Below are 113,180 nucleotides of genomic sequence, written 5' to 3'. Positions count from 1 at the left end.
TCGATCGGGGTGGCGACGACCGTCGTCAGCAGGTGGCGTTCAGACCGGCCCAGTTAGCCCGGTCGTTGTAACCGCCGTCGCCGCCGTCACCGACCAGCAGGTCGAGCACCCGGACACCGGCCAGGTCGACGTCCACCTGACGGATGTCGTCGCGGGTCAGCACGCCGCTGTCGAACAGGACCCGGCCGTCGCCGACCACCTGGAAGGTCGAGGTCGCGCCCTCGGGTCCGACGTTGCGGACCGCGTCGTCGAGGCCGACGGTCGCGGTCAGCCGGGTGCACCGGTCGCCCAGGTAGTAGCGGACGGTGGAGGGTGACGCGACGCCGAGACCGGTCGGGTAGACCTGGCCGATCATGCTGATCGGTGACCAGCCGCCGACGCTGAGGTCGACCGTCGGGCTCATCCAGCCGCTGGTGGCGCTGATCCAGTCGTGGTGCGACAGCACGACCGCGCCGGTTGGTGGAGCCGGGGCGACCACCACCGAAGCGGCGGTCGTCTGCCGCAGCCGCCCGTGCCCGATCACGTCGTACGACGTGGTCGCGGTCAGCGTGACGGCGCCGGGGGCGGCGGTGGTCGGCAGGGCGAGGGTGAAGGCCAGGGTGGTGGCGGCGCCGGGAAGCAGCACCTTCGGTGCCCCGCCGAGTGGACGCACCGTCCAGCCGGCCGGCGCCGCGAGGGCGACCTGCGGCGTGAAAACCGGCAGCAGGCCGTCGTTGCGTACGCCGACCTCGACCCGCGCGGTGTCGCCACCGCCGAGCACGGGTGCCGTACCGTCCGGGGTCGCGGTGTCGCCGACCTTGGTGACCTGCGGCAGACCGGCGGTCACGTGCGGCACACCCGGCAGGCCACGCGCCGGGCCGACCCGGAACAGTGCCGCCCCGTGGGCCGGAACGGCTGCGCTGATGGTGCCGGCGCTCTCGGTGACCTGGTTGGTCCAGGCGTTCCGTACGGTGAAGCGCGCCCCGGACAGGCCGACCGACGACACCTTCGTGGTCAGGGTCTTCGAGCTCTCGCCCCGGTTGAGCAGTACGACGGCCCGGTCACCGTCGGCCAGCCGCTTCACCCAGGTCTCGGTGGTGCCGGCCGGGCCGACCCGGACCGCCTGCACGCCCGCGCGGTCCTGGTTGATCGCCAGCACCTCGGGGTCGCTGAGAATGTCGACCGAGGTCTGGCTGAGTTTGCGGATGTCGCTGCCGATCACCAGTGGCGCGGCGGCCACCGACCAGAGCGTCATCTGGGTACGGAACTCGTCGTCGGTCATCCCGAGCCCGGGTGCCAGGTAGTCCGGGTCGTTGAAGTGGCCCGGACCGGCGGCCTCGGGGTGGCGCGCGTTCGCGTCGTAGTTGCGCAGCACGTCCTTGAACTTGATGTCACCGACAAAACCGACGTCGGTGTAGGTCCGCCAGGACTGCGCGATCGCCGGGGCGTAGCTCCAGGAGTACGTCGACTGCTGCTCCTCCGGGTAGTTGCCCCAGTCCGGCGAGGTCACCGGGTTGCACAGGTTGAAAATGATCGGCCGCTTGCTGGCGTTGTTCCGCAGCGCGTGCGCGAACTCGGTGTAGACGGTCTTCGGGTCCAGGTTCGCGGCGATGCCGCAGAGGAAGTCGACCTTCACCGCGTCGAACTTCCAGGTGGCGAACTGGTCGGCGTCGCGCTGGTAGTAGCCGCCGCCGCTGCCGAGCCCACACTTGCCGGGGATGTACGGGCCGGCGTCGGTGTAGATGCCGGCCTTCAGGCCCTTGGCGTGGATGTAGTCCACCAGTGGCGCCAGCCCGTTCGGGAACCGGGTCCGGTCGGCCTGGAGGTCACCGGCCGCCGTACGCGGCTCCGGGTCCTGCCAGCCGCCGTCCAGCCAGACGATGTCGTAGCCGGCCTTGGCCAGGCCACGGGAGACGATCGCGTCGGCGACCCCGCGTACGGACTCCTCGGAGAAGTCGCCGCCGAGGCCGAAGTAGGTGTTCCAGCCCTGGTACGGCGTGGGGCTGAGCACCGGTCGGGGTGCGGGCCCGGTCCCGGTCGAGGTGTCCGCTGCCGCACCCGCGTGGGCGGGCGAGGGTACGACCAGCAGACCGGCCACGAGGGCGGTCAGAGCGGTGAACACGTGTCGTTTCACATTGGATTCCTTTGCTGGAAGGGCGGACACCAGGAGGGGCTGTGGCAGGTCGGCCAACGGCTGCACGTCATGCCCGCACTCCTGGGTCGTTTCCAAGATCCTGCAATCCGTTACGAGCACGTGTCAATAATATTTCATAAATTATGAGCTAGAGAGATCGAACAACCCGCTCCCCGCACCGGTCCACGCCGCCGCTCCTGCTGCGGTGGCGGCGTACCGTACTCGGACGTGCGGTCGGCGACCCGGTGACGGGACGTGGCCGGGGCCGTACGGATGGCGATTGTCCACGGAAGGGATCGGGCACGTGCGACTTCACGTGGGCTGCGCGATGTGGAGCCTCAAGTCCTGGCAGGGGCGCTTCCTGCCGCACCCGCTGCCGTCCCAGGAGCGCCTGCGGCACTACGCGAGCTGGTGCGACGCCGTCGAGGGGAACACCACGTTCTACGCGACGCCGACCCGGGAGACCGTCGCCTCGTGGGCGCGGCAGACCGATCCCGACTTCCGCTTCGTGATCAAGCTGCCGAAGGTTGTCACGCACGAACGCCGCCTGACCGATGTCGACGAGCCGCTGCGCGTCTTCCTGGACGCGATCGAGCCGCTCGGTCCGCGTACCCATGCCCTCTGGATCCAGCTGCCGGGATCGTTCGGACCCACCGACGTCCCCACCCTCGCCCGCTTCCTGCGCCAACTCCCGACCTCCCACCGGTACGCCGTGGAGGTCCGCCATCCCGCGTTCTTCGACGACCCCCACGCGGCCGAACTGCTCGAAGCGGCGCTCACCCCGGTGTCCGCCGAATGGATACCCTTCGACACCACCGCGTTCTTCCGCACCCCGCCGACCAGCGACGCGGAACGGGACGCCTGGACCAAGAAGCCGCGCATGCCACTCCGGTCGCGCGCGCTGACCGACCGGCCGATCGTGCGCTATCTCGGCCGCGACGACCAGGCGCGGACGGTCGAGGGTTGGCAACACTGGGTCGGGGTGACCGCCGGCTGGCTGCGCGAGGGCCGCTCACCGACCGTCTTCGTGCACACGCCGGACAACGCCGACGCGCCCATGCTCGCCCGCCGCTTCCACGACGAGGTACGGGCACGCGTCCCCGAACTCGAAACGCTGCCCGAGCCGATCCCGGCCGAACCCCTGACCCTCTTCTGACCGCTCGACGTTCACGAGCGCCAAGGGCAGCACGCGGTCAAAGGTAGACGTTAGGGTCGGCTGATGCGACGGGGCTGGGCGAGTGTGACAGGCACGGTGGTCTCCGCGAGCGCGGCGGCTTTCTGGGCGTACGCGCTGGCGGTCCTGCAACCGTCGACCGAGCCGGCCCCGCCCGTCGAGTGGGCCGAGAACAACACCTACTGGTCGCGTGACCTGAGGTTCGTCGCGCTGATCGTGGTCGTACTCGGACTGGTCCTGATCGCCCGCGGCGACCGGGTACGGTCCCGACTGGCCATCGCCATCGCCATCGGCGCCGGCTGGCTCGTCGCCGACGTGGCGCTCGACCGCGTCGGTGTCGCCGGCCTTCCGACGGCCGTACTGCTCGGACTGGTCGGGGGCGGGGTTGTGCTCGCCTTTGCCTGGGCGCTCCGGCGTGACGAGCCAGGCGGTGTGGGCGACGATGGTCGACGCCCGCTGATCGCCGCCGCCGCGATCGGTGCGACGCTTCTGCCGGTCACCGCCGGTATCGAATCACCCACCGACACCGAGGCGACGCTCACCCCGTCGACGCTGGTGGTGGCCGCGCTGCTGCTCGCCGTGGCCGTCGGGTGCGCCGCAGCGGCGGCACCTCCACCGCTCGCCCGGCGCCGGTGGGCGCTCGTGGTGCTGGTCTGCCTCGGCGGCGCGGCAGCCGTTGCCCTGCGTCTGATCCAACCGGGCGAACGGTCACTGGTCGGAGTGCTGGTGTGCGGGTTGCTCGTCGCCGGGGTCGCGCTGATGAGCTGGGACTGGCCCGGAGGCCGTCCCAGTCCGGCCCGGCACGCGCTCGTCGGTCTCGGGGCGCTCGTCGGTTACCCGGTACTGACGGTGTTCACGCTGGTCCTGACCGCCTTCGTGCTGCCCGTCGGCAGGGCGATGACGGCGCTCGCCGGCAACCCGCCGGTGAACGCAGCCGACACCGACGCGCTCTACAGCCTGTGCGGGCTGGTCACCGGTGTGGTGCTCGGTGCCGTACTTGCCCGGATCGCCGACGAACCGTTCCTCACCCCGCCGGCAAAGCCGTCCCGGAGCTCACCGCCGACGTACACGCGGCACAGAGCAGAAACGGTCGTTCGGCCTCGACAGCACTTCACGCAGGTTCAGGCGGGTCACCGATGGGACTCGGAAAGGGACCTGCCCGACGGTCCAGCGTGATCGGGGGACGCAGTCCGGGCATAGGCCCGCCAGCGCCACAGATAGCGGGACAGCTGCCGAAGAGCGACTGGCCGGGGCCACTCCCCGGCGCGGAACCACGCTTCGGCGCCGCCGTCGACGACGACGACGCTGCCACTCATGAACGCCGCCGATGGCGAAAGCATCATCATCACCCAGTCGGCGAGGTGGCCGGGCTCGCCGAGTTCCCCGATCGGGTTGGGAAATGACCGGAACGCCTTGGCCGCCCGTGGGTCTACCAGCTCTTCGTCGAGCAGCGGAGTCTTCACCGGTCCTGGAGCGATCACGTTGAGCCTGATCCCAGCGCCGGCCCATGCCGGAGTCACCGCCGCCCGCCGCGCCCAGTCGGTCACCGCAAGCTTCGACGCCGCATAAGCGAAGTTGGGGGCGGCCCGCCCGAATACCCGCACCCTCCGCACCGCTCGTTCGATCTTGCCCGCACGAATGGCCCGGACCACCGCCCGGGGCACATGGGGCATGACGGTGGGCGAGTTGCTTCCGAATACCACGGCTCTGGAGTCACCGCCCGCAGCGAGTGCCGGCCGCAGGGCGGTCAGCAGTTCGACCGTACCTAGGTAGTTTGTCTGCATGATCCTAAATGCACGGTCGGGACCGGGCAGGGGCCCGATACCGGCGGCGAAAACAGCACCGTGGAGTGCACCACCTGACCGCTCGAGTATTGCGGCGGCCGCTGCCGAACGGCCTTCCGGTGTCGCAAGGTCGACGTTGATTTGAGCGTCGCGCAGATCCACGTCGATCACCGAGTGTCCGGCGGTGCTCAGCCGCTCGGTCACCGCGGAGCCCATCCCCGATGCCGAACCCGTCACTGCGTAGGTGCCCATGTGAATCCTTGTCCTCAAGAATTTATCGGTCACTGTGGGGAGGGTGCCGCCGCCACGACGATGACGTTTTTGACGATGGTTGTGCTGACGACTCGGGCAACCGCTTCGGCTTCGCAGTTACCTTTCCCGCGTTGCCTGGATCGGGGCGATCATGGTCGAGGTCCAGGGGATTTCGGGGTGGACTGAGGCGGAGTCCCGCCGTCCGGGAGCAGGTCAGGCAGAGGCGGGGCGAGCGGGCCGAGGCCGCCTGCCGGGCCATCGGGCTGTCCGCAACCAGCACGATCTCCGGGTGACGGTGATGTGGTCTTGGCTGTGCCTCGCGTTCGACTTCCCTAGCCGGCAGTCGCGGCTCGGGAAGTCGAACGCGAACGGCGTTGTCAGCTCCCGAGCTGTCGCTGCACTGCCTGGGCGTCGATCAGGTAGTTCATCTCGTAGAAGCGCCCGTCGCGGACCTTGTGGAAGGAGTACTCGGCAAACTCCAAGGTGGCGCCGGTGGGGGCCACGCCGAGCCACTCCTTCGTGTGCGTGCCCTTGTTGAACAGACGGGCTGCCACGCGGTCACCGTCGATGGCGATGTCCTGGACCCGCCAGGTGAAGTCCGGCACCGCATCGCCGTGCGCCTTCAGCTCCGCGATGATGTCGTCCCGCGTGACCGGCTTGCCGTTCTCGACGAGCTCGTCGTGAACGAACTCGGTCATGCGGTCGAAGTCATGGGCGTTGAGTGCGTCGATGTAGCGCTCGAAGACCTCGCGCACTTCAGACTCAGACATGTTGGCCTCTCTTTCCTGGGTTGGTGTTGTGTACTGGGAAGGTGACGACGTGCGAGGCCCTTCCGCGGCCACCCCGGCACATCGCCCGCCTGAACGACCTGACGCCCGCCTCCGGCGATCGTCACGACGAATCGAACATGGCCCCCCTCGACCGCTGAACCACGCCTCACCCCGATCCGCTGAGACGAATCACTTCCCCGGCTCGGCCGCGCAGGCGACGTCGCGGTGCGGGCGCTGCCCGGTGGTCAGGAAGGCTGTCACCGTGTCGTTCGCGCAGGTGTTCCGGGCGAAGAGCCCGTAGGCGCCGTGGCCGCCCTGGTCGGCCGTGACCATCCGCGCCCGGTCACCGAACGCCTTCCGAAGCTCCCAGGCGCCGGTCAGCGGGGTTCCGGGGTCGCGCAGGTTCTGGACCATGAGAACGTTCGACGGCCCCCGGTCACCGATCCGGACCGGGCGCTCGATCGGCGCCGGCCAGAAGGCGCACGGCCCGATTTTTGCCGCAGCCGCACCGATCAACGGGTACTTCATCCGGTAGAGCGCGACGTCACGCTGGTAGCCCCGGACCGACCGAGGCCAGTTCGAGTCACCGCAGAGCACGTGGAGACGGCTGGACAACGAGTTGTCCGGGTTGCCGGGCGGCGGCGCGGGCGGCACCGGCCGGCCGGTGTCGAGCGCCTGCCAGATCGTGGCCAGCGTGGTGAAGCCCACGTCGGTGTAGAGCAGGTCGAACGTGGTCCCACGGAACAGCGAGCCGTCGATGTTCTGCACCGGCGTCTGCTCCAGCCGCGCGGCGAGTTCGAAGTACTTCGCACGCACCTGCTCCGGAGTGACGCCCAGCCCGTACTGCGGGTTGGCCGCGGCGAACTTCGCGAAGTCCGGGAACCGTTGCTCCATACCGAGGGCCAGCCGCTGGAAGGCCGTGTGGTCGTAACCGCCCGGGCCCAGGTTGCTGTCGAGCACGATCCGATCGCTGCGCTTCGGGAACAACGTCGTGTAGACGGCGCCGAGGTAGGTGCCGTACGAGGCGCCGAGGTAGGAGATCGCCGGCTCGCCCAGCGCCTCCCGGATCCGGTCCATGTCCCGGGCGGTGTTCGCGGTGGTGATGTACGGCAGCATCCCGGCCGTCTCCGACGCCGCGCACTGCCGGGCGATCGTCCTCGCGATCCGGGCGTCCGTCAGCACGTCGGCCGGGTTGCCCGGGTACGGCAGGTTGAGCCGTGCGATCTGCTCCGGCGTGTAGTCACAGGTCACCGGCGCGCTGTGGCCCACACCGCGGGGATCGAACCCGATCACGTCGTACCGATCGCGGACGCTCTGGTGCAGCGGCTCGGGGAACACGGGGTTCACGAGAAGGCCCGGGTAACTCAGGCCCCCGCCGCCGGGGCCGCCGGGATTGGTCAGCAGCACGCCACGGCGCTGCGACGGGTCCTTGCTCGGCAGGCGGGAGACGGCGATGTCGATCTGCCGCCCCGCCGGCCTCCGGTAGTCCAGCGGGACCCGGACCGTCGTGCACTCCAGGTCGGGCGAGGCGACGTCCGCCGGACACGCCTCCCACCGCAGCGCGCTTGACGTTCCCGCCTCCGACACCCCGCCTAGCGAGCCGAATGTGACCCCGGAGACGGCGATGACGAGAACACCAGACAATATTTTTCGCATTTTCCCTCCGTCCCGATCGTTCCAGTGGAAACCATGTGGCCGGGACACGGTCAAGTACCGTCGCCCGCCAGGTCTCAGCCCAGCGACCGGAGCACCACCGGGTCGGTTCGCCCAACAGGTACGGGGTGACCGTCTCGGCAACTGGTCGGGTCATGGGGAGCCATCGTTGTCGATTCGGACCGGTCGCGGACGACGGACGTTCGAAAGACGTGAATATCAGACTGTCTCGGCGAGGCGAGGTTGAACCGGTGCGGCCTTTCCTGCGTCGACTCGGTGAAGCACGGCGATCTCCCGGTCACCACACCAGTATCCGGCGGCCAGAGACGACAACCAGTGACACCACGTCACATCCGGTGGTGACATGGTGCCACTGACGGGTCGGCCGCGCCCGCGCTGTCCTAGGTACATGTCCACCACACCGGTCATCGAAGTCGAACGGCTGAACCTCACCTACGGCGACTTCCACGCCGTGAAGGACCTCTCCTTCGAGGTACGGCCCGGAGAGCTCTACGCACTGCTGGGTACCAACGGAGCCGGGAAGACCTCGACCCTGGAGGTTGTCGAGGGACACCGGAGGCCGACCTCGGGCACGGTACGCGTCTTCGGGCACAGCCCCGTCGACCGGCGAGCGGTACGTCCTCGGACGGGTGTCATGCTCCAGGAGAGCGGGTTCTCCCCGGACCTCACCGTCCGTGAGTCCGTCGGTCTGGTCGGCCGGCTCACCCGGCGCACCGACGACGTCGACCGGGTGCTCGACCTGGTCGACCTCACCGGTCGAGCCAGCCGCAAGGTGTCGCACCTGTCCGGCGGGGAGAAGCGGCGGCTGGACTTCGCCACCGCGGTCTACGGCACCCCAGAGCTGATCTTTTTGGACGAGCCGACCACCGGCCTCGACATTCAGTCACGCGACGCCGTCTGGGCGACTGTGGACCGGCTGCGGGAGAACGGCGCGACCATCGTGCTCACCACGCACTACCTGGAGGAGGCGCAACAGCGCGCGGACCGGATCGGGCTGATGCACGAGGGCGCCTTCCACCGGGAGGGCACCGTCTCCGAGCTGACCCGCACCCTGCCGGCGGTCATCCGCTTCTCCCTCTCGGCGTCGGCGCCGATGCTGCCGGTGCGGGCCACCGTCGACGCGGACGGGAAGGTCATGGTCGAGACCTTCGAGCTGCAGAAGGACCTGCACCTCCTGCTCGGCTGGGCGCAGGACCACGCCGTGGAGCTGCGGGACCTGGCGGCTGGGCCGACCCGGCTCGACGACGTCTTCCGCGCCATCAACAGTTGATTCGTTCTTCCGAGAGGAGCATCACCGTGATTCCCATCGCGTCCAGCGAACTGATCCAGATTTTCCGCAACCGGCTGGTGCTGATCACCAGCCTCATCATCCCGGCCGCGGTCTGTGTGTTCTTCGTCCGTCAGCACGAGACCTACGCCGCCATCGGGAGCCTCGGCTACATCGCCGCGATCGTAGTGTTCACCGTGGCCGCGTTTGGGCTCTACGCCACGGCCGTCACCACCCTGGCGTCACGGCGGCAGAATCTCTTCCTCAAGCGGCTGCGCTCCACCGCCGAAGGCGACGCCGGCATCCTCGCCGGCCTGCTGTTGCCCGTACTCGTCCTCGCCGTGGTGCAGGTGACCGCGATCCTGACCGCCCTGGCCGTGGTCGCCGGTGAACCGGCCAACGTCGCCCTGCTGGTCGTGGCGGTCCTCGCGACCCTGGCCATGATGATCGGCCTGGCCCTGGCCACGGCCGGATTGACGAACTCCCCCGAACACGCCCAGGTCACCACCCTGCCCGTCACCCTCGGTGTGATCGCCATGGCTAGCTGGGTGGGCATCTCCGGCACCGAGAACCTCGCCTGGCTCAAGCGGCTGCTGCCCGGCGGCGCGGCCACCGAACTGACCATGAACGCCTGGAACGGCGGCGTCGCCGTGACCGACTCCCTGCTCCTGCTCGCGCCCACGCTCGGCTGGGTCGTCATCGCCGTCGCCCTCGCCACCCGACTCTTCCGCTGGGAGCCCCGCCGATGACCACCGAACCCCGGTCGGACGTCCCGACCCTCGTGGAAGATCTCCTGCTGCTTCTGTTCCAACCCAGGTCCGGGACCATCGCGGGTGAGAACATCCTCTTCTACGTCCTCGGTGGAGCGGTCCTCGCGGACCTCGCCCTCGGCGATTACCTGACCACGGCGGCCCGGGGGCGGGTCAGGAGCGTGGCGGGTCACCCACCGTCGGACGGCCTCCTCCGCCCGGCGTGGGACTACCTCGCCGAGAAACCGAGGGGGGTACAGACGGCACTGGCGGCGATCGGTCCCGCCCTGCGTAAACCGGTGTTGGAGCGGCTCATCGCGCGAGGCGACATCGACCAGCGGCCCCGTAGGGTGCTCGGCCTGTTCCGGACGACGGCCCTGCGGGACGGCAGGACCGAACGACGGGCCCGCCTGCTCGGCGACGTTCGGCAGGTCCTCGTGGACGGCGCGGAGCCGCAAGCCCGTGTCGCCGCGCTCGCGGCGCTGCTCTCGGCGAGCGGGACGCTCCCGCAGTTCGACCGCGAGATCCCGTGGACGTCGGCGGTGATCGCGCGGGCCAAGGAACTCGAGCGCGGCGACTGGGGTGCCGACGCCGCGGCGGCAGCCGTGACCCGCACCGTGACGGCCACGGTCGTCAACAGCGCCATCGTGGCCATCACCGTGCTTCCTCGAAGCTAGGGCGTGGGTGAGCCCTCGTCGAGCGGTTCCGGGCGGGGAGGAAGGACACCGGCAGCGGGTACAGCTCCCCCGCCGTACCTCGAAAGAGAGATCCCTCACCGCGTGAAAGTCGCCGTGCGTGAGGTCCAGGCGTTCGACTTCGATGCCTGGTGTGACGGATACGCCGCCACGACAGTGCGGGCGCAGCCGACCCGTCAGTGGCGCGGCGTCACGACCGCAGGTGACGTGGTGTCACTGGTCGTGGCCGGTGGAAGCCGGATACTGGGATGGTGACCGCAAGATCGCCGCGCTACACCGAGTCGACGCAGGGACGGCTGCGCCGGCTCAACCTCGCGGTCTCACTGCCGCCGCTCATGATCGCTGCGGCAGTCCTCCTGTTCCTCGACGCGCATGCCTGGTGGCACGTCATCGTCCTGGCTCCGGGGGTCGTGGCCGGCCTGGTGGCCTTCGAACGGTGGACGGCCAACGACCTCGCCCGGGTCGTGCTACCCGGCCTGATCGTGGCGGGAGCCGTCTGGCCGCTGGGGGTGCTGCTGACCGGCAGCCCGAACGCGTACTGGGGCTTCTGCGCCGTTGGTTCCCTCGCCCTGCGCGAGGTGCGGCGGCGGCGGGGCCTGGCGGTGGCCGGGCTGTTCTCCTACGTCGCCGTCGTCGGCGCGGCGCGCCTGCTGGTGGAGCGGGACGACGTACGCCAGGTCCTGGTCGACTACGTCCTCATCCCGACTGCCCTCACCGTCCTGGTGACGGTCATGACAATCGTGGGCGAGCGGTTCTACGACCTCATCCGGGAACTCGAACAGACCCGGGAGCGCGAGGCGGAGCTGGCCGTCGTCCGGGAACGCGTCCGGTTCGCCAGTGACCTGCACGACATCCAGGGCCACACCCTGCACGTGGTGAAGCTCAAGATCGCGCTGGCGCAGAAACTGCTGCTCCGCGACACCGAACGGGCGGAAAAGGAACTACGCGAGACGTACGCCCTGGTCAGCGACACCATCGCGCAGACCAAGGAACTCGCCTACGCCCAACGGCGGCTGAATCTCTCGGCGGAGATCGAGAACGCCAAGAACCTGTTCGAGGCCGCCGGCATCCGGGTGCGGCTGACCCGTGAGGCCGAGGTCGACACCCGGGCCGGCGAACTGCTCGGCCAGGTACTGCGCGAGACGACCACCAATGTCCTCCGCCACTCACAGGCAACCCAGGTGCAGATCACGCTCTCCGAGGCGGGTATCACGATCGTCAACGACGGGGTGACGGGCACCTCACCTCCCGACCTCAGGGGGCTCTCGGCTCTGCGACAACGAGTGTCCGGCGACGGAGGTGAGCTGACCGTGGAACAGCACGAGGGGCGGTTCCGGACGGCCGCGATGTTCCCGTCCGCTCGTTCCGGCACCACCGCGGCTGCCCGGGAGCAGGACCGATGACGACCATCGTGCTCGCCGACGACGAGGTGTTGCTCCGCACGGCCCTGGCCGCACTACTGCCGCTGGAGGGCGACATCACCGTCCTCGCCGAGGCACAAGACGGACAAACAGCCGTCGAAGCCACCCTGCGACACCGACCCGACGTGCTCGTCATCGACCTGGAGATGCCGGGCGTGGACGGCCTCGACGCGGTCGCGCGGATCCGCCGCGCGCGCCCGGAACAGGTCGTCCTCATGCTCACCCGGCACGCACGACCGGGCGTGCTGCGAAAGGCGTTAAAACTCGGCGTCCAGGGCTTCGTCAGCAAGTCCTCCGAGCCGGCCCACATCACCTCGGTCATCGCCACCCTGCACACCGGCAGGCGCTGGATCGATCCGGAGGTCTCCGCGCTGGCCGTCATCGACGACTGCCCCCTGACCGACCGCGAACTCGATGTCCTGCGAGAGACCGGCTCCGGTTACTCGGTCGCCGACATCGCCCGCCGGCTCCACCTCGCGCAGGGCACCGTGCGCAACTACCTCTCCAACGCCATGCAGAAGACCCAGACCCACACCCGCCACGAGGCGGCACGCTACGCCCGCGAGCACGACTGGCTGTGAGCGACGGTCCGGACGGCCCCCGCCATCTGGCACTGGCACTGGCACTGCTGAGCGAGGGCACTGACTGGGCGGGATGGATGGAGTAGGTAGTTACCGAAAGGTTCCCGAGTCTCGGAAAGGTGCCTTCTTCCCCTACATCTGACGATCTCTTACGGTTATCCAGTAACCAAAGGAGAGCGAACGAGGAGGTCCTTGTCATGGCGGTCACCCTGGTCAATCCGAACGGCCTGCCCCAGGTCGACGTCTACCACCAGGTGTCGGTGGCGACAGGTTCGAAGCTGATCCACCTCGCCGGACAGGTCGCCTGGGACGCGGACGGGAAGACGATCGGCGAGGGCGATCTCAGCGCCCAGGTCGAGCAGAGCTATCTCAACGTCGCCACCGCGTTGGCCGGTGTCGGGGCGTCCTTCGCCGATCTGGTGAAGCTGACCGTGTACGTCGTCGACTGGACACCGGACCGGATGCCAGAACTCCTGGACGGAATCGCCCGGGCATCCGCCAAACTGGGTATCACCCCGGCGGCGCCGGTCTCCCTGTTCGGCATCGTGGCGCTGCACGTTCCCGAGCACCTGGTGGAGGTCGAGGCGACGGCCATCCTCGACTAAGGAGAACGACTACACGTCACCGAAGCTGCGGCGTGAGTCCTCGATGTGGCTCAGGTACCGCTGGGTCCAGCCGCACATGCCGTCGACGACCCCGCGCAAGCCCTCACCAGCCTCCGTGAGGGTGTATTCGACGCGGGGTGGGATGGTGGGATACACGGTCCGCTCAATCAGGCCGTTGCGCTCCAGCATCCGCAGGTTCTGGGTGAGCATCTTGTGACTGATACCGCCGACCTCCCGGCGCAGCTCGGTGAAGCGCATGGTGCGCTGTCCGAGAAACTCGATGATCAGAAACGCCCACTTGTTGGCCACGTCCGAGAAGATCTCCCGCGCGAGTGAGTCGGCCCGCGCCAGGTCGGCATCCGGCGACAGCGCACTGATCTCCTGTCTGGTCCCCATCCAGCCACTTTCTATCAGTTCCTGAGTAGCCGCAAGAGAGTGCGGCCGGGGCTGGAGTCCACCGCGAGTTGCCGTACGGACGGACTCAGATGGAGCAGGTGGGCATGGTGGCCGGCAGCTTGAGGTCGATGAGGTAGTCCGCGGCGATGGTGTCGACGCACTTGTTCTTCCCGGACGAGACGATGGTGTGTCCCTGCCCTTCGACGGTCAGCAGGGCGCTGCCACCAGGGCGACACTCGCGAAACCCAGTCGCCGTACGGGCCGGCGCCCCCTGCCGAGGCGGGACGTCATGCTCGTCCTTCTGCTCACGTCACGGACTCCTTCGAACGCTCGCGCTAAGTGGACTGTCTGGTCTGCACCGGGTCCACGCCGCTCTCCATGCCACCAGCCGCCGCAGCCACCCGACAGTGACGCCGTGTCACGCCGATGCGTGACGTGCCGTCACTGCTCTCGGCACCGGGCCGTGCGAAGAATGAGCTGGTGGGCTTCCCCCTGAGACGTGGACGCCGCTCGACCTCGGCCGAGTGGCCGGCGTCGACCTGTCACAGCACCTCGGGGGCAAGCGCTCCGTCCGGCCCCAGTTCGACGCCCACCGAATTCATCCGGGCTGGCGCCGGCCGATTCGAACCCCGGGCTGAGCGGGCGGCCTGAGCCGGGCTGGTTGCTGGCTCTGTTGTGTCCGGTTGCGTGTCCGGGGGCCGTGTTGGCGCAGGACAAGCATTCCCCGGCTCACCGGCAGGGCCAAACACGATCCGCAGGGTTTGATCATTGTTTGCGCAGGTCAGACCAGTGATGGGGGCTCGAAAACACGGGACTGGAGGGGTCCCGTCCGAGCCCCGCTCGCGAACCAAGGGCCATAGCTAATTAGCTATGGCCCTTGGTTATTGCTGGTGCGCCGCCAGGGACTCGAACCCCGAACCCGCGGATTAAGAGTCCGCTGCTCTGCCAGTTGAGCTAGCGGCGCTCTCTGACAACGGATGAAACCCTAGCACGCACCCGCGAGCCGACTCCAATCAGATACCCGTGGCCGCCCGGACGGGCAGGACCGCCCGGCGGAAACGGGCAGCGGCGACGGCAAACGGGGCGAAACTTCGCAAGCGCGCTGCCGGGGCACCGAAGTCTGGTACGGATGGTGCACGATGTGCCGCAGGATGCGGATGAACGGGGTTGTCGGCAATGGCTAAGGGGACTCGGGCGTGGGCGACGATCGCCGCCCTGATCGTGGTTGCGCCAATGGCGCTGGGGGGCTGCGGCGCTGGTGGTGACGGACCGGAGTTCGTCAGTGCGACAGGCCAGGCGACCGCCAGTCCAACCCCACCCGCCGAGCCGCTGGCGCTCGCGATCGCCCCGGCGGCGGGCGCGGAGAAGCAGCCGGTGAGCACGGAGATCGGCACCACGGTGAGCGGCGGGACGATCACCGAGGTCGCGGTGACCAGTGGCGGCGCCAAGGTTCCCGGCAGTCTCCGGGAGGACGGCACCTCCTGGGTGCCGGACGCCCCGCTGAAGTACGCGAAGAAGTACGACGCGACGGTGACCGCCACCGGCCCGTCCGGCCAGGTCGAGACGAAGACGACCTCGTTCACCACGATGGCGAAGCCGCGTGGCCAGATCGGGTCCGGGCTGTACCTCTTCGACGACAAGGTCTACGGCGTGGCGATGCCGGTGGTGGTCGAGTTCAGCCCCGGCATCCCGCAGAAGGACCGGGCGGCGGTGCAGAAACGGATGTTCGTCCGTACCGACCCGCCACAGCCGGGCGCGTGGCACTGGGTGGCGAACGGCACGCAGGCGTACTACCGGGCGCCGGAGTTCTGGCAACCGGAGACCAAGCTGACCGTACGCATCGCCCTGGAGGGCATCCCACTGAGCAACGGCAAGTACGGCAACGTCGACCGTAAGGCCAGCACCAGGATCGGCAGCCGGTTCGAGATGAAGATTGACAACGAGAACAAGCAGATGACGGTCTTCGAGAACGAGAAGCTCGTCCGGACCATGCCGGTCAGCCTGGGCAAGAAGGCCACGCCGTCGTCCAGCGGGACGATGGTGGTGATGGAGAAGAAGGAGTCCACGGTCTTCGACACCATGGACGATCCGAACCCCGCGAACCGCTACGTCACCGACATCGACTTCGCGCAGCGTCTCACCTGGGGTGGCGAGTACATCCACGCCGCCCCGTGGTCGGTGGAGCAGCAGGGGCGCAGCAACGTCTCACACGGCTGCGTCAACCTTTCCACCCCGAACGCGCGCTGGCTGTTCGAGAAGACCAAGGTCGGCGACCCGGTCACGGTGAAGGGCACCGAGCGCCGGCTCGAGAGCGGCAACGGCTGGACCGCCTGGGACATGACCTGGGAAGAGTTCATCAAGGGCAGCGCGCTGCCGGTGTCGGCGACGACGGCCGGCGCACCGGCCAGCCCGACCGCCGGTGGTACGCCCAGCTCCTGATTTCGGTAACCATTTCGGCGTACGTTTCACGGCAATTTCACAAGTGGCGGACGAACCACTGGACGCCGGTTGTCGACCGGGTCGGACCACCCGTCCGAACAGGCGAGATCGGCGTGGACAAATCAGCCACTATACCGACAACTCAACATCAAAATCTGCGTTTCTCGCCACGTGGTGAAACCAAAATTTGCCGGTCAGCGTCTTTGCGAGAGGATGGGTCGTGGGGATGAGGACTGTGAGGGGACAATGCGCGCGAGTCGAGACGAGCTGATGGGGCAGACCACGAAGCGGCGCCGGGCAACCGTACGCACGCTCGTGGCGGCCGCGCTGACCGGAGTGCTCGCGCTCGCCGGCTGCAGCAGCGGCAGCGGCGGGGACGCACCGGCCTGGCAGGGAGGCAAGGCTCCCGATGGTCCCAAGGCCAGCGCCACGGTGACCAGCCCGGCGGCCGACGCGAAGGACGTACCGGCGTCGACCGAGGTCGCCTTCACCAGCAAGGACGCCACCGAGACGAAGTTCGAACTCAAGGACAGCGCCGGCAAGGCCGTCGAGGGCAAGGTCAACGCCGAGGGTACGAGTTTCCTGCCGAACGGCGCCCTGGAGTACGGCGCGACGTACACCGCGACCGTGACGGCGACCGGCGACGACGGCAAGCCGGCCACGGCCACCAGCAACTTCACCACCATGGCCAAGCCGGCCAACCAGATCCGGGTGACCAGCTTCCTCGGCGACGGCTCGGTGGTCGGCGTCGGCATGCCGGCGATCGTGCAGTTCTCCCGGGCCATCCCCGAGGACTACCGGGACGACATCCAGCGCCGGATGACCGTGACGACCACCCCGCCCCAGGAGGGCGCCTGGCGCTGGACCAGCCCGACCGAGGTGCACTACCGGCCGAAGACGTACTGGAAGGCCGGTACCGAGCTGGACTACAAGATCCAGGCGGGCGGTCTGCCGCTCGGCAACGGCTGGTACGGCCGCGCCGACCTCACCATCGACGCCAAGATCGGTTCGGCGGTGGTGATGACGGTCGACAACAAGACCAAGCAGATGACCGTCACCAAGGACGGCAAGACGCTCAAGACCTTCCCGATCAGCCTCGGCAAGCCGAGCACCCCCTCGTCCAGCGGGACGATGATCGTGATGGAGAAGCTGCGCAAGACCGTCTTCGACACCATGGACGACCCGAACCCGGACAACCGCTACCGCACCGACATCGAGTACGCCCAGCGGCTCACCTGGGGCGGCGAGTTCATCCACGCCGCGCCGTGGTCGGTCGCGCAGCAGGGGCATACGAACGTGTCGCACGGCTGCGTGAACATGTCGCAGGAGAACGCGGCCTGGCTCTTCGGCGTCACCAGCATCGGCGACCCGGTCACCGTCAAGGGGACCGAGGTCAAGCTCAAGAACGGTAACGGTTGGACCGACTGGAGCCTGAGCTGGGAGGAGTACGTCAAGGGCAGCGCGATCCCGTACGAGCCGCCAAGCTCGAACGACTCGCCCGCCGCCGACCCGAGCGCCACGCCCACCGCCTGAGTCGTCCCGTGCAGGGCCGGACCGCGATCTTCGGTCCGGCCCTGCACGTTTCGCGGGACGGGTGGGTTTCACGGGGCGGGTGGACGGAAGGGCTCGGAAACGACACAAGCCCCCTCCGAAGAGGGGGCTTGACCGTGGGGTGACTGATGGGAATTGAACCCACGACACCCGGGACCACAACCCGGTGCTCTGCCTACTGAGCTACAGCCACCATGTCGACCAGCCCGGATCTTGCACACCCGGGCGGGGCGCCGACCAATAATAGCCACACCCGCCCATGCCGCGTCGAGCGGGTTACCAACCGGGCGGCACGCCCACGGATCAGAGCTCGGCGGCGATCGCCTTTGCCGTCTCCACGTCCGGGCCGGGCAGCGGGACGAAGACCGTACGCCGGTAGTACTCCAGCTCGCGGATGCTCTCCCGGATGTCGGCCAGCGCCCGGTGGGCCAGCCCCTTCTGGGGCTGCCCGAAGTAGACCCGGGGGTACCAGCGCCGGCACAGCTCCTTGATCGACGACACGTCGATCATGCGGTAGTGCAGGTGTGCGTCGAGTCGGGGCATGTCCCGGGCCAGGAAACCCCGGTCGGTCGCGATCGAGTTGCCGCAGAGCGGGGCGGTACGCGGATCCTTGACCAGGCTGGTCACGTACTCCATGATCCGGTCCTCGGCCTCGGCGAGGCTCACCGCGGAGCGGCGCACCTCCTCGGTCAGACCGGAGCGTTCATGCATGACCCGTACTATCTCCGGCATCCCCGCCAGCGCCTGCTCGTCGGCGTGGATCACCACGTCGACACCCTCACCCAGCACGTTGAGGTCCGGATCGGTGACCAGAGCAGCGACCTCGATCAGCGCATCCTTGCCGAGATCGAGGCCGGTCATCTCACAGTCGATCCAGACAAGAAGATCAGCCACCGACACAGACTACGCGCAGCCCACCAGCCCGCGCCTCAACGCGGCAGCCATAACCGACCGCTAGGGTTTTCCCGTGCCAGCCGATCACGACGTACCACCCGCCGCCGCCACCGACGATCCGGGCGGTAAAACCGTTCGTAGGCTCGTCGTGACGGTGGTCCTCGCCGCCGTGGTCCCGGTCGTCTACTTCCTCGGCACACCGCACAACTTCTTCGACCTGAAGATCTACATGAGGGCGATGCGGTGGTGGGCGGACGGTGAGCCGCTCTACAACTACGTCCAGCCGGACCGGGTCCAGGGCGAGCTGTACTTCACCTACCCCCCGTTCACCGCCCTGCTCCTGCGTCCCTTCGCCGACCTGCGACTCGGCGCGACGGTCGCCACCTTCACGATCCTCACCTCGCTCGCGATCGTGGTGACCACCTGGTGGCTGGTCACGCCGATCGCCGACCGGCGAGGTATCCCCCGCTGGTTCGCCGCCGGGCTCGCCATCCCGCTGGTCTTCGCGGCGGAGAGCACCCGGGAGACGATCACGTTCGGCCAGATCAACATGCTGCTGGTGGTGCTGATCCTGGCCGACCTGCTGTACGCCGTACCCCGGAACTCCCGGTGGGCCGGCGTCGGCATCGGGCTGGCGACGGCGCTCAAGCTCTATCCGGGCATCTTCATCGTCTACCTGCTGACCGCCCGGCGCTGGCGGGAGGCGGCCGTGGCCAGCGCGAGCGCCGCCGTGGCGACGCTGCTCGCCGCCGCGATCGCACCGTCCGACTCGTGGCGGTTCTGGACCCACGAACTCTGGACGACCAACCGGGTCGGCCGCACCGACTACACCGGCAACCAGTCCCTTTTCGGCCTGCTGAGCCGCCTGACCGTGCCGGACAAGCCGAACCAGGTGCTCTGGCTGGCGCTGGTCGTCCTGGTCGGCGGCTACGGTCTCTGGCGGGCAAGCCGGGCCGCGCGCGGCGGCGACGGGCTGGCCGGGCTGGCCCTGACCGGGCTGGTCGGCTCACTGGTGAGCCCGATCACCTGGACCCACCACGTGTACTGGTTCATCCCCGCCGTCGTGGTGCTGGTCGACGCGGGCCTGGCACCGGCGCACAGTTGGGAGCCGCGCGGGTTCGGCCGGCGTCACCGCCGCGCGCTGCTCGTACTCGCCGTCGTGGTCTACGCCAGCGTCGCGTACGGGGTGGTCTCCTTCCACGACTGGGGCGTCGCGCCCGAACCGACCGACTCACCGGTCGAGTTCGTGCTGCGCAACATGTACGTGCTGCTGGCCGTACTGCTGCTGGTGGTACTGCCCACCCGGCGGTACGTGACCCGTCCGGCGCCGACGGTCAGCCCGCCGCGCAGCGGTGTGCCGGCTACCCGCTGACTGTCCGGTATCGCCAAAACTTGCGCCAATTGGACAGATCTCCCCTTACTCGTCCTGTTGGGGCTAACCTAGAGGCAACACCTCAAACGTCCTTCAGTTACACCGATCCCCCGGTGAGAGCGGCCCTTCGTGTCGGCAGCACGAAGGGCCGCTCGCCGCCTCCGGGCACTTCCGGCACATTTGACGGCCTGCCATCCTTGAGGGCATTGATCATGACGTTGTCGCACGCCCTGAAGATCAACTCTGCGGATAGCTTCATGATCGACACCCCTGGGGCGGAGCGCGGGCCGGGGGCGGTGCGCTGATTACCCCCGCCGTCGCCGGTGGCGTACGTCTCCTTGGTCGCCGGTCAGCCGCAGACCCGCTCGCCGCCCGCCGTGCTGCCCGCCGTGGCTTCGTCCGCCACGCCCACGCTGTCCGCCACGCCCGCGCTGTCCGCCACGCCCGCGCTGTCCATCATGCCCGCGCTGTCCATCATGCCCGCGCTGTCCATCATGCCCGCGCTGTCCACCACGGCCGCACCCTGTCCGGTCCCTGGCGCCGCGCCTCCCACCGCCGCCCCGCGCGCCGTGGACGGGCTGACCGGTGCCGGGTCGCCCGGCTTCGGCGGAGCGTTCACCGGTGGCGCCAACGGGGACCTGACGGCGTCCGCCATGCTCTCGGTGGAGTTGTCCAACAGCGTCCGGGGAAGGTCCGCCTCCGGCGAGCCGGGCTTGCACTTCCTGGGCCGGGTGGCCGCCGCACGGCTGCCGGTCGTGACCCTGCCCCTGGCTGCCTGACCGGACGGGGAGGAGGCCGGCTTGCCGCCCAGGTCGCCCAACTCGGTCGGGTCGGTCGGGTCGCCCAGGTCGGTCGGGTCGATCGGGTCACTCAGGCCAGTCGGGTCGATCGGGTCGCCCAGATCGATCGGGTCGATCGGGTCACTCCGGTCGGTCAGGTCGATCGGGTCGGTCAGGTCCGGGGGTGTCCCCGGCTCCGCCGACGCCTCCGGTCCGGGGTCGCCCCCGGCCGGTGGAAGGTTCGCCGGCTCGGATCCCGCCTCGACGTTCTCGGCGGGCGCGGTCTCGGTCGGGACGACCTCCTCGACCGGGCTCGCCGCCGGTACGGGTATCGGGTGGACCGGATCCGGTGGCTGTCCGGGCCGCAGCGGTGTCGGTTCGGAGACCGCCGACCCGGAACCGGCCGGAGTGGACTGGAGCGTCCCGGCGCCGTTCTGCCTGGTTGTCGTCGGATGGGCCGGGGAGAGGTTGACCGAACGCTTCGACACCGGCGGGACCTGGTTGCCCGCCCGGGGCGGCCAGTTGAGCACGATTTTGGCCGGTGGCGGGTTGCTCGCTGGCCAGGCCCGGCCGAGGCGCTGGGCGATCACCGGGGCGTCGTCGGCGTCCGCCCCCTGGTCCGGGCCCTGGTCCGCCGGGGGACGGGCATCGTCGCCGCCCGGAGTCGCCTCGTCGGCCGAAACCGGCACCGAACCCGGCACCGGGTTAGGGGCAGAGCCAGGGACAGAGTCAGAGTCAGAGACAGGGGCAGAGCCAGAGACAGGCACAGGCACAGGAGCAGGGACGGGGACACCCGATCGGGTCGGCGCGGATTCCGGCCGGGAGAGCACGTCCGCCAGGGTCTCCGGACGGGCCGAGAGGTCGACCGGACGGGACGGTGCCGGCAGATTCGAGTGGACCGGCCAGCCGACCGGCGCGGCGGCAGGCGCCGTGGCCGGGAGCGGGCGCACGGCCGGGCCTGCGGTCGTCGCGGCGGGCGGTACGGGGAGCAGGGCGGGTCCGCCGGGGCGGACCGGCCGGCGGCGTCCGGGCGTACCGCGAACGGGTTGGCCGAGGTCGTCGAGTGCGCGTACGCCGAGTCGGGCGCTCAGCACCGGGATCTGGCCGGGCTCGACCACGAAGACCACCTCACGCGGCCGGGTCGGCCAGACCAGGATGGCCATGCCGAGCAGGGCGAACAGGGCGCCGCCGGAGAACAGGCCCCAGGTGGTCGGGTCGATCCAGTCCACCCGGAGTTCGGCCCGGACGTCGAGCGCGACCCCGGCCCGCGCGTCCGGGTACATCACCACCAGGGTGAGCCGCTGTCCACGCAGGTCGTCCGGGGCGAGGTCGAGTGTGTTGGCGCCCTGACGTACCCAGAATCGCTGCTCGCCGGGGGGCGTCGCGGCGGCGGTCGATGCCTCGGCCCGGGGCACCAGGACGCGCTGCACGGGCAGCCGGCCACGGGTGACGCTCACCCGCTCGACCCGGGTGTACGGCACCGTGCCGAGGTAGCGGGCGGTCTCGGCGGCCGGGGCGAGGCCGAGGAACGCGGGCCGTTCGTCGGTGCCGGCGGTGATCCGCAGCCGGGTCCCGGCGGTACGGGTGAACGGGGCGTCCCGGCGCAGCAACGCGTCCAGGTCGGGTACGACGATCGCGCGACCGGAGGTCTCGATCCGTTGCAGCGGCGCGGCATAGGCGTCACCGGTGCCCCGCTGTTCCCCGATCGTCCACAGTGCGCCACCGAGGAGCAGGACCGTCAGCCCGACCGTGAGCAGCAGCACCCCGGCGACGGTGCGTACGACGCGCATGCGCAATTCCCCCCTGATCAATGTATCTATAGACGATACCGACCAAAAAGGGTCTAACGCGTCTTATTACCTAAAACGGCGCTGGCCCGCCGGTGATCCGGCGGGCCAGCGGGCAGGGCGACAGACGGCTCAGGCTGCCGGCGTGCCCTCCGGACGACGGGTGCGGGCGAACGCCAGCCCGCCCAGCGCCAGCCCGGCCAGACCGGCGACCAGACCGGCGATGCCGAGTCCGAGCGCGGCGCCCGAGCCCTCCTCGGCGTCGTCGTCATCGTCATCCGCCCGGGCGACCGCAGCCACCGAGGCACCCGGAGTCGCGGCGCCCGCCGCAGCCGCCGCCGGGTTCAGCTTCAGCACCGGCGCCGGGTGCTCCGGCTCCTCGGCCCCGGCCGCCGCCGGCTCGTCGATCCAGCGCGAGATGTTGCCGTCCGAGTAGGTCTGCAAGACCTTGAAGATCATCTTGTCGGTGCTGGCGGGCAGCGGGCCCATCGAAACGCCGAACTCCTGGAACTGTCCGGGCTTGACCTCGGCGCCCGCCGTCGCGGTCCAGGTGATCTTCGCCGCCGCCTCGGTCACCTTGCTGCCGTGCACCTCCAGCGGCGGGTCGACCTTGCGCTTCTCCACCACCACCGTCCAGCCGGGCACCGGGATGGTGGAGACCGACGCGACCGGCGCGTTCTCCGGCAGGTTGACCTCCAGCTTGGTGGTCGACGCGGTGTCACTCTCGTTCGGCACCCGGAAGTCGACCCGGCCGTAGCCGCCCTGGGTCGCCTCCTTCGGGTTGACCGTGACGTGCGCGGAGGCCGGCAGGGCGAGGCCGAGCACACCGACGAGCGTGGCTCCGAGCGCGAGGCTGGCCGCGAGGGCGGTACGCCGGGGACGGATCATGGGTAGGTGCCTTCCTAGGTGATCGGCACGGTGGCGGTCACCGTTGCCTGGTCGATGTCGGAAATCCGTACGGTGAAGCGAAGTTGCCAGTCGCCCGGGGTGGGCAGGCTGATCTCACCGGTGGCGTGGTTCGGGCTGAGCGGCAGCAGCGGGATCTCGATCGGCTCGACCCCCTTGGCCGGCAACGCGGCGGTGCCCGTCCACTCGACCACCGACTGCGGCTTGTTCTCGCCGGTGTAGGCGTACAGGTGGATCGTGTTGCTGCCGGTCCCCGCCGGGTCCACCTCGACCTGGACGTTCAGCAGCGAGCTGGTCAGCGTGGTGCTGAAGAAGCCGGGCCCGCCGGCCGCGTCGCCGGAGTCGGCGGTTCGGCCGGGCGGCGTCTGCACCAGTACGGCGGAGATGGCCAGCACCAGCGCGGTGATGCCCAGTTCGGTCCAGACCGCCCGGCGCATCCGACCCGGGTGTTCGGTCGCGAGTCGGCGCTGGACCAGCCGCCGCGAGTACGCCGCGACCCCGATCACCAGCGCGAAGAGCACCACCTTGGCGATGATCAGGCGGCCGTACGTGGTGTCGACCAGGGCGCTCGGCGTGGCCACCTCGATCAGCGCCTGGACGACCCCGGCGAGCAGCAACGCGGAGACCGACACCGCCGCCCAGCGGGACCAGATCGGCAGGATCGCGGCGAGTTCCCGCTCGTCGGCCCGGCGCAGCAGGAAGCCGACCAGCATCACCAGACCACCGAGCCAGACCGCCATGCTGCCCACGTGCACCGCGTCGACCAGCACCGAGACCGCCGGTACGGGCGACGCCGCGGAGTGCCCGGCGAGCGGCCAGGTGAAGAGTCCGGCGACGCCGAGCACGGCGAGCAGGACGTGGTCGGCTCGATTGGCGCGACCGGCCAGCAGGGGCCGGAGCAGGATCGCGGCGGCCACCAGGATGCCGAGCCGGACCAGCAGCACCGCGCCGAACGTACTGGCGAGCACGTCGCCGAGGGCGCTGCCGCTGATCGAGAAGATGCCGCCGCCGGTGGTGTACGGGACCTGGAGCCAGATCCCGATCAGCGTCGCCGCGCTGACCAGACCGAAGCCGGTCCAGACCAGCCGGGCCGGTCCGCGCCGGTCCAGTCGCCTGGGCCAGAGCAGGCCGAGCACCAGCACCGGGCCGACCAGCAGCACCAGTCCGGCGTACCCGAGATACTTGCCGACCGCGACGGCGGCGGTGATCCCCGGGTCGACGGTGTCGTTCGCGGTGTCCTCCGGCGGGCTGGACGGGGCCCCGACGGAGTAGGTGTAGGCGCCGGCCACCGGGTGGCTGTCGGCCGAGATGACCCGGTAGCTGACCAGGTAGGTGCCCCGGGCGCCGCCGGGGTCGACCGGGATGGTGACCACGGAGCCGTCGAAGGCCGGCTCGCCCCGGTCCACCCGGGCCCCGTCCGGGCCGAGCACACGGATCTTGTCCGGTACGTTCCGGACGCCCTCGCTGAAGGTGAGCACCACCTCGCTGGGCGCGCTGGGCAGCACCGAGTCCGCGAGCGGGCTGCTACTCACCAGCACCGCGTGGGCGCTGGCCGGGCTGGCCGGCCCGAGCAGCAGGGCGAACGTCGCCAGCAGGAGGCCGAGCGTCGCGCCGGCGCGCGACACCCATCGTCGTTGTGCGGCAGTCATGCCGGACATGCTCGCCCAGTTACCCACCCCGGCGCGACCTGGAGTCACCCGCGACCCGCCACCGCCGCCACGCGCAGCGGCGGGTCGATCCGCCGGTTGACCCGACCGAGCGCCCAGAGCAACCCGGCCTGGACCACCGTGGCCAGGTGACCGATCTCGTGCACCACCGCTGTGGTCGAGTTCACCACGTCGATCGCGCTGGTGCCGGCGAGGCAGACCGCGAGCACGAAGGCGACCGGCACAAACGCCTGCGCCCGCTCCGGCCGGTAGGCGGCGAGCGCGAACCCGACCGCTAGCGCCACGTCGAACGAGGCCATCTCGCGGCTGGTGTGCAGGTCGACCTCGACGCCGAAGCCGGCCAGCAGGATCGGCAGCGCGATGGCGAGTTGGGCGACGGCGGCCACCGCGACCGCCACCCGGAGGATCTGGCGCCGGCCGTACGCGGCCGAGGAGCGGCGACGGGCCGCTGCCGTGGCAGCCGGGTCGGCGGCCACCGCGGCGAGTACGGTGGCGGTGAGGTCGGGCACCTCGACCGCCCGTACGGTCCGCATGACCTGGCCGAGTTCTTCCGCCCGGGCCAGCCAGAGCTGGCAGCCGGGGCAGGTCAGGGTGTGCGCGTCGAGCGCCTCCATCGGCGCGCGCGGGTCTTCTCCGTCGAGCCGCGCGGAGAGCGCGACCCGTACCTCGTCGCAGGTCATGGGGAGATAGTCGGCGTAGAGCCCGGAAAAGTTCCCGGACGTGCGCAACCGCACCCAAGCCGGCCAAGGCGACCCCCGCACTCCGGCCGCGCGCGTAACCTCGGATGTCGTGATCCCCGTCCCGCGCGAGTCCGAGCAGGTCAGCGCCGCCGCCGACGTCGTGGCGGCGGTCGACCGGACGCTCGCGCTGGACGACGCGAGCCACTGGGCGCTGCGCGCCCGGGACGGGGACCCGGTGGCGCAGGCGGCGTTCGTCCGGGCCACCCAGACGGAGGTGTGGCGGTTCGCGGCGGCACTGGTCGACCGGGACAGCGCGGACGACCTGGTCCAGGAGACCTACCTCCGGGCGTTCCGGGCACTGCCCGCGTTCGAGGGGCGGTCGAGTGCCCGTACCTGGTTGCTCGGCATCGCCCGCCGGGCCTGCGCCGACCATCTCCGTACCGTGGTCCGGCGCCGCCGCCTGGACGAACGGCTCGCCGTCGCGGCGCACACCGACCACCCCTACCCCGACCCGGCCGGGCAGCTCGGCGCGACCGACCTGCTCCGGCGGTTGCCCGCCGAACGGCGCGAGGCGTTCGTGCTGACCCAGGTGCTCGGCCTGTCGTACGCGGAGGCGGCGGCGGTGGAGGGGGTGCCGGTCGGCACCATCCGGTCCCGGGTGGCGCGGGCGCGGGCGGAACTGGTGGAGGCGGTCGGCGATGCGCTGGCGAGCTGAGCCGGAGCCAGCCGGCCGGATGACCGGCTGGGAGGTTCCTGGGACTGGCTGGGACTTGCCTGGAAGGCGGAACCCGCCACCACACCCGGGCGACTAAGGGACCATGACCTTGGTGACCTCAGCACGCGCGCGTTGGGATCCGGTCCAACCGTGGCTCGGGCTGGCCGTCCGGCTCGGGCTGGCGGCGGTCTGGTTCTGGGCCGGCAGTACGAAGGTCGGCGACCTCGCCGCCTCCGGTCGGGCCGTCAACGCGTACCAGATCTTCTCCTTCGACGTGGCCAGGGCGATCGGGGCGGCGCAGCCGTTCGTGGAGATCGCCCTCGCCGTGCTGCTCCTGCTCGGCCTGGCCACCCGACTCGCCGCCGGTGTCTCCGCGTTGCTGCTGGTGATCTTCATCGCCGGTATCAGCTCGGCCTGGATCCGGGGCCTGGCCATCGACTGCGGCTGCTTCAGCGAGGGCGGGCCGCTCGCCGCCGGCCAGACCCCGAGCTACCTGCCGGAGATCCTGCGGGACATCGGCTTTCTGATCATGGCGGCCTTCCTGCTGCGCTGGCCACGCAGCCCGTTTTCGATCGACCGGTGGATAACCGGCGGGCAGCGTCTGGAGGACGAGGATGAGTAGTCCACGGGGGCCGGGCCGCCAAGGCGGCGGACCGGGACGGCGGCCGGAGAAGGCCCAGAAGGGGCCGCAGAAAGCCCAGCAAGGACCGCAGAAGGCGCAGCAGGGACCGCAGAAGGCGCAGAAGACGCCGAAGAAGAGTTCGGCGCGGGTGGTCCGGGAGCAACTGGCCCGGGAGCGGCGCCGTCGACGTACCCTCTGGACCTCGCTGGTCGCGGTGGCGGTGCTGGTCATCGCCGGGCTGATCGGCTGGGCCGCCTTCGCCGGCCAGGACTCGACCAGCAAGTTCACCGCGCCGGCCGGGGCGACCGCCGACGGCAACGCGATCGCGGTCGGCACCGGCCCGGTCACGGTCGACATCTACGAGGACTTCATCTGCCCGTTCTGCGGGCAGTTCGAGAAGTCCACCGGGAGCACCCTGGACCAGCTCGTCAGCGAGAACAAGGTGCGGGTCCTGTACCACCCGGTGGCGTACCTGGACCGGGCCTCTTCCACCGAGTACTCGACCCGGTCGTCCGCCGCCTCCGGCTGCGCGGCCAACCAGGGCAAGTTCCGGGAGTACGTCGAGGCGCTGTTCAACCGCCAGCCGGCCGAGGGCAGTGCCGGCCTCAGCGACCAGGAGCTGATCGACATCGGCACCGGGGTCGGCCTGGACGGGGGCACCTTCGGCTCCTGCGTCCGTGACGGTACGTTCAAGTCGTGGACCGCGCATGTGACCGAGGAGGCGAGTCGGGCGAACATCAACAGCACCCCGACCGTGCTGGTCAACGGCAAGGGCGTGGACCCGAACCCGGACGCCCTCAAGGCAGCCGTGGCAGCGGCCACCAAGTGATCCGTCGCCTGCTCACCGCGTGCGCCGCCGGCCTGCTCGGCGCGCTCGCGGTGGGCGCGCCCGCCTTCGCCCACGGGGCGGACGCACCGGACGGGACGGACTACCGGACCGAGGTCACCGGGCTCGCCCCGGCGCTGCCCGGCGTCACCGTACGTGCGATCGAGGCGGGCGCCCGACTGGAGCTCACCAACCGGACCGGTCGCACCATCGAGGTGCTCGGCTACGACGGCGAGCCCTACCTCGAGGTCCGGCCGGACGGCACGTACGAGAACCGCAACTCCCCCACCACGTACGTCAACCAGACCCTTGACGCGGACAGCGCCGTACCGGCCACCGCCGACTCGACCCTGCCACCGGACTGGCGGCGGATCGACACCGAGCCGGTGGTCCGCTGGCACGACCGTCGGACGCACTGGGTCGAGCAGGGGCGCCCGCCACAGGTGGTCGCCGACCCGGACCGGACCCACCGGGTCCGGGACTGGGTCGTGCCGATGCGCGACGGGGTGACCCCGATGGAATTGCGCGGGACCCTGGACTGGGTCCCACCGCCGAACCCCGGCTCCTGGTGGCTGGCGACCGTGGTCGGTGCCCTGCTGCTCGGCACACTCGGCGTACTCCCCGCCGACCGACGCCCCGGCCGTACGGTGACCGCCGTGCTGGCCGGCGGCTTCGCCCTGGCCGGGCTGGGTGCGGTGACGCTCGCCGTGGCCCGGGAGCTGGACGCCGGAGCGGTCGGCGTCGGTGGGGTGCTGACCGGTCTGCTCGCCGGTCAGATCTGGCCGGTGCTCACCGGACTCGGCGCGGTCACCGCCGGGGCGTACGCGCTGGCCCGACGTCCGGCCGCCGACTTTGCCCTGGCCCTCTCCGGGGCCTGCCTGGCGCTCTTCGCCGGGGTGGCCAACGCGGCGGTCTTCGGCCGGTCGGTCGCGCCGGTGCCCTGGCCGGCGGTCTCGGCCCGGCTGCTGGTCGCGGTGGTGATCGTGGTCGGCGTCGGTGGCGCCCTGGCCGGGGTGCTGCGGCTGCGTGCCGCACCGCAAGAGGTCGCGCCGGACCCCGCTTCCGAAGGTGACGGTCAGGCGCGGGCGGCGGCAGCCGCCACCGGGTCGAACCCGTAGGGCAGCTCCAGCCGGTGCCGGGCCAGCAGGTCGGCGTCGGCGAGCAGGTCACCGGTGGCGCCGTCGGCGACGATCCGGCCGCCGTCCAGGATCACCGCCCGGTCGCAGAGCTCCAGCGCGTACGGCAGGTCGTGGGTGACCATCAGCAGGGTCACCGGCAGTCCGCGCAGGATCTCGGCCAGTTCCCGCCGAGCCGCCGGGTCGAGGTTGGACGAGGGCTCGTCGAGCACCAGGATCTCCGGGTGCATGGCGAGCACGGTCGCCACCGCCACCCGGCGGCGCTGCCCGAAGGAGAGGTGGTGCGGCGCCCGGTCCCGGTGCTCACTCATCCCGACCGCCGTCAGGGCCTCGTCGACCCGGGCGGCCAGTTCGGCACCCCGCAGCCCGAGGTTGGCCGGGCCGAACGCCACGTCCTCCGCCACGGTGGGGAGGAAGAGCTGGTCGTCCGGGTCCTGGAAGACGATGCCGACCCGGCGGCGGATCTCGGCCAGGGTGGCCCGGTCCCGGTCGACGGTGAGCCCGCCGACCGCCACCGTGCCGTGCGTCGGGTTCAGGATGCCGTTCAGGTGCAGCACCAGCGTGGTCTTGCCGGCGCCGTTCGGACCGAGCAGGGCCACCCGTTCCCCCCGGGGCACGGTCAGGTCGACCCCGTCCAGGGCGACGTGACCGTCGGGATAGGCAAAACGCACGTCCCGTACGTCCAGCGAGGCAGCGGTTTCCACGGCACCGATCATGACAGCCCCCGACCGGTGGCGACGCGGCCGGTCACAACGCGGCCGGTGGCGACGCTGCCGGTCAGGGCGAGGCTGGTCACGACAGCACCAGTGCGGTGACGGCGATGCCGGCGGCGGTGAGCGGCACCGTCGCCCCGACGACCCAGTGCCCGGCCGTCGCCGCCCCGGCCGACTGCCAGACGACCGGCATCCGGCCCGCGTACCCCCGGGAGAGCATGGCCAGGTAGACCCGCTCGCCGCGCTCGAACGCGCGCAGGAAGAGCGCGCCGATGCCGGCGGCGAGGCCGCGCAACTGCCAGAGGAAACGCGGGTCGTCGCCCCGGGAGAGCCGGGCCACCCGCATCCGCCGGGCCTCGCCGGTCAGCACGTCGAGGTAACGCAGCATGAAGGTGGCGATCTGGGTCAGGATCTGCGGGCAGTGCAGCCGGTCCAGGCCGATGATCAGGTCCCGCATGGTGGTGGTCCCGGCGAGCAGGAGCGAGGCCAGTACGCCGAGCGTTCCCTTCGCCAGGATGTTCCAGCCGCCGTACAGCCCGTCGACGGAAAGGTGCAGGCCGAGCCACTCGACCCGCTCGCCGGTGCCGAGGAAGGGCAGGACGAACGCGAAGAGGACAAACGGCAGCTCGATCAGCGAACGCTTGAGCAGCCAACCTGGGCCGATCCGGGCCAGCGCCGCCACCAGCGCGATCAGCAGCGCGTAGCCGCCGTACGCCCAGAACGCCTCGCGCGGGGTGGCGACCACGGCGATGCTGAACGCCACCATCGCCGTGATCTTCACCTCGGCCGGGAGCCGGTGCACGGGCGAGGTGCCGGCCCGGTAGAGCACGTGCGCGTGCCCGGCGCCCATCTACTTGCCCGCTTCGGTGCTGGTCAGCTTGCCCGCTTCGGTGCCGGTCGGCCGCTGCTCGCCGGCGGTCGACCCGGTGCCGGTCGGTCCGTCGACAGTCGACCCGCTGCCGGTCGCTTCGTCGGCGGTCGACCCGGTGACCGCCCGCTTGCCGGTGCCCCGGCGACGGGTCAGCCAGAACAGGCCACCGCCGACCGCGAACGTGATCAGCACCCCGGCGACACCGGACAGGCCGGTGGAGAGGTACGGGTTCTGCACGCCCTTCACCCCGTAGTCGGCGAGCGGGCTGTCGGCCAGCTCGTGGTCCTTGGTCTGCTGGGCCGGGCAGCTCCCGCCGGTGATGTTGTCCTCGGCGTCGAAGGTGCAGCCCTCACGCAGCGAGGAGTCCAGCCCGTCCGGGTGGGACGAGGCGAAGTTGCTCACCACCCCGGCGAGCAGGAGCGCGACCAGCAGGCCGCCGAAGATGAATCCCCAGTGCTTCCGCTTCACCGCGCACCTCCGGTGGCCGGGTTCGAGAAGACCGGCGCGGTACGCAGACCGCGCAGGGCGTAGACAAGATCGGGTCGTACCTTGGCGACGGTGACCACGGTGGTGGCGGTGATCAGCCCCTCGCCGATGCCGATCAGCAGGTGTGCGCCGGCCATGGTGCCGGCGAGCCCGCCGAGCGAGCCACCGAGGTCGGTGGTGCCGCCGAGCCAGTACTGCAGGACGAAACCCTGGGACGCGATCACGACGCTGACCATGGCCGAGACGAAGCCGGTCACGGCGAGCCCGGCCGGCGTACGCGGCAGGACCCTGAGCAGCAGTGCGATCAGCAGGTATCCGGCGGCCGTACCGACGATCGCCATGTTGGTGATGTTCAGCCCGAGCATCGCCACGCCACCGTCACCGAAGACCAGCGCCTGGACGATCAGCACCACCGACACGCAGAGCGCGCCGACCCACGGGCCGACCAGGATCGCGGCGAGCGCGCCACCGAGCAGGTGTCCGCTGACCGCCCCGGTGAAGATCGGGAAGTTGAGCATCTGTACGGCGAAGATGAACGCCGCCACCAGGCCGGCCATCGGGGCCAGCCGGTCGTCCAGGTCCCGCCGGCCACGGATCACGCAGAACGTGAGCACCACCAGCGCGAACGCTCCGTAGATCGCGGCAACGGGACCGTCGATGATCCCGTTGGCGATGTGCATCGCGACGTTGTCCATACGTCCTCCCCACCCGTGGCGAGGGAGGGTCCGCGCCAGGGGAACTCAGCGTATTTGCCTAGCCACCTCTGTTGCCAGCATCTTGCAACAACGGACGTGACCGTTCAAGATCGTGCCTGGTCGGAGCGGGTAATGTCACCTGCCATGACGGGTTCTCGCCTCACGCCGGGCGATTTGGCGCCAGAATTCACGCTGCCGACGGACGACGGCAAGACACTCGCCCTCGGGGAGCTACGCGGCCGGAAGGTGGTGCTCTACGCGTACCCGGCCGCGATGACGCCGGGCTGCACCAAGCAGGCCTGCGACTTCCGCGACTCGCTCGCGTCGCTCCAGGCCGCCGGGTACGAGGTGGTCGGCATCTCGCCGGACCAACCGGGCAAGCTCGCCAAGTTCCGCGAGCGGGACGCGATCACCTTCCCGCTCGTCGCCGACGTGGACAAGGCGGTGCTGACCGCGTACGGCGCGTACGGCGAAAAGCAGTCCTACGGCCGTACCGTGACCGGGGTGATCCGCTCCACCTTCGTGATCGACGAGGAGGGCCGGATCGAGCGGGCGCTCTACAACGTCAAGGCCACCGGACACGTCGCCAAGCTCCGCCGCGACCTGGGCCTGGACTGAGGTGTAAGGAAGGGCCCCTTATTAACGCATAGCGTTAATAAGGGGCCCTTCCTTACGGCGGGGCGGTCGGCGGATCCGCAGCCGTCGGATGTACGTGCGCACGGAGGCCGCGCAGGCTCTAGACTCGTACCGCCAGCGGGAGTGGTGTAATGGCAGCCACGCAGGATTTAGGTTCCTGTGCCTTCGGGCGTGGGGGTTCGACTCCCCTCTCCCGCACCGATCGTCGGGCTCGTCAGCGCAGCCCTTCGACTAGCAGTTCACGGCCGGGCCCGGGGTTGGCCGGCGACGCCCTCCGGGGCCGCGTTGGGCTCCGGATCCCGGGTCGGCTGATCGGTTGTAACCTCCGTCACCCCGCTCGGCCGCCCGGCGCACGAGCGTGCCCGGAGCGTCGAAGATGACCGGGTGACCCTCCGCTTCGTGTTCGACCCCGAGCTGACCCCGGAGCTGCGACAGCAGCTCGTCACGCTCTGGACGGTGGTGACAAACGCCGGCGGCGCGGTCGGCTTCGTCGCCCCGGTCACCGAGGAACTGGTACGTCCACTCGCGGAAGCGGCCTTCGCCGGCATCGCCGACGGCCCGGACCGGCTACTGGTCGGCTACACCGACGAGAACCGTCCGGCGGCCTTCCTGATCTTCACCTCGAACCGGTTCGCGCTCAAGGAGCACTGGCAGGTGCTCAAGCGGGTGATGGTCCACCCGGGTCTCCAGGGCACGGGCAACGGCGTCGCGTTGATGGCCGAGGCCGAGCGCCTCGGACGCAAGCTGGGCCTGGAGGCGCTCCAGGTCACCGTCCGGGGCGGGCTGAACCTGGAACGGTTCTACCAGCGCTGCGGCTACCGCGAGGTGGGTCGCCTGCCCGGCGCGCTGCGGCTGGCCCCGGACGACGACCGGGACGAGATCCTGATGTGGCTGCCGCTGGCCTGACCGCCACCGAGGTCCCGAGCACCGCCTCCGAGGTCCCGAGCGCCACCACCGAGGTCCGGAGCACCGCCACCGAGGTCCGGAGCGCCGCTTCCGAGGTCCGGAGCGCCGCCACCGAGGTCCGGAAGCCACCGGTCAGGTCGGCGGCGCGGGCGGTTCCGGGGCACGACCGTAGGCGCGGTGGGTGTCGAACAGCGCGACCGCCGCCAGCACGAAGGTCCCGGCGGCGGCGGTCGCCACCGGCGGGAGGTGGAACGCGGCACCCGCGACGGCGGCCAGCAGGATCATCGCGACCCACCGTGACCGGGACACCCGACCGAAGATGACGTACTCGAACGCGGAACGCCCGGCCAGGAAGAGGGCCGGGCCACCCGCGATGCCGGCGGTCCAACCCGGCTCGGGGTTCCCGTCCGGGTGTTCGAGGATGACCGTGAAGCCCACGGCGGTCAGCAGGATGCCGGCCACCATCACCATGTGCGCGTACGAGGACCACTGACTCAACCGGTGCGGGCGCGAGGAAGCCGCGATGGCGGGGGCGAGTTGTTCGCCGGCCCGGTAGATGTAGAGCCGCCACATCAGCGCGGTGCTGGCGAACGCGAACACGAGCACGGTCGTACGGTGCAACGTCAGGCCCTGCTCTCCCTGGGCGAACGTCAGGCCCAGGATCAGGATGATCTCGCCGAGCGCGATGACGAGCACCTGTCGGTAACGCTCGGCCAGGTGACTTTCCTGGATCGTCAGCTCCCACCCGGGCGCCTCCCCGAGTCCCGGGGCGGGCCACCGCAGGGCGGCCGAGACGTAGTCGACGGTCAACGCCGCCAGCCAGAGCACCACCCGCAGCCAACCCTCGGCGAACGCGCCCGGGATCCAGAGCAGGGCGGAGCCGGTGAACCAGAAGGCCGCCCGCAGCGACCGCTGCGCGAGTTGGGTGCCCCACTCGGCAATCATGATGAAAACGTGCCGGGTGAGGTGGATCGCCACGTAGGCGACGGCGAAGAGCAGCCCGTACCTGGCGAATGCCTGGGGAAGCACGATCGCCATCAGCAGGACGCCGAGCATGACGAGGATGACGTAGAGCTGTAGTAGGGGGTGTTGCGGGTCGAACTGGTCGGTCAGCCACGCCGTCAGCACCCAGATCCACCACAGGGCCAGGAGCAGGACAAACGCCCTGAGCGCAGCACGCCAGCTCAGATCCTGCACCAGCAGGTGGGTGATCTGGGTGAGCGCGAAGACGTACACCAGGTCGTAGAAGAGCTCCAGGAACGCCGGCTGCATCGGGCTGCCGGGGCCGCGTACCAGCCTGACACCCGTGGTCACGACCTTATTCTCACGTCCGGTCTCCGGCCGGGTGAGGCAATGAACCGATCTCCGGCCCGACCGACCGATCAGGGGGACACGAGGCGTCGGCCGCCCGATAACAGTTGCAAAGCACTACTACGGTCAATCCCGGAACGACCATCCGGGAGGAAACATGGGCAAAACACGACGCAAATCCTCGTTCTGGGCCGCCGCCCTGGCTCCGGCCGTACTGGTCGGCGTCCTGGCGAACCCGGGCGCCGCATCGGCCCGACCGGCGCCCGGCGGAAACCCGGGCGGCGACCCGCTGCCCGTGGCGGCGCTCGACGCCGCGCTGGGAGGGATCACCGGCGCCGGCATGGTCGGTGTCTTCGCCGAGGTCCGCGACGGTCGGGCGACCTGGCGCGGAGCAAGCGGCGTCGCCGACATCACCACCGGTCGACCGGTACGCCCCGACTACCGGCACCGGGTCGGCAGTGTCACCAAGACCTTCGTCGCCGCCACCGTGCTGCAACTCGTCGGCGAGGGCCGGATCTCGCTCGACGCACCGGTCAAGCGCTACCTGCCGGGCCTCGCGCCCGACGGCGTGACGGTACGGATGCTGCTCGGCCACCGGAGCGGGATCGGCAGTTACGACCACGTCCTGCTGGCCACCCCGGAACTCATCGAGCAGCACCGGACCACCACCTTCTCCCCTCGTGAGCTGGCCCGGACCGGGCTGGCGATGCCGCCGACGAACCCGCCCGGCGAGGGTTACGCCTACTCCAACACCAACTACGTCCTGGCCGGGCTGATCCTGGAACGGGTGACCGGGCGCCCCGCCGCCGAGGAGATCCACCGCCGGATCCTGCGCCCGCTGGGACTTCGCGACACCTACTTCCCCGGCACCGACCCACGCATCGCCGGCCCGCACAGCCGGGGCTACGTGCCCTGGTACGAGGGCGAGTTGCGGGACTTCACCGTCTACAACATGTCCTGGGCCCAGATGGCCGGCGAACTGGTCTCCACCACCGCCGACCTGGACCGCTTCTACCGAGCACTGCTCGGCGGCCGACTGCTCCGCGCGGGTGAACAAGCCGAACTGGTGCGGTTCCTGCCGACCGGCGTGCCCGGTCTCCAGTACAGCCTCGGCCTGCTGGCACTGTCGCTGCCCTGCGGTGACGCGTACGGGCACGACGGCCAGGTGTTGGGCTACCAGACACTGTCGCTGCACTCCCCGGACGGTCGGCGCCAGGTGAGCGTGGCACTGAACGTCAGCCACTACCAGTACCCCGGTGATCCGATCAGCCCGGCAACCTTCCAGTTAATCGACACCGCCCTCTGTGGTGCGCCGTCCAGCGCACGTACCGTCGAGCCGCGCGGGTTGCCCCTCACCCCGGCGCCCGGCCTTTTGCCACCCGCCCGACTCGGCTGAGGCCCGAACACCCACCGTGCGCCGCCGCCCCGGCCCCGGGTCGCCCGTCCGGGTCAGCAGCGGGAGGTGTCCACCGGATCGACACCGGCCAGGGCCTCGAGAGTCGTCGCCGGGGCGGTCGGCTCCGCCGGGGTCGGCGAGGGCGGGGCCGGGGTGGCGGTGGCGGTCGGCGCGACGCTCGCCGTGGGCGTCGGTCGGGCCGAGGGCGAACCGCCGGGGGTACGGGCGGAGCCGGCCGGCGCACCGGAGCCGGAGAGCGAGACCGTGCTGCGTTGGAGCTGCTCCGGAACCATCCGGATGTTGGTGGCGGTCGCCTGCCCGCCGTACACGTCGGTGACCCTGATGCTGTACGGCCCCGGGCCGAGGCCGCCCTCGACGATCCAGTAGTTGTAGTCCTGGCGGGCCGCCGCGCGGAAGCCGCCGCCCGGTCCCTTCGCCTCGACCGAGCGGAGCGGATTGCCGTGGTTGCCGACCTGCACCGCGAACCACCACTGCGAGGCGCCGTCCTTCATCCGGAAGGTGAGCCCCCCGTTGACCGGCGGGCTCACCACGGCCCGGTACGTCACCGGCACCACACCCTGCGCCGGGTCGGCGATCCGGGCGAACGCCTGGTCGGAGAGGTCGATGTGACCCGGCTCGCAGCCGGCGCACTGGTCCATCACCACGACCCTGACCTTGCCCTTCGGGCCGGTCACGTCGAGATAGCCACCGCAGGCGGCGGCGTCGGCGTACTCCGACGGGCCGAGCGCGACGTAGAGCCGGTCGGCCGGTGGGCTCGGGAAGGAGCAGTTGCCACCCGAGCCGGCCGAGTCGTAGAAGGTGGCCTTTCCCTTGTGGACGGTGCTGCCGGTCGGTGGTGCGGCGCAGGCCGGGGCGGCACCGGAGCGTACGGCGAGGGTGATGCCGAGTACGGCGGCCAGGGCGGTGACACCGGCACCCGCCAACCAGCTCCTGATCCGGCGGCGCCGCGCCCGATCGGTGCCGCCGTCGCCGGCCGGGGTGTTGTCTTCGGGAACCGTGCCTGGTGCAGTCACGGCGCCTGATGTTGCCGCAGCGCCTCCACCAGCGCAACCTTGCCCGCCCGGACCTCCACCAGCGCAACCTTGCCGGCCCGGTCCGTCGCGGTCAGTCCAGCACCTCCACGGCGTCACCAACGCGGATCGTGCGATCCCCGCCGGGAGTTCCGGCCGATTCGGCGCGGACCGTCATCTGGAGGCCGAAGAGCAGCTTCTGGCCGATGTTCCGGCGCGCGGCGAGCATCCGTAGCGGTTCCCGTCCCCGCTCCCCGGTCTCCTGGTCGATCGTCGCGACGACGCAGCGCCCGCACTCGGCGGCGCCGTGGAACACGGCCCCGCCGATCCTGATCCGGCGGCCGACCCACTCCCCCTCGACCCACGCAGCGGCACCGCTCATCACCAGGTTGGGCCGGAACTGACTGATCGGCAGCGGCCCCTCGGAGCTGCCCGACTCCAGCAGCCACCCGTTGAACGCGTCCAACGACGCGGTGTTGGCCAGCAGCAACGGTGTCCCGTCGGCAAAGCTCACCTCGGCGCCGGAGCCGACCGCGACCGGCCAGGGAACAAGGTTGCCGGCCGGGTCGCCGAGCCAGACCAACCGGGCCGCACGTCCCAGCAGTCGGTGGAGCCAGCCGTCGGCCTCGGGGCCGGCGGCGCGTACCGACGAGAACGGTCGTCCCCCGAACACCCGGACCTGAATCTGCTCGCCGCCGGTCGGTTCGGCCAGATCGAGCGGAGGTAGACCCGGCGCGGCCAGGGTCAGCCCTCCGGGCCGGGACACCGCCCGCATCGTCACCAGTTCCCGGTGCTGGCGCTGGGTGAGGCCGATGCCGCGCTCGTCCACGATCAGCCAGCGCCGGTCGCCGTCCAGGCCCCACGGCTCGACCCGCGCCGCGTCGCGGTCCATCCGGTGGCACCCCTTCACCGGGTACGTGTGAATCGAGGCCACTCGCATCCGGCCAGGATGGCACGACGCGACGCGACGGGGTAGTCCCGACTGTTCGCTCTCGCCGTCGATGTCACCCGTGCTGCCGGCAACGCCACCCGTGCTGCCGGCGACCGCCCTTACCAGGCGACCCCGATGCCGTCGCCGGGGAACCAGTGCCGGGCCGGGGTCTCGCGGTAGGCGAGGAACCGCCGACCGGTCCGCTCGGCGTGCTCGGAGAGCACATTGGTCACCGTGACGTTGTCGGTGAGCAGCAGTGCGTTCGGCGACAGCTTCGACTCGACCGCCTCGAACTCGTTGCGCTCGTGGCCGGCACTGTGGTCGCTGTCGTGCAGGAACAGGTCGACCGGTCGGTCCAGCGCCCGGATCGAGGCGATCGAGTCGCCGATCACCAGGTCGACCACGTCGGCCCACGGCTCGACCCGGGCCAGGTAGCCGGCCTCCGGGTTGATGTCCAGCGAGGTGACCCGTCCGGGTTGCCCCTCGGCGGTGTTACGCAACAGCGCGGCAGCCAGCACGCAGGTGCCCAGTCCCTTGTCCACCCCGGTCTCGACGACGTGCGCCGGACGGGTCGCGCGGACGATCGCGTACCAGCCGATCCGTCGGGCGTAACGCACCTGGCGGTCGGCGAGCCCACGCCGCGCCGAGGCGGCCGTGGTCCGCTCGATGTGCTGCCGCAGCGTGTGGTCGGACTCGATCTCGGCGAGGTAGTCCCGGATCTGCTTGACCGGGGTGTCCGTGATGACGCTGACGAACCAGGCGAGATGCTCCCGGCTGAGCCGGGTCAGATCGTACGTGTAGTTGTGGTGCTCGCGTGAGGTGAGCAGCCAGCGGGCGGAGACGCCAAGCACCCGGGCATCGTGCCGGGCGACCCGGAGCAGCCGTTTGGGAAAGGCCGCGACGGGCGCGAGCGGGGTACGGGCGATGGTGCGTCGGAACCGGGTCCCATCCACGGGGTTGGTTGTATCACGTCCCGGTCCCGACGACCCGGTCGTCAGGAAGGTTCGCCGCCCACACCGCGTGTCGCCGCCGACGAGACGCCAGCGATCCACGCCGGAGTGTCCATGCGCCCAGACCCTAGCCGTCCCGGCGGGACCCGGTAGTGCCATGTTCGGCCGCACGTCATTGCCATCTGAATGTTTTTATGCATAGAGTGCTTCCGTGAATGACGATTCACTTGTCCGGGATGCGACATTCGATCCCCTGGTCGTGGCCCCCACCGACCAGGTGCTCGACCTGTTCCACGGCATCCGGCTCACCCCGACCCAGCGACGGATCGCGCACAGCCTGGTCCAGCACGCCGCCTCGGCGGCGTACCTCTCGGCGGCCGAGATCGCCGAACTCGCCCAGGTCAGCCAGCCGTCGGTGACCCGGTTCGCGATCGCGCTCGGCTACGACGGCTACCCCGCCCTGCGTCGTCGGCTCCGCGAGATCACCGCCGCCGAGCGCGGTCGCCCGGCGGCCGACGTACCGGCCGCCGGCAACGAGCTCCAGCGGGCGGTCAGTGACGAGGTGCAGAACCTGCACCGACTGGCCGAGCAGCTCGGTGACCCGGACAAGGTCACCGCAGCCGGTGCACTGCTGGCCGAGAGCCGGCCGCTGCCCGTACTCGGACTGCGGGCCGCCGCACCGCTGGCCGCGTACTTCGCCTATTTCGCGGCGAAGGTCCTCCCGGACGTACGGGTGCTCGACACCGGTGGCAGCCTGCTCGCCGACCGGCTCGACCAGGCCCGTACGGCCGGCGCCACCGCGCTGCTCGCCATCGTGCTGCCCCGTTACCCCCGGGAGTCGCTGGACGCGCTCCGGGAGGCGCGGCTGGCCGGGCTCTCCGTTGTCGCGCTCACCGACTCGGCGGTCAGCCCCGCCGCCGAGTACGCCGACATCGTGCTCCCCGCCGCGGTCGGCGCCCAACTCGTCTTCGACCTGCACACCGCCCCGATGGCCCTGGCCATGGTGCTGCTCCAGGCGATCTGCGACGCCGCGCCGAGCCACACCCAGCGCCGACTGGAGGAGTTCGAACAGTCCGCCGCCCGGCGCCAGGTGTTCCTCACCTGACCCCACCGACCACCAACCCGAACCCGACCGAGCCGATCCCCGCCCGCTCTTCACCGTTGCCGAGGAGATCCGATGTACCAGCCCGTACGCGCCGCGCGCGGCAGCACCCGTACCGCCGTGGGTTGGGCCCAGGAAGCGGCCATGCGGATGTTGATGAACAACCTCGACCCGGAGGTGGCCGAACGCCCCGAGGACCTGGTGGTGTACGGCGGCACCGGGCGGGCGGCCCGTGACTGGCCGTCCTACCACGCGTTGATCCGTACCCTGACCGAGCTGCGCGACGACGAGACCATGCTGGTCCAGTCCGGCCGACCGGTCGGCGTGCTGCGCACCCACGAGTGGGCGCCCCGGGTGCTGCTGGCCAACTCCAACCTGGTCGGCGACTGGGCCAACTGGCCCGAGTTCCGCCGCCTGGAAAATCTCGGCCTGACCATGTACGGGCAGATGACCGCCGGCTCGTGGATCTACATCGGCACCCAGGGCATCCTCCAGGGCACCTACGAGACCTTCGCGGCGGTCGCCGCCAAGCGGTTCGGCGACACCCTCGCCGGCACCCTCACCCTCACCGCCGGCTGTGGCGGCATGGGCGGCGCCCAACCGCTCGCGGTGACCATGAACGGCGGCGCCTGCCTGATCGTCGACGTCGACCCGGGCCGGTTGGCCCGCCGGGTCCGGGACCGCTACCTGGACCGGGTCGCCGACTCGCTGGACGAGGCGGTCGAGTTGGTGCTGGCCGCCAAGCGGGACCGCCGGGCGCTCTCCGTCGGCGTGGTCGGCAACGCCGCCGTGGTCTTCCCCGAACTGCTGGTACGCGGGGTCGAGATCGACATCGTCACCGACCAGACCAGTGCGCACGACCCGCTCTCCTACCTGCCGGTCGGGGTGGAGCTGGCCGACGCCGCCGAGTACGCCGCCGCCAAGCCGGCCGAGTTCACCGAGCGAGCCCGCGCCTCGATGGCCCGGCACGTGGCGGCGATGGTCGGCTTCCTCGACGCCGGTGCCGAGGTCTTCGACTACGGCAACTCGATCCGGGGCGAGGCACAGCTCGCCGGGTACGAGCGCGCCTTCGACTTTCCCGGCTTCGTGCCGGCGTACATCCGGCCGCTGTTCTGCGAGGGACGCGGACCGTTCCGGTGGGCCGCGCTCTCCGGCGACCCGGCCGACATCGCCGCCACCGACCGGGCGGTGCTGGAGCTGTTCCCGGAGAACGAGTCGCTGGCCCGGTGGATCCGGATGGCCGGCGAGCGGGTCGCCTTCCAGGGCCTGCCGGCCCGGATCTGCTGGCTCGGCTACGGCGAGCGGGACCGGGCCGGGGTCCGGTTCAACGAGATGGTCGCCGCCGGCGAACTCTCCGCCCCGGTGGTGATCGGGCGGGACCACCTGGACGCCGGGTCGGTCGCCTCGCCGTACCGGGAGACCGAGGCGATGGCCGACGGTTCCGACGCGGTGGCCGACTGGCCGCTGCTCAACGCGCTGGTCAACACGGCCAGCGGCGCCTCCTGGGTCTCCATCCACCATGGTGGCGGCGTCGGGATCGGTCGCTCGATCCACGCCGGCCAGGTCTGCGTCGCCGACGGCACCGCGCTGGCCGGGCAGAAGATCGAACGGGTGCTCACCAACGATCCCGCGATGGGCGTGATCCGGCACGTCGACGCCGGTTACCCCGAGGCCGCCGACGTCGCCACCCGTACCGCCCTGCCCATCCCCATGTCCCAGGTGTAAGGAGGGGCCCCTTGTTATCGGATTCCGTTGTAGAAGGGCCCCCTCCTAACGCCGGAGACGTGGCGGCGTTCCGGAAGCTGTGGGACGAGATCGCACCGGTCGGGCGCGATCCGGGCAGCGGCGGCTACCTGCGGTACGCCTTCACCGAACCGGAGCTGCGGCTGCGGGACTGGTTCCGCCGGCAGGCCGCCGACCGGGGCATGCCGGTCGAGCAGGACGGCAACGGCAACCTGTTCGCCTGGTACGGCGACCCCGAACGGGGTGACGCGGTCCTGGTCGGCAGCCACTTCGACTCGGTGCCGTACGGCGGCGGCTACGACGGGCCGCTCGGCATCGTCAGCGCCTGGCTCGCCCTCGACCGGGTACGCGAATCCGGGCCGCCGCCCGACCGACCGATCGGTGTGGTGGCGTTCGCCGAGGAGGAGGGGGCCCGGTTCGGCGTACCCTGCCTCGGCTCCCGGCTGCTCACCGGTGAACTGACGGTCGACCGGGCGGCGGCGCTCACCGACTCCGACGGCGTCAGCTTCGCCGAGGCGCTCGGCGGTCGGCCGACGGGTGCCCGGCCGGACCTGCTGGCCCGGGTCGGCGCCTTTGTCGAGCTGCACATCGAGCAGGGGCGGGCCCTGGTCGACCTGGGCGCTCCGGTCGGCGTCGCCAGCGGCATCTGGCCGCACGGGCGCTGGCGGATGGACTTCACCGGGGAGGCGAACCACGCCGGGACCACGTTGATGAGCGACCGGCGCGACCCGATGCTGACGTACGCCTTCGCCGTGCTGGCCGCGAACAAGGAGGCCCGACGCTCCGGCGCCCAGGCGACGGTCGGCCGGGTGGAGGTCGAGCCGAACGCCACCAACGCCGTGCCGTCGCTGGTACGTGGCTGGCTGGACGCCCGCGCCGCCGAGGTCGGCACGCTCGACGCGTTGGTCGCGGCGATCGACCAGAAGACGGCGGAGCGGGCGGTACGCGACCGCACCGGGTTCCGGCTGACCCGCGAGTCGGTCACCCCGCTGGTGGAGTTCGACGGCGGCCTGATCGAGCTGTTCGGGCGGGTGCTGGCCGGCGGCGTACCGGTGCTGCCGACCGCCGCCGGGCACGACGCCGGGGTGCTCGCCGCCCACCTGCCCACCGCGATGCTCTTCGTCCGCAACCCGACCGGGGTCTCGCACTCGCCGGCCGAGACCGCCGACGACATCGACTGCGCCGCCGGGGTCGCCCGCCTCGCCGACGTGCTCTCCACCCTGGCCACCGACCCCGGGGAGGGACGATGAGCAGCGGGTACGACACAACGACCAAAGGCGCGGCGACCCGACGGTTTCACGCCGAGTACGCCTGGCTGCCCGGCCAGGTCGAGCCGAGCCCGGACGTGCTGGTCGAGGTCGAGGGTGGCCGGTTCAGCTCGGTCACCGTCGGCGTGCCGGCGCCGTCGGGCGTGACCCGGCTGCGGGGCCTGGCCCTGCCCGGCCTGGCCAACGCCCACTCGCACGCGTTCCACCGGGCGTTGCGCGGGCACACCCACACCGAACGCGGCACGTTCTGGAGCTGGCGGGACCGGATGTACGAGGTCGCGGGCGTACTCGACCCGGACCGTTACCTGGCCCTGGCCCGGGCCACGTACGCCGAGATGGCGTTGGCCGGGATCACCTGCGTCGGCGAGTTCCACTACCTGCACCACAACCCGGACGGCACCCCGTACGCGGAGCCGAACGCGATGGGCGAGGCACTTGTCGAGGCCGCCGCGGCGGCCGGCATCCGGATCACCCTGCTGGACACGCTCTACCTCACCTCCACCGTGGAGGGTGAGCCGCTACGCGGGGTCCAGCGCCGCTTCGGTGACCGGGACCTCGACGCCTGGTCGGCCCGGCACGAGTCGCTGCGCCCCGCGCCGCACGCGCGGATCGGATCGGCCCTGCACTCGGTCCGCGCGGTGCCACTGAGCGCGCTCTCCGCCTTCGCGTACCGGAACCAGGGTGTGCCCCTGCACTTCCACCTCTCCGAGCAGCGGGCCGAGAACGAGGCCAGCGTCGCCCGACACGGCTGCACCCCGACCCAGCTCCTGGCCGACATGGGCGTGCTCGGACCGACCGCGACCGCGGTGCACGCCACCCACCTGACCGGCACCGACCTGGACCTGCTGGGCAGCTCCGGCACCGGGGCCTGCCTCTGTCCGACCACCGAGCGGGACCTCGCCGACGGGATCGGCCCGGCCCGGACGCTGGCCGACTCGGGCAGCCCACTCAGCCTCGGCTCGGACAGCCACGCGGTGATCGACCTCTTCGAGGAGGCGCGCGCGGTCGAGTTGGACGAGCGACTCCGCACCGAGCGGCGCGGCCACTTCGCGCCGGACGAGCTGACCCACGCCGCCACCGCCGCCGGACACGCCGCGCTCGGTTGGGACGACGCCGGCATGATCGCCGTCGGGGCCCGAGCCGACCTGACCACGGTCCGGCTGGACAGCGTACGGACGGCGGCGGTGCCGGCCGCCGGGGCGTTCTTCGCGGCCACCGCCGCCGACGTCACCGACGTGCTGGTGGACGGGCGGGTGGTGGTCCGCGACGGACGACACGTCTCGATCGACGTCGCCGCCGAACTGGCCCGCTCGATCGGAGAACTGACCCGCTCGACGCCAGAACTGGCCCGCTCGACGCCAGAACCGGCTCGTTCGATCGGGGAGCTGCGGTCGTGAGCGCGCAGAGCGGGCCGAGCCTGCTGATCGACAACATCGGCGAACTGGTCACCAACGAGCCGTACGGCGAGGGTGGTCCGCTCGGCCTCCGGCGCCACGCGGCGCTGCTGGTCGAGGGGGGCCGGGTCGCCTGGATCGGGCCGGCGAAGTACGCGCCGGCCGCCGACGGGCGGATCGACGCCGAGGGTGCGGCGGTGCTGCCCGGCTTCGTGGACAGCCACTCGCACCTGGTCTTCGCCGGTGACCGGGCGCCCGAGTTCGCCGCCCGGATGGCCGGACAGCCGTACACCGGCGGCGGAATCCGGACCACCGTCGGCGCCACCCGGGCGGCCAGCGACGACACGCTGCGCGCAAACGTGTCCCGGCTGCGGGTCGAGGCGCTGCGCCAGGGCACCACCACGATCGAGATCAAGAGCGGGTACGGGCTCAGCGTCGCCGACGAGGCCCGCTCGCTCCGGATCGCCGGTGAGTTCACCGCCGAGACCACCTTCCTCGGCGCGCACGTCGTCCCGGCCGAGTACGCCGACCGGCCGGACGACTACGTCGGACTGGTCTGCGGGCCGATGCTGCGCGCCGCGCTGCCGTACGCCCGCTGGATCGACGTCTTCTGCGAACGGGGGGCGTTCGACGCCGACCACGCCCGCGCGATCCTCACCGTCGGCCAGGCCGCCGGTCTCGGCGTACGGCTGCACGCCAACCAGCTCGGCCCCGGTCCGGGCGTACGGCTAGCGGTGGAACTCGGTGCCGCCAGCGCGGACCACTGCACCCACCTGAGCGACGCCGACGTCGAGGCGCTGGCCGGTTCGGCGACCGTCGCCACCCTGTTGCCGGGGGCGGAGTTCTCCACCCGGTCGCCGTACCCGGACGCCCGGCGCCTGCTCGACGCGGGAGCCGTCGTCGCGCTCGCCACCGACTGCAACCCCGGTTCGTCGTACACCTCCTCGATGCCGTTCTGCATCGCTCTGGCCGTACGCGAAATGCGCATGACCCCGGCGGAGGCGGTCTGGGCCGCGACCGCCGGAGGCGCGCGGGCGCTGCGCCGCGACGACATCGGCGTGCTCCGCCGTGGCGCGCGGGCCGACCTGACCATCCTCGACGCGCCGTCCCACCTGCACCTGGCCTACCGGCCGGGGGTACCGCTGATCCGCCAGGTCCTGCACAACGGAGTACCGCAATGTCAGTAGTCACCATCACACCCACCGGCGTCACCCCCGCCGACGTCCTCGCCGTCGCCCGAGGTACGGCCACGGTCGTGCTCGACCCGGCCACCATCGCCGCGATGGAGACCAGCCGGGCCATCGTCGACCGGATCGAGCAGGACGGCCGCCCGGTGTACGGCGTCTCCACCGGCTTCGGCGCCCTCGCCAACACCTTCGTCGCCCCGGAACGTCGGGCCGAACTGCAACACGCGCTGATCCGCTCGCACGCCGCCGGCATCGGTGCGCCGATGCCCCGCGAGGTGGTCCGGGCGATGATGCTGCTGCGGGTACGCTCGCTCGCCCTCGGCCACTCCGGGGTCCGGCCACTGGTCGCGCAGTCCCTGGTCGACCTGCTCAACCACGACGTCACCCCGTGGGTGCCGGAGCACGGATCACTCGGCGCCTCGGGCGACCTCGCGCCGCTGGCGCACTGCGCGCTGGCCCTGCTCGGCGAGGGCTGGACGCTGGGCAAGGGCGGTGCCCGGGAGGACGCCGCCGTCGCGCTGCACCGGGCCGGGCTGGCCCCGATCGAGCTGGCCGCGAAGGAGGGGCTGGCGCTGATCAACGGCACCGACGGCATGCTCGGCATGCTGCTGCTGGCGATCGACGACGCCGCCCACCTGTTCACCATGGCCGACGTGACCGCCGCGCTGGCGATCGAGGCGATGCTCGGCACCGACCGGCCGTTCCAGCCCGAACTGCACAGCATCCGGCCGCACCCGGGGCAGGCCGTCTCGGCGGCGAACATCCACCGCCTGCTCCAGGGCTCGGCCGTCATGGACTCGCACCGCAACGACCTGGTGCACGCGGTGCAGGACGCCTACTCGATGCGCTGCGCCCCGCAGGTCGCCGGGGCGGCCCGGGACACCCTCGGCTTTGTCACCTCGGTCGCCGGCCGGGAACTGCTCTCGGTGGTCGACAACCCGGTGGTGCTGCCGGACGGCCGGGTCGAGTCGACCGGAAACTTCCACGGCGCCCCGCTCGGCTTCGCCGCCGACTTCCTCGCCATCGCCGCCGCCGAGGTGGGTGCCATCTCCGAACGCCGGGTGGACCGGCTGCTCGACATCACCCGGAACCGGGACCTGCCGGCGTTCCTCTCCCCCGACGCCGGGGTCAACTCCGGCCTGATGATCGCCCAGTACACGGCGGCGGGGATCGTTGCCGAGAACCGCCGACTGGCCGCACCGGCCTCGGTCGACTCGCTGCCGACCAGCGGCATGCAGGAGGACCACGTCTCGATGGGCTGGGCGGCCACCCGCAAACTCCGTACCGTGCTGGACAACCTGACCAGCCTGCTCGCGGTGGAACTGCTCGCCGCCGTACGCGGGCTGCAACTCCGTACGCCGCTCACCCCCTCACCCGCCGGCCGGGCCGCGGTCGAGGCCATGGCGCGTCATGCCGGCCCTCCCGGACCGGACATCTTCCTCGCCCCGGTCCTGGAGTCTGCCCGTACCGTCGTCGCCAACCGCGACCTCCGCACCACCATCGAGTCCCACCTAGGCCCCCTGGCGTAAGGAAGGGCCCCTTGTTATCGCTTTTTGCATAACAAGGGGCCCTTATTAACGCCTGTGGGCGCGGGCGGGAGTGGGCGGGAGGGCGGGCGGGAGTGGGCGGGCGGGCGGGAGTGGGGCTCAGGCGGGTAGGAGCGTCTTGGCGATCACCTTGGCCAGGGCGCGCAGCGCCTTGCCCCGGTGGCTGACCGCGTCCTTCTCGGCCGGGGTCAGTTCGGCGTTGGTCCGCTCCTGCCCGTCGCCGAGGAAGATCGGGTCGTAGCCGAAGCCGCCCTCGCCCCGGGGGGCGCGCAACAGCCGGCCGGTCTGCCTGCCGTCGACCAGGTGCTCCTTGCCACCGGGCAGGACCAGCGCGACCGCGCAGACAAAGGCGGCCCCCCGGTGCTCGTCCGGTACGTCGCCGACCTGGCCCAGCACCAGCTCCAGGTTGGCCCGGTCGTCGCCGTGCTTGCCCGACCACCGGGCGCTGAACACCCCGGGCATGCCGTTGAGCGCGTCCACGGCCAGGCCGGAGTCGTCGGCCACCGTGGGCAGTCCGGTCTGCCGAACCCCCTCGCGGGCCTTCAGCAGGGCGTTCTCGCCGAAGGTCAGGCCGGTCTCGGGCACCTCCGGGTACGCGGGCAGATCATCCAGTCCGACCAGTTCGATCCGCTGTGGACCGAGCGCGCCGTCCAGGATGCGCTGAAGCTCGACCAACTTCTTGGCGTTGCGGGTCGCCAGCAGCACCCGGGTCATCCGCTCTCCTCGCTCCACGGTTGTCGTCACCTACTCGGCCAGGGCCTTGCGTTGGGCGTCGGCGAGTTCGGCGCAGCCGAGCACCCCGAGGTCGAGCAGGGCGTCGAGCTGGTCCCGGCCGAAGACGTTCGCCTCACCGGTCCCCTGCACCTCGACGAAGTCACCCGTGCCGGTGCAGACGATGTTCATGTCCACCTCGGCCGCCACGTCCTCCAGGTAGTTCAGGTCGAGCCGGGGCTCGCCGTCGACGATGCCGACGCTCACCGCCGCGACCGACCTGTGCATCACCGACGCCGGCTTGCCGGCGAGCGCCTTGCGCGCGGCCAACCAACCGACCGCGTCGTGCAGGGCGACGTACGCCCCGGTGATCGAGGCGGTACGGGTACCGCCGTCGGCCTGGAGCACGTCACAGTCGAGCACGATCGAGTTCTCGCCGAGCGCCTTCAGGTCGATGCAGGCCCGCAGGCTGCGACCGATCAGCCGGGAGATCTCCTGGGTACGCCCACCGACCCGACCCTTGACACTCTCCCGGTCGGACCGGGTGGTGGTGGCCCGGGGCAGCATCGAGTACTCGGCGGTCACCCAGCCCAGCCCCGACCCCTTGCGCCAACGGGGCACGCCCTCGGTCACGCTCGCCGTGCAGAGCACCCGGGTCTGGCCGAACTCGACGAGCACGGACCCTTCCGGGTGCACGCTCCACTGCCGGGTCAGCGTCACCGGGCGGAGTTCGTCGGGCTGCCGCCCATCAGGTCGTGCCATGGTGGCAGCCTATGTGTTTGGCCACGGCCCGCCGTCCCGGGGTTCCGACTGCCGCCGTCCCGGAAGTCCCGACTACCACCGGCCCGGGGGTCCCGACTACCACCGGCCCGGGGGTCCCGACTGCCACCGGCCCGGCAGGAGGACCATCCGATCGACTGCGGGGCATGGCGCCCGTCGCAGCCGGTCGGGACCGCGGGTCTCCGCCGGGGGTGGCGTGGCGGTGGTGGTCGGCCCGGGACAGGGCGAGCGGCCGTCACGCCGTCGCGGGCACCCCCACCGGGGCGTCGTGCGCCTGGAGAAAGCCCTCGACCGAGGCCGCCCAGCCGAACCGCTCGGCCCGCGCCCGTGCCGTCGCCCGCCGCTCCGGCCGGGACAGCAGCGTCACGATCGCCTCGGCGAACGCGGCACCCGTCCCGTCGGCGCCCAGCCCCGCCTCCCCGACCACCTCCGGCAGCGCGCTCGCGGCGTTGACCACGACCGGCGTACCGCAGGCCAGGGCCTCCAGGCCGGCCAGCCCGAACGTTTCCACCGGCCCCGGCGCCACCACCACGTCCGCGCTGGCCAGCAGCGCCGCCACCCGGTCGCGGTCGGGCAGGAAGCCGGTGAAGTGCACCGGCAGGCCGGTCGCTCGGTACTCCAGCGCGGCCCGTCGCGGCCCGTCGCCCACCACGACCAGGGTCGCCGGTACGCCGGCCTCGCGGAGCGCCACCAGCGCGTCCACCGCCAGATCGGGCCGCTTCTCCGGGGACAGCCGACTGCAGTGCACCAGCAGCACCTCGTCGGCCGTGGCGTACTCGGCCCGTACCTCGGGATCGTGGCGCTCGGGGTGGAACGCCTCCAGGTCGACGCCGAGTGGCACCTGGGTCAGGTTCGGTGTGCCGATGCGGCGGAACTCGGCCGCGGCCCAGTCGGTGGTGCAGACGATCCGGTCGTACGTCGCCGCGCTGCGTCCGTTGAGTCGGTCGGCGATCCGTTCACCCACCGACGGCGGGGTGCCCCAGACACCGAGCAGTCCGCTCAGGCTCTCGTGCGACACCATCAGCGACGGCACGCCGTGTGCCCTGGCCCAGGAGCCGGTCCAGCGCAGGGTGGACCGGTCGGAGACCTCCAGCCGGTCCGGTGCGAGTTCGTCCAGGAGCCGGCGGAGCCGGCGGCGACCGGCCAGCACCCGGTAACCGCCCATACCCGGCACCGTCGGACCGGGGAGCGTGATCACCCGGTCGGCGCCGACGAGTTCGTCGCTCTCCCGCTCACCGGGGATCACCAGCACCGGCTCGTGCCCGGCCGCCCGGTAACCGGTGCCGAGGCAGCGCAGCGCGGTACGCAGCCCGCCGGAGCGTGGGGTGACGAAGTTCGCCAACCGGACGATGCGCAGCGCCGTCACGCGGCGATCCGCCGGGAGGTGGAGGCGGCGCCGGTCAGCACCGCCCGGTAGTGGCCGATCAACTCGTCGCCGACCGCGGCCCAGCTACGACCGGAGATGCCGACCCGGGCCGCGATCCCGTACGCCTGCCGACGCTCCGGGTCACCGGCCAGGTCGGCCACCGCCTCGGCCAGCGCCGCACCGTCCTCCGGCGGCACCAGGGTCCCGGTCACCCCTGGCTCGACCAGGTCGAGTGGACCACCGGCGGCCGGCGCGACCACCGGCAGACCGCTGGCGAGCGCCTCCTGCACCGTCTGGCCGAAGGTCTCGTACGGGCCGCTGTGCACGAAGATGTCCAGGCTGGCGTAGAGCCGGGCGAGGTCCGCCCCCTGCTGGGAGCCGAGGAAGACCGCTCCCGGCAGGGCCTTCTCCAGGTCCCGTCGGGCCGGACCGTCACCGATGATGACCAGCCGTACGCCGGGCAGCCGGGAGGTGGCCGCCAGCAGTTCCACCCGCTTCTCCACCGCGAGCCGGCCGACGTACCCGACCAGCAGTTCACCGTTCGGGGCGAGTTCCCGGCGGGTCGCCTCGTCGCGCAGCGCGGGGTCGAACCGGACGCTGTCCACTCCCCGGCGCCACAACCAGACCCGCTGTACGCCGTGCGCGACCAGATCCGCCGCGGACCGGGTGGACGGGGCGAGGGTACGGTCGGCGGCGTTGTGGATGTTGCGCAACCAGCGCCACGCGGCGGCCTCGCCCCAGCCGAGCCGGTAGTGGCGGGCGTACGCGGCCAGGTCCGTCTGGTACACCGCGAGGGTGGGCAGGTCGAGCTGACCGGCCACCGTCATGCCCCGGGCACCGAGAACAAACGGGCTGGCCAGGTGGACCACGTCGGGGGCGTGCTGGTTGAGCGCATCGGCCAGCCGCCCGGACGGCAGGCCGAGCCGGAAGCTGCGGTAGCGCGGTACCGCCACGCTCGGCACCCGGATCACCGGGTAGGGATGGTCGTCGGCGGCGCCACGGATGGTCGAGGACGGCGCCGGCGCGATCACGATCGGGGTGTGCCCCCGGCGGACGAGATGCTCGGCGGCGCGGACGACAGAGTGCGCCACACCGTTGACATCCGGCGGAAAGGACTCCGTGACGATCGCGATGCGCATGCGCTCACCGTGGAACCCGCGCTGGTGCGGCGGGCGACGGTTAGCTGACCGTCCGGCAAACAGTGCCGCACAAGATGTCGCCGTCGATGTCCGATCTGCGGCTAAATCTCGTACCTGGCGCCTGGGCGGGCGATTTCTACCGGGCCGGCGAACGCCGACGCTGCCGCCTCGTGGGTGAGCGCCTCGCTGCCCCAGGCACTGACCAGGTGGGTCAGCACCAACCGGCCGACCTCGGACTTGGTGGCTATCTCCCCCGCCTCGCGCCCGGTCAGGTGCAGGTCAGGCGGGTTGTCCACCCCGTCGAGATAACTCGCCTCGCAGAGGAAGAGGTCGGCGCCGTGGGCCAGTCGCAGCAGCGCCTCGCAGGGCGCGGTGTCCGAGGAATAGACCAGTGAACGACCGTTGTGCTCCAGCCGTACGCCGTAGGTTTCCACCGGGTGGTTGACCCGGTCGACGGTGACCGAGAAGGGCCCGATCGGGAAGGTCCCGGGTTGCAGGCCGTAGAAGGTGTAGACGTCGTCGACGCCCGCCTCCTCCTGGCTGTACGCGGCGGCGAGGCGATCGGGCGCACCGGCCGGTGCGTACACCGGCAACGGCGGGTACGGTCCGTCCGGGGCGTACCTGCGGACCACGACATAGGTGACCGCGTCGAGAATGTGGTCACAGTGCAGGTGGGTCAGGACGATCGCGTCGACCGCGTGCAGCCCGGCATAGCGCTGAAGCGCGGTGAGTGAGCCCGAGCCGAAGTCGACCAGCAGCCGGAACCCCTCAGCCTCGACAAGGTAGGCCGAACAGGCCGCCTCGGGGCCGGGAAAACTCCCGGCACAGCCCAGAACTGTCAGTCGCATCCGGTTGTCCTGAAGTTACCGATGGTCACGGACAGCCCGCCGACCAATGAGTAGACGATCTTCGCCGGCGCCTCTGTCACGGTGCGCAGCCTACGCTTCGACACGGGGAGCCAAGAAAAAACTCGTGCTTGTTGTCGCCAAGGTGACACCGGCCCAACCTCCGCCTTCCCCAAGGTCCGAACGACTTCGCCAACCGCGCCGTTACGCCCTGTCACACCTGAGCGTTGCATCAGGTGACAACGCCCGTCGGAAGCCACGGGCAATGACCTGGACCAGGACGGTGCATCGTGCCCTCCGAGGCTGATCACACGACTGCCGGCCCGCTCTGGGCGGCGGCCACGCCGACCATCGCCGTCGCCGCCGTACCGCTGGTGACGCCCGGTTCGATCCGGCCGCCCACACCGACCGCGGACCCGGGCGCCACCGACCAGGCGCTGGCCACGCTGCCACGGGTCGACACGATCGACACGGCCGCCTCCGCCCTGGCTGACCTGATCGGCGACGTCCCACCCGCCCTGTCGGCCACGGCCACGACCGGGACCGGGACCGGGACCGGGACCGGGATCACGACCGGGACCGCCCCACCCGAGGTGTCGACCATGACCGTCCCACCCGACCTGGCGACGGCGACCCACCCACCCGGCGTGCCGGCGGCGGCCGGGTACGTTCCGCCGGTGCGGCAGGCCACGCCCACCGCGCGGCCGCCTCTCGTGCCGTGGGCCGCGCCCACCGCCGACCACCCGATCTGTAGCCGGCGCGCCGGACCGAGGGGCACCAGCCGGCAGATCCTCGGCGTGTGCGGCTGGGCGACCGTTCTCGGCCTGGTCGGACTCGGGACCGGGCTGCGTGGACTGGTCGCGATCGTCGCCGGTGTGGCGCCGAACTGGTACGAGCCGACCATGGCCAGCATCGGCCTCGGCGGCATCGTGCTGACCATGGTCGCGTTCCTTTTCATCCGGCACCCTCGGCTGCCCTGGATCATGCTGGGCCTCGCCACCGTGCCGCTCGCGGTCAACCTGGCGCTGACCCTCGCCGCGTTGTAGCCGCCGACCGCCCGGAGCGGTCCGGGAGCCGGTCACCCGAGGGGAGCCGGCGGCCACTCGGCGATCAAGCCCAGAGCTGCCCCTCCAGTGCTTCCTCGGCATCGCCCAGGGTGCCGCCGTACGCGCCGGTCGACAGGTACTTCCAGCCCCCGTCGGCGACCACGAACGCGACATCGGCCCGCCGCCCGGCTCGTACCGCCTCGTGCGCCACCGCCAGCGCGGCGTGCAGGATCGCACCGGTGGAGAAGCCGGCGAAGATCCCCTCCACCTCGACCAGTTGCCGGGTACGCAGCACCGCGTCCCGGGTCCCGACGGAGAACCGGCGGCTCAGTACGGTTGCGTCGTACAACTCCGGCACGTAGCCCTCGTCGATGTTGCGCAACCCGTAGACCAGCTCACCGTAACGCGGCTCGGCGGCGACGATCTCGATCTCGTCCACCTTCTCCCGCAGGAACCGGCCGATCCCCATCAGGGTGCCGGTGGTGCCCAGCCCGGCCACAAAATGAGTGATGGTCGGCAGGTCCCGCAGCAGTTCCGGCCCGGTCGTCTCGTAGTGCGCCCGCGCGTTGGCCTCGTTGCCGTACTGGTAGAGCATCACCCAGTCCGGGTGCTCGGCGGCGATCTGCTTCGCCGTCGCCACCGCCTGGTTCGAACCGCCCGCGGCCGGCGAGAAAATGATCTCGGCGCCGTACATCCGGAGCAGTTGCACCCGTTCGGCCGAGACGTTCTCCGGCATCACGCAGACCAACCGGTAGCCGTGCAGCTTCGCCACCATGGCCAGGGAGATGCCGGTGTTGCCGCTGGTCGGTTCGAGGATCGTGTCGCCCGGCCGGAGCCGGCCGGCCGCCTCGGCGGCGCGGACCATGTGCAGTGCCGGCCGGTCCTTGATGCTGCCGGTCGGGTTACGGTCCTCGAGTTTGGCCCAGAGCCGCACCGGCGGTGCCCCTTCGGGCACCGTCGGCGAGAGGCGAGGCAGCCCCACCAGCGGTGTACCGCCGGTGGCGTCGAGCAGGCTGTCGTACCGCGCCACGGCAGCCGCCCTCAGCGGGTGGTGACCGGCGCGCGGCGACCGGCCGCGTCACCAACGGCCGAGGCACCGTGCGAGACGGTCTCGGCCGCCGCCGCACCGTGCGAGACGGACCCGGCTGCCGCCGCACCGTGCGAGACGGACCCGGCTGCCGCCGCACCGTGCGAGATGATCGCGGCTGCCGCCGCGAAGCCGAACGCGCCGCCGGCCACGGCCGGCAGGATGGTGACGGTGTCGCCGTCGGCGACCTTCGCGTCGAGCGCGCCCAGGAACCGTACGTCCTCGTCGTTGACGTAGACGTTGACGAACCGGTGCAGCGTGCCCTCGTCGGTCACCAGCCGGGCACGGAGCCCGTTGTGCGTGGTGTCCAGGTTGGACAACAGTTCGGCGATGGTGTCGCCGCTACCTTCGACGATCTTCGCGCCGCCGGTGTAGCTGCGCAGGATGGTGGGGATGCGAACCTCGATGGCCATGCTCTTACTCCTGGATGCGACGGTTTCGGGGAAGGGGACTACGGACAGGGCACTCTCCGCGCGAAGGCGGTCAGCGGCCGGAACACTCGTAGTCGACCGTCGTCGGGCTCTGCCCGAACATGTAGGACTGCACGGCGTCGGGATCCACCGCGGCCTCGACGATCCGGACCGGCTCCTCGGTCACCAACCCGTCCACGATCCGGAACGACCGGATCTCCTCGGTGTCCGGATCACGGGTGGAGACCAGCAGGTAGTGCGCGCCCGGCTCACCGGCGAAGGAGATGTCGGTACGCGACGGGTACGCCTCGGTCGCGGTGTGCGAGTGGTAGATCACCACCGGCTCCTCGTCCCGGTCGTCCATCTCCCGCCACACCCGCAACTGCTCCATCGAGTCGAACTCGTAGAAGGTCATGGACCGGGCGGCGTTGTCCATCGGGATGTGTCGGGTCGGCGTGTCACTGCCGGCCGGGCCGGCGACCACACCGCAGGCCTCGTCGGGATGATCCCGACGAGCGTGCGCGACGATCGCGTCGCGGATCGCCCGGTCGATGCTCAGCACGGCACCAGCCTACCGCCTGTGCCGCCACGCCGACTCCGCCCACTCACCCCCTCGCGGCCCCGAACGGGTTAACCCGCCCCCGGGGAGGGAAGCTGTCAATGAGATTTCATCCAAGGAGGGCTCTGTCATGAAGAACCGCCGCATCGGTGCGGTCGAGGTGAGCGCGATCGGGCTCGGTGGCATGCCGATGTCGGTCGAGGGCCGCCCGGACGACGACAACCGGTCCATCCGTACCATCCACGCCGCGCTCGACGCCGGTGTGACACTGATCGACACGGCCGACTCGTACCACGTGCACGCCGACGAGGTCGGGCACAACGAGTCCCTGATCGCACGGGCGCTGGCCGGCTACGGCGGCGACACCTCGGACGTACTGGTCGCCACGAAGGGCGGGATGTTCCGGCCGGGCGACGGGACATGGGGCGAGGACGGGCGGCCGGAGCAGATCCGGGCGGCCTGCGAGGCGTCACTCAAGCGGCTCGGGGTCGAGTCGATCGGCCTCTACCAGCACCACCGACCGGACCTCTCGGTGCCGTACGCGGACTCGATCGGCGCGGTCCGCGACCTGCTCGACGAGGGCAAGATCCAGATGGCCGGCATCTCGAACGCGAACCCGGAGCAGATCCGGCAGGCCCAGGAGATCCTCGGCGGCCGGTTGGTCTCGGTGCAGAACCAGTTCTCCCCCGCGTTCCGCAGCTCCGAGCCGGAGCTGATGCTCTGCGACGAGCTGGGCATCGCGTTCCTGCCCTGGGCCCCACTCGGTGGCAGCGCACAGGCCGCGCAACTGGGCAGCCGGTTCCAGCCGTTCGCCGACGTGGCCGCCTCGCGCGGGGTCAGCCCGCAGCAGATCTGCCTGGCCTGGCACCTGGCCCAGTCCCCGGTGGTGATCCCGATCCCCGGGGCGAGGCGCCCGGAGTCGATCCTCGACTCGGTGGCCGCCACGGCGCTGACCCTGGACGACGACGAACTGGCCGCCCTCACCTTCGGCTGAGCCGCCGAGTGTAAGGAAGGGCCCCTTATTAACGCTATGCGTTAATAAGGGGCCCTTCCTTACACCTCAGTCGACCAGGGCGTTGAGGAGTGATTCCTGGAGGTAGCCCAGGTAGGCGTAGACGGAGAGCTGGAACACCCGGCTGGAGGTGGGATCGGTCAGGATCGCCTCGTCGAGTTCGTCACCCAGGTCGGTGCCGTCCTTGATCTCCAGCCGTACGCCCATCGCCAGCCGGGCGTCGTTGAGCGCGCGGAGCCACGCCTCGGCCGCCTCGGCGTCGAGACGTACCTCACCCCCGCTCTCCGACGGCAGCGCGGCGAGGATCGCCCCGGCCTGGTCGATCTTGCCGGTCTTCAGGTCGCCCTCGGTGTAGCGGCGGAACTCGGCGGAGTTGCCCGGGTCGTCCGGGTAGATGTCCGGGAAGAGGCGGCCGACCACGGGGTCGTCGTGGTCGAAGCCGTCGGTGAGCAGGCCCACCACCTCGCCCGCGACCTTGCGCAGCACCCGTACGTCATCCGCGGTGAACGTGGCCACACAGTGTTCACCGTAGCGCCGGAACATGCCCACTCCGCTTCCCCGTCACCCTTGCCGTTCGACCGGTACGACCCGCCCGGTGCCCTCTGATCACGACCGGTCGACCGTCGCCCACAGCCCGTACGCGTGCAACTGGGACGCGTCGTGCTCCATCCGCTCCCGGGCACCGCTGGAGACCACCGCGCGCCCCTTGTGGTGCACGTCGAGCATGAGCTGCTCGGCCCTCTCGCGGCTGTAGCCGAAGAGTTTCTGGAACACCCATGTGACGTACGACATCAGGTTCACCGGGTCGTCCCACACGATGGTGACCCAGGCCCGGTCGGAGACCGGCACCTCCTCGGTGTCCGGCGTCTCGACTGGTGCGATCTGGGGAGCCGCCATGCCCTCCATCGTGCCACTGCCTCACGGGAACTGTTGAACCGGAACGCCGCCGATGTCCGGAACTTCGGCCGGACCCGCGAACCGGGTCGCTTCAGGCGAGCAGGATGCCGTGCTCGACGGCGTCGTCGAGCACCGCGCTCAGCGATGTCTGCACCGCCTCGAACCGCCGGGTCAGCTCGCGGGCCAGCTCCAGCTCGACCTCCCGCAGCGCCCGCTGGAGCCACGACCGGGCCTTGGCCACGTCCGCGTTCGACGGGTTGCGCCAGTGCTGGTAACAACCGCCGGAGAGGCCGGCGCCGATCGGCGGCAGCACCAGCCCGCCGAGTTCGCCGGGATACACCGCCAGCGCCGCGACGGCCGCCGGGCCGGTGACCGCCGCCACCCCGCCGGTGCTCGTCACGAGCAGCACCCGGTCCAGCTCCCGGCCGGGTCGGTCGTCGTGGAACCCCCACCGTACGGCGACCGCGACCCGCCGACGTACGGCCTCGTCGGGTGCCTCACCGAAGACCCGGGTGAGAGTCTCGGTCAGGATCCGTTCCACCCCCTGGTCGGATTCGGCGACCGCACGCAGGGAGAGGGCGTGCAGTTCCCGGTCCAACGCCCCGGGCAGGGCCCGGCAGCCGCCGCCGAAGACGAGCACCTGCACGCAGCGCAGGTGGATGTTGGCGAGTTCGAGTGCCAGGTGCTGCCGCAGCCGGTGCGCCCGGATGTGCACCTCACGATCGAGCCAGTCGGCCCAGTGCGAGTCCGGCGCGCCCGCCGCGACCGGAACGGTCCGGGTCGCCTCCGGCACGACCGGCGGGTGCGCGGCGACCCGGTGCAACGCCTCCCGCTCCGCCCAGTGGTCCAGGGCGTGCCGCAGGCGGATCGGGTCCTCGCGCCCGGGGTCCAGCGGCAGCCACTCGGCGGCGGCGAGCGACGGCACGGCGGCGAGCAGGGCGGCCCGGTGCGCGTCCAGGATCACCTCGACCGGGTCGGTGGCGGAGTCGAGCAACACGTACCCGATCGCGGGGTCGAGGTCCGGTTTCCGCTCCGGGTCCGTCGCCGGGTCGGCCTCGCCCGGCTCGGGCCAGCCGCCCGGCCCCGGGGTGACCACGAAGAAGACCCGCGCCCCGCTCCGCGCGGCCTGGGTCAGCAGGTCGAGGTCGGTCGCGGTCAGCGCCTGTTCCGCCGAGATCACGAACAGCAACCCACCGGCCCGGTCCACGACGTCGAGCAGGACCCGGATGCCGGCCGGCCCGAGGTCGCCGGTGTCCGGGGTGTCGACCACGTCGAACCGGCGCAGCAGCGGCTCGGTGAGGGTCAGTTCCACCCGACGTGGTGGCCGGGCGAGCGCGGGTCCGGCGCCGGTCGCCCCGGTGCCGTACGCGTGCGGCTCGCGGTAGCCCGGCACGTAGGCCGAACCGGTGACCGAGGTCCCGTGCCGGAGCACCAGGAAGGTCCCCTCCGGCACCCGTGGCACGGACTCGCCGATCCCGAGCAGGGCGGCGAGCACGGCGCCACGCCCGGCGCCGGCCGGACCGACCGCGACAACCGCGACCGGTTCGTCCGGTACGGCTTCCAACTCCGCCTCGTCGACCCGGATGGGTTCGGGCGGCGGCGGGACTACACCCGGCCGATCGGCTCGCACCGGACGCGGCTCGACCCCGTCCGGTCCCGCCTCGGTGTCGGCGAACGCGCGGGCCGGGCCGGAACCGGTATTGGTTTTACGCGGTCCGGACTCCATGCGGCGGCCTCCCTGACCTGCTGGAGCGTCCAGCGGATCACGCCGGACGGGTAGAAGTCCGGCATTGCGCCCCGGACATGGAGAACGCTACGTGTCGATGCCCGCACGCTGCGAGCACCACCGCTACTCATCGGTATCAACCGCGATACTCAACTCCGGCGCGCCGTAGAACACGCTCGGAACGAGTCAGATCGATATGCTGCGGAGATGGCTCTGTGGAACTTCGTCGGCCGCTCGGCTGAACTCGCCCGACTGACCGCCGCCGCAACCAGTTCGAGCGGTCGCGGCCTCATTTTCAGCGGTGACGCCGGGATCGGCAAGAGCAGAATACTCAGGGAGGTCGTGAAACGCCTGCCGTCGGACCAGTTCGCGGTCTGGCAGGCGTCGGGCAACATCGCCACCAGCGGGCTACCGTTCGGCGGGCTGGCCCAGGTCCTCCCGGCGGACCAGCCCGCCGGCCTCTCCGCCGCCGGGGTGCTGCGCTGGGCGCTCGACGCGCTGCAACAGCAGGCCGCAGGGCGCACGATGGTGCTCGCCATCGACGACGCCCACCTGCTCGACCCCTCCTCGGCCGCGCTGGTCTACCTGATCGCGCACGGTGAGAACGCCAAGGTGCTCTGCACGGTCCGCAGCGGCGAGGAGATCCCGCTGTCGATCCGGGCACTGTGGAGGGACGACCTGGTCGAGCACACCGCGCTGGGCCCGATGCCACTGGCCGAGGCGCACGAGATGGTGAACGGACTGCTCGAAGAGGGCACACTCGACAGCATCTCCGCCGACAAGCTGTACAAGTACACCCAGGGCAACGCGCTGATGCTGCGCGAGTTGGTCCTCGCCGGCATCACCACCAACGAACTGTCCAAGAACGAGTACGGCACCTGGTCCTGGGCCGGCACCGGTGAACTCGGGCTGGCCCCGAGTCTGGAGGAGCTGATCGACGACCGGATCGGGCAGCTCACCCCCGGCGTGCGGCGGGTGCTCGAACTGGTCGCCTTCGGCGAGCCGATCGGCATGCGACTGCTGCTCCAGATCGTCGAGCCGACGGATGTCGAGAACGCCCTCGAACGGGAACTGATCCGCGAGCTCCACGACGACCGGCGCCGGAACGTACGGCTGGGCCATCCGCTCTACGGCGACCTGGTGCGTAAGAGGTGCCCGGCGGTCCGGACCCGTCGGCTCAAGGCCACCCTCGCCGACCTGTTGGAGCAGGTTGGCAACAACCGCCGGGACGACCTGCTCCGGCTGGCCGTGTGGCGGCTCGACTCGGACACCGCGCAGGACCCGGAGCTGCTGTTGCGTGCGGCCGGGCAGGCGTTCGGGCGGTTCGACGTACCGCTCGCCGCCCGGCTGGCCCGGGCGGCGCTCGACAAGAACGGCAAATTCGAGGCGGCCGAACAGCTCGCCACCATCCTGATGTTCACCGACCAGCCCCGGGAGGCGATCACCGTCCTGGACAAGGTCGTCGACCAGGGCACCACGGACGAGCAGCGCGGCCGGTGGCTCACCGTACGCGGGATGGTGACCTACTGGGGACTCAGCCAGCAGTCGACGATCAAGGAGATCTCGGCCGAGGCGGATCGCCTCGACCACCCGCCGGCCCGGGCCCGGGTCCGCGCGTTCGAGGCGATCATGCGCCTGCACCAGCTCGACCTCGTCGAGGCGCTGCGGCTGAGCCGGGCGGTGCTGGACCGGCCGGCGGCGACGGTCGCCGCCCGGGGCCTGGCCCGGTGCACCATCGCGCACCTCCAGGCCGCCCGGGGCGAACTGCTGCACAGCGGACGGGCGATCGCCGGGGTGGCCGCCGACGAGGCCGCCTGGCGTGACGACATGCCGTACCTACAGCTCGCGTTGGAGTTGGCCCGGGGCACCCGGCTCGCCCTCGCCGGGGACCTGACCGGCATCGACGAGATCGTGGCGGCCGAGTTCGCCGACCTGGCGGTGGCCGGCGACTTCCGGCTCGGCTCCGGCTATCTGTCCATCCTGCGCGCCCAGGCCGCCAGGTTGCGTGGCCGGACCGGCGACGCGCTGACGACCAGCACGGACGCCTGCGCGATGCTCACCACCAGTCGGGTTTTCGCCGGCCTGGCCCACGCCGAGCGGGCGCACGCGGCGGCGCTGCGCGGCGAGACCGCCGAGGCGACCGAGGCGATGGCCGCCTCCGACCGGGCGCACTGGGACGGCATGATGATCCTCTACCCCTGGCGGGAGCAGGCCCGCGCCGCCGTGATCGCGGCGACCGGCAATCTCGAGGGAGCGGCCGGTCACCTGTCGAAGCTGGTGGACCGGCTGCGGACCGACGGGCTGAGCGCGCACGAGGTGCTGGCGCTGCACGACCTGGTCCGGCTGGACCGGGCCGATCTGGAGATCGGCCGGGAGACCCGGGACGGCCGCCGGCAGACGGTGGCACACCGGCTGACCGAGCTGACCGAGACCGTCGAGGGCGTGCTGCCCCCGCTGTTGGCCCGGCACGCCCGGGCCGTGGCCGCCCGCTCCGGTGAGGAACTGCTCGCCGTCGCGAACGACTTCGACGAGTTGGACCTCGGCCTCTTCGCCGCCGAGGCGACCGCGATGGCGGTGGCCCGGCTGCGCGAGAGAAAGTCGCCCCGGGCGCACGAGGCGAACGTACGGCTCGGCGCGCTGCTGGAGCGCTGTGACACCGTACGCAGCCCGGCGCTGATCGCCGAGCAGCCGGCCCTGACCGATCGGGAGCGGCAGATCGCCCGGCTGGCCGCCGGTGGGGTGCCGAGCCGCAATATCGCCGAGCAGCTCTACATCTCCACCCGGACCGTGGAAAATCACCTGCAACGGGTCTACGCCAAGCTCGGCGTGACCGGTCGCGGGGAGTTGTGGCCGGCGCTGCGCGCGTTGCCCGACCACGACGGCAAGCCCACCGCGTGAACACTCGGGTCATGCCGTCCCGGTCCGTCTGGGGCACGCTTACGCTAGGCGGGTGAGCAATCCTCATTCCTCGTTGCTGACCGACCACTACGAGCTGACCATGGTGAGTGCCGCGCTCCGCGACGGCACCGCCGACCGCCAGTGCGTCTTCGAGGTGTTCACCCGTCGGCTCCCCACCGGCCGACGTTACGGCGTGGTCGCCGGCACGGCCCGCCTGGTCGAGCTGATCCGCGACTTCCGTTTCGACCCCGCCGAGGTGGACTGGCTGCGGACGACGGGCGTGGTCGACGAACAGACCGCCGCCTGGCTGTCCCGGTTCCGCTTCAGCGGGGACGTCGAGGGGTACGCCGAGGGCGAGCTGTTCTTCCCCGGCTCGCCGATCCTGACCGTCTCCGGCACCTTCGCCGAGTGTGTGGTGCTGGAGACGCTGGCCCTCTCGGTGCTCAACCACGACTGCGCGATCGCCGCCGCGGCGGCCCGGATGGTGACGGCCGCCCGGGGCCGTACGGTGATCGAGATGGGTTCCCGGCGGGCCCACGAGGAGGCCGCGGTCGCCGCCGCGCGGGCGGCGTACCTGGCCGGGTTCGGTTTCACCTCCAATCTGGCGGCCGGACAGCGCTACGGCATCCCGACCGCCGGCACCGCCGCACACGCGTTCACCCTGCTGCACGACGACGAGTCGGCCGCGTTCGCCTCGCAGGTCGCGGCGCAGGGCAAGAACACGACACTGCTGGTGGACACGTACGACATCGCGCAGGGCATCCGGAACGCGATCGCGGTCGCCGGCCCGGACCTGCGGGCGATCCGGATCGACTCGGGTGACCTGTCGGTGCTCGCCCAACACTCGCGCGAACTGCTCGACTCGCTCGGTGCCACCGAAACGAAGATCATCGTCTCCGGCGACCTGGACGAGTACGCCATCGCCGCGCTCGCCGCCGAGCCGGTCGACATGTACGGCGCCGGCACCGCCGTGGTCACCGGCTCGGGCGCGCCCACCGCCGGGCTGGTCTACAAGCTGGTCGAGGTGGATGGCCGCCCGGTGGTCAAGCGTTCGGAGAACAAGGCCACCGTGGGCGGGCGCAAGGTGGCGATCCGCCGGCACAAGCCGACCGGTACGGCGACCGAGGAGATCGTGGTCTCCCAGGGGGTGCCCGACCACCGGCCGAACGACCGCCTGCTCCAGCGCAGCTTCCTGGTCGCCGGTGAGCCGGTGGACCTGCCCACCCTGGCCGAGTCCCGGGAACAGTTGCGCCAGTGCCTGATCTCGATCCCCTGGGAGGGGCTCAAACTCTCCGCCGGAGACCCGACGATCCCGGTCACCGTGGTTCCCACGAGCTGACCTTTCCCAGACACGAGCTGACCCTTGCCGAAGGAGGCGACCCAGATGAGTCGAGCACTGATCATCGTCGACGTGCAGAACGACTTCTGTGAGGGCGGGACCCTCCCCGTCGGCGGCGGAGCCCAGGTCGCGTCCGCGATCTCCGACCTGATCACCGCCGAGCCGCAGCGCTGGGGGCACGTGGTGGCGACCAAGGACTACCACGTCGACCCGGGTGCGCACTTCGACGAGGCACCGGACTTCGTCGACTCGTGGCCGAGCCACTGTGTCGCCGGTACGCCGGGTGCGGACTTCCACCCGAACCTGCGTACCGACCGGATCGAGGCGGTCTTCCGTAAGGGGGAACGGTCGGCGGCGTACTCCGGCTTCGAGGGGCTGGCCGACGACGGCGAGGGTCTGGCCGACTGGTTGCGCCGGCACGACGTGGACACCGTCGAGGTGGTCGGCATCGCCACCGACCACTGCGTACGGGCCACCGCGTTGGACGCGCTCCGGGAGGGCTTCGAGACCACCGTGCTGCTCGACCTGACCGCCGGCGTCTCCGGGCACACCACCGCGCAGACGTTGGACGAGTTGGACGGGGCGGGCGTCGAGCTGCTCGGCCAGCCGGTGATCAAGGAGCGCTGACCGACCGGAACCGCCGGTCAGCGGGGAAAACCCGGTAGCGCGCAGCCGTCGCCCCTGGGCCAAGATGGTCCGGGAGGTACGGACCTTGTTGAATCTCAAGCCTTACCGGGGAGTGCTCGCGCTACCGGGGCTCCGACCGTTGCTGCTGGTGTCGATCCTGGCCCGGGTGCCGATGGCGGCCAGCGCCGTGGTGATGACCCTGCACGTGGTCGATCTCGGTTACGGCTACGGCCCGGCGGGACTCGTCGGCGCGTTCATGACCGTCGGCTCGGCGCTCGGCGCGCCCCTGCTCGGCCGGCTGGTCGACCGGCGCGGCCTGCGGCCGATGCTGACGGTCACCACGATCGCGTCGGCGGTCTTCTGGATCTCCGCGCCGAGCCTGTCCTACCCGTTCCTGCTCGGTACGGTACTGCTCGGCGGCCTGCTCACGCTGCCGGTCTTCTCCGTGGTCCGGCAGTCCATCGCCGCGCTCGTGCCGCCCGCGCAACGGCGGCAGGCGTACGCGTTGGACTCGATGTCGGTCGAGATCTCCTTCATGACCGGGCCGGCGCTCGCCGTACTCCTGGCCACCGCCGGGTCGCCCGAGATCACCATGTACGCCATCGGCGCCGGCATGGTCCTCTCCGGCATCCTGCTCTACCTGCTCGACCCGCCGACCCGTACGGCCGACGAGGCGACCACCCCGGCCGTACCACTGGCCCGCCGGGACTGGCTCACCCCGCGTCTGGTCGGGTTGCTGGCGCTCGCCACGGCGAGCACGCTGGTGCTCGGCGGCACCGACGTGGCGGTGGTGGCGGTGCTGCGCGAATCCGGCCAGATCGGCTGGACCGGGCTGGTGCTGACGATGTGGGCCGCGTACTCGCTGGTCGGTGGATTCGCGTACGGCGCCCTCTCCCGCCCGGTCTCGCCGCTGCTGCTGACCGTGCTGCTCGGTGTGGCGACGATCCCGGTCGGGCTCGGTGGTGGTCAGTGGTGGCTGCTCTGCCTCGCCCTGCTCCCGGCCGGCGCGCTCTGCGCCCCGACCCTGGCGGCGAGCGCGGACGCGGTGAGCCGGCTGGCGCCGGCGAGCGTACGCGGGGAGGCGATGGGGCTGCACGGCTCCGCGATCACCGTCGGCATCGCGGTCGGGGCACCGCTGGCCGGCGCGGTGATCGACTCCTCGGCCCCGGTCTGGGGCTTCGCCGCGACCGGGCTGCTCGGCACGCTGATCGCCCTGGTCGTGCTCCCGATCGAGCTGCGCCGCCGGCAGCGGGACGTCCACCCCACCGACGGCCCCGAGCGGACCGGAACCGACGCGCTCGCCACCAGCGGCACGGGTGCCCCCACCGCACACTGAACGGGCCCCGCGACGGTCGTACGAAGTCCCGGCCCTACAGCTCGTCCTGCGACGCCCGGTACGACAGTGCGAAGGCGCCGATCCCCGGACGGGGATCGGCGCCTTCGCACCGCTTCAGGTGACCGGCGGCTGGCTCAGTGCCGGTCGATGTCGGAGGCGACGTCCTCCTGGTAGCTGGCGCCACCGTCGGACTCGCTGGTCAGCGGCTTGGCGCCGCCCTCGGGCGGGCCGACCAGGGAGTGACCGGCGGCCAGCTCCGGGAACTTCAGGTCGAACGCCGGCCGCTCGGAGCGGATCCGGGGCATCCGGTCGAAGTTACGCAGCGGCGGCGGCGAGCTGGTGGCCCATTCGAGCGAGTTGCCGTGACCCCACGGGTCGTCGACCTCCACCACCGGGCCGGTCTTGTACGACTTCCACACGTTGTAGATGAACGGCAGCGTCGAGATACCGGTGATGAACGCGCCGATCGTCGAGATCGTGTTGAGCGTGGTGAAACCGTCGTCGGGCAGGTAGTCGGCGTACCGCCGGGGCATGCCCTCGGCGCCGAGCCAGTGCTGCACCAGGAAGGTGGTGTGGAAGCCGACCATGGTGAGCCAGAAGTGCACCTTGGCCAGGCGCTCGTCCAGCATCCGGCCGAACATCTTCGGGAACCAGAAGTAGATGCCGGCGAAGACGGCGAACACGATGGTGCCGAAGAGCACGTAGTGGAAGTGCGCCACCACGAAGTACGTGTCCGAGACGTGGAAGTCGACCGGCGGGCTGGCCAGCAGTACGCCGGAGAGACCGCCGAAGAGGAACGTCACCAGGAAGCCGACCGCCCAGAGCATCGGCGCCTCGAAACTGATCTGGCCGCGCCACATGGTGCCGATCCAGTTGAAGAACTTCATACCGGTCGGTACGGCGATCAGGAAGCTGAGGAACGAGAAGAACGGCAGCAGCACCTGGCCGGTGGCGAACATGTGGTGCGCCCAGACGCTCATCGACAGCGCGGCGATACCGATCATCGCGCCGACCATGCCCTTGTAGCCGAACATCGGCTTGCGGGAGAAGACCGGGATGACCTCGCTGATGATGCCGAAGAACGGCAGCGCGACGATGTAGACCTCGGGGTGCCCGAAGAACCAGAAGAGGTGCTGCCAGAGCATCGGCCCGCCGGTGGCGGCGTCGAAGACGTGCGCACCCAGGATCCGGTCGGCGGCGAGCGCGAAGAGGGCAGCCGCGAGCAGCGGGAAGACCATGATCACCAGGAGGCTGGTGACCAGGATGGACCAGCTGAAGATCGACATCCGGAACATCGTCATGCCCGGGGCACGCAGCGTCAGGATCGTGGTGATCATGTTCACGCCACCGAGGATCGTGCCCAGACCCGACACGGCCAGGCCGACGATCCAGAGGTTGGCGCCGACCCCCGGGGAGTTCTCGACGCTGCTCAGCGGCGCGTACGCGAACCAGCCGAAGTCGGCGGCGCCGCCGGGGCTGACGAAGCCACCGAGCGCCATCGTGCCGCCGAACAGGTAGAGCCAGTAGGCGAAGCTGTTCAACCGGGGAAAGGACACGTCCGGCGCGCCGATCTGCAGCGGCACCACGTAGTTCGCGAAGGCGAACACGATCGGCGTCGCGAAGAAGAGCAGCATGATCGTGCCGTGCATGGTGAACAGCTGGTTGTACTGCTCCGGCGACAGGAACTGCAGCCCCGGTCGGGCCAGCTCGGCGCGCATGAGCAGGGCCATCAGGCCGCCGATCATGAAGAACGCGAACGCGGTGATCATGTACATGATCCCGATCTGCTTCGCGTCCGTCGTACGCAGCAGCCGCGCGATGGCCGAACCCCTGACCGGCTGGCGGACCGGCCACGGCCGGGTCACGATCGGCTTCGGTGCGACGGTGGTCACGAGTGGCCTCCGGTTCTCGTTAGTCCCACTGCGCCCACAGATTCGATCCGCACGCGCTGTTGATTCTCTATTGGCCGCATCTCGCAGGCGAGAATAGTCCCCAGCAGCGGCGGCTCCGGCGCCGGGTGGGCGGACGCGCCGCCGGAGGCGCTTGCCCGGCTGCAACAGAGCGGGGCCAGCCGGATGACCGGCGGTTGCTTCGGTTCGGGCGGTAACCGCCTGATTACGCCGGATCGAGCAGCAGGCGATAGTGCTCGGCAAAAATGCGCGCGCCGCGTCCGCGCAACAACGGGTCGCGCAGCGGCGGCGGCACGTCGCGGGTCCGGTCCCGGTCCCGGGTCCGGTCCAACACCCATTTCGTACGCGGCCGGCGGCGGCTCTCGTACCGGAGCAGCGCCTCCGGCACACTCTCCGCCTTGCTCAGCGCGCCGGCCAGCACCAGCGCGTCCTCGAACGCCATCGCGGCACCCTGGGCCAGGGTCGGCGCGGTGGCGTGCGCCGCGTCGCCGACCAGCACCACCCGTCCCCGGGACCAGCGTCCCAACTCGACCTCGTCACTCGTCGCCACCCGTACCGAGCGGATCGCGTCGAGCACACCCGGGACCGGGCCGCCGTACTCGGCGAACCGCTCCCGGAGCCGGGCCACCGGGTCCTCCGGCACCTCGTTGCAGGTCTCGTCGGCGTAGCAGTGCAGCCGACCGGCGCCCATCGGCACCACGACAAACGCGGAGTGCTGCCCGAGCAGCGCGGTCCACTCGGTGACCCGGGGTCCACCGGTGACCACGCTGCGGTACGTCACCTGCCCCACCGCCCGTGCCGGTCCACCCAGCGCGGCCAGTGCGCGCACCGTCGAGTGCCGCCCGTCGGCCCCGATCACCAGGTCGTACTCGGCCCGCCGGCCGTCGTCGAAGGTGACCTCCACCGTCTCCGGCCCGAGCGTGAGAGCGCTGATCCCGGTGGCATAGCGGACCTCGCCGCCGGCCGCGGTGAGCAGCACCTGGTGCAGTTCGGCGCGGGGCAGCGCCCGACACTCCCCCACCCCGGCCCAGAGCAGACCGAGATCCACCTCACAGAGCCGGCGGCCACGCAGGTCGAGCCAGCGCTGCCGACCGATCACCTGGCCGAGCGGGCGGACCGGACCGTCCAACCCCAGTTCGCGCAGCGAGCGGGCGGCATTACCCAGCAGGTAGATGCCGCCCGCGACCGCCATGGGAGCCGACTGCCACTCGGTGACCTCCGGCCGGAAGCCGGCGAGCCGGAGCGCCCGGGCGGTGGCCAGGCCGGCGATGCCACCGCCGACGACGAGGATGCGCTGGGTGGTGGAACCGAGCATGTTGGTGACGCCTCCGGGAGGGGACTCGGCACGCGTTGAAGCCAAGACGCTACTCCGTGCGACCGCTGACCGATAGCACCACCACCGGTGGTGCCGGAGTCTCCCCGGGAGATTGTCAACGCTGGACGCGTGCCCCGCTGCCCCCCATCAGGGCCTCTACCTCCCACCGACTGGCCATCGAGGTGTCGCCGGGCGTGGTCATGGCGAGCGCGCCGTGGGCCGCGCCGTACTCCACCGCGAGGGCGAGGTCGCCGTGGGCCATCAGCCCGTACACCAGACCGGAGGCGAAGCTGTCGCCGCCGCCCACCCGGTCCAGGATTTCCAGGTTCGGCCGGTGGGTCGCCTCGACAAAACCCGAGGCGGCGGACCAGGCCACCGCGCCCCAGTCGTTGACCGTGGCGCTACGCACCGTACGCAGCGTGGTGGCGACCACCCGGAAGTTGTCGTACTCCTTGGTCACCGCCTCGATCATCCGGCGGAAGTTCGCCGCGTCCAGCTCGGTCAGGGACTCGTCCGTGTCGGGCACCTCGAAGCCGAGCGACGCGGTGAAGTCCTCCTCGTTGCCGATCATCACGTCGACGTACCGGGCCAGCCGCTGGTTGACCTCCTGGGCACGGGCCTGTCCACCGACCGCCTTCCAGAGGCTGGGCCGGTAGTTGAGGTCGTACGAGACAACGGTGCCGTGGCGCCGGGCCGACGCCATCGCCGCCTCGATCGTCTCCGGGGTGGTCTCGGAGAGCGCGGCGTAGATCCCGCCGGTGTGCAGCCAGCGCACGCCGAGCGTGCCGAAGAGGTGGTCCCAGTCCACGTCGTCGGCGCGGAGCTGACTGGCGGCGGTGTGCCCCCGGTCCGAGGTGCCCACCGCACCCCGTACGCCGAAGCCCCGCTCGGTGAAGTTGAGCCCGTTGCGGACCGTGCGCCCGATCCCGTCGTACGGGAACCACTTGATCAGGGAGGTGTCCACCCCTCCGGTCAGCACCAGGTCCTCCAACAGCCGGCCGACCTCGTTCTCGGCGAACGCGGTGACCACCGCCGTACGCATCCCGAAGCACCGCCGCAGCCCCCGGGCCACGTTGTACTCGCCGCCCCCCTCCCAGGCGCGGAACCCCCGGGCGGTACGCACCCGCCCCTCACCCGGGTCGAGCCGCAGCATGATCTCGCCGAGCGAGACCAGGTCGTACCGGCACTTGTCGGCCGGGCGGAGCGGGAACGCGGTCACTGCTGACCTCCGGTGGCGGTGTGGGCGGCGGCGACCGCGGCGGCGGTGAGTCGGGTGACCTCGTCGAAGCGTCCGGCGGCGAGCAGCGCCGGTGCCACCATCCAGGTGCCGCCGACGGCGAGCACCGAGGGGTGGGCGAGATAGTCGGTCAGGTTGGCGGTGTTGACGCCGCCGGTCGGGATGAACCGCACCGAGCGGAACGGCGCGGACAGCGCCTTGATCATGTTGAGTCCGCCGAGCTGCTCGGCCGGGAAGAACTTCACCGTGTCCAGCCCGGCGTCGAGGGCCATCTGGATCTCGGTGGCGGTCGCCGCACCGGGGAAGACCGGCACGCCCAACTCCTGACAGTGCCGTACGACGGCGGGTCCGAAGCCGGGGCTGACGACGAACCGGGCGCCCGCCTCGACCGCCCGGTCGACCTGCGCCGGGGTGAGTACGGTCCCGGCGCCGACCAGCAGGTCCGGCCGCTGCGCCATCACCTTGATGGCTTCGGCCGCGGCGTCGGTCCGGAAGGTGACCTCGACGCTGTGCAGCCCGCCGGCGGTCAGGGCGGCGGCGAGCGGCTCGGCCGACGCCGCGTCCTCCAGCACCACCACCGGCAGGATCCGCCCCGCCGCGATGGCCGACGGCACCGAGTGCCGGCCCGCTCCGTCGAGCGCCGCCGACCCGGGTCCCGACGCGCCCTCCGGCGCGCTCGACGAACCCGATGATTGTTCAGAATGATGAACGCTAGTCACATACGTGACCATACTGCGGTCACCCTGCCTGTCAAGCGGGCTAGAGTGGCCGCCATGACCACCGCCGCCGCCGACGCGACCAGGGGAGACGCGTTCCAGCCGGTGAAGTCCGCCGGGCGGACCCTGGACGTGCTCGATGCGCTCGCCGACGGCGGCGGCCCGCGCTCGCTGGTCGAACTGGCCCGCGCGCTGGTCATCCCGAAGAGCAGCCTGCACGGCATCCTCCGGACGATGATCCAGCGCGGCTGGGTCGAGGCGGACGCCACCGGGACCCGGTTCGGCCTGGGCGTACGCGCCCTCCAGGTCGGCGCCGCCTACCTGGAGACGGACACCGTCACCGGACTGCTCAGCGGGGTGCTCGACCAGCTCGCCGCCGAGTTCGGGGAGACCGTCCACCTCGGCCGGCTCGACGGGCCACACGTGGTCTACCTGGCCAAACGTGAGTCGGTGCACCCGCTGCGGCTCTACAGCGCGATCGGCCGACACCTGCCGGCGCACGCCACCGCACTGGGCAAGGCACTGCTCGCCGAACGCCCCGACGAGGCGGTGGACCACCTGCTGACCTGGCCACTGGCCGCCCTGACCGCCCACACCATCACCGATCCCGACGCCCTGCACACCGAGCTGGCGACCGTCCGGTCCCGTGGTTACGCGGTCGACCGGGAGGAGAACACCGACGGCATCGTCTGTTTCGCGATGGCCGTTCCGATGCATTCACCGGCCACAGACGCGATCAGCCTCTCGATCCCGGCCAGCCGGCTCGGCGCGACAAGCGAGGAACAGGTGGTCGCCGCCCTCACCACCGCCCTCCACCAAATCCGAGCCGCCCGCCCCCTCCTCCCCACCCTCTAACCCCGCCCGCCACCCCCACCCTCCTTCCCCTCCCTCCTCCCCCCGCCCCTCCCGGGCGTCGATCCAGGGGAAATCGTCGTCGCCAGAGATCAAAAAGCGCTGATCTGCGCTAGATCGACGGGGTGGGGGTGGGGGCGGGGAAGGGGGCGCGGCGGGGGGGGTGGTTGCGTGGGGGAGTTGTGCGTGTAAATGTATTGGGTGGTTGTGGGAGCGCTCCCGTGGGTCGTGGGAACCGGAAGTGCTTGGTCGACCAGCGCCACCGTTCGTCACCGCTCACCGCACGGTCACCCCACCGTCCAAGGAGTTTCCATGAGAACCGCTCGCGCTATCGCGGCGACCGGCCTGCTCATCGCGGGCTCGCTCGTCGCCATCGTGGCCGCCGGCCCGGCCCAGGCCGACACCCAGATCTGCGAACAGTACGGTTCCACCACGATCCAGGGTCGCTACGTGGTGCAGAACAACCGCTGGGGCACCACCGCCCAGCAGTGCATCAACGTCACCGACACCGGCTTCTCGGTGCTCAGCCAGCAGGGCTCGGCGCCGACCAACGGCGCTCCGGTGTCGTACCCGTCGGTCTACCTCGGCTGCCACTACGGCAACTGCTCGCCGGGCAGCAACCTGCCGATCCAGGTGAGCCGGATCAGCAGCGCGACCAGCAGCATCAACTACACCTACGTCGGCGGCGCGACGTACAACGCGTCGTACGACATCTGGCTCGACCCGACGCCGAAGACCACCGGGGTCAACCAGATGGAGATCATGATCTGGTTCAACCGGCAGGGCTCGATCCAGCCGATCGGCTCACGTACCGGCAGTGCCACGGTCGGTGGCCGGAGCTGGGAGGTGTGGACCGGCAACAACGGCGGGAACAACGTGATCTCGTACCTGGCGCCGTCGGCGATCACGAGTTGGAGCTTCAGCGTGCTCGACTTCGTGAACGACGTACGCAACCGGGGCGCGATCACCAACTCCTGGTATCTGACCAGCATCCAGGCCGGCTTCGAGCCGTGGCAGGGCGGCGCCGGGCTCGGCGTCAACTCGTTCTCCGCCTCGGTGAACAGCGGCAATCCGCCGACCACCCCGCCCGGCAATCCGCCGACCACCCCGCCCGGGAACCCGCCGACCACGCCGCCGGGCAACCCCGGCACCGGCACCTGCCGGGTGGGTTACACCTCGAACGCCTGGCAGAACGGGTTCACCGCCGACGTCAGCGTCACCAACACCGGTTCCAGTCCGGTCAACGGCTGGACGTTGAGCTACAGCCTTCCCTCCGGCCAGCAGATCACCAGCTCCTGGAACGCCAACGTGACCCAGAGCGGGTCGGCGGTGACGGCCCGGAACCTGGGCTGGAACGGTGCCATCGCGCCGGGCGCCACAGTCTCCTTCGGATACCAGGGCACCCACGGCGGCGGCTACACCACGCCCACCGCGTTCAGCCTGAACGGCACCGCCTGCACCCGGGGCTGACCGGGCCAGCCCGGCGCCTGACCCGAAAACGGGCCACGGCGCCGGGCAGTGGGGCGGGGTGGTCGCCACCGGGCACCCGCTCGCCTCCCCTACCGTCGGAGGTCGCGGCGTACCGGCGCCGGCTTCCGGCTCAGAAGTCCGTGCCGCCAGGACACCCGGCCCGGGAGTCCTGGCGGCGCGGGCTTCCGGTTCAGAAGTCGCGGCGTACCGGTGCCGGGCTGCCGGCCTGACCGTAGCTGCCCCAGCCCTGCGGGGCCATCGCCTGCACCGGCTGCTGCGCCGGTGACACCGGCGGGTTGGCGCCGTTCTTGGTCGGCATCGACGGGCCGAGGTCGAGCGGACCGTACGGGTAGGCCGCGTCGGTGAAGACGATCCGGCTCAGGTCCTGGTCCGGCAGGTCCGTCGGCAGGTCGCGGGGCTGGCCCGGCGGGAGCACCGGAGCCAGTGCCCGGAACACGGCCCGCACCCGGTCACCCCGGTAGTCGGCCGGGGACTGGGTCGCCCGGAGCATCGCGCCGCCGTACCGCAGTGGGATCACCTCGGCGAACGCGCCGGTGTCGCGCAGTGCCGCGGCGCCGCCGAGTCGGGCGAGCAGTTCCTCCGGGCAGAGCGTGACCCACTCGTAACCCCGCAGGTAGCCGCGGCTGGCCTGGGCCGAGTCCTCGACCGGGCGGGCGAGCACCGAGTCCAGGACGGTCGCCGGCGCCACCGTCCCGGCGTTGATGACGATCTCGCCGTACGACGGGTTCGCCACGTCGCCCACCCGCCGGGTGAGCTCGACCAGGGCCGGGAGCACCTGCCCCAGCCGCCCAGGACGACCTTCGAACCCGACCGACACCTGCAACTTGATGTGCCGCTGGTGCGCGAAGCGGAAGACGTAGAGCTCCAACTCCGACGCGACGGCGGCCGGGTCCACGTCGGCCCAGTGCGCGGAGAGCTGGTACAGCCCCTCGGTCAGTCCGTCCACCCAACGCTGTGGCCGGCGGCGCCGGGCCCGACCGTCCGGGTGCTGCTCGAACGCGCTGAGCGACAGCCACGGTTCGGGCGCCCCGGGCGGTTGCACGAAGGGCAGCAGCAGCCGGCACGCCTCGTCGTACCAGTGCTCCAACAACGCCAGGCTGCGGGACGGTTCGTCACCGCAGTCCAGATAGAGCAGACAGGTAGCAAAATCGGGTTCCGACTCGCTGTAGTGCCCCCAGATCGGCGGCATCGTGCCGCCGCGGTTCACCTCATTGTTCATCTCTGCGCCTCCCCATGGCTCCACCCCAGGTCCCAATCTCCACCCACCCGCTGCGCCCGACCTTTTTGCCTCGAAGCAGGGGCGGGTCGAGTGGCCCGAACTGTGGGTGACGCCACTTTGCCCTACATCCGCGAGAAAATCCACGGGCAACGCGGAACGGCTCCACAGATACTGACGGTTAGTCATGGAATTGACAGTGCGGACGTGCAGATTGGTAATACACCAGGTCAGGGCCAAGAGACAACATTGCTCAATGGGTCCCATACAACACGCTGAGTAATCAGCTCATATGGAAGATGGGGAAAATGCAACTCCCGGAGCGAAGCTCGGCGCGGAACTCGGGCAAGCGCGCCACGGAACCGGTTACGGCAATCGGGCAGGTCACTCAGCGCCGCACTCTCCTCACGATCCGAACTGGACGACGCGGTCACGCTGATCTCGCCAGGTGAAAGAAAAGACTCTCCGCCTTCGATTTCGGTAATCCGTGCCGGCCGGATAGCCGGGGCACCCCGGCCGGTCGGCCGGATCGGCGCCGGGATTCGGAGCGGTCCGCACGGGGAGCGGGCCCGGAATGCGATCCCGAGGGGCGTGGATCAGGCCCGTTCGACCACGACCGTGGTGGACTTGATCACTGCCACCGCCGTCGACCCCACATCCAGGCCGAGCTCGTCGACCGCCTCCCGGCTCATCAGGGACACCACCCGGAAGGGCCCGGCCTGGATGTCCACCTGCGCCATCACCGAGTCACGGCTCACCGCCGTCACGATGCCCCGCAACCGGTTACGGGCCGACGACCGGCCGCCGCTCCCGTCGGGCGCCTCAGCCAACGAACGGGCGAAGCCGGCGAGATCCGTACCGGCGATCGTCCGGTGGCCGTGCTCGTCCCGGGTCGCGGCCAGCCGGCCGGCGTCCACCCAGCGCCGCAGCGTGTCCACGCTGACCCCGAGCAGTTCGGCCGCCTCACCCATCCGGTACGTCGCCACCCGACCACCCTAGAACCGCACCCCTCGCCCGAACGGATCCGGGCTCCGGGGCAGGTGCCTCGGAGCCCGGATCGACCATCCGTGGATCAGATCGACCATCCGTGGATCAGACGGTGAAGGAGAACCGCCCACGACGACGGATCAGCATCAGGGCGACAGCACCGGCACCGATCAGCAACGCCGCGATGGCGACCAGCGTGCCCGCCGAGGCACCGGTCACCGGCAGGCCGCTCGGGATGTAGCGGAAGGGCAGACCGTTCGAGCTGCCCGCCGCGGTGGTGACGGTGACCGTGGTGTTCCCGGAGCCGCACGGCGGGGTGACGAAGGTCAGGGAGAGGCCGTCCGGGCTCACCGTGACCGAACTGGCCGGGAGCGACCGCCCGCAGATGTTCACGATCGTCCCGCCGGGGACGAAGCCACTGCCGTCGACCGTGACGGTTGTGCCACCCGTGGTGGGACCCTGGTCCGGGTCGAGGTCACTGATGGTCGGTGCGGCCAGCACATACGTGAAGCCGTCCGGCGCGGTGGCGTCCGGGCCCGCCAGCAGCACGACCACGTCGACCGGTCCGACCGGTCCGGCCGGGGTGGTGACGGTCAGCGAGGTGCCGCCCGGGTTCACCACCAGGTTGGTGCCGAGGTTACCGCCGAAGGTCACCCCGGTCGCCCCGGTGAAGCCGGTACCGGTGATCGTCACGCTGGTGCCGCCCGAGGTGGGACCTTGGTCGGGCACGATGTCGGTGATGGTCGGCGCGACGTAGGTGAACACCGGAGCGGCGGCCGTGCCGGCCGGGAAGACCAGGTTGACCGTGGCCGGGCCGGCGTCGTTGGCCGGGCTCATCACGGTGATGGTGGTGCCGGCCGGGTTCACCGTGAACGAGGTGCCCGGTGTCCCGTCGAAGGTCACGCCGGTGGCGCCGGTGAAGCCGGTGCCGGTGATGGTGACCAGCGTGCCCCCAGCGGTTGGGCCGGAGGTCGGGGTCAGGTTGGTGACAACCGCGTCACTGCCGTCGGCGAGGTACGTGTACCCCAGCGAGTCGGAGTCGCCGCTGCTCGTGCTGACCACGACCGCGGCGGGGCCGACCTCACCGGCGGGCGTGATCGCGGTCAGCGAGGTGCCACCGGCGGCGACGACCACGTTGGTCGCCGGTACGCCGTCGAAGACGACGGTGGTGTCACCGGGGACGAAGTTGGCACCGGTGATGGTCACCAGTTGCCCGCCCGACTGCGGACCGGCGTTCGGGTTGATCGACGAGGCGATCGGAGCCGCCGCCGCGAGGGCCCGCTCGCAGGTGGCCGAGGCGACGGTGATGTCGCCGACGTCGATGTTGACCGGCAGGCCGAGCACCGTACCGGTGATCGTGACAGCGGCGATCACGGCGGTGGCCGTGGCGCCGCCCACGGCGACGGTCTCGACGCTGGTAAGCGTGACGTTGAGCGCGCCACCGACCAGGCCGGCGACGGTGATCCCGATGCTGCCGTTCACGCCAGGCGTGTTGGGCAGCAGGTTGACCGGGTTGCCGAAGAGGGTCAGGCCGTTCAGCACGGTGTCGGCGGTCTGGACTCCGGTGGCCGGACAGGTCACCGCCGCGGTGATCTCGCCAGCGGCGATGACCGGGATACCGAGGATCGCCAGGGCGAGGTCCTCGACGGTGGACGACGCGGACGAGATGCCGGGGTCGCGCGAGGCGGTGACCGTAACGGTGCCGCTGGCCGCCGCGCCGATCGCGCCGGGCAGGCTGATCGCCAACGCGGTGTCCGTGTCGGTTCCGCCGCCGGGCGGCGCGGTCACCGATCCGATGGTGGCGGTCGCACTGACCACCGGTATGCCGAGCACCTCGGCGTCAAGATCTACCACCACTCCGGTGGCACTGGCGTCGCCTGGCGCCGCGAGTGCGGGCGAAGCCGCTCCCAGGGTGGCGACACCCGCCACCGCGAGAGTCAGCATTGCAGTTGTCGTGTTTCGCCAGAAAGGACGCACGTGGTTGCCTCGTCTCAGATCACGTCGGAGTCTTCTCGGGAACCGAGGAAAACTACTCAAACCCGATCTTTGTAACGAGGGCACAAGGGGCTAGTTACGACCGAAAACGGACTGATCATACCTCAACCCGATAGATCTGACAATCCACCAGGTTTGCCGCTGATCACACGGGCCCGGCGGTCAGCCGGCAAGACCGTCGATCCGGCGCAGCTCCTCCTCGTCCAGCGAGAAGCCGAACACGTCGAAGTTCTGCCTGATCCGGTCCGGCGTCACCGACTTGGGGATCACCACGACGCCGTGGTCGACGTGCCAGCGCAGCACCACCTGACTCGTGCTTACGCCGTGCGCGCGGGCGATCTCGACCAGCACCGGATGGTCGAGATCCGTGGTCTTGAACGGGCTGTAGCCCTCCACCGCGACCCCTCGCTCCCGGTGCTCGGCCACCCGGCGCGGGTCGTACAGCGACGGACCCCACCGGATCTGGTTCACCGCCGGGGGCACCTCGGTCGCCTGGATCAACACGTCGAGCTGGCTGGCGCTGTAGTTGCTCACCCCGATCGCGCGGGCCAGCCCCTCGTCGCGTACGGCGATGAACTCCCGCCAGGTGTCGAGCCCGCCACCGCGCTGCGGCGGCCAGTGGATCAGCCACAGGTCTAGGTAGTCGGTGCCGAGCGCGGCCAGGCTGGCGTCGAACGTACGCCGCTCGTCGCCGGCGTGCTCCGCCGGCAGTTTGGTGGCGAGGAAGACCTCCTCGCGTGGGACACCGCTGTCCCGCAGCGCCCGACCCACCTCCGCCTCGTTGCCGTACGCCGTCGCGGTGTCGATGTGCCGGTAGCCCGCCTCGAGCGCCGCGAGGACCGCCTCGTAACCGGCCCGCCCGGTCGCCTGCCAGGTGCCGAACCCGACCAGCGGCATCAACACGTCACCGGGGAGGGGGATCGCCGGTTGGTCGACTGATGAGGTCATGGTGATTTCCTACCCGAACCGGCCCGGACCATGCACCGGCGGATCCGGGCAGGCGGGACGGTACCGGCCGCGGCGGCGTACCGGACGGCTACCGGGTTCCGGGTGCCGCACGGGGCCGGATCGGCGTACAGTTTCTGATCTTCGGACCGCGCGCGGCACGGGCGCTGGCTCGGAGCGTCCCGTCGCACGGACCCCCGAGGGAGAACGGTGTACCTGACCCACCTGGAGTGCCCGCGCTGCGGCGACACCTTCGAGGCCGACCGGCCGCGCAACCTCTGTCCCTGCGGCTCGCCCCTGCTGGCCCGGTACGACCTCGGCACGGTCGCCGACGCGGTGACCCCGGCCGAGATCGCCGGTCGGCCGGCAGACCTGTGGCGCTACCGGGAGCTGCTGCCCGTCGCCGATCCGGCCAACGTGACCACCCTCGGCGAGGGCTGGACCCCGCTGCTGCCGACACCCCGCTACGGCGCCGCGATCGGCCTGCCGAACCTCCTGGTCAAGGACGAGGGGCTGATCCCGACCGGCTCGTTCAAGGCCCGGGGCGCGGCGGTCGGCATCTCGCGCGCCCGCGAACTCGGCATCCGACGGGTGGCGATGCCGACCAACGGCAACGCCGGAGCCGCCTGGGCCACCTACGCGGCCCGCGCCGGCATGACCGCGACCATCGCCATGCCGGTCGGCGCGCCCACCATCACCCGCCGGGAGTGCCTGGCCGCCGGGGCCGAGCTGCACCTGATCGACGGCCTGATCAACGACGCCGGACGGTTCGTCGCCGGACTCATCGCCGCCTCGGCCGACGCGCCCGAGGGCCCGATCTTCGACGCCAGCACGCTCAAGGAGCCCTACCGGCTCGAAGGCAAGAAGACCATGGGGTACGAGATCGTCGAGCAGCTCGGCTGGGAGGTGCCGGACGTGATCCTCTACCCGACCGGGGGCGGGGTCGGGCTGATCGGCATCCACAAGGCACTGCACGAGATGCGCCAGCTCGGCTGGATCGGGGACCGCTTCCCCCGGCTGGTCGCGGTCCAGTCGACCGGCTGCGCGCCGATCGTGCGCGCGTTCGGGTCGGGTGCCCGCCGGGCCGAGCCGTGGGCGGACGCGCAGACCGTCGCCTTCGGCATCACCGTGCCGGCGCCGCTCGGCGACGAGCTGATCCTGGACGCGTTGCGGGACACCGGCGGCACCGCGATCGCCGTCAGCGACGAGGAGATCCTCGCCGACCTGCGCGAGTTCGGCGCCCGGGAAGGGTTGCTGCTCTGCCCCGAGGGAGCGGCCTGCCTGACCGCCGCGAAGCAGTTGCGGGCCGGTGGCTGGATCCGGGCGGACGAGCGGGTGGTGGTGCTCAACACGGGCGCCGGTCTGAAGTACCCGGAGACGGTCGACGCGGACCACCTCCCGGTGCTGCCGCGCCCGTAGCGGCGCGGCGATGACAGTCTGTAGCGGAACGGCGAAACGGGTAACTGGCCCGAATCAGCCCCGAACCGGCCGGATCGGCGCAGAATTGCGGTAAGCGCGCTCTCCACCCCGAGCAGGGACGGAGGGCGCAGACCCGCCTGCCCGGGAGGACCCCATGACCGGACCGCAGCCCGAGCCGACCGCCAAGTCCCGGCAGTTGGAGACGTACCAGGTGGACCCGCTCGCCGGCCGCCACCTCACCACCGACCAGGGCATCCGGGTCTCCGACACGGACAACTCGCTGCGCGCCGGGGTCCGTGGGCCGACCCTGCTGGAGGACTTCCACCTGCGCGAGAAGATCATGCGCTTCGACCACGAGCGGATCCCGGAGCGGGTCGTGCACGCGCGCGGCTCCGGGGCGCACGGCTACTTCCAGGTGTACGAGTCACTGGCCGACCGGACCACCGCCACCTTCCTGCACGACCCGTCGGCGCGTACGCCGGTCTTCGTCCGCTTCTCCACCGTGCAGGGCTCGCGCGGCTCGGCCGACACCCCGCGCGACGTACGCGGCTTCGCCACGAAGTTCTACACCGAACAGGGCAACTTCGACCTGGTGGGCAACAACATGCCGGTCTTCTTCATCCAGGACGGGATCAAGTTCCCGGACCTGGTGCACGCGCTCAAGCCGGAGCCGCAGCACGAGATGCCGCAGGCCGCCTCCGCGCACGACACCTTCTGGGACTTTGTCTCGCTGCAACCGGAGACCATGCACCACGTCATCTGGCTGATGTCCGACCGAGCCATCCCGCGCAGCTTCCGCACCATGCAGGGCTTCGGCGTACACACCTTCCGGCTGGTCGACGCGGCCGGACGGTCGACCTTCGTCAAGTTCCACTGGACGCCGCTGCTCGGCACCCACTCGCTGGTCTGGGACGAGGCGCAGAAGATCGCCGGCAAGGACCCGGACTTCAACCGCCGCGACCTCTGGGATGCGATCGAGGCCGGTCACTACCCGGAGTACGAACTCGGCATGCAGTTCATCCCGGAGGAGCGGGAGTACGACTTCGACGACATCGACCTGCTCGACCCGACGAAGATCATCCCGGAGGAGGTGGTGCCGGTGACCCCGGTCGGGCGGATGGTGCTCGACCGCAACCCGGAGAACTTCTTCGCCGAGACCGAGCAGGTCGCCTTCTGCGTCGGCAACGTCGTCCCCGGCATCGACTTCACCAACGACCCACTGTTGCAGGCCCGGCTCTTCTCCTACCTCGACACCCAGCTCACCCGCCTCGGCGGCCCCAACTTCGCGCAGATCCCGATCAACCAGCCGGTGGCCCCGGTCGCCAACCACCAGCAGGACGGCTTCCACCAGCAGACCATCCGACGCGGCCCGGCGAACTACCACCCACACTCGATCGGCGGCGACGGTCCGCCCCCCGCCGGCCCGGACTCGGGCGGGTTCGTCACCTATCCGGAGCTGGTCGACGGCCCGAAGGAGCGACGCCGCAGCGCCACCTTCGCCGACCACTACGGCCAGGCCACCCTCTTCTGGAACAGCATGTCCGACTGGGAACGGCGGCACATCGTCACGGCGTACCGGTTCGAGCTGGGCAAGGTGACCGACCCGAGGATCCGCGAACGGGTGGTCGGCCAGCTCAACCGGGTCGACCACGATCTCGCCGTCCTGGTGGCGGCCGGGATCGGCGTACCGGCGCCGGTGCCCGAGGGGGTCAACCACGGCCGCCGCTCGGCCGCGCTGAGCCAGGCCGGGACCGCGCACGGGACGATCCTGGGCCGGAAGATCGCCTTCCTGGTCACCGACGGGGTGGACCGGGAGAGCGTCGCCGGGCTGCGGGACGCGCTGACCACCCTCGGCGCCACGGTGGAACTGCTCGCCCCGGTGGACGGGGTGGTGACCGCCGCCGACGGGGTGGCCGTGCCGGTCACCCGGGCGCTGACCACCGTCGCCTCGGTGCTGTACGACGCCGTGGTGCTGCCGGCGGGCGAGCAGGCCGCGCTGGAACTCACCGGGGACGGGTACGCGGTGCACTTCGTCGCCGAGGCGTACAAGCACGCGAAGCCGATCGGCGTACTCGGCGGCGGGCTGGCGGTGTTCGACCAGGCCGGTCTGACCGCCCCGGTGCCCGGCCCGGACGGGGTGGCGGACGCGGCCGGGGTGGTGCTCCAGTCGACCGCCGGTCCGGCACTCGAATCGTTTGTCACCGGCTTCGTCGAGGCGGTCGCCCGGCACCGGCACTTCGACCGGCCACTGGACGTGGTCCCGGCCTGACAGTTCGCCCGCTCGCGCCCCACTCAGGCCGGCGGCGGCCACGTTCCGTCCGGAGCGGGACGGCTCGGGTCAGGAGTTCGGCGGATTGTCCCGACCGGACTCCTCGGCCTCGTCCGCCTCCTCCTTGGTCCGGTGGATCGCCTGGTCGGCGTGCTCCGGCGGGCCGTAGACGGTGTAGAGCACGAGCGGGTTCGGGCCGGTGTTGACAAAGTTGTGCTTGGTCCCGGCCGGCACCACCACCAGGTCGCCCTGGGCCACCGCCTTGGTCTCACCCGCGATCCGCGCCTCGCCCGTGCCGCTGACGAAGGTGAGGATCTGGTCGGTCCCCTCGTGGACCTCCTCACCGATCTCACCGCCGGCCGGAATGGTCATGATCACGAGCTGGGTGTGGGTGCCGGTCCAGAGGACCCGACGGAAGTCCGGGCTCTGCTCGGCAACGGTCGCGATAGTGAAATGCTCCATGGCCAGATTCTTACCCGGATCAACACCGGATGACGCCCACCGACACGGTCACACGGATCACGCGTGGATCGCGGCCGGACGGGGCGGCCACAGGCTGGTCGGGCAAGCCGGTCATCGACGTCCGCCGCCGTCGTGAGGTTTGCCACCGGCTGATTCGGGAATGTGACCAGCAGACCGGCGCCACCTGAGGTCCGCGTCGGTCGAGCCAGGTCCCCGCTGGCGTACCGCCGAAGGGCTGCGGTGGTGGGAGACGGCCAGAGCGCGGCGACGTTCGACCGAGGTCGGGCGGCGCCGCGCGCTCGTGTCCAGATCCCAGGCGGAACACCCGGTGGTCCCCGGGATCGAGCGCCTCCCGGGGACCACCGGTGGGGGTGTCAGGACAGCACAGCGAGATGGAACGAGCGGTCCGCGAACGCGCCCGCGGAGTTGAAGGTCTGCACGAAGACTCCGTTGGCGACACCGGTCCGCCCGACCACGGCGATCTCACCCGCGGGCGACTGGCCGTCGCTGCCGGTCAGGCCGATCGTGCCCACGTAGGCCGAGCCCCTGACGTCGTGCGTGAAAATCACCTGGTACATGCCGACGGCGAGACGGGCGGCCGACGCCACGCCGAAGCCGCGTACGACGGTTCCGTTGCCGCCGTTGATCACCGCGAAGAACGCCTGGGCGGTGGGCGGGAGTCCGGCGGTGGTGGCGGGAACGAACTCGGCGCCGGCCTCGGCATCGTGGGCCGTGGCGGGCGGCTGGGCGGTCGACTTGCCCTTGCTGGTGGCGGATTCGGACATAGCGACACTCCTTGCAACGGCAGGCTGGCGTCACCTGCGGGATGGAGAGAAATGGCACCAAAATATCGATCGTGGTGACTTAGCTTGATTACCGCCGATCAATGCCATTTACCCCCTTAAGGCTAGGGGCGACTACCGCCAGTGACCAGGTCGAACACCTGTACAATCAAGGACACAAGTAGACGCATGCGAGCAACGCTCACATAATGTCGAGTCCCGAATCAGTCCCTGATGGACGGAGAGCGGCGTTGCCGCTGGCCAGACCGGTCGGGCTCTGGTCGGCGAGAGCGATCAGCCGACGGGCGCCAGGCTCAGATAACGCCGGATCTCGCGTACGGCCGTGCGACCGACCCGGTTCGCGCCGATCGTGCTCGCGGACGGGCCGTAACCGACCAGGTGGATCCGTCTGTCGTCGACCACGCCGGTGCCGTCCATCGTGATCCCGCCACCCGGGGCGCGCAGCCGCAACGGGGCAAGGTGGTCCATAGCAGCCCGGAACCCGGTGCACCAGAGGATCACGTCCGCCCGCAACGCCCGCCCGTCGGCCCACACCACACCCTCGGGGTTGATCCGGTCGAACATCGGCAACCGGTCCAGCACACCACGTTCCCGCAGCTCCCGGGTGCGCGGAGTGTCGACCAGCCCGGTCACGCTCACCACACTGGCCGGCGGCAGACCCGCGCGTACCCGTTCCTCGACCTTGGCCACCGCCGCCCGGCCGTGCTCCTCCCGGGTGAACTCGCCGACCCGGAACTCCGGTGGCCGCCGGGTGACCCAGGTGGTCGAGGTGACCTCGGAGATCTCGCCGAGCAACTGCACCGCGGAGGTGCCGCCGCCGACCACGACGACGTGCCGGCCGACGAACTCCTCCGGCCCCCGGTAGTCGGCGGTGTGCAACTGCCGGCCCCGGAACGACTCCTGGCCGGGATAGTGCGGCCAGAACGGCCTGGTCCAGGTGCCGGTCGCGTTGACCAGGGCGCGGGCGGTCCAGGTGCCGGAATCGGTGGAGACCTCCAGACGGCCGTCCGGACGATCCCGTACGGCGTCGACCCGGACCGGTCGGTGCACCGGAAGCCCGAACTCGCGCTCGTACGCCTGGAAGTACTCGGCCACCACCTCCGCCGCCGGGCGCGCCGGGTCCGCCGCCCCGAGCGGCAGCCCCGGAAGATCATGAATTCCGTGTACGCCGTCCAGCCGCAGCGTGCGCCACCGATGCCGCCACGCGCCACCCGGACCGTCGTCGCCGTCCAGGAGCACGTAACCGGACTCCGGCGCGAAGCCGGCCCGGCCCAGGAAGTAGCCGGCGGCCAGACCGGCCTGGCCCGCCCCGATCACCACCACGTCGACATCACGGCCATCCACGACCGGTGCAACCGATCGGCCGGGTCGATCCGTACCGGATATCCGCGTCGCCCCGCTCACACCCGCCGGCTTCGACGGCCGCCGCCGCGACATGCCGGCATGATCGGCAGAAAAATGCCCTCAGAGCGCCTAAAAGGTTCCTATCCTGACGACATGGACAACACCAAACGGTACGCCGCAGAGTTCCTCGGCACCCTGCTGCTGGTCTTCTTCGGCGTCGGCAGCAACATCGCCGCCCGGGTCGAGGGCGGCGTGGTCGTGGTGGCCCTGACCTTCGGCTTCATCCTGCTGGTGCTGACCTACATGCTGCTTCCGGTCTCCGGCTGCCACGTCAACCCGGCCGTGACGCTCGGTGCCCTGCTCACCGGCCGGATCTCGGCGTCCGCCGCGATCGGCTACTGGATCGCCCAACTGGTCGGCTCGGTGATCGGCGCGCTGTTCCTCTGGATCCTGGTCGAGGGCGGCGACGTGGTCGACCAGAGCGGCGCGCTCGGCACCAACGGGTACGGCGCCAACATCAACCTCGGCGGCACCTTCCTGCTGGAAATCGTGCTCACCTTCCTGCTGGTCCTGGTCATCCTCACGGTCACCAGCAGGTACGAGCAGCGCGCCATCGCCGCCGTCGCCATCGGCCTCGCCATCGCCGCCTGTCACCTGGTCGGCGTTGCGCTGGACGGCACCTCGGTGAACCCGGCCCGGTCGTTCGGCCCGGCCCTGTTCGAGGGCGGCGCGGCCCTGTCCCAGCTCTGGGCCTTCATCGTGGCGCCGCTGATCGGCGGCATCCTCGCCGCACTCGCCCTACCGCTCACCCTGGGACCCGACTGGCGCAGCCCCGCCCTCGCCCCCAGTCCCGGCCCGGGCGGCCCACCACCGGGCCCCGGAGGCACACCGCCCGGCCCCGCGGCAGCCTGAGCACGTCCAGCGCTCCCGCACGTACACCCCGACGCCCGGTCCCGTTCTCGCCCCGGTGGAACGGGGAGACGATGGTCGATAGGCTGGCGCCCGGTCGGTGGCGCCCCGGTCGCCACCACGGTCCACGACTGGGCGGTCGCGATGACGGACGTACGACTACGGCGGGCACTCCCCCTTGCCCTGCTGGTGATGGCGCTCGGACTGAGCGGTTGCACCGGGGTCGGCGTGGCCGGGGCACCCGACTCCGGCTCCGGGTCCTACGCGGTGTGGGGACTGAACGAGGCGTCCAGCAGCCTGACCGGCGACGACCGGAGCATCGTGCTCAACGGGGACCTGGACAACGACAGCAAGCCCTTTTTCACCGCCGACGGCACCTGGGACGCGAGCGGCTTCACCCTGGACGAGACGAGCGGCAGCCGCGTACGTGACCTGGCCGGCGCGCTGCCGGAACGTACCGGCGACCCGGACTGCGTACGGCTGGTGCTGGTCGACGGCCGGCTCCTCGGCGACCGGGCGGTGGCCGCCATCACCGTCGCCGACCTGCCGGAGACCGGCCCGGTCGTGGCCACCGCGTTGGACTGACCACTCCTCAAGATCCACCCGGAAGGCCCTGCTCCGGTGGGCACTAGAGTCACCGGAGCGCGGTTGTTGGTCGACTCGGACGCTGGTCCGAGCGCCGAGAGGAGTGTCGATGAGCCTGCCCGCCGGAGTCGAGGTCAACGGTCCCCGGCACGACCGGTACGACGAGATCCTCACCCCGGAGGCGCTCGGCTTCCTGGCCGAACTGCACCGCGCCTTCGAGCCCCGGCGCCGGGAACTGCTGGCCCGCCGTACGGCCCGGGAGGCGGCGCTGGCCGAGGGCGAGCTGTTCGACTTCCTGCCCGAGACCGCGCACGTCCGCGAGGGCGACTGGCGGGTGGCGGAGCCCGCACCCGGGCTGGTCGACCGCCGGGTCGAGATCACCGGGCCGACCGACGCGAAGATGACCATCAACGCGCTCAACTCCGGTGCCCGGGTCTGGCTCGCCGACCTGGAGGACGCCAACACCCCGGCCTGGGAGAACGTGGTCGAGGGCCAGCTCAACCTGCGGGACGCGATCGACCGTACGCTCGGATTCACCTCGCCCGCCGGCAAGCGCTACACCCTCGGCGACGGCGAGCTGGCCACCATCGTGGTACGCCCGCGCGGCTGGCACCTGACCGAGAAGCACCTGCTGGTCGACGGCGAACGGGTGGCCGGAGCGCTGGTCGACTTCGGCCTCTACCTGTTCCACTGTGCCCGGCGCCAACTCGACCGGGGCGCCGGCCCATACTTCTACCTGCCCAAACTGGAGAGCCACCTGGAGGCACGGCTCTGGAACGACGTGTTCCTGCTCGCCCAGGAGCGGCTCGGCCTGCCCCGTGGCACCATCAGGGCGACCGTGCTGATCGAGACCTTCCCGGCCGCGTTCGAGATGGAGGAGATCCTCTACGAGCTGCGCGAGCACTCGGCCGGGCTGAACGCGGGCCGCTGGGACTACATGTTCAGCGTGGTGAAGAAGTTCCGGACCAGGGGTGCGGAATTCCTGCTGCCGGACCGGAACGCGGTCACCATGACCGCGCCGTTCATCCGGGCGTACACCGAGTTGCTGGTGCGCACCTGCCACCGGCGCGGCGCGCACGCGATCGGCGGCATGGCCGCGTTCATCCCGAGCCGGCGTGACCCCGCCGTGAACGAGACCGCGCTGGCGAAGGTGCGGGAGGACAAGACCCGTGAGGCGGGCGACGGCTTCGACGGCTCGTGGGTGGCCCATCCCGACCTGGTGCCGATCTGCCGCGAGGTCTTCGACGCGCGACTCGGCGACCGGCCGCACCAGTTGGACCGGACCCGCGCGGAGGTCACCGTCACCGCCGGTCAACTGCTGGACGTACGGAGCACGCCCGGCTCGCGTACGGCGGCCGGACTGCGCGGCAACGTCAGCGTCGGTATCCAGTACCTGGCGAGTTGGCTGGCCGGCACCGGGGCGGTGGCGATCAACAACCTGATGGAGGACGCCGCCACCGCCGAGATCTCCCGCTCCCAGGTGTGGCAGTGGCTGCACAACGACGTGACGCTCGACCTCGCCGACGACGGCTCCGCTCCCGGTCCCCGGGTCACCCGTGAGCTGGTGGAACGGATCGCCGCCGAGGAGACCGCGAAGCTCCCCGACCCGGACCGGTACGCCGCCGCCCGCGCACTCTTCCTGGAGGTGGCGGTGACCGACGAGTTCGTCGACTTCCTCACCCTGCCCGCGTACGAGCGGATGCCCTGAACCGTCCGCTCAGGCGGCGGACGAACCACCCCGTCCGGCGTACGTGGCCAGCCCACGCACGGTCTGGCGGAGGAACCGGCCGAGCAACCAGCGGTAGAACCAACCAGTGCCGGGCAGCTTGGCGTCGAAGGTCGAGTGCCAGCGGATCTCGGTGCCCTCGGCGGTCGGGGTCAGCTCGACGTCGGCCCGGTAGTCACGTAGCGGCAGACCGGAGAGAAGTACGTAACTCAGCCGGCGCCCCGGCACCAGTTCGACGATCTGCTCCCGACTACGCAATGGCCCGGTACGGAACACCCGGATCGCGCCGACGCCCTCGTCCGCGCCGTGCCCGTCGGCGGCCACCCCGGCCCGGTCCGGCTCCGGGCTCGGCCGCTCCAGCTCGAACGAGTCGAGCCCCGACCAGACCGGCCAGGTGGCGCCCGCTCGGAGCAACTCGTACACCCTCTCGACGCTGCCCGTAGACGCAGCCGTCACATCGATATCCCGCCGCCCCATGCCGGCCATTATGGCCCGCCCCCCCCGCAACGGTCGCGGGCCTCGGGGTCTTCGCGCACCGACGCTCCAATCGGTCAGATCCACTGCCTACCGCTCCTCGGAGGCGACGATGGGAAAACTGGTCGGACTGCGCGCGATCGTCACGGGCGGATCCCGGGGAATCGGGCGGGCGACCGTGCTCCGCCTCGTCGCGGACGGCGCCCCGGGTGGTCGGGGTATCACCGTGAACACGGTCTGCCCCGGTGGCCTCGCCTGACCGTCTCCCGTCGCCACCCGCTTCCGTGATCGCGAAGAGTTCGGCTCGCCACAGCCGGCCGAACTCTTCGCGATCATGGGACGGAGCCGGTCGGCGTGCCGAGGCGGATCGGGTTAGAGGCGGAGCGGGTTAGAGACGGGTGACGCGGAAGATTTTGCGGTTGTTCTCGGGGGCGGTGTCGCGGTGCATCTCATCCCGGTCGTTGCTGGACCAGACGTCGACCAGCCAGCGGGAGATGAGGCTGTCGTTGCCGTCCTCGGCTGCCGGCGTCTGTACGCCGAGCCGGTAGACCCGCGTCTCGCCGGCACCCAGAGCGCCCTTGTCGCACTTCGCGCCGGCCGGGTAACCGTCCTGACGGGACCGGAGTTCGTCACACCCGGTCCAGTCCCCACCGTCGGCGGTGATGCTCTCCGGCAGCTCGACCACGAAGATGGTGCGCTGGACCGGGAACGGACCGTTGTTGCGGATCGTCACCACCAGCTCGCCGTGACGTACGCCGTTCACCGGCCTCCCCAGGGTGAGCCCGCCGGTCGAGGCGGTCAGGTCGGTGATGTCCCGGGCCGGGTCGTAGCCGGTCGGCGTCCTCGACGGCGCACCGGTCACCGCCGGGCGGCTCGGAGCCCGGGTGCCCGCCTGGCGGGTCGGGGACGGGCTCGGCTCACCGCTCGGGCTCGCCTCGGGCGCGACGGTCACCGATGCCGTGCCGGCCGGCAGAGCGACCCCCGCGCCACCTCCACCCGCGCCACTGCCGCCACCCCCGGCCGGCGTCGAGCAGCCGGCTCCGAGCAGCAGTAGCCCGCCGCCGAGCACCGCCGCCAACATCGCGGCACCCCGGCCGCCGGTCCGTGTTCCCCGCATCGTTCCTCCTCTTCGAGGGCCGGTTCCCGGCCGCACCCGTTACACACCTGGGGCCCGGGGTCAGTTGCGTCGGCTGACCGACACCCACGAGCGGCGCAACGAGAGCGGGCCGGAGCAGCGCGGGCCGGAGCGGGAGCGAGGTGAGCCAGAGCAGGGCGAGTCAGTGGGGAATGCCCTGATGGCCGACCTTTGTCTGATATTCGACTGCGCCGTCCTCGTGACAGGCGCACGGTGATGGGGCACCGGTATCCCTCATACCTACGCTGAGCTGGGCAAACGGGGGTCCGGAGCTGATCTTCGGAGATGTTGCCCCATGCCGCTAGCGCGATTCGACACCGATCCGGTCCAACGCCCCTCCGGCCTGGTCCCACCCGTACCCGACCTCACCGGTGTGACCGAACTCCGGCTGCACGGCGTCGGCGGCACCACGCCGGAGGACCTGCTCGGCGACGAGGCACCACTCCAGGTCTCCGGCGACCGGATCGCCGGCTTCTACCGTACGGCGGACGTTGCCGGGCGGCACGTCGAGGCGTACTCGTGGGGTGGGTTGACCTCGCGGGCCGGCTCCCGGGTGCTGTGGCTGCTGCTCTTCCCGTTCGCGCTGGCGAACGTTGCCGGGTGGATGTGCACCCCGCGCACCCACGCCTCCGGCTGGCGGTTCCGGTTGCACCGCACGGCCGTACGCTGGGCGGCGCTCTGCCTCACCCTCAACCTGCTGCTCATCGCCGCGCTGAACACGCTGGAACTGCTGGCGTACCAGTGTGGCGGCCGACCGAGGTGCGCGCGGGAGAGCTGGCTGCTCCGTCCGCTGCGGGAACCGCTGCTGGCCGAGTTCCCGGGCCGGCGGCTGCTGGTCGGCGCACTCGTCCCGCTGGCCCTGATCGTCCTGCTGGCGGTCCTGACCACCCGCTCCATCGCCCGGTACGAGGCGGTCAGCCCGCCGTCACGGGCGAGCGCGCCGGAATCGCCGCGCAGCGCCGCCCAGCCGGGGGTCGGCCTCGGCGACCCGAGTTTCTGGGCTGGTCGGCGCAGCACCCTCGACCTCGGTTTCCTGCACCTCGGCGCGGGACTCGGGTTCGTCGCGCTCTGCCTCGCGCACACCGTGCGCGCGACCTCGGCGGCGGCCGGAGCACCGGTCACCGCCGAATGGCTCTACCCGATCGTGATGCTGACCGGCGCCGGCCTGGCGCTGGCCGTACTCCTGCTCGCCGCGCTCGACGCCTGCCCGGCCGGCAGCGCGGCGACGACGCTCGCGGTGGGTGCGCTCGCGCTGGTCAGCGCCGGCTGGTTCGCCGCGATCCAACCGGCGTACGCCCAACCGTTCGGCTACCTGCCCGGCATCCCGCCGGTGGCCAACCTGGTCCTCGGCGCGGTGGTGGTGAGCCTGCTACTGGTGCTGGTGGCGGCGCTCGACGGCGGCTGGCGGCGGGGCATGTTCGTCATCTTCGGTCCGTTCGTGGCGCTGGTGCTCGCCGTCTTCGCGCTCAACGTGGTCCTGCTCGGCGCGATGTCCCGCTTCGCCGATCTGGTGGCCGAGGTGTCGGCGCGGGCGACGCTGCCGGACGCACCGACGGCCGGGGCCGAGGTGTACCTCTACCCGATCGTCGGCAAGCTCGTGCACTACCTGATCCTGGTGCCGCTCGCTCTGGTCGTCCTCTTCACCGCGTACGAGTTGGTGGTGTATTGGCGGGCCGGGAACGACCGGGCGGAGCTTGCCCGAATCCGGAACTGGTACCGGAAGAACGTCAGCGAGCCGACCGAGGAGGAGCGCTGGCAGTACGACGCGGCCGGCGTGGATCCCGGCAGACCCGGCCAGCCACCCTCGGGCGGACGGGCCTGGAGCACGCGGGTGGCGCGGGCTCGTCGGGTCGCCCGGATGGCCCACGACCTGGACAAGCTGCTCACCGCGACGGCGGTGGTCGGGGTGGCGGTGCTGATCGCGATCCAGGTACGTTTCTGGGTCTTCGGCAAGCTGCCGTGGGGCACCCAGTGGGCCTTCACGCTCGGCAGTTACCTGGCGGCCGGCATCCCGCTGGCGGTGATCTGCCTGCTCCGTCGGGGGTGGAACAACCTCCGCAGTCGACGGCGGATCGGCGTGGTCTGGGACGTGATGACATTCTGGCCGCGCGCGTACCATCCGCTGGCCCCGCCGTCGTACGCCGAGCGGGCGGTGCCCGAGGTGCAGCGGCGACTGTGGCGGATCCACGACCGGGGCGGTCGGGTGGTCGTCACCGCACACAGCCAGGGCACGGTGATCGCCGCCGCCGCGCTGTTGCAGGCGCGCAGCCGGCCGGACGACGACATCGTCGGGCTGGTCACCTTCGGGTCACCGCTGCGCACCCTCTACGGTTGGGCCTTCCCGGCGTACTTCGACGACGCGGTGCTGCGCCGGCTCGCACCGCCGGACGGCACGGTCGCGGTGTACGAGTGGCGCAACTTCTACTACCTCACCGACTTTGTCGGCGGCCCGGTCCTGGCCCCGGCATCCGGGACGGGGGTCGACGTCGAGCTGCCGGATCCGCGTACGAGTTGGCACATCTACGGCCAGCCGGAGCCGGTCCCGGGCCGGCACTCCGGCTACTGGTCGGACCCGGGTGTGTGGCACGTCCTGGACCGGCTGGCCGGCGAACTGGCGGGCGAGCTGGCGAACCCGCCGACCCTGCCCCGCCCCCGCCCGGGTGACCCGGCCAAGCCGGATGAGTCGAATGAGTCGGATGAGTCGGATGAGTCGGCCCGGCCCGATGAGCCCGACCGGGCCGACTGAGCCGGATGAGCCCGACCGGGCCGAGTGAGCCGGATGAGCCCGACCGGGCCGAGTGAGCCGGGTGGGTCGGTCAACGTGACCGGACCGACGGGCTGAGCAGCAGCCGGGACCAGTGCTGGTCCAGACTGGACAGGAAGCCGGGCAGCTCACGGTAGTGGTGGGCCCGGGCCGGGTCCGGCCGGTGGCGTCGGTAACGCAGGTAGCGGTGGTAGGCGATCCGGAGTACGGCGTACTGCGCGGCGAGTCGCAGGTGGGCCTGCTCCGCATCGGTGAGTTCCCGGCTGCGTCGGTACCCGCCGAGCAGGGAGGCCGCCCGGTCGGCGTCGAACCGTCCGTCGATGGCGCAGAGCCGGACCAGCGCCGTGCCGAGGTCGAGCAGGAGCAGGTCGTGGCTCGCCGTCTCCCAGTCGAGCACGGCCAACCGCCCGTCCTCGCCGATGACCAGGTTTCGGGCCACGTACTCACCGTGCACCAGACCGTACGGGCCGGCCAGGTTCTCCACCCCGGCGACGTCGACCCAGCGCTCCCGGAGCCAGTCGGCGAACCGCCGGTCGGGAAAGGTGTCCACCTGGGCCAGCCAGCCGGCGGGGAGCCGCCGCGCCCGCCGGGGCAGCCAGTTCGGCACGGGTACGGTGTGCACCCGCCCGAGCAGCGCACCGGCGGCGGCGCAGTTGTAGCGTGGCAGTGGCGCCCGGCAGTGGCCCCGCAGATACTGCTTCACCAGCACCGGGACACCCCCGAGGGTGGTCAGCTCGGTGCCGTCGCGGCCACGCAACGGTCGGCTCGTCGGCACGCCGTGTCGGACCAAATGGTCGAGCAGGGCGGTGAGCCGCCGCGCGGAGGCCACGTCGTGGTCGTCGAGCACGGTCAGCACGTACGACGCGGACCGGCCCCGGATCAGGTAACTACTGTTTGTCGTTCCGTCCGGTTCCGGTACGACCCCGGGGGCGGCGATGTCGTACCGGGCCAGGATGGTGGCCAACTCCGGCTGACTGAGCCTGCTGTCCATATCGTCCGCCTTCCGCGCCACCGATGACTACCCATCGTCATCAGTCAGATACTCGACGCTCATTCTGGGGAAGGCATCGACCGCCGTCAGCAGTCGGACCGAGAACTGCGGTCATCCGGGAAAGGGGGCCGAACGGACAAACACGGCCACCGGACGGCGGACGTGTCGGGTCAGACCAGTTCGGCGTCGTGCACCAGCAGGGCCACCTGGACCCGGTTGTTCAACCCCAGCTTCGCCAGCAGCCGGGAGACGTACGCCTTGACCGTCGCCACGCTCATGAACAGCTCGGCCGAGATCTCCGCGTTCGAACAGCCCCGGCCGAGCGCGAGCGCGACCTCCCGCTCCCGCTCGCTCAAGCCGGCGAGCTGCCGCAACGCCCGGTCCCGCCGGCTACCGTCGGCACCCCGGCCACCGTCGGCACCCCGGCTACCGTCGGCACCCCGGCCACCCGCGCCCGCCCGGGCACCGGCGGGACCCGCTCCGGAACCGTCACGGACCTCACCGGGCCCGGTCGCGTACGCGATCAGGCGACGGGTGACGGCCGGCGACAGGGTCGCCTCCCCGGCCGCGACCCGGCGGACCGCCCGGACGATCTCGGCCGGGGCGGTGTCCTTGAGCAGGAAGCCGCTCGCACCCGCACGAAGTGCCCGGAGCACGTGCTCGTCGGCGTCGAAGGTGGTCAACACCAGCACCTCGGGCGGGTCCGGCGTCTGGCGCAGCGACTCGGTCGCGGCCAGCCCGTCGACCCGGGGCATCCGGATGTCCATCAGCACCACGTCCGGCGCGTACGCGGCGACCGCGGCCGGGACCTCGGCGCCGTCGGCCACCTCGCCCACCACCCGCAGGTCGTCCACCCCGCCGAGGATCATCGAAAGCCCGGCCCGGACCAGCGCGTCGTCATCGACCAGCAGCACCCGGATCGGCCCGCCCCCGACCGGACTGTCCCCGGCCGCTCCATCCCCGGTCACACCGCCCCCGCCCACACCGGCTCCGGCCGCCCTGTCCCCGACCACACCGCCCCCGACCGCGCCGGCACCGGGTCCGCTGTCGCTCATGTCGCGGACCACGGTAGCCAGGCCGCCAGCCGGAAGTCGCCGGCCTCGGTACGGCCGTGCTCCAGCCGACCGCCGACCAGGCTGGTCCGTTCGGCGAGCCCGACCAGTCCGGTCCCGGTGCCCGGGATTCGCTGTACCGGCGGCAGCCCGACCGGCCAACGGTTGCACACCTCGACGCTCAGCCCGGTCCCCGGACCCCCCGCCACGGTCACCGTCACCGCCGCCCCGAACGCATGCTTGCGGGCGTTGGTCAGCCCCTCCTGCACGATCCGGTACGCGCTGCGCCCAACCCCGGCCGGCACCGCCTCCGCGTGGTCGACCTGCTCCCGTACGCTCACCCGCATCCCGGCCACCCGGGACTCCTCGGCCAGCATGGCCAGGTCGGCCAGGGTCGGCTGGGGGCGCTCCGGCCCGTCGCCAGCGCCCTCCTCCCGCAGCACGCCGATCACCTCGCGCAGGTCCTGGAGTGCCTGGTGGGCGTTGTCCCGGATCACCCCGGCGGCCCGGGCCACCTCCTCCGGCGGCGCGTCCGGGCGGAACTCCAGCGCCCCCGCGTGCAGGCTGAGCAGCGAGATCCGGTGGGCGAGCACGTCGTGCATCTCCCGGGCGATCCTGGTCCGTTCCAGGTGCCGGGCCTGGGCCACCCGCAACTGCTGCTCGGCCTCGGCACGGTGCGCCCGCTCGCGCAGCGAGACAACCAGTTGGCGGCGGGCCCGCACCACCATGCCCCAGAGCACCACCGAGGCGGTGATCGTGATGGCCAGCACGATCGAGACGCGCAGGCTGACGGTGGGGTCGGGGCGCATCCAGCAGAAGGCAAAAGCGGCCAGCAGGTGCAGGAGGACCACCGGTCCGGCCACCCTGAGCGGCCGGTGCACCACCACGGTGAAGAGCAGGATCAGGACAACCATCGCGGAGGGGGCCGAGATCAGGCTCAGCGGCAGCGCGGCCACCGCGAGTTGGACCGGCCAGCGGCGACGTACCCAGAGGACGGCGCAGAGCAGGGCGCTGAGCCAGCCGTCCAGGGTGAGCAGCCACTCCGGGATGGTGCCGCCGAGCGGGCTCGGCTGGACGCGCTGGTGCAGGTCCCAGGAGACCATGATCACGAACCCGAGCGCGATCAGGAAGGCGATCGAGTCGACGATCCAGTCGCGGGTCGTACGGCGCGGCTGGCGTCCGGTCCGGTCCGGCTCGGCGGCCAGGGCGGACGGCAGCAGCCAGGCGTTCTCCGACGCCGCGATACCGGTCACCACCCCATGTTACGAACTGTCACCGGGCTCGGACAGCGACCAAAGTCGAGGCCGGACCGTAGACCAAGGTCGCGCGAACGCGACCGACGGCCGCAGCGGCGGGTGGTGCCGTGCCGTCAGGCTGGTCCCATGATTGCGGTCAACCACCTGAGCAAACGGTACGGCGCCCATCCGGCCGTCGACGACGTGACGTTCCAGTGCGAACCGGGCACGGTAACCGGGTTCCTCGGCCCGAACGGTGCCGGCAAGTCCACCACCATGCGGATGATCTGCGGGCTGACACCGCCCTCGGCCGGCAGCGCCACCGTCAACGGGGTCCGCTACCAGGATCTGCCGAACCCGGGGCGGGAGATCGGCATCCTGCTGGACGCCTCCGCCCAGCACTCCGGGCGTACCGGCCAGGAGGCGCTGAGCCTGGCCGCGATGACCATGGGCGTGGACCGGCGGCGGGTCGGGGAGGCCCTGGACCGGGTCGGGCTCAACGCGGTCGCGGCCAAGCGCCGGGTCGGAAAATATTCGCTCGGCATGCGGCAGCGGCTCGGCCTGGCCCAGGCGCTGCTGGGTGAGCCCCGGGTGCTGATCCTGGACGAGCCGGCCAACGGCCTGGACCCGGAGGGCATCTTCTGGATGCGGGGCCTGCTGCGCGACTTCGCCGACCGGGGCGGGACGGTGCTGCTCTCCTCCCACCTGCTGCGTGAGGTGGAGGCGGTGGCGGACCGGCTGGTGGTGATCGGCGGCGGCAAGATCGTCGCACAGGGCAGCAAGGACGAACTGCTGGCCGGGACCGGCACCCTGGTCCGGGCGCTCGACCCGCAGACGCTGCGTACGGCACTGCAACGGGCCGGGCTGACCGCGACCACCGCCACCGACGGCGCGCTGATGGTCCAGGCGGAACCGGTCGCGGTCGGAAAGGTCGCCGCCGACGCGGGCGCGGTCCTGATCGAGCTGCGCTCGGCCGAGAGCAACGGCCTGGAACAGATCTTCCTCACCCTGACCGCCGGCGACTCCGTACGGGAGGCTGTCAAATGACCACCACCACCGTGAGTACGACCACACCGCCGGCCGGGCCGACGTCCCCCCACCCCTCGCTGCGCCGCCCCGGGCTGGCCCGGCTCACCGGGGTCGAACTGCGCAAGCTCACCGACACCCGGGCCGGTTACTGGCTGCTGATCGTGATCGCCCTCGCCGCGGCGGCGATCGTCACCGTCCAACTCTTTGTCATGCCTGACGCGGAGCAGACCTTCGCCAACTTCTTCTTCCCGTCGCTGCTCCCGGTCGGCATCCTGCTGCCGGTGCTCGGCATCCTGCTGGTCACCAGCGAGTGGTCCCAGCGCACCGTGATGACCACGTTCGCGCTGGTGCCGCAGCGGTCCCGGGTGCTGGTCGCGAAGATCGCGGCGGCGATCATCGCCGCGCTCGCCTCGGTGCTGGCCAGCATGGTGGTGGCGGCGATCGGCACCGCGCTGGCCGGGGCGCTGGGTGGCGCCGGCACCTGGTCGTTCGAGCCCCAGATCATCGGGTACGCGGCCGTGTTCCAGGTCATCAACGTGGTGATGGGCGTAGCGTTCGGCATGCTGTTCCTGAACACCCCGCTGGCGATCGTGCTCTACCTGGTGCTGCCGCTCGTCTGGTCGCTGCTCGGCGGCATGATCAGCGGGTTGCGCCGGGCGGCGGAGTGGTTCGACATCGGCGTCACCACGGTTCCGCTCGTCTCGGCGGAGGTGACCGCCGGTCAGTGGGGTCGGATCGCCGTTTCGGTCGCGGTCTGGGTGGTGCTGCCGCTGATCGCCGGCCTGGTGCGAATCGTCCGTCGCGAGGTGTCGTAGATGGTGCCGCCCGGCCTCGGAGCACCCGGTCCGGAGGCACCGGGTCCGGCATCAGCCGGTCCGCCGCCGGACACGGGAGTCCCCGGACCGGAGACGCCGGGCGCGCAGGCGTCCGGCGTCAGGCCGCCCATGCCTCGACCGCCGGGATCCGCGGCTCCCCGGGTGGTGACCGAACCGCGCTGGGTACGGCTGCTGATCTGGGGCCTCTTCCCGCTGATCGGCGCCGGTCTGGTCGCCGGACTCAACGGGCTCACCGGCTGGCTGGTGAAGGTGCCCTGGGCACCGTTGAAAGCCGTCGCCAAGTTCGTGGACGACGTGCCCGAACCGGGCGCGACCCTCGGGGCGATCGGCATCGGGCTGGCCGCCGGACTGGTCGTCGCCGTCCTCGCGGTGCACGAGCGGCTAACGGTGGCCGTCGCCCCGGACCGGGTCACCCTGACCAGGGGCGACGGCACCGTACGGGACATCGACGGTGCCCGCGTACACCTGGTGTTTCTCGACGGCAAGCACCTGGTGCTGCTCGACGTCGCCGGGGCGGAACTCGCCCGGGAGTCCTCGGACCTGGAGGCCGAGCCACTGCGCGAGGCGTTCGAGGCTCAGGGCTACCCTTGGGTCGCCGAAGATCCGTACCGGGCCGGGTACCGGCTCTGGGTGGCGCCGGTCAGCGACCTGCCGGACGCGGTGAACGTGCTGCTCACCGCCCGCCAGAAGGCGCTGAAGGACGACAAGACAAGTTACGCCGCCCGGATCCGCACCGAACTGGCCCAACTCGGCTACGTCGTCCGCGACGAGAAGAGAAAGCACCAGTACTGGCGCCGGGTGACCCGGCCCGCAGTGCCCGGCGACGCCACTCCCACACCCTGACGGCTCGCCCGACCCCAGCGCGTCGATCATGAAGTTATCGCCGCCGTCCGTACTCGCGACCGGCGATAACTTCGTGATCGACGGGGTGGACCTTCCGACGGGGGAGGTCAGCAGGTGCCGGTCCACCTGTTCTCGTGGGCCGGGACCTGGTGGGGGGCGGTCAGTGGGGTGGGCTGGACCTGCCAGGGCAGCGGGTCGCCGGACAGGCGGGTGGCGGTGAGGGTAGAGCCGGTTCGGGTCACCGTGAAGCGGGCGGCCTCGGTGCCGTCGAGGGCGGGGATGCTCACCTGCACCTCGGCACCGTCGGGCAGTTGGTGGACGGCCAGGGTCACGCCGTCGGCGTACGGGTAGTCGGGCCGGTCGGAGACCGCGCCGAGCGGGAGCACCGTACCGGGGCGGACCAGCAACGGCACCCGGTCGAAGCCGACCGACTCCCGTACCCAGCGGGGGCCGGTGATCTCCGCCCCGGTGAGCAGGTCGGTCCAGGTGCCCTCGGGCACGTAGTAGCTGACCGCGCCGTCCGCGTCGAACACCGGCGCGACCAGCAGGCTGTCGCCGAGCAGGTACTGCCGGTCCAGGTAGGGCACCGCCGGGTCGTCCGGGAACTCGGCCACCAGCGGCCGGAGCACCGGCATCCCCTCCAGGTGCGCGACCAGCGCCTGCCCGAACAGGTACGGCATCAGCCTCGCCTTGAGCCGGGTGAACAGCCGCAGTACGTCGACCGCCTCCTGGTCGAAGTCCCACGGCACCCGGTAGCTCTGGCTGCCGTGCAACCGGCTGTGCGTGGAGAGCAGCCCGAACGGCACCCAGCGCTTGAACAGCGCCGGGTCCGGCTTGCCCTCGAAGCCGCCGATGTCATGGCTCCAGTAGCCGAAGCCGGACATGGCCAGCGACAGCCCGCCGCGCAGCGTCTCCGCCATCGACTCGAAGGTGGACTCGCTGTCGCCGCCCCAGTGCACCGGGAACTGCTGTCCCCCGGCGGTGGCCGAGCGGGCGAAGAGCACCGCCTCCCCCTCGCCCCGGTGCTCCCGGAGCAGGTCGAAGACCAATCGGTTGTAGATCTGGGTGTAGTGGTTGTGCATCCGCTCCGGGTCCGAGCCGTCGAACCAGACCACGTCGATCGGAATCCGCTCGCCGAAGTCGGTCTTGAACGCGTCCACCCCCATCTCCAGCAGGGCGCGTAGCTTGTCGGCGTACCAGCGGCGGGCGTCCGGGTTGGTGAAGTCGACCAGCGCCATGCCGGCCTGCCACTGGTCCCACTGCCAGACGTCGCCGGAAGCCGTCCGCACCAGGTAACCGTGGGCCATTCCCTCGGCGAACAGCGCCGAGCGCTGCGCGACGTACGGGTTGATCCAGACACAGATTCGCAGGTCACGCTCGCGGAGCCGTTTGAGCATGCCGACCGGGTCCGGGAAGACCTTCGGGTCCCACTCGAAGTCGGACCAGTGGAACTCGCGCATCCAGAAGCAGTCGAAGTGGAAGACCGAGAGTGGCAGGTCCCGGGCGGCCATTCCGTCGACGAACCCGTGCACCGTCTCCTCGTCGTACGAGGTGGTGAACGAGGTGCTCAGCCAGAGACCGAACGACCAGGCCGGCGGCAGGGCCGGACGGCCGGTGAGCGCGGTGTACCGGCGCAGGATCTCGCGAGGCGTCGGGCCGTAGATGACCAGGTATTCCATCGACTGGCCGGCGACGCTGAACGAAACCTTGCTGACCGCCTCCGACCCGACCTCGAACGAGACGTTGCCGGGATGGTTGACAAAGACGCCGTAGCCGGCGGTGGTCAGGTAGAACGGCACGTTCTTGTACGCGTGCTCGCTGCTGGTGCCGCCGTCCTCCTGCCAGATGTCGACCGTCTGGCCGTTCTTCACCACCGGGCCGAAGCGCTCGCCCAGGCCGTACACGGTCTCGCCGACGCCGAGCCGGAGTTGCTCCCGGACGTACGGGCCCCGGTCGGTGTCGAGCGCGGCCATGCCCTTGTAACCGCTGCTGGTCAGCACCCGGTCGTCGGCGACGAAGTCGAGGCACCAGTTGTCACCCCGGTGGAAGCGGGCGGTCAGCGCGCCGGAGGTGAGGGTGGCGTGGTCGGCGCCGTCGTCGGTCCGCACCGGCGTCGAAGGGTCGACGCCGAGTCGGAACTCGGGGCGGCGGGGCCGCTCCCCGAGCAGGTGCGCGATCCTGACCGCGATCACGTTCGGGGCCGGCGAGGTGCACCGTACGGTGATCAGCGGCTGGTTGAGGGTGTCGCCCCGGCTCAGGATCTTTTTTGTCGGCGCGTACACGGTCAGCGCGGCGGGTTCCACCGTGACGTCGCGCACCTGCATCGGGTAGAGCGGGTGGACGCCGTCGCGCATCCGCCAGTAGCCGTTACTGAACTTCATCGAGTCCTACCCTGATCGATCGCGGTCTGGACCAGTGCGGGTCGGAAGCTTTTCGGAGCGGTCAGCCGAAGCGAAGTCGAAGCGCTTCGATCGTCGGCTCCGACTGGAAAGCTACGAGCGCTTCCCCGACGGTGTCAATGGCGTGACCGGGAAATCCCGCCCAGTGACCGGCCGTACGTCGCACCGGCACGGACCGGCCACCCGCACCGGGACGGACCGGCCGCCTGCCTGCCGCCCCGTCGCCTTCGTACGGTCGGTGTGACGGGCACGTGCCGCCGGGCGTTGCTAGGGTCGGTGCCGTTGATCAGGACGGACAGGTGGCGCAGCCGCCCCGGACGCTGGAGGAGTCCAGGCGTGTTCACGCTCGTACCGGCCGCGGTGCTCGACGAGTGGCGGGGACTGGCGGCCCGGGTGCGGAACACCCTCACCGAGGCCGGTCTGCCGGTCGCGGTGGAGAACGAGCCGGACTACTTCGCCGGGGTGACGGTCGACGTCGATCCCGGTGACGACGAGGCGGGTGGTGTGTTCGTCCTCTGGCGCCCGCACCGGCGACTGGGCAACGCGGTCACCGAGAGCGTCACCGAACAGCGGACCGACGACCCGGTGCTGGAGCACTTCGGTGCCATCGCCGAGGCCATGCGCCGGGCGATCTGGGCCATCCTCGAATCGGCCGGCTTCACCGTCACCGACCCGCTCAGCGACCACCGCCCGCTGCAACTCCAGGTTGTCGCCGGCCCGGTCGGGTACGCGAATTCAGACGAGCGGGCGCAGTGAGGTTTCCCAGAGCCGGTCGGCGTTGGCCGGGTCGAGCACGAAGGGTGCCACCCCGCTGAAATCCTTGCCGCGATGGCCGAGCACCACCGCCTCGTCGCAGTCCTCGAAGTAGCGACCGCCCACGCCGTCGAGCAGCGGGGAGGTGGCCAGCAGCACCGACGTGGCAGCCCCCTGCTCGGGGGTCTTGACGAGTTCGGGTGGCGTACTCACCTTGCCGCCGGGGTGGCGTTGGAGGTTGGTCTCCACCGCACCCGGGATGACCGCGTTCGCGGTGATCCCGACCCCGGCCCCGCGGGCGATCAGGGCGACCGCGAAGAGGATGTTCACGGACTTGGACTGCCCGTACGCCAGCCACGCGCCCCGGCGTCGGTGTTGCGTACGGCGAGGGTGACCTCGGCGCCGGCACCGGCCAACGCCCGCGCCGTCTCGACCCCGATCCCCGACGCGGCACCGGTCACGATCACCCGACGACCGGTCAGGTCGATCCCCTCCGCCACCTCCTCGGCGGTCGAGGAGAAGTCGAACGGTGTCTCGACGCGGGTCATTTCCGTATGCCGCCCCAGCCCGCCCGGGGCCTGGGCGGAACCGGCAAACCCCGGGAGCGGGATCAGCCGTCGGCGAGACGCGCCGGGAAGCCGCCGGTGGCGAGCGGCCCCCACTGCTCGATCGTGACCCGGATCAGCGACTTGCCCTGGGTCCGCATGGCCTGCCGGTACTCGTCCCAGTCCGGGTGCTCGCCGGAGATGCAGCGGAAGTATTCGACCAGCGGCTCCAGCGCCTCCGGCAGGTCGAGCACCTCGGCGACCCCGTCGACCTGGACCCACGGCCCGTTCCAGTCGTCGGAGAGGACACAGACCGAGACGCGGGCGTCACGGCGGATGTTGACCACCTTGGCGCGCTCGGGGTAGGTCGAGATGACCAACCGTCCCTCCGGGTCGACACCGCAGGTGACCGGGGACGACTGTGGGCGGCCGTCGGCCCGGGTGGTGATCAGGATCGCCCGGTGGCGCGGGGCCAGGAACTCGGTCAGGCGTACGCGGTCGACCTTGGTGTTGGTCGCGATGGTGCGGGGCATCCCCCCACCCTAAGGTCGCCGGCCGACGCCCGTGCCGAGGGTGGAGGTGGTCGGTGACGGAGATGACCGGGCTCCCGGCGCCCCACCGCGGCCCCGCACCGCGTACCGGGAACCCGGCCGTCGCCGCGACGAGAGCTACCCCCCGTTTTCCCGTAGCTCTCGGCGCCTACCGACGCCAAGACAATGCGGTAGCCCACGCCGCTCCGGCAAGGCCCGCCCATCAGCTCGTTGCATGATCCTGCAACCGGCCGACCGACACCTTCCGCTGTCGTTGACGAAATGGTGTTCTGTTTACGGGCGGAGCGGGGGTGCCGCTCATGAACGGTCAACGGGAGGAACCGGTGCCCGAAGCCACCGAGACGATTCCGCGCCTCACCCGATGGGGGGTGTCTCCGGACGCGGACCTGGTCTACCGGGCCCTGACCATGATGGGCAGCCGGAAGGACACCGAACTGAGCCGGGAGCTCGGCCTGACCCGGTCCCGGGTGGTCGCGGCGCTGGACGAACTGGCCGCGTTGAGCGCCGCGCGGCCCACCGGTCCGGCGACCGCCCGGGCCGGGTCCCGGGCCGCCCGGCGCTGGGACCCGTCGCCGCTGCCGCAGGTGCTGGGTCGACTGCGCCGGCCCGCGCTGGCGGGCAGCGAACGGGACCTGTGGCGACGGCACTTCGCCGCGATCGACGGGCTGGACCTGCCGACGTTGGACCCGAAGGGGATCCGGCACTGGGTCAACCGCTCGTTGGCCCGACGTCGGATCGCCCACCTGGCAGCCGCCGAACGGTACGAGCACCTGGCCATCAACACCGAGGAGGTGCTCACCGCGGACGCCACCGCCGCCGCGCTCCCGACCGACCGCGCCCTGGTCCGACGGGGCATCCAACTGCGCATCATCGGCCGACCGCCGGGCGACGGTGACCGCAGCACCGCCCACCTGGCCCAGTTGGGCGGTCCCGGGGGGATGAACTACCGCGAACTGCTCGACCCGCCACTCAAACTCATGGTCTTCGACCGACGCGTCGCGCTCTTCCCGGCCGACCCGCTGAACTTCGAAACCGGCATCGTCGAGGTCGACGACCCACCGGTGGTACAGGCGCTCTGCGGACTCTTCGACCGGTTGTGGACGCGGGGTCGCGATCCGCTCCGACAGGGGGTACCGCCCATCACACTCACGCCACGGGAACAGGCGCTCGTCGCGCTCCTGTCCGCCGGACACACGGACGTGTCCGCAGCCAACGAGCTGAAACTGAGCGTACGGACGGTGGCGTACACCATGCGCGAGCTGATGGACCGGCTCGGCGTGGAGAACAGGTTCCAGCTCGCCCTCCTGCTCGGTGCCGCCGGCGCCGCGCCGATCCCGTCCCCGCGTACCGCCACCCCACCGGCCGCCACACCCGCCACCGCCGACCCACCGATCGAGGAAGACAAATGAAACGCCGCCAGATCCGCACCGTACCGCTCCTGCTCGCCGTCGCCACGACCGTGGTGCTCGCCGTCACCGCCATGACCGGCGGCGCCGTCGGCGGAGGACCCGGCTCACGGCAGCCCGCCGTCCCACTGGCCGGCGACCCGATCGGGGTGTGCGCCACCTGCTTCACCGACCCCAAGCTCGAGCAACCGATCACCCCACCCGGGCCACCCGTCACCCCACCCCGGTGAACAGCGAAGGAGACGAATGAGCCGATCGCAGGTACGCCTCGCCCCGCTGCTCGCGGTCCTCACCACGGCGCTGCTCGTCCTGGCGAGCACCGGTGTGGCGACCGCCGGCCCCACCGCCGTACGGACGTCCGACACCATACGGCTCGACGGTGGCACCCCGACGGTGCTGCCCGACCCGCCGGACGTACCCCGGGCCTGGTTCGCCACACCGTGCGCCACCGGGCAGCTCAACGAGCCCTACCGGTACGACGGGTACCCGATGGTCGCGGTCACCGGACAGATCACCAACTGCGGTCCCAACTGGTCGATGGCCCGGTTCACCCTCGTGTCCTTCCCCGCCGCCAACGACCACGGGTACGCCTTCGACAGTCAACTGCGGCCGTACCAGCCGACCGGGGTGCCCACTCCGGTCGAGGCGACGATGTTCCGTCAACCGGTGCCGGGGGAGCTCGGTGTATGTCTCATGCGGACCGTCGCCGCCCCGGTCGCCTGCCTCCGGTTGACCTTCGACGCCGATCTCGAGATGACCTGGCAGCCGATCCCGGTCGACGACCCACTGGTCCAGAAGCCGGTCTTCCTGATCGACGACTCGGACCTCGGTGACCCCGGCGGATTCTGCGGCACCTGTTTTCGACTGGCCTGACCACCACGGACAGGGACAGCACGGACACGGCCCGACCGGTACGGACCCGATCCGACTGGTCGGGCCTCAGCCGGTACGGACCCGATCCGGCCGACCAGGTCTCAACCGGCCCGGACCCGATCCGACCGACCAGATCTCAACCGGCCCGGACCCGATCCGACCGACCAGATCTCAACCGGCCCGGGCCGCGCGCCAGCGGGCGGTGTGCCCCGGGCGACGGGACACGTCACTAGCCGGGCCGGCGCCGGGACCGCCGCCGGTCGGCAACAGCTTGGTCGCCTGGCGGGCCCGCTCGGCGGCGGCGAACGCCTCGTCCCGCAGGCTCTGCGCGGCCACCGAGGCCACCTCGGCGGTCTGCCAGGCAGCCCGCTCCCGTTCGGCCGCCCGGCGCTGGGCGGCGAGCCGTCCGTCGCGTACGGCCCGACGCAGCACCACTTCCTGCTCCACCGGGTGCCGGCGGGGGTCCCAGCCGTTGCGGTGCGCCAGCGCGTCGCTCAGCTCCAACACCGACAGTTCCTGTCGACCGCACGCGCTCAGTGCGGCCCGGTGCAGGTAGCGCTCACGGTCGGCGTACTCGGACGGGGTGCGCGGCGTACGCGGGACCGGCAGGTACGTGGTCGCCGCCACCCGGCGGGCGTCGAGGTCGGCAGCCTCGTACGCCTTCCATGCCTGCTCGGCCTCGTCCTGCGCGGCGAGCCACTCCTCCCGGCGTCGGCGCGCGGTCTCGGTCGCCCGCTCGGCCGCGACCCCGACCTCCTCCGCGTAACGGGTCAGCTCCGCGACCTCGCCGTTGAGCCGAGCCCGGGCGGCGACCGTCGCCCGAGCCGGTCCACCCGCCCTCGCCTGGGTCACCCCGCCGCTGTCGGCAAGATCCGGACGTGGCCGGCGCGCGATCAGCACCGCCATCGCGGCAAACGCGATCACGATCAGGGTGGACCAGATCATCGCGGCCCGTGGGATGTCGAGCAGGAAGAAGTACATGAGATTGTCCATAACCAGCACACCTCGCCGATAAACGATTGTGATCAGGGCCGACCGGATCGGCGCGCTCACGCCCGGCGAATCCCACGAAACCCGGCTCGGGTCCGGCGGGTACGCGACCGGCACGCGGCTGCGCCACGAACCCCCACTCACCGGCTGGTACGGCCGGCAGCGGGGTCAGCGGGTCGGCGGAGCCCGTTGGCCAGTGGGAAGAGGGTGGCCGGGACCGCCCGGCACGACCGCCTCGGCGGTAATCGCCGCTGTCGACCGGCGATCCGGCCCGACGTGACCGACGGGCGTCGAGCCACCCAGTGCCGCCGCCGCGTCGGTGCCATCGACGCCCGCGTCGGTGCCATCGACGCCCGCGTCGGTGCCATCGACGCCCGCGTCGGTGCCGTCGACGCCCGCGTCGGTGCGGTCGGCCCGCGCTCCCCCGACCCGCACCGTGACGCCTGTCGGCGACTCCGCGACCCCCGGTGACAGCTCCGCCACCGTCCCCCCGGCCGTGCCCCACGCGCTCACGGACGACGCGGCAACGGGCGACGCGCTCACGGAGTACGCACTCACGGACGCAGCGGCCGGCGGCCCGCTCGAAGGGGCGGCTTCGCTCGCGCCGGCACCGAGGCCGAGCAGGAGGGCCATCAGAATCAGGCCGGTGAGCAGCCGCAGTGACCGGCGCGCGACCCACCACAGGGGGCGGGTCAGTGTCACGGCGGCCACGACAACGAGCTTACCGCCCCCACCTCCACCCCCACCCCCAGGTGTAAGGAAGGGCCCCTTCTTATCGTTTTTTGTATAGGAAGGGGCCCTTCCTAACGTGCGTCGGTTAGTGGGGGGCGCGGCGGGGTGGTCGTCTGGCCGTCGAGGCGATCGTGGCGAACATGGCCGGGTAGGCGAGCGCGACGAGCAACAGCGCCATGGCGACCGTGGAGTCGTTCACACCGATGTGTACGGCGGACGCCACGGCACCGTACGGCGGAGACACCGCGACGGCGGAGAGCACCACCGATCTCCGGTCGCTCCAGAGCAGCAGCACCCCGGCCAGCACCAGTGCGACCGTGTTCCACGCCGTCAGCAGCGGCGCGAGCCGGCGGGCCGGGCCGATCAGTGTCCCGATGCCGACGCCAGCGACCGCCCACAGTGGAAACGAGACCGTCCCGACCAGCAGCACGTACCAGAATCCGGGGTCCTGGAGCAGGTCCGGATGGAAGTGCAGGCCGACGGCGCGTACCTGGGCCACCGACATCGTCAACTCGGTACGCGCCGCCGCGACCGGGACCACCACCGCCAGGTTCGCCAGTGCCAGCACCGTGCCCGCCACCGCACCGGCCACCAGCGTCGGAGCGAGCCCAGGACGCGCGAGCGGTCTACCGTGGACGGACGACCGACCGAGTGCGGCCCCCAGCGCGAAGGCGACCAGCGGACCACCGACAAACCCGGAGCTGAACCGGAGCAGGGCGGTGGTGTAGGCCGACTCGAACCGCTGCACGTCACCCTGTACGTCGTAGTTCACGGCGAAGCCGTACCAGTGTTCGAGCGGCGGCATGAGCAGCAGCGCCAACGCCGGCACCACGATCGGCGCGAGACGGGCCGTCCACGAGGAGGACAGTGCGCCGAGTCGCGCCAGCATCGCCTCGCCCATGGCTCCATGATGCCCGCTACCGGACACGACCACTGCCCTGTACCGGAGGCGGTCGCCCCACCGGAGGCACGACGGTCACCCACAAGGAGCAGGACGGTCACCCTAGAGAGAGGACGACGGTCACCCACGCCGCAGCACGACGGTCACCCCCCGCACGGGAGGGGCGGACGGGCGTACGGTCAGTTCCGGTCTTGCCGTTCGACCAGCGGCTCGCCCGCGCGCGGGGTCGGGGTCAGCGGCTCGGCGCCGTACAGTTCGTCGACCAGTTCGGACTCGCGGCTGACCAGGTCGTCGGCCGGCCCGGCCGGGCGGGCCCGAGGGGCGAACAGGGAGGCCGCCGCGCCGACCAGTGCCATCCCGATGGCGAGCCAGAAGACGACGCCCAACCCGTGGTGGAACGGACCCGAGATGAGGTGCGGGAAGAACTCCCGTCCGGTCAGCGCGTCCGCGTTCGCGGCCGGCAGGTCACCGAGCACCTGCGGGCCGAGCAGTTGCTCGATCGGGTTGTACCCGAGGAAGGCGGCGAAGAGCGTACCGACCGGCGGGAGTTGGGCGACGGTGTGCGCGGCGGCGGCCGGCACGCCCTGGGCGGTCAGCCCGGAGTCGAGGGTCTGTGGCAGGCTGCCGGCCAGTCCGGCCACCATCAGCGAGAAGAAGACGCCGATGGAGAGCACCATGCCGGAGTTCTGGAAGGTGGCCCGCATACCGGAGGCGGCGCCGCGCAGTCTGGCCGGCACGCTCGACATCACCAGTGCGGTGTTCGGGGCCGCGAAGAGGCCACCGCCGAGCCCGTTGAGGAAGACCAGCAGCGCGAACACCCAGTAGTCGAAGTCGCTCGGGATGAGCAGCAGCCCGCCGAAGGAGGCGGCCATCACGACCAGCCCACCGGCGGCGAAGAGGCGGGCGCCGAACCGGTCGGAGAGCGCGCCGGCGAGCGGGCCGGCGGCGAGAAAGCCGATGGTGAGCGGGAGCAGGTAGATGCCGGCCCAGAGCGGGGTCTGCTCGTAGTTGTAGCCGTGCAACGGCAGCCAGATGCCCTGCAACCAGATGATGAGCATGAACTGGAGGCCACCCCGGGCGATCGAGCCGAGCAGGCTGGCCGCGTTTCCGCTGGCGAAGGCGGCGATCCGGAACAGCTTGAGGGGGAACATCGGCTCGGCCACCCGGGACTCGACCACGCAGAAGAGCGCCAGTACGGCGACGCCGCCGATCAGCCCGGCGAGCACCCAGGGGTTGGTCCAGCCCATGGTGTGTCCGCCGTAGGGCTGGATGCCGTACGTGATGCCGGCGAGCAGCGCGGTCAGCCCGACGGCGAAGGTCAGGTTGCCCCACCAGTCCAGCCGCGCCCTGACCCGTACCCCGGTGTCGTGCAGCGAGCGGTAGGCCCAGATCGTGCCGAGCAGGCCGATCGGCACGTTGACCCAAAAGACCGAGCGCCAGTTCCACTCGGCCAGTACGCCACCGAGGACCAGCCCGATGAACGAACCGGCGATGCCGGCGACGATGTTGATGCCGAGCGCGGTGCCACGTTGGCGGGCCGGGAAGACGTCGGTGATGATCGCGGCCGAGTTCGCCATCAGCATCGCCCCGCCGACCGCCTGCGCCACCCGCCAACCGATCAGCCAGAGTGCTCCTCCCCCACCGTCGAACGGGTCGAGGGAGAGCACGATCGAGGTGACGGTGAAGATGGCGAAGCCGGCGTTGTAGATGCGGACCCGCCCGTACATGTCGCCGAGGCGGCCGAGGGTGACCACCAGGACGGCGGTGACCAGCATGTAGCCCATCAGCATCCAGAGCAGGTAGCTGACGTTGCCCGGTTCCAGCGGGTTGAGGTGCACCCCGTTGAAGATCGCCGGCAGCGAGATCAGCACGATCGAGGAGTTGATCGTGGCGAGCAGCATGCCGAGGGTGGTGTTGGAGAGGGCGATCCACTTGTACCTCGGGTGGTCCGCGCCGCCACCGGTCAGACCGCGCCGGTCGGTGCCGGTGCCGTTCCCGGCGGCGTCCTCCGTGCCGTTCCCAGGGCCGTTTCCGTCGTGCCCGTTCGAAGCCATCGGTTCACATGTCCTTGCCGTGATAGTTGATCATGCGCGGTCGGCGGTGACCCTGGTCGGCGGAAGTGCGGCCTACCGCTCGGCGAGCCGGTCGCCCGTCGGGAGTGCGGCCGACCGCTCGGCGAGCCGGTCCAGCACCCGCAGCGAGGTCACCACCGCCTCGCGTTCCCGCTCCGACAGGTCCGCCAGCAGGCTGGCGAGCGTCTCGGCGCGGGCCCTACGGCGGGCGAGCACCAGCTCCCGGCCGGCCTCGGTGATGTCGACGACCACGACGCGCCCGTCGGCCGGGTCCCCCCGCCGCTCGGCCAGCCCGTCTCGTTGCAGTCGGGAGACGAGTTGGGTCATCCCGGGCTGGGTCACGCCCTCGGCCACCGCCAGGTCGGAGAGGCGGTGCGCGCCGAACTCGTCCAGCCGGTAGAGCGTGGAGGCCGCGGTGAGACTCAGCCCGTCGGGCGTGGTGAGCCGCCGCAGCAGCCGCAACACCCGGTCGAAGCTGGTCACCGTACGGAGCAGGTCCGGGTCGCCGTTCGAGGTTCGATCCGCCACGGCTCAGTTATATATCAGGTGCTTATAGAAGCTACTTATGATCCCTGGCACAGCGGCCGAACGGGGACCGGGCTGGGCCGAGCCGACCGAGCCCCACCGGCCCCGACCGCGCGATCCACAGCCGACCGGGGTGGAGTTCTGCGTGCCGACCTTCATGGGGCAGCCGTCGACGCTGCTCAACCGGGTGGTCAACGGCTACCAGGCGCAGCGCGCCGCTCACCTTCCCGACCGGGGCCGACGGCCCGTGCCGCCTCCAGCACCGACATCATCGACTGGTTCGCCTCCCAGCCGTCCGGGAACTTCACCGGCACGTTGAGGTGGACCGGCTCGGTCGAGGGGTGGGCGTCGAGCAGGTCGGCGATGCCGGCCCGGGCCACCACCAGGCAGGCGTGCCGGTGTCGGGAGGTGAGCACGCAGAGCCGCCCCGACTCCAGGTGGAACGCGGTGGCGTCGCGCCGACCGGAGAGCGGGTGCAACACCACGGTCAGGTCGTACTCCCGGCCCTGGAGCCGGTTGGCCGTGTCCACGGTGACGCCCTCACCGGCCGGGCCGAGCAGGGATCGGATCACCGCGACCTGGTCCCGGTGGGCGGCGCCGATCGCGATCCGGGACGCGTCCACCGGCACGCCGCCGGGGTCACGTTCGGAGACCGCGACCGCGCCGCGTTCGAGCACCCGGCGGGCGAGCGCGGCGCAGGCCGCCGCCGCCTCGGTGTCCGTACGCGGGGTGTGTCGGGCGGGCAGTTCGTAGAGCGCCCAACCGGTGGCGGCGGCGATTTCCACCGCCGCGTCGAGCGGGTCACCCGGCCCGGGCGCGGTCAGCGAGAGCGTACGGTCACCGGCCGAGGTACCGGCTCGGAACCCGGTGAACGGGTAGAACGCCTCCGCCACCACCGGGGCCGCCGACGCGGGCAGTCGCCAGGAGACCGGCAGCCGGTGCACCGGCAGGTCGGGGTTGTGCCGGAGCAGCACCGCGACCGCACTCTGCATCGGGTCCCAGGTCAGACCGGTCCAGCGGACGGTGTCCACGGTGGAGAACGGGTCGAGCTGACCCGGGTCGCCGACAAACAGCGCCCGCTCGAACCGGGCCGCTACCCGGAGCAGGGCGTCGGAGCGCATCTGGTACGCCTCGTCCACGATCGCCCAGGGCCAGGAGCCCTCGGAGACCATCGCCCACTTGGCTGCCGTACCGATGATGACGGCCGGACCGCCGAGGTCGGCGACCTTGGCCGCGACCCGGACCCCGTCGTGCCTCGACACCCGTTCCGAGGGCACGTACTCGGTGGCCGAGAGCCGCCCGATCCGCAGCTCCGGGGCGGCCACCGCCAGTCGGTCGATCAGGTCGTCCACCTGCTCGTTTGTCTGGGCGATGACGATGAGCGGCTCGCCGGCGGCGGCCAGTTCGACGGCGGCGCGGACCACCAGGGTCGACTTGCCGGCACCCGGGGGCGAGTCGACCACCACCCCCCGGTGCACTCCCCCGCGCAGGTCGGCCAAGACGGCCTCGACCACCCGCCCCGCCTCGACCGAGGGTGGCAGGACCAAGCCCGTGACCATGCGCCGCCCCACTCTCCGATCAGGATCTCCCGGCCCATTATCGGCCCCGGCCGGTTTGCTCGCGTGAGCCGCACCAGGCACGACATCCCAACACGGAACGTGATTGTCGGATCACAGTCAGAGAAGATCGCTCGACCCGCGTGGACCACTACCGTCCGAGAAATCCGAGGTCAGTCGACCTCTCGGCGATCGAGCAACGCCCGCTACGCGCACCGTACGTGAACACGCCCGGCAACTCATCGTCACTCACCCGTCCCGGTCGAAGAAACGGCCGACCCTCGAAAGGAGTACGCCCGTGCGCAGACCGCGGCAACGACTCACCCGGCTCACGACCGTCGCCACCCTCGTGCTGACCGTCCTGGCGGTACTTCCGTCCGCCACCCCGGCCGCCGCGGCCGGCGTCCCGTTCTACGGGGACGTCACCGGCGACGGGTACGTCGACCAGATCATCCCCGGAAACACCAGCGACCGCTGCACGTTGAGCGTCTACCCCGGCGACAGCATCGGCCGGTTCGGCGCCCCGACGGCGCACCCGTACGTCCTGCCGGAGGCGGAACCGGGGACCACCCACTGCCCGGACGACGGCACGGTGATCGACATCGGCGGTGACGGCACGGTGGAGATCGTGCTCGTCTGGTGCTGCGCCCCGCCGGTCGACTACGGCCTGCTGATCATGCGCAACTTCCAGCCCGTCGGCACCATGCCGGGCGAGTGGGAGCACGACCGGATCGGCACCGCCAACTTCAACGGCGACAGCCTGGCCGACCTCTACACGGGCACCTACTTCGGCGGTTTCAACAGCTATCTCAACACCGCCGGGGGCTCACTCGTCCCGGGACCGATGGGGTTCGGCTGCCTGCTGTGGGACGTGGAGTTGGCGGAGTTCAACGGCAACGGCCGGCAGGACGCGGTCCTGTCCTGCACCGACTACCCCACCGAGGCCGGGGTGTACGTACTCTTCGACAACGGCACCCACCTCGCCCTGCACTCGGCGCCGGCACCCGGTTCGTCGGTCTGGGAGATCGAGGTGCTCGACGTCAACGCCGACGGGCGGACCGACGTACGCACCAAGCCCCTCGGCACCGGCACGGCGACGGTCTGGCTCAGCCGGGGCAACGGCACCTTCGGCACCACCCCCATCGCCAACGACGACCTCGCCCACGCCTACCGGAACACCCCGAAGGTGATCAAGGTACGCGTCAACGACCTGGCCAGCAGCGCGGCCACCCTCGCCATCACGCAACCGCCCAGGTACGGCTACCTGACCAACGTCGACTCCCGCTACGAGGTGAAGTACGTCCGTACGGCCCCGCACACGCTCACCGACACCTTTGTCTACCGGCTCACCGAGGCGGGCCTGAGCGACACCGCCACCGTGTCGGTGAAGATGAAGGACTGAGTACGGACCGGAGTGCCACCGCCGAGCCTAGGTCCGGTCGGACGAGTGGTCGGCGGTGGCACGGTTCGCCGGTTCCCAGGCTTGAGGATGACGCGGATGATGTCGAAGGTCACGTCGATCACGACGTTGAGGATCTTCTTGACCGCCTTTCGGATCAGGCGACCGTCCCCAATGTCGCCGGTGATCCTTGCGACGACCGCGCGTGGCCGGAAGGGTCCTGACCGCCGCCCCGAACCCGTACGGCCGCCCCGCTCGGCGACGACTGCCGGTTTTGGGGAGATATTCCGTTACTGTGGATTTATGAGCAGTATGCGGTCAAAGGTGCGACACCGGATCGGCGACCAGCGAATCATCCGGGTGCAGCGGATGCTCGCCCCGACCGTGCGTCGGAGCCTCGGCGCGCTCGCCCGGGTCTATCTGTCCGACAAGGGCGGCTTCCACGCGTACACCGAGTTCTACCAGCGGCACTTCGCCCCACTGCGGCAGCGACCGATCCGCCTGCTGGAGATCGGCATCGGCGGCTACGACTCACCGACCTGGGGCGGAGCGTCGCTGCGGATGTGGCGGGACTACTTCCGTCACGGCGAGATCCACGGGCTCGACATCGAGGAGAAGCGGATCACCGAGCCGCGCATCCACGTACACCGGGGCGACCAGTCCGATCAGGCGTACCTGCGGGAGCTGGCCCGGCGACACGGGCCGTTCGACGTGATCATCGACGACGGCAGCCACGTCAACGCGCATATCCGCGCCTCGTTCGAGGCACTCTTCGTCAACCACCTAAGACCAGGTGGTTACTACGTCGTCGAGGACATGTCGACCGCCTACCTCGCCGAGTACGGCGGCGGTCCGCCCGGCCACCCCGGCAGTTCGGTCGAACTGATCCAGTCCCTGCTGCACGACGTGAACCGGTATCACTGGCCCACCGCATCCGCCGGAGTCGCCCGCCCGGTCCGGGCCGTGCACACGTACGAGAAAATCGCCTTCGTCCAGCACGCCTGACGCAGCGTTCAGCGAAAGGAAGGGCCCCTTATTAACGCGGCGGATTCCAGGGGTCGTTGCAACACGGTGGTTAGTCGGTGACGGTTAGGAGTTTAGCGAGGCGCTCGGCTGGGGTGTCCCAGCCGAGCGTTTT

At 71.1% G+C, this 113,180-nt stretch carries 103 protein-coding genes, 3 tRNA genes and 1 pseudogene; 49 read left to right on the top strand and 58 right to left on the bottom strand.

Annotated elements, in window-relative coordinates:
• Positions 1-25: 25 nt before the first annotated feature.
• Positions 26-2,113, bottom strand: coding sequence for an NPCBM/NEW2 domain-containing protein (locus tag ACI2K4_RS06665; protein ID WP_404509345.1), 2,088 nt, complete (start codon positions 2,111-2,113; stop codon positions 26-28).
• 328 nt (positions 2,114-2,441) lie between these two features.
• On the opposite strand from ACI2K4_RS06665, the gene ACI2K4_RS06660 reads away from it, so the two are divergent.
• On the top strand, positions 2,442-3,269 hold the full coding sequence (locus ACI2K4_RS06660) for a DUF72 domain-containing protein (RefSeq protein WP_404510281.1): 828 nt from the start codon (positions 2,442-2,444) through the stop codon (positions 3,267-3,269).
• A gap of 63 nt (positions 3,270-3,332) precedes the next feature.
• Entirely contained in the window at positions 3,333-4,463 is a 1,131-nt protein-coding gene (locus ACI2K4_RS06655; protein WP_404509343.1) for a hypothetical protein, read from the top strand.
• Here the strand turns inward: ACI2K4_RS06655 and ACI2K4_RS06650 are convergent.
• The 3 genes from ACI2K4_RS06650 to ACI2K4_RS06640 all read right to left on the bottom strand — a co-directional run bounded on the left by ACI2K4_RS06650 (position 4,418) and on the right by ACI2K4_RS06640 (position 7,749).
• Positions 4,418-5,356 carry an SDR family oxidoreductase gene (locus ACI2K4_RS06650; protein WP_404509342.1) on the bottom strand — a complete coding sequence of 313 codons (939 nt, stop codon included), beginning with the start codon at positions 5,354-5,356 and terminating at the stop codon, positions 4,418-4,420. The two genes, ACI2K4_RS06655 and ACI2K4_RS06650, sit on opposite strands and share 46 nt — an antisense overlap.
• A gap of 344 nt (positions 5,357-5,700) precedes the next feature.
• The gene (locus tag ACI2K4_RS06645; RefSeq protein ID WP_404509341.1) at positions 5,701-6,093 is read right to left on the bottom strand and encodes an ester cyclase; all 393 of its coding nucleotides are present in this window, start codon (positions 6,091-6,093) and stop codon (positions 5,701-5,703) included.
• A gap of 189 nt (positions 6,094-6,282) precedes the next feature.
• Positions 6,283-7,749, bottom strand: coding sequence for an alpha/beta hydrolase (locus ACI2K4_RS06640; protein WP_404509340.1), 1,467 nt, complete (start codon positions 7,747-7,749; stop codon positions 6,283-6,285).
• 406 nt (positions 7,750-8,155) lie between these two features.
• Between ACI2K4_RS06640 and ACI2K4_RS06635 the strand changes: the two genes are divergently transcribed.
• The 6 genes from ACI2K4_RS06635 to ACI2K4_RS06610 all read left to right on the top strand — a co-directional run bounded on the left by ACI2K4_RS06635 (position 8,156) and on the right by ACI2K4_RS06610 (position 13,085).
• Entirely contained in the window at positions 8,156-9,037 is an 882-nt protein-coding gene (locus tag ACI2K4_RS06635; protein ID WP_404509339.1) for an ABC transporter ATP-binding protein, read from the top strand.
• A gap of 26 nt (positions 9,038-9,063) precedes the next feature.
• A complete protein-coding gene (locus tag ACI2K4_RS06630) occupies positions 9,064-9,783 on the top strand; it encodes an ABC transporter permease (protein ID WP_404509337.1) in 720 nt (239 codons plus the stop codon).
• On the top strand, positions 9,780-10,460 hold the full coding sequence (locus tag ACI2K4_RS06625; RefSeq protein ID WP_404509335.1) for a GPP34 family phosphoprotein: 681 nt from the start codon (positions 9,780-9,782) through the stop codon (positions 10,458-10,460). Before ACI2K4_RS06630 ends, ACI2K4_RS06625 begins: the two co-directional genes overlap by 4 nt.
• 266 nt (positions 10,461-10,726) lie before the next feature.
• Positions 10,727-11,881, top strand: coding sequence for a histidine kinase (locus ACI2K4_RS06620; RefSeq protein ID WP_404509334.1), 1,155 nt, complete (start codon positions 10,727-10,729; stop codon positions 11,879-11,881).
• Complete coding sequence (locus ACI2K4_RS06615; protein ID WP_404509332.1) at positions 11,878-12,480, top strand: response regulator; 603 nt, start codon at positions 11,878-11,880, stop codon at positions 12,478-12,480. Before ACI2K4_RS06620 ends, ACI2K4_RS06615 begins: the two co-directional genes overlap by 4 nt.
• A gap of 197 nt (positions 12,481-12,677) precedes the next feature.
• The gene (locus tag ACI2K4_RS06610; RefSeq protein WP_404509331.1) at positions 12,678-13,085 is read left to right on the top strand and encodes a RidA family protein; all 408 of its coding nucleotides are present in this window, start codon (positions 12,678-12,680) and stop codon (positions 13,083-13,085) included.
• Between the two features lie 9 nt (positions 13,086-13,094).
• Here ACI2K4_RS06610 and ACI2K4_RS06605 read toward each other — a convergent pair whose 3' ends face one another.
• The 3 genes from ACI2K4_RS06605 to ACI2K4_RS06595 form a co-directional block, all read right to left on the bottom strand.
• Positions 13,095-13,481 (bottom strand): winged helix-turn-helix transcriptional regulator, encoded by a 387-nt coding sequence (locus ACI2K4_RS06605; protein ID WP_404509330.1) that lies wholly within the window; start codon positions 13,479-13,481, stop codon positions 13,095-13,097.
• 85 nt (positions 13,482-13,566) lie between these two features.
• Positions 13,567-13,695 carry an alpha/beta hydrolase gene (locus ACI2K4_RS06600; RefSeq protein WP_404510280.1) on the bottom strand — a complete coding sequence of 43 codons (129 nt, stop codon included), beginning with the start codon at positions 13,693-13,695 and terminating at the stop codon, positions 13,567-13,569.
• A 674-nt stretch (positions 13,696-14,369) separates the two neighbouring features.
• Positions 14,370-14,445: transfer RNA gene (locus tag ACI2K4_RS06595), tRNA-Lys, on the bottom strand.
• Between the two features lie 212 nt (positions 14,446-14,657).
• Here ACI2K4_RS06595 and ACI2K4_RS06590 point away from each other — a divergent pair.
• Together ACI2K4_RS06590 and ACI2K4_RS06585 are read left to right on the top strand one after the other, a co-directional pair.
• A complete protein-coding gene (locus tag ACI2K4_RS06590) occupies positions 14,658-15,920 on the top strand; it encodes an Ig-like domain-containing protein (RefSeq protein WP_404509329.1) in 1,263 nt (420 codons plus the stop codon).
• A gap of 246 nt (positions 15,921-16,166) precedes the next feature.
• Entirely contained in the window at positions 16,167-17,453 is a 1,287-nt protein-coding gene (locus ACI2K4_RS06585; RefSeq protein ID WP_404509328.1) for an Ig-like domain-containing protein, read from the top strand.
• 135 nt (positions 17,454-17,588) lie between these two features.
• Here the strand turns inward: ACI2K4_RS06585 and ACI2K4_RS06580 are convergent.
• A tRNA-His gene (locus tag ACI2K4_RS06580) sits at positions 17,589-17,664 on the bottom strand.
• A 110-nt stretch (positions 17,665-17,774) separates the two neighbouring features.
• Entirely contained in the window at positions 17,775-18,371 is a 597-nt protein-coding gene (orn, locus tag ACI2K4_RS06575; RefSeq protein ID WP_404509327.1) for an oligoribonuclease, read from the bottom strand.
• 67 nt (positions 18,372-18,438) lie between these two features.
• Between orn and ACI2K4_RS06570 the strand changes: the two genes are divergently transcribed.
• Positions 18,439-19,737, top strand: a complete 1,299-nt coding sequence (locus ACI2K4_RS06570; protein WP_404509325.1) for a glycosyltransferase family 87 protein — start codon at positions 18,439-18,441, stop codon at positions 19,735-19,737.
• A 349-nt stretch (positions 19,738-20,086) separates the two neighbouring features.
• On the opposite strand, the gene ACI2K4_RS06565 is transcribed toward ACI2K4_RS06570, so the two are convergent.
• From ACI2K4_RS06565 to ACI2K4_RS06550, 4 genes are all read right to left on the bottom strand, one after another.
• Positions 20,087-22,306 (bottom strand): hypothetical protein, encoded by a 2,220-nt coding sequence (locus tag ACI2K4_RS06565; protein ID WP_404509323.1) that lies wholly within the window; start codon positions 22,304-22,306, stop codon positions 20,087-20,089.
• 129 nt (positions 22,307-22,435) lie between these two features.
• Positions 22,436-23,191: a YcnI family protein gene (locus tag ACI2K4_RS06560; RefSeq protein ID WP_404509321.1), complete on the bottom strand. Its 756-nt coding sequence runs from the start codon at positions 23,189-23,191 to the stop codon at positions 22,436-22,438.
• Positions 23,192-23,205: 14 nt separating this feature from the next.
• Positions 23,206-24,867 carry a copper resistance CopC/CopD family protein gene (locus ACI2K4_RS06555; protein ID WP_404509320.1) on the bottom strand — a complete coding sequence of 554 codons (1,662 nt, stop codon included), beginning with the start codon at positions 24,865-24,867 and terminating at the stop codon, positions 23,206-23,208.
• A gap of 35 nt (positions 24,868-24,902) precedes the next feature.
• Entirely contained in the window at positions 24,903-25,556 is a 654-nt protein-coding gene (locus ACI2K4_RS06550; protein ID WP_404509319.1) for a zf-HC2 domain-containing protein, read from the bottom strand.
• A gap of 109 nt (positions 25,557-25,665) precedes the next feature.
• On the opposite strand from ACI2K4_RS06550, the gene ACI2K4_RS06545 reads away from it, so the two are divergent.
• The 4 genes from ACI2K4_RS06545 (at position 25,666) to ACI2K4_RS06530 (ending at position 28,837) form a co-directional block, all read left to right on the top strand.
• Complete coding sequence (locus ACI2K4_RS06545; protein ID WP_404509318.1) at positions 25,666-26,271, top strand: sigma-70 family RNA polymerase sigma factor; 606 nt, start codon at positions 25,666-25,668, stop codon at positions 26,269-26,271.
• A gap of 103 nt (positions 26,272-26,374) precedes the next feature.
• Complete coding sequence (locus ACI2K4_RS06540) at positions 26,375-26,893, top strand: MauE/DoxX family redox-associated membrane protein (protein ID WP_404509316.1); 519 nt, start codon at positions 26,375-26,377, stop codon at positions 26,891-26,893.
• Positions 26,886-27,722, top strand: coding sequence for a DsbA family protein (locus tag ACI2K4_RS06535; protein ID WP_404509315.1), 837 nt, complete (start codon positions 26,886-26,888; stop codon positions 27,720-27,722). The genes ACI2K4_RS06540 and ACI2K4_RS06535 overlap by 8 nt, the downstream gene beginning before the upstream one ends.
• A complete protein-coding gene (locus ACI2K4_RS06530; RefSeq protein ID WP_404509314.1) occupies positions 27,719-28,837 on the top strand; it encodes a hypothetical protein in 1,119 nt (372 codons plus the stop codon). Before ACI2K4_RS06535 ends, ACI2K4_RS06530 begins: the two co-directional genes overlap by 4 nt.
• Here the strand turns inward: ACI2K4_RS06530 and ACI2K4_RS06525 are convergent.
• The 4 genes from ACI2K4_RS06525 to ACI2K4_RS06510 form a co-directional block, all read right to left on the bottom strand.
• Positions 28,795-29,571: an energy-coupling factor ABC transporter ATP-binding protein gene (locus ACI2K4_RS06525; protein WP_404509313.1), complete on the bottom strand. Its 777-nt coding sequence runs from the start codon at positions 29,569-29,571 to the stop codon at positions 28,795-28,797. The genes ACI2K4_RS06530 and ACI2K4_RS06525 overlap by 43 nt on opposite strands.
• Positions 29,572-29,647: 76 nt before the next feature.
• Positions 29,648-30,418, bottom strand: a complete 771-nt coding sequence (cbiQ, locus tag ACI2K4_RS06520; RefSeq protein WP_404509312.1) for a cobalt ECF transporter T component CbiQ — start codon at positions 30,416-30,418, stop codon at positions 29,648-29,650.
• A complete protein-coding gene (locus tag ACI2K4_RS06515) occupies positions 30,419-30,907 on the bottom strand; it encodes a PDGLE domain-containing protein (protein ID WP_404509311.1) in 489 nt (162 codons plus the stop codon).
• Entirely contained in the window at positions 30,904-31,620 is a 717-nt protein-coding gene (locus ACI2K4_RS06510) for an energy-coupling factor ABC transporter permease (protein WP_404509310.1), read from the bottom strand. Before ACI2K4_RS06510 ends, ACI2K4_RS06515 begins: the two co-directional genes overlap by 4 nt.
• A 144-nt stretch (positions 31,621-31,764) precedes the next feature.
• Here ACI2K4_RS06510 and bcp point away from each other — a divergent pair, with 144 nt between their 5' ends.
• From bcp to ACI2K4_RS06495, 3 genes are all read left to right on the top strand, one after another.
• Positions 31,765-32,238: a thioredoxin-dependent thiol peroxidase gene (gene bcp, locus ACI2K4_RS06505; RefSeq protein ID WP_404509309.1), complete on the top strand. Its 474-nt coding sequence runs from the start codon at positions 31,765-31,767 to the stop codon at positions 32,236-32,238.
• A 135-nt stretch (positions 32,239-32,373) separates the two neighbouring features.
• Positions 32,374-32,454, top strand: a tRNA-Leu gene (locus ACI2K4_RS06500).
• Between the two features lie 186 nt (positions 32,455-32,640).
• Entirely contained in the window at positions 32,641-33,162 is a 522-nt protein-coding gene (locus tag ACI2K4_RS06495; RefSeq protein WP_404509307.1) for a GNAT family N-acetyltransferase, read from the top strand.
• Positions 33,163-33,294: 132 nt separating this feature from the next.
• Here ACI2K4_RS06495 and ACI2K4_RS06490 read toward each other — a convergent pair whose 3' ends face one another.
• Positions 33,295-34,476, bottom strand: a complete 1,182-nt coding sequence (locus ACI2K4_RS06490) for a low temperature requirement protein A (protein ID WP_404509305.1) — start codon at positions 34,474-34,476, stop codon at positions 33,295-33,297.
• 154 nt (positions 34,477-34,630) lie between these two features.
• On the opposite strand from ACI2K4_RS06490, the gene ACI2K4_RS06485 reads away from it, so the two are divergent.
• A complete protein-coding gene (locus ACI2K4_RS06485) occupies positions 34,631-35,869 on the top strand; it encodes a serine hydrolase domain-containing protein (protein ID WP_404509304.1) in 1,239 nt (412 codons plus the stop codon).
• 53 nt (positions 35,870-35,922) lie between these two features.
• On the opposite strand, the gene ACI2K4_RS06480 is transcribed toward ACI2K4_RS06485, so the two are convergent.
• From ACI2K4_RS06480 to ACI2K4_RS06470, 3 genes are all read right to left on the bottom strand, one after another.
• Positions 35,923-36,903: an expansin EXLX1 family cellulose-binding protein gene (locus ACI2K4_RS06480; RefSeq protein WP_404509302.1), complete on the bottom strand. Its 981-nt coding sequence runs from the start codon at positions 36,901-36,903 to the stop codon at positions 35,923-35,925.
• Positions 36,904-36,994: 91 nt separating this feature from the next.
• The gene (locus tag ACI2K4_RS06475) at positions 36,995-37,840 is read right to left on the bottom strand and encodes an MOSC domain-containing protein (RefSeq protein WP_404509301.1); all 846 of its coding nucleotides are present in this window, start codon (positions 37,838-37,840) and stop codon (positions 36,995-36,997) included.
• A gap of 110 nt (positions 37,841-37,950) precedes the next feature.
• The gene (locus ACI2K4_RS06470) at positions 37,951-38,784 is read right to left on the bottom strand and encodes a class I SAM-dependent methyltransferase (protein ID WP_404509300.1); all 834 of its coding nucleotides are present in this window, start codon (positions 38,782-38,784) and stop codon (positions 37,951-37,953) included.
• A 256-nt stretch (positions 38,785-39,040) separates the two neighbouring features.
• Here ACI2K4_RS06470 and ACI2K4_RS06465 point away from each other — a divergent pair, with 256 nt between their 5' ends.
• The 6 genes from ACI2K4_RS06465 to hutH all read left to right on the top strand — a co-directional run bounded on the left by ACI2K4_RS06465 (position 39,041) and on the right by hutH (position 47,004).
• Positions 39,041-39,886, top strand: a complete 846-nt coding sequence (locus ACI2K4_RS06465) for a MurR/RpiR family transcriptional regulator (protein ID WP_404510279.1) — start codon at positions 39,041-39,043, stop codon at positions 39,884-39,886.
• Positions 39,887-39,958: 72 nt separating this feature from the next.
• On the top strand, positions 39,959-41,608 hold the full coding sequence (hutU, locus tag ACI2K4_RS06460) for a urocanate hydratase (RefSeq protein WP_404509299.1): 1,650 nt from the start codon (positions 39,959-39,961) through the stop codon (positions 41,606-41,608).
• 11 nt (positions 41,609-41,619) lie between these two features.
• Positions 41,620-42,876, top strand: a complete 1,257-nt coding sequence (locus ACI2K4_RS06455; protein ID WP_404509297.1) for an allantoate amidohydrolase — start codon at positions 41,620-41,622, stop codon at positions 42,874-42,876.
• Positions 42,873-44,291, top strand: a complete 1,419-nt coding sequence (locus tag ACI2K4_RS06450; RefSeq protein ID WP_404509296.1) for a formimidoylglutamate deiminase — start codon at positions 42,873-42,875, stop codon at positions 44,289-44,291. The genes ACI2K4_RS06455 and ACI2K4_RS06450 overlap by 4 nt, the downstream gene beginning before the upstream one ends.
• Positions 44,288-45,475, top strand: coding sequence for an imidazolonepropionase (gene hutI, locus ACI2K4_RS06445; RefSeq protein ID WP_404509295.1), 1,188 nt, complete (start codon positions 44,288-44,290; stop codon positions 45,473-45,475). Before ACI2K4_RS06450 ends, hutI begins: the two co-directional genes overlap by 4 nt.
• On the top strand, positions 45,466-47,004 hold the full coding sequence (gene hutH, locus ACI2K4_RS06440; protein WP_404509294.1) for a histidine ammonia-lyase: 1,539 nt from the start codon (positions 45,466-45,468) through the stop codon (positions 47,002-47,004). The genes hutI and hutH overlap by 10 nt, the downstream gene beginning before the upstream one ends.
• Positions 47,005-47,121: 117 nt before the next feature.
• Here the strand turns inward: hutH and rdgB are convergent, their stop codons facing one another.
• The 5 genes from rdgB to ACI2K4_RS06415 form a co-directional block, all read right to left on the bottom strand.
• Positions 47,122-47,736: an RdgB/HAM1 family non-canonical purine NTP pyrophosphatase gene (gene rdgB, locus ACI2K4_RS06435; RefSeq protein WP_404509293.1), complete on the bottom strand. Its 615-nt coding sequence runs from the start codon at positions 47,734-47,736 to the stop codon at positions 47,122-47,124.
• 30 nt (positions 47,737-47,766) lie between these two features.
• Complete coding sequence (gene rph, locus ACI2K4_RS06430; protein ID WP_404509292.1) at positions 47,767-48,495, bottom strand: ribonuclease PH; 729 nt, start codon at positions 48,493-48,495, stop codon at positions 47,767-47,769.
• Between the two features lie 253 nt (positions 48,496-48,748).
• A complete protein-coding gene (locus tag ACI2K4_RS06425; protein WP_404510278.1) occupies positions 48,749-49,870 on the bottom strand; it encodes a glycosyltransferase in 1,122 nt (373 codons plus the stop codon).
• Between the two features lie 5 nt (positions 49,871-49,875).
• A complete protein-coding gene (locus tag ACI2K4_RS06420) occupies positions 49,876-51,018 on the bottom strand; it encodes a glycosyltransferase family 4 protein (protein ID WP_404509290.1) in 1,143 nt (380 codons plus the stop codon).
• 101 nt (positions 51,019-51,119) lie between these two features.
• A complete protein-coding gene (locus ACI2K4_RS06415; RefSeq protein WP_404509289.1) occupies positions 51,120-51,866 on the bottom strand; it encodes an MBL fold metallo-hydrolase in 747 nt (248 codons plus the stop codon).
• A gap of 287 nt (positions 51,867-52,153) precedes the next feature.
• On the opposite strand from ACI2K4_RS06415, the gene ACI2K4_RS06410 reads away from it, so the two are divergent.
• Positions 52,154-52,909: a hypothetical protein gene (locus tag ACI2K4_RS06410; RefSeq protein WP_404509288.1), complete on the top strand. Its 756-nt coding sequence runs from the start codon at positions 52,154-52,156 to the stop codon at positions 52,907-52,909.
• A gap of 64 nt (positions 52,910-52,973) precedes the next feature.
• On the opposite strand, the gene ACI2K4_RS06405 is transcribed toward ACI2K4_RS06410, so the two are convergent.
• The 3 genes and pseudogenes from ACI2K4_RS06405 to ACI2K4_RS06395 form a co-directional block, all read right to left on the bottom strand.
• Positions 52,974-53,939 (bottom strand): PLP-dependent cysteine synthase family protein, encoded by a 966-nt coding sequence (locus tag ACI2K4_RS06405; protein WP_404509287.1) that lies wholly within the window; start codon positions 53,937-53,939, stop codon positions 52,974-52,976.
• 170 nt (positions 53,940-54,109) lie between these two features.
• Positions 54,110-54,409 (bottom strand): annotated as a pseudogene (locus ACI2K4_RS06400) (MoaD/ThiS family protein); the annotation flags it as partial.
• A gap of 70 nt (positions 54,410-54,479) precedes the next feature.
• A complete protein-coding gene (locus tag ACI2K4_RS06395) occupies positions 54,480-54,968 on the bottom strand; it encodes a Mov34/MPN/PAD-1 family protein (RefSeq protein ID WP_404509286.1) in 489 nt (162 codons plus the stop codon).
• A gap of 127 nt (positions 54,969-55,095) precedes the next feature.
• Here ACI2K4_RS06395 and ACI2K4_RS06390 point away from each other — a divergent pair, with 127 nt between their 5' ends.
• Entirely contained in the window at positions 55,096-55,959 is an 864-nt protein-coding gene (locus tag ACI2K4_RS06390) for an aldo/keto reductase (RefSeq protein WP_404509284.1), read from the top strand.
• Positions 55,960-56,025: 66 nt separating this feature from the next.
• On the opposite strand, the gene ACI2K4_RS06385 is transcribed toward ACI2K4_RS06390, so the two are convergent.
• The 3 genes from ACI2K4_RS06385 to ACI2K4_RS06375 all read right to left on the bottom strand — a co-directional run bounded on the left by ACI2K4_RS06385 (position 56,026) and on the right by ACI2K4_RS06375 (position 58,600).
• Positions 56,026-56,520, bottom strand: coding sequence for a DUF2017 domain-containing protein (locus ACI2K4_RS06385; protein WP_404509283.1), 495 nt, complete (start codon positions 56,518-56,520; stop codon positions 56,026-56,028).
• A 63-nt stretch (positions 56,521-56,583) separates the two neighbouring features.
• Positions 56,584-56,874: an ATP-dependent Clp protease adapter ClpS gene (clpS, locus tag ACI2K4_RS06380; protein WP_404509282.1), complete on the bottom strand. Its 291-nt coding sequence runs from the start codon at positions 56,872-56,874 to the stop codon at positions 56,584-56,586.
• A 91-nt stretch (positions 56,875-56,965) separates the two neighbouring features.
• Entirely contained in the window at positions 56,966-58,600 is a 1,635-nt protein-coding gene (locus tag ACI2K4_RS06375) for a hypothetical protein (protein ID WP_404509281.1), read from the bottom strand.
• Positions 58,601-58,807: 207 nt separating this feature from the next.
• Here ACI2K4_RS06375 and ACI2K4_RS06370 point away from each other — a divergent pair, with 207 nt between their 5' ends.
• The 4 genes from ACI2K4_RS06370 to ACI2K4_RS06355 all read left to right on the top strand — a co-directional run bounded on the left by ACI2K4_RS06370 (position 58,808) and on the right by ACI2K4_RS06355 (position 64,800).
• Positions 58,808-61,498, top strand: a complete 2,691-nt coding sequence (locus tag ACI2K4_RS06370) for a LuxR C-terminal-related transcriptional regulator (RefSeq protein ID WP_404509280.1) — start codon at positions 58,808-58,810, stop codon at positions 61,496-61,498.
• Between the two features lie 52 nt (positions 61,499-61,550).
• On the top strand, positions 61,551-62,837 hold the full coding sequence (locus ACI2K4_RS06365; protein ID WP_404509279.1) for a nicotinate phosphoribosyltransferase: 1,287 nt from the start codon (positions 61,551-61,553) through the stop codon (positions 62,835-62,837).
• 45 nt (positions 62,838-62,882) lie between these two features.
• On the top strand, positions 62,883-63,464 hold the full coding sequence (locus ACI2K4_RS06360; RefSeq protein WP_404509278.1) for a nicotinamidase: 582 nt from the start codon (positions 62,883-62,885) through the stop codon (positions 63,462-63,464).
• 64 nt (positions 63,465-63,528) lie between these two features.
• A complete protein-coding gene (locus ACI2K4_RS06355; RefSeq protein ID WP_404509277.1) occupies positions 63,529-64,800 on the top strand; it encodes an MFS transporter in 1,272 nt (423 codons plus the stop codon).
• A gap of 134 nt (positions 64,801-64,934) precedes the next feature.
• Here the strand turns inward: ACI2K4_RS06355 and ctaD are convergent, their stop codons facing one another.
• The 4 genes from ctaD to eda form a co-directional block, all read right to left on the bottom strand.
• On the bottom strand, positions 64,935-66,692 hold the full coding sequence (gene ctaD / locus ACI2K4_RS06350) for a cytochrome c oxidase subunit I (RefSeq protein ID WP_404509276.1): 1,758 nt from the start codon (positions 66,690-66,692) through the stop codon (positions 64,935-64,937).
• A 223-nt stretch (positions 66,693-66,915) separates the two neighbouring features.
• Positions 66,916-68,025 (bottom strand): FAD-dependent monooxygenase, encoded by a 1,110-nt coding sequence (locus tag ACI2K4_RS06345; RefSeq protein ID WP_404510277.1) that lies wholly within the window; start codon positions 68,023-68,025, stop codon positions 66,916-66,918.
• Between the two features lie 115 nt (positions 68,026-68,140).
• The gene (locus tag ACI2K4_RS06340) at positions 68,141-69,244 is read right to left on the bottom strand and encodes a sugar kinase (RefSeq protein WP_404509275.1); all 1,104 of its coding nucleotides are present in this window, start codon (positions 69,242-69,244) and stop codon (positions 68,141-68,143) included.
• Entirely contained in the window at positions 69,241-69,981 is a 741-nt protein-coding gene (eda, locus tag ACI2K4_RS06335; RefSeq protein ID WP_404509274.1) for a bifunctional 4-hydroxy-2-oxoglutarate aldolase/2-dehydro-3-deoxy-phosphogluconate aldolase, read from the bottom strand. The genes ACI2K4_RS06340 and eda overlap by 4 nt, the downstream gene beginning before the upstream one ends.
• Before the next feature lie 54 nt (positions 69,982-70,035).
• Between eda and ACI2K4_RS06330 the strand changes: the two genes are divergently transcribed.
• Positions 70,036-70,833 carry an IclR family transcriptional regulator gene (locus tag ACI2K4_RS06330; RefSeq protein ID WP_404509273.1) on the top strand — a complete coding sequence of 266 codons (798 nt, stop codon included), beginning with the start codon at positions 70,036-70,038 and terminating at the stop codon, positions 70,831-70,833.
• 309 nt (positions 70,834-71,142) lie between these two features.
• Positions 71,143-72,300: a cellulose binding domain-containing protein gene (locus ACI2K4_RS06325; RefSeq protein ID WP_404509272.1), complete on the top strand. Its 1,158-nt coding sequence runs from the start codon at positions 71,143-71,145 to the stop codon at positions 72,298-72,300.
• A gap of 190 nt (positions 72,301-72,490) precedes the next feature.
• Here ACI2K4_RS06325 and ACI2K4_RS06320 read toward each other — a convergent pair whose 3' ends face one another.
• From ACI2K4_RS06320 to ACI2K4_RS06305, 4 genes are all read right to left on the bottom strand, one after another.
• Positions 72,491-73,540, bottom strand: a complete 1,050-nt coding sequence (locus tag ACI2K4_RS06320) for a hypothetical protein (RefSeq protein WP_404509271.1) — start codon at positions 73,538-73,540, stop codon at positions 72,491-72,493.
• Between the two features lie 593 nt (positions 73,541-74,133).
• A complete protein-coding gene (locus tag ACI2K4_RS06315) occupies positions 74,134-74,508 on the bottom strand; it encodes a molybdopterin-binding protein (RefSeq protein ID WP_404510276.1) in 375 nt (124 codons plus the stop codon).
• Between the two features lie 121 nt (positions 74,509-74,629).
• Positions 74,630-76,468 carry an IPT/TIG domain-containing protein gene (locus ACI2K4_RS06310; protein WP_404509269.1) on the bottom strand — a complete coding sequence of 613 codons (1,839 nt, stop codon included), beginning with the start codon at positions 76,466-76,468 and terminating at the stop codon, positions 74,630-74,632.
• A gap of 213 nt (positions 76,469-76,681) precedes the next feature.
• Positions 76,682-77,467 (bottom strand): aldo/keto reductase, encoded by a 786-nt coding sequence (locus tag ACI2K4_RS06305; protein ID WP_404509268.1) that lies wholly within the window; start codon positions 77,465-77,467, stop codon positions 76,682-76,684.
• Positions 77,468-77,674: 207 nt separating this feature from the next.
• On the opposite strand from ACI2K4_RS06305, the gene ACI2K4_RS06300 reads away from it, so the two are divergent.
• Positions 77,675-78,883, top strand: a complete 1,209-nt coding sequence (locus ACI2K4_RS06300) for a threonine synthase (protein WP_404509267.1) — start codon at positions 77,675-77,677, stop codon at positions 78,881-78,883.
• 154 nt (positions 78,884-79,037) lie between these two features.
• Positions 79,038-81,152, top strand: a complete 2,115-nt coding sequence (locus tag ACI2K4_RS06295) for a catalase (RefSeq protein ID WP_404509266.1) — start codon at positions 79,038-79,040, stop codon at positions 81,150-81,152.
• Positions 81,153-81,221: 69 nt separating this feature from the next.
• On the opposite strand, the gene ACI2K4_RS06290 is transcribed toward ACI2K4_RS06295, so the two are convergent.
• The 3 genes from ACI2K4_RS06290 to ACI2K4_RS06280 form a co-directional block, all read right to left on the bottom strand.
• Positions 81,222-81,614 carry a cupin domain-containing protein gene (locus ACI2K4_RS06290; protein WP_404509265.1) on the bottom strand — a complete coding sequence of 131 codons (393 nt, stop codon included), beginning with the start codon at positions 81,612-81,614 and terminating at the stop codon, positions 81,222-81,224.
• Between the two features lie 374 nt (positions 81,615-81,988).
• Positions 81,989-82,399, bottom strand: a complete 411-nt coding sequence (locus tag ACI2K4_RS06285) for a hypothetical protein (protein ID WP_404509263.1) — start codon at positions 82,397-82,399, stop codon at positions 81,989-81,991.
• Between the two features lie 291 nt (positions 82,400-82,690).
• Positions 82,691-83,761 (bottom strand): NAD(P)-binding domain-containing protein, encoded by a 1,071-nt coding sequence (locus tag ACI2K4_RS06280; protein ID WP_404509262.1) that lies wholly within the window; start codon positions 83,759-83,761, stop codon positions 82,691-82,693.
• Between the two features lie 153 nt (positions 83,762-83,914).
• On the opposite strand from ACI2K4_RS06280, the gene ACI2K4_RS06275 reads away from it, so the two are divergent.
• The 3 genes from ACI2K4_RS06275 to aceB all read left to right on the top strand — a co-directional run bounded on the left by ACI2K4_RS06275 (position 83,915) and on the right by aceB (position 86,963).
• Positions 83,915-84,673, top strand: a complete 759-nt coding sequence (locus tag ACI2K4_RS06275; protein WP_404509261.1) for an MIP/aquaporin family protein — start codon at positions 83,915-83,917, stop codon at positions 84,671-84,673.
• A gap of 141 nt (positions 84,674-84,814) precedes the next feature.
• Positions 84,815-85,255 carry a hypothetical protein gene (locus ACI2K4_RS06270; protein ID WP_404509260.1) on the top strand — a complete coding sequence of 147 codons (441 nt, stop codon included), beginning with the start codon at positions 84,815-84,817 and terminating at the stop codon, positions 85,253-85,255.
• A 109-nt stretch (positions 85,256-85,364) separates the two neighbouring features.
• Positions 85,365-86,963: a malate synthase A gene (gene aceB, locus ACI2K4_RS06265; RefSeq protein ID WP_404509259.1), complete on the top strand. Its 1,599-nt coding sequence runs from the start codon at positions 85,365-85,367 to the stop codon at positions 86,961-86,963.
• A 9-nt stretch (positions 86,964-86,972) separates the two neighbouring features.
• Here aceB and ACI2K4_RS06260 read toward each other — a convergent pair whose 3' ends face one another.
• A complete protein-coding gene (locus tag ACI2K4_RS06260; protein WP_404509258.1) occupies positions 86,973-87,458 on the bottom strand; it encodes an SRPBCC family protein in 486 nt (161 codons plus the stop codon).
• Positions 87,459-87,567: 109 nt separating this feature from the next.
• Between ACI2K4_RS06260 and ACI2K4_RS06255 the strand changes: the two genes are divergently transcribed.
• Positions 87,568-87,714: a hypothetical protein gene (locus ACI2K4_RS06255; protein WP_404509256.1), complete on the top strand. Its 147-nt coding sequence runs from the start codon at positions 87,568-87,570 to the stop codon at positions 87,712-87,714.
• A 129-nt stretch (positions 87,715-87,843) separates the two neighbouring features.
• Here the strand turns inward: ACI2K4_RS06255 and ACI2K4_RS06250 are convergent, their stop codons facing one another.
• Complete coding sequence (locus tag ACI2K4_RS06250; RefSeq protein WP_404509254.1) at positions 87,844-88,572, bottom strand: hypothetical protein; 729 nt, start codon at positions 88,570-88,572, stop codon at positions 87,844-87,846.
• A 313-nt stretch (positions 88,573-88,885) separates the two neighbouring features.
• Here ACI2K4_RS06250 and ACI2K4_RS06245 point away from each other — a divergent pair, with 313 nt between their 5' ends.
• Positions 88,886-91,336 (top strand): hypothetical protein, encoded by a 2,451-nt coding sequence (locus tag ACI2K4_RS06245; protein WP_404509252.1) that lies wholly within the window; start codon positions 88,886-88,888, stop codon positions 91,334-91,336.
• Between the two features lie 70 nt (positions 91,337-91,406).
• On the opposite strand, the gene ACI2K4_RS06240 is transcribed toward ACI2K4_RS06245, so the two are convergent.
• The 3 genes from ACI2K4_RS06240 to ACI2K4_RS06230 form a co-directional block, all read right to left on the bottom strand.
• The gene (locus ACI2K4_RS06240; protein WP_404509251.1) at positions 91,407-92,345 is read right to left on the bottom strand and encodes a phosphotransferase; all 939 of its coding nucleotides are present in this window, start codon (positions 92,343-92,345) and stop codon (positions 91,407-91,409) included.
• A 170-nt stretch (positions 92,346-92,515) separates the two neighbouring features.
• Positions 92,516-93,400: a response regulator gene (locus tag ACI2K4_RS06235; protein WP_404509250.1), complete on the bottom strand. Its 885-nt coding sequence runs from the start codon at positions 93,398-93,400 to the stop codon at positions 92,516-92,518.
• Positions 93,397-94,650, bottom strand: coding sequence for a sensor histidine kinase (locus tag ACI2K4_RS06230; RefSeq protein WP_404509248.1), 1,254 nt, complete (start codon positions 94,648-94,650; stop codon positions 93,397-93,399). Before ACI2K4_RS06230 ends, ACI2K4_RS06235 begins: the two co-directional genes overlap by 4 nt.
• Positions 94,651-94,779: 129 nt before the next feature.
• Between ACI2K4_RS06230 and ACI2K4_RS06225 the strand changes: the two genes are divergently transcribed.
• The 3 genes from ACI2K4_RS06225 to ACI2K4_RS06215 all read left to right on the top strand — a co-directional run bounded on the left by ACI2K4_RS06225 (position 94,780) and on the right by ACI2K4_RS06215 (position 97,340).
• Positions 94,780-95,679, top strand: coding sequence for an ABC transporter ATP-binding protein (locus ACI2K4_RS06225; protein WP_404509247.1), 900 nt, complete (start codon positions 94,780-94,782; stop codon positions 95,677-95,679).
• Complete coding sequence (locus ACI2K4_RS06220) at positions 95,676-96,476, top strand: ABC transporter permease (protein ID WP_404509246.1); 801 nt, start codon at positions 95,676-95,678, stop codon at positions 96,474-96,476. Before ACI2K4_RS06225 ends, ACI2K4_RS06220 begins: the two co-directional genes overlap by 4 nt.
• Positions 96,477-96,638: 162 nt before the next feature.
• Positions 96,639-97,340: a hypothetical protein gene (locus ACI2K4_RS06215; protein WP_404509244.1), complete on the top strand. Its 702-nt coding sequence runs from the start codon at positions 96,639-96,641 to the stop codon at positions 97,338-97,340.
• Between the two features lie 107 nt (positions 97,341-97,447).
• Here the strand turns inward: ACI2K4_RS06215 and yicI are convergent, their stop codons facing one another.
• Positions 97,448-99,721, bottom strand: coding sequence for an alpha-xylosidase (gene yicI / locus ACI2K4_RS06210; RefSeq protein WP_404509242.1), 2,274 nt, complete (start codon positions 99,719-99,721; stop codon positions 97,448-97,450).
• Between the two features lie 354 nt (positions 99,722-100,075).
• On the opposite strand from yicI, the gene ACI2K4_RS06205 reads away from it, so the two are divergent.
• The gene (locus ACI2K4_RS06205) at positions 100,076-100,495 is read left to right on the top strand and encodes a hypothetical protein (protein WP_404509241.1); all 420 of its coding nucleotides are present in this window, start codon (positions 100,076-100,078) and stop codon (positions 100,493-100,495) included.
• On the opposite strand, the gene ACI2K4_RS06200 is transcribed toward ACI2K4_RS06205, so the two are convergent.
• The 3 genes from ACI2K4_RS06200 to ACI2K4_RS06190 form a co-directional block, all read right to left on the bottom strand.
• The gene (locus tag ACI2K4_RS06200; RefSeq protein WP_404509240.1) at positions 100,475-100,822 is read right to left on the bottom strand and encodes a hypothetical protein; all 348 of its coding nucleotides are present in this window, start codon (positions 100,820-100,822) and stop codon (positions 100,475-100,477) included. The two genes, ACI2K4_RS06205 and ACI2K4_RS06200, sit on opposite strands and share 21 nt — an antisense overlap.
• Positions 100,819-101,040, bottom strand: a complete 222-nt coding sequence (locus ACI2K4_RS06195) for an SDR family NAD(P)-dependent oxidoreductase (RefSeq protein ID WP_404509238.1) — start codon at positions 101,038-101,040, stop codon at positions 100,819-100,821. The genes ACI2K4_RS06200 and ACI2K4_RS06195 overlap by 4 nt, the downstream gene beginning before the upstream one ends.
• A gap of 62 nt (positions 101,041-101,102) precedes the next feature.
• Positions 101,103-101,570 carry a PPOX class F420-dependent oxidoreductase gene (locus ACI2K4_RS06190; RefSeq protein WP_404509237.1) on the bottom strand — a complete coding sequence of 156 codons (468 nt, stop codon included), beginning with the start codon at positions 101,568-101,570 and terminating at the stop codon, positions 101,103-101,105.
• 317 nt (positions 101,571-101,887) lie between these two features.
• Between ACI2K4_RS06190 and ACI2K4_RS06185 the strand changes: the two genes are divergently transcribed.
• The 3 genes from ACI2K4_RS06185 to ACI2K4_RS06175 are packed head-to-tail and all read left to right on the top strand — an operon-like array spanning position 101,888 to position 103,867.
• A complete protein-coding gene (locus tag ACI2K4_RS06185) occupies positions 101,888-102,997 on the top strand; it encodes a LuxR C-terminal-related transcriptional regulator (RefSeq protein ID WP_404509235.1) in 1,110 nt (369 codons plus the stop codon).
• A complete protein-coding gene (locus tag ACI2K4_RS06180; RefSeq protein WP_404509234.1) occupies positions 102,994-103,224 on the top strand; it encodes a hypothetical protein in 231 nt (76 codons plus the stop codon). The genes ACI2K4_RS06185 and ACI2K4_RS06180 overlap by 4 nt, the downstream gene beginning before the upstream one ends.
• Before the next feature lie 16 nt (positions 103,225-103,240).
• A complete protein-coding gene (locus ACI2K4_RS06175) occupies positions 103,241-103,867 on the top strand; it encodes a hypothetical protein (RefSeq protein WP_404509233.1) in 627 nt (208 codons plus the stop codon).
• Positions 103,868-104,038: 171 nt separating this feature from the next.
• On the opposite strand, the gene ACI2K4_RS06170 is transcribed toward ACI2K4_RS06175, so the two are convergent.
• The 6 genes from ACI2K4_RS06170 to ACI2K4_RS06145 form a co-directional block, all read right to left on the bottom strand.
• Entirely contained in the window at positions 104,039-104,860 is an 822-nt protein-coding gene (locus tag ACI2K4_RS06170) for a hypothetical protein (RefSeq protein ID WP_404509232.1), read from the bottom strand.
• A gap of 165 nt (positions 104,861-105,025) precedes the next feature.
• Entirely contained in the window at positions 105,026-105,568 is a 543-nt protein-coding gene (locus tag ACI2K4_RS06165) for a hypothetical protein (RefSeq protein ID WP_404509230.1), read from the bottom strand.
• Positions 105,569-105,674: 106 nt separating this feature from the next.
• Positions 105,675-106,490 (bottom strand): hypothetical protein, encoded by an 816-nt coding sequence (locus ACI2K4_RS06160; RefSeq protein WP_404509229.1) that lies wholly within the window; start codon positions 106,488-106,490, stop codon positions 105,675-105,677.
• 179 nt (positions 106,491-106,669) lie between these two features.
• Complete coding sequence (locus ACI2K4_RS06155; RefSeq protein ID WP_404509227.1) at positions 106,670-108,544, bottom strand: MFS transporter; 1,875 nt, start codon at positions 108,542-108,544, stop codon at positions 106,670-106,672.
• Positions 108,545-108,616: 72 nt separating this feature from the next.
• Positions 108,617-109,090: a MarR family winged helix-turn-helix transcriptional regulator gene (locus ACI2K4_RS06150; RefSeq protein WP_404509226.1), complete on the bottom strand. Its 474-nt coding sequence runs from the start codon at positions 109,088-109,090 to the stop codon at positions 108,617-108,619.
• Positions 109,091-109,278: 188 nt separating this feature from the next.
• Positions 109,279-110,646 carry an AAA family ATPase gene (locus ACI2K4_RS06145; RefSeq protein WP_404509225.1) on the bottom strand — a complete coding sequence of 456 codons (1,368 nt, stop codon included), beginning with the start codon at positions 110,644-110,646 and terminating at the stop codon, positions 109,279-109,281.
• A gap of 295 nt (positions 110,647-110,941) precedes the next feature.
• On the opposite strand from ACI2K4_RS06145, the gene ACI2K4_RS06140 reads away from it, so the two are divergent.
• Both ACI2K4_RS06140 and ACI2K4_RS06135 read left to right on the top strand, forming a co-directional pair.
• Positions 110,942-112,045 carry a hypothetical protein gene (locus ACI2K4_RS06140; protein WP_404509223.1) on the top strand — a complete coding sequence of 368 codons (1,104 nt, stop codon included), beginning with the start codon at positions 110,942-110,944 and terminating at the stop codon, positions 112,043-112,045.
• 300 nt (positions 112,046-112,345) lie between these two features.
• Complete coding sequence (locus ACI2K4_RS06135; protein ID WP_404509222.1) at positions 112,346-113,047, top strand: class I SAM-dependent methyltransferase; 702 nt, start codon at positions 112,346-112,348, stop codon at positions 113,045-113,047.
• Positions 113,048-113,180 lie beyond the last annotated feature (133 nt).

The organism is Micromonospora sp. NPDC050397 (assembly GCF_044901685.1).
In the GTDB taxonomy this organism is placed as follows: Bacteria; Actinomycetota; Actinomycetes; order Mycobacteriales; family Micromonosporaceae; genus Micromonospora_G.
This window is presented reverse-complemented; position numbering and strand designations above follow the sequence as displayed.

What these genes read in the sequence shown, in the direction of transcription:
- ACI2K4_RS06660 (WP_404510281.1), top strand. Translation starts at nt 2,442, where the DNA reads ATGTGGAGCCTCAAGTCCTGGCAGGGGCGCTTCCTGCCGCACCCGCTG.
- ACI2K4_RS06655 (WP_404509343.1), top strand. Translation starts at nt 3,333, where the DNA reads ATGCGACGGGGCTGGGCGAGTGTGACAGGCACGGTGGTCTCCGCGAGC.
- ACI2K4_RS06645 (WP_404509341.1), bottom strand. Translation starts at nt 6,093, where the DNA reads ATGTCTGAGTCTGAAGTGCGCGAGGTCTTCGAGCGCTACATCGACGCA.
- ACI2K4_RS06640 (WP_404509340.1), bottom strand. Translation starts at nt 7,749, where the DNA reads ATGCGAAAAATATTGTCTGGTGTTCTCGTCATCGCCGTCTCCGGGGTC.
- ACI2K4_RS06635 (WP_404509339.1), top strand. Translation starts at nt 8,156, where the DNA reads ATGTCCACCACACCGGTCATCGAAGTCGAACGGCTGAACCTCACCTAC.
- ACI2K4_RS06625 (WP_404509335.1), top strand. Translation starts at nt 9,780, where the DNA reads ATGACCACCGAACCCCGGTCGGACGTCCCGACCCTCGTGGAAGATCTC.
- ACI2K4_RS06620 (WP_404509334.1), top strand. Translation starts at nt 10,727, where the DNA reads ATGGTGACCGCAAGATCGCCGCGCTACACCGAGTCGACGCAGGGACGG.
- ACI2K4_RS06615 (WP_404509332.1), top strand. Translation starts at nt 11,878, where the DNA reads ATGACGACCATCGTGCTCGCCGACGACGAGGTGTTGCTCCGCACGGCC.
- ACI2K4_RS06610 (WP_404509331.1), top strand. Translation starts at nt 12,678, where the DNA reads ATGGCGGTCACCCTGGTCAATCCGAACGGCCTGCCCCAGGTCGACGTC.
- ACI2K4_RS06605 (WP_404509330.1), bottom strand. Translation starts at nt 13,481, where the DNA reads ATGGGGACCAGACAGGAGATCAGTGCGCTGTCGCCGGATGCCGACCTG.
- ACI2K4_RS06590 (WP_404509329.1), top strand. Translation starts at nt 14,658, where the DNA reads ATGGCTAAGGGGACTCGGGCGTGGGCGACGATCGCCGCCCTGATCGTG.
- ACI2K4_RS06585 (WP_404509328.1), top strand. Translation starts at nt 16,167, where the DNA reads ATGCGCGCGAGTCGAGACGAGCTGATGGGGCAGACCACGAAGCGGCGC.
- ACI2K4_RS06565 (WP_404509323.1), bottom strand. Translation starts at nt 22,306, where the DNA reads ATGCGCGTCGTACGCACCGTCGCCGGGGTGCTGCTGCTCACGGTCGGG.
- ACI2K4_RS06560 (WP_404509321.1), bottom strand. Translation starts at nt 23,191, where the DNA reads ATGATCCGTCCCCGGCGTACCGCCCTCGCGGCCAGCCTCGCGCTCGGA.
- ACI2K4_RS06555 (WP_404509320.1), bottom strand. Translation starts at nt 24,867, where the DNA reads ATGTCCGGCATGACTGCCGCACAACGACGATGGGTGTCGCGCGCCGGC.
- ACI2K4_RS06550 (WP_404509319.1), bottom strand. Translation starts at nt 25,556, where the DNA reads ATGACCTGCGACGAGGTACGGGTCGCGCTCTCCGCGCGGCTCGACGGA.
- ACI2K4_RS06540 (WP_404509316.1), top strand. Translation starts at nt 26,375, where the DNA reads ATGACCTTGGTGACCTCAGCACGCGCGCGTTGGGATCCGGTCCAACCG.
- ACI2K4_RS06535 (WP_404509315.1), top strand. Translation starts at nt 26,886, where the DNA reads ATGAGTAGTCCACGGGGGCCGGGCCGCCAAGGCGGCGGACCGGGACGG.
- ACI2K4_RS06525 (WP_404509313.1), bottom strand. Translation starts at nt 29,571, where the DNA reads ATGATCGGTGCCGTGGAAACCGCTGCCTCGCTGGACGTACGGGACGTG.
- cbiQ (WP_404509312.1), bottom strand. Translation starts at nt 30,418, where the DNA reads ATGGGCGCCGGGCACGCGCACGTGCTCTACCGGGCCGGCACCTCGCCC.
- ACI2K4_RS06510 (WP_404509310.1), bottom strand. Translation starts at nt 31,620, where the DNA reads ATGGACAACGTCGCGATGCACATCGCCAACGGGATCATCGACGGTCCC.
- bcp (WP_404509309.1), top strand. Translation starts at nt 31,765, where the DNA reads ATGACGGGTTCTCGCCTCACGCCGGGCGATTTGGCGCCAGAATTCACG.
- ACI2K4_RS06485 (WP_404509304.1), top strand. Translation starts at nt 34,631, where the DNA reads ATGGGCAAAACACGACGCAAATCCTCGTTCTGGGCCGCCGCCCTGGCT.
- ACI2K4_RS06475 (WP_404509301.1), bottom strand. Translation starts at nt 37,840, where the DNA reads ATGCGAGTGGCCTCGATTCACACGTACCCGGTGAAGGGGTGCCACCGG.
- hutU (WP_404509299.1), top strand. Translation starts at nt 39,959, where the DNA reads ATGTACCAGCCCGTACGCGCCGCGCGCGGCAGCACCCGTACCGCCGTG.
- ACI2K4_RS06450 (WP_404509296.1), top strand. Translation starts at nt 42,873, where the DNA reads ATGAGCAGCGGGTACGACACAACGACCAAAGGCGCGGCGACCCGACGG.
- hutH (WP_404509294.1), top strand. Translation starts at nt 45,466, where the DNA reads ATGTCAGTAGTCACCATCACACCCACCGGCGTCACCCCCGCCGACGTC.
- rdgB (WP_404509293.1), bottom strand. Translation starts at nt 47,736, where the DNA reads ATGACCCGGGTGCTGCTGGCGACCCGCAACGCCAAGAAGTTGGTCGAG.
- rph (WP_404509292.1), bottom strand. Translation starts at nt 48,495, where the DNA reads ATGGCACGACCTGATGGGCGGCAGCCCGACGAACTCCGCCCGGTGACG.
- ACI2K4_RS06420 (WP_404509290.1), bottom strand. Translation starts at nt 51,018, where the DNA reads ATGCGCATCGCGATCGTCACGGAGTCCTTTCCGCCGGATGTCAACGGT.
- ACI2K4_RS06415 (WP_404509289.1), bottom strand. Translation starts at nt 51,866, where the DNA reads ATGCGACTGACAGTTCTGGGCTGTGCCGGGAGTTTTCCCGGCCCCGAG.
- ACI2K4_RS06390 (WP_404509284.1), top strand. Translation starts at nt 55,096, where the DNA reads ATGAAGAACCGCCGCATCGGTGCGGTCGAGGTGAGCGCGATCGGGCTC.
- ACI2K4_RS06385 (WP_404509283.1), bottom strand. Translation starts at nt 56,520, where the DNA reads ATGTTCCGGCGCTACGGTGAACACTGTGTGGCCACGTTCACCGCGGAT.
- clpS (WP_404509282.1), bottom strand. Translation starts at nt 56,874, where the DNA reads ATGGCGGCTCCCCAGATCGCACCAGTCGAGACGCCGGACACCGAGGAG.
- ACI2K4_RS06375 (WP_404509281.1), bottom strand. Translation starts at nt 58,600, where the DNA reads ATGGAGTCCGGACCGCGTAAAACCAATACCGGTTCCGGCCCGGCCCGC.
- ACI2K4_RS06370 (WP_404509280.1), top strand. Translation starts at nt 58,808, where the DNA reads ATGGCTCTGTGGAACTTCGTCGGCCGCTCGGCTGAACTCGCCCGACTG.
- ACI2K4_RS06360 (WP_404509278.1), top strand. Translation starts at nt 62,883, where the DNA reads ATGAGTCGAGCACTGATCATCGTCGACGTGCAGAACGACTTCTGTGAG.
- ACI2K4_RS06355 (WP_404509277.1), top strand. Translation starts at nt 63,529, where the DNA reads ATGGTCCGGGAGGTACGGACCTTGTTGAATCTCAAGCCTTACCGGGGA.
- ACI2K4_RS06345 (WP_404510277.1), bottom strand. Translation starts at nt 68,025, where the DNA reads ATGCTCGGTTCCACCACCCAGCGCATCCTCGTCGTCGGCGGTGGCATC.
- ACI2K4_RS06330 (WP_404509273.1), top strand. Translation starts at nt 70,036, where the DNA reads ATGACCACCGCCGCCGCCGACGCGACCAGGGGAGACGCGTTCCAGCCG.
- ACI2K4_RS06325 (WP_404509272.1), top strand. Translation starts at nt 71,143, where the DNA reads ATGAGAACCGCTCGCGCTATCGCGGCGACCGGCCTGCTCATCGCGGGC.
- ACI2K4_RS06320 (WP_404509271.1), bottom strand. Translation starts at nt 73,540, where the DNA reads ATGAACAATGAGGTGAACCGCGGCGGCACGATGCCGCCGATCTGGGGG.
- ACI2K4_RS06315 (WP_404510276.1), bottom strand. Translation starts at nt 74,508, where the DNA reads ATGGGTGAGGCGGCCGAACTGCTCGGGGTCAGCGTGGACACGCTGCGG.
- ACI2K4_RS06310 (WP_404509269.1), bottom strand. Translation starts at nt 76,468, where the DNA reads ATGCTGACTCTCGCGGTGGCGGGTGTCGCCACCCTGGGAGCGGCTTCG.
- ACI2K4_RS06305 (WP_404509268.1), bottom strand. Translation starts at nt 77,467, where the DNA reads ATGACCTCATCAGTCGACCAACCGGCGATCCCCCTCCCCGGTGACGTG.
- ACI2K4_RS06295 (WP_404509266.1), top strand. Translation starts at nt 79,038, where the DNA reads ATGACCGGACCGCAGCCCGAGCCGACCGCCAAGTCCCGGCAGTTGGAG.
- ACI2K4_RS06290 (WP_404509265.1), bottom strand. Translation starts at nt 81,614, where the DNA reads ATGGAGCATTTCACTATCGCGACCGTTGCCGAGCAGAGCCCGGACTTC.
- ACI2K4_RS06285 (WP_404509263.1), bottom strand. Translation starts at nt 82,399, where the DNA reads ATGTCCGAATCCGCCACCAGCAAGGGCAAGTCGACCGCCCAGCCGCCC.
- ACI2K4_RS06275 (WP_404509261.1), top strand. Translation starts at nt 83,915, where the DNA reads ATGGACAACACCAAACGGTACGCCGCAGAGTTCCTCGGCACCCTGCTG.
- ACI2K4_RS06270 (WP_404509260.1), top strand. Translation starts at nt 84,815, where the DNA reads ATGACGGACGTACGACTACGGCGGGCACTCCCCCTTGCCCTGCTGGTG.
- aceB (WP_404509259.1), top strand. Translation starts at nt 85,365, where the DNA reads ATGAGCCTGCCCGCCGGAGTCGAGGTCAACGGTCCCCGGCACGACCGG.
- ACI2K4_RS06260 (WP_404509258.1), bottom strand. Translation starts at nt 87,458, where the DNA reads ATGGGGCGGCGGGATATCGATGTGACGGCTGCGTCTACGGGCAGCGTC.
- ACI2K4_RS06255 (WP_404509256.1), top strand. Translation starts at nt 87,568, where the DNA reads ATGGGAAAACTGGTCGGACTGCGCGCGATCGTCACGGGCGGATCCCGG.
- ACI2K4_RS06250 (WP_404509254.1), bottom strand. Translation starts at nt 88,572, where the DNA reads ATGCGGGGAACACGGACCGGCGGCCGGGGTGCCGCGATGTTGGCGGCG.
- ACI2K4_RS06245 (WP_404509252.1), top strand. Translation starts at nt 88,886, where the DNA reads ATGCCGCTAGCGCGATTCGACACCGATCCGGTCCAACGCCCCTCCGGC.
- ACI2K4_RS06240 (WP_404509251.1), bottom strand. Translation starts at nt 92,345, where the DNA reads ATGGACAGCAGGCTCAGTCAGCCGGAGTTGGCCACCATCCTGGCCCGG.
- ACI2K4_RS06235 (WP_404509250.1), bottom strand. Translation starts at nt 93,400, where the DNA reads ATGAGCGACAGCGGACCCGGTGCCGGCGCGGTCGGGGGCGGTGTGGTC.
- ACI2K4_RS06225 (WP_404509247.1), top strand. Translation starts at nt 94,780, where the DNA reads ATGATTGCGGTCAACCACCTGAGCAAACGGTACGGCGCCCATCCGGCC.
- ACI2K4_RS06220 (WP_404509246.1), top strand. Translation starts at nt 95,676, where the DNA reads ATGACCACCACCACCGTGAGTACGACCACACCGCCGGCCGGGCCGACG.
- yicI (WP_404509242.1), bottom strand. Translation starts at nt 99,721, where the DNA reads ATGAAGTTCAGTAACGGCTACTGGCGGATGCGCGACGGCGTCCACCCG.
- ACI2K4_RS06195 (WP_404509238.1), bottom strand. Translation starts at nt 101,040, where the DNA reads ATGACCCGCGTCGAGACACCGTTCGACTTCTCCTCGACCGCCGAGGAG.
- ACI2K4_RS06190 (WP_404509237.1), bottom strand. Translation starts at nt 101,570, where the DNA reads ATGCCCCGCACCATCGCGACCAACACCAAGGTCGACCGCGTACGCCTG.
- ACI2K4_RS06185 (WP_404509235.1), top strand. Translation starts at nt 101,888, where the DNA reads ATGAACGGTCAACGGGAGGAACCGGTGCCCGAAGCCACCGAGACGATT.
- ACI2K4_RS06180 (WP_404509234.1), top strand. Translation starts at nt 102,994, where the DNA reads ATGAAACGCCGCCAGATCCGCACCGTACCGCTCCTGCTCGCCGTCGCC.
- ACI2K4_RS06175 (WP_404509233.1), top strand. Translation starts at nt 103,241, where the DNA reads ATGAGCCGATCGCAGGTACGCCTCGCCCCGCTGCTCGCGGTCCTCACC.
- ACI2K4_RS06170 (WP_404509232.1), bottom strand. Translation starts at nt 104,860, where the DNA reads ATGGACAATCTCATGTACTTCTTCCTGCTCGACATCCCACGGGCCGCG.
- ACI2K4_RS06160 (WP_404509229.1), bottom strand. Translation starts at nt 106,490, where the DNA reads ATGGGCGAGGCGATGCTGGCGCGACTCGGCGCACTGTCCTCCTCGTGG.
- ACI2K4_RS06155 (WP_404509227.1), bottom strand. Translation starts at nt 108,544, where the DNA reads ATGGCTTCGAACGGGCACGACGGAAACGGCCCTGGGAACGGCACGGAG.
- ACI2K4_RS06145 (WP_404509225.1), bottom strand. Translation starts at nt 110,646, where the DNA reads ATGGTCACGGGCTTGGTCCTGCCACCCTCGGTCGAGGCGGGGCGGGTG.
- ACI2K4_RS06135 (WP_404509222.1), top strand. Translation starts at nt 112,346, where the DNA reads ATGAGCAGTATGCGGTCAAAGGTGCGACACCGGATCGGCGACCAGCGA.